General features: G+C 72.5%; 98 protein-coding genes and 3 pseudogenes (1 of these 101 running past the window's edge). 51 read left to right on the top strand and 50 right to left on the bottom strand.

Features of this window, described 5'->3' with window-relative positions; translation table 11 throughout:
- Positions 1 to 4159: the 3' portion of a CHAT domain-containing protein gene (locus tag ACWF79_RS20790; protein ID WP_453729584.1), read on the top strand. It extends 797 nt beyond the left edge of the window; 4159 of the gene's 4956 nt are visible here — the last part of the coding sequence; its start codon lies off the left edge, out of view; the stop codon is at positions 4157 to 4159.
- 36 nt (positions 4160 to 4195) lie between these two features.
- Here the strand turns inward: ACWF79_RS20790 and ACWF79_RS20785 are convergent, their stop codons facing one another.
- Both ACWF79_RS20785 and ACWF79_RS20780 read right to left on the bottom strand, forming a co-directional pair.
- Positions 4196 to 4375: a hypothetical protein gene (locus ACWF79_RS20785; protein WP_453729583.1), complete on the bottom strand. Its 180-nt coding sequence runs from the start codon at positions 4373 to 4375 to the stop codon at positions 4196 to 4198.
- Positions 4350 to 5030 carry a DUF6338 family protein gene (locus ACWF79_RS20780; RefSeq protein WP_453729582.1) on the bottom strand — a complete coding sequence of 227 codons (681 nt, stop codon included), beginning with the start codon at positions 5028 to 5030 and terminating at the stop codon, positions 4350 to 4352. Before ACWF79_RS20780 ends, ACWF79_RS20785 begins: the two co-directional genes overlap by 26 nt.
- 562 nt (positions 5031 to 5592) lie before the next feature.
- Between ACWF79_RS20780 and kdpF the strand changes: the two genes are divergently transcribed.
- The 7 genes and pseudogenes from kdpF to ACWF79_RS20745 form a co-directional block, all read left to right on the top strand.
- Complete coding sequence (gene kdpF / locus ACWF79_RS20775; protein WP_290353327.1) at positions 5593 to 5682, top strand: K(+)-transporting ATPase subunit F; 90 nt, start codon at positions 5593 to 5595, stop codon at positions 5680 to 5682.
- A gap of 32 nt (positions 5683 to 5714) precedes the next feature.
- Entirely contained in the window at positions 5715 to 7379 is a 1665-nt protein-coding gene (gene kdpA / locus ACWF79_RS20770; protein WP_453729581.1) for a potassium-transporting ATPase subunit KdpA, read from the top strand.
- Positions 7376 to 9532: a potassium-transporting ATPase subunit KdpB gene (gene kdpB, locus ACWF79_RS20765; RefSeq protein ID WP_453729580.1), complete on the top strand. Its 2157-nt coding sequence runs from the start codon at positions 7376 to 7378 to the stop codon at positions 9530 to 9532. Before kdpA ends, kdpB begins: the two co-directional genes overlap by 4 nt.
- Positions 9533 to 9550: 18 nt before the next feature.
- Entirely contained in the window at positions 9551 to 10183 is a 633-nt protein-coding gene (locus ACWF79_RS20760) for a potassium-transporting ATPase subunit C (RefSeq protein WP_453729579.1), read from the top strand.
- Positions 10184 to 10410: 227 nt separating this feature from the next.
- Positions 10411 to 10632 (top strand): hypothetical protein, encoded by a 222-nt coding sequence (locus tag ACWF79_RS20755; RefSeq protein ID WP_453729578.1) that lies wholly within the window; start codon positions 10411 to 10413, stop codon positions 10630 to 10632.
- Positions 10633 to 10714: 82 nt separating this feature from the next.
- On the top strand, positions 10715 to 11074 hold the full coding sequence (locus tag ACWF79_RS20750; protein WP_453729577.1) for an ArsR/SmtB family transcription factor: 360 nt from the start codon (positions 10715 to 10717) through the stop codon (positions 11072 to 11074).
- Between the two features lie 87 nt (positions 11075 to 11161).
- A pseudogene (locus ACWF79_RS20745) lies at positions 11162 to 12478 on the top strand (MFS transporter); the annotation flags it as partial.
- Here the strand turns inward: ACWF79_RS20745 and ACWF79_RS20740 are convergent.
- From ACWF79_RS20740 to ACWF79_RS20720, 5 genes are all read right to left on the bottom strand, one after another.
- Complete coding sequence (locus tag ACWF79_RS20740; RefSeq protein ID WP_453729576.1) at positions 12469 to 15522, bottom strand: alpha-mannosidase; 3054 nt, start codon at positions 15520 to 15522, stop codon at positions 12469 to 12471. The pseudogene ACWF79_RS20745 and the gene ACWF79_RS20740 sit on opposite strands and share 10 nt — an antisense overlap.
- 34 nt (positions 15523 to 15556) lie before the next feature.
- Positions 15557 to 16825, bottom strand: coding sequence for a glycoside hydrolase 5 family protein (locus tag ACWF79_RS20735; RefSeq protein WP_453729575.1), 1269 nt, complete (start codon positions 16823 to 16825; stop codon positions 15557 to 15559).
- A gap of 17 nt (positions 16826 to 16842) precedes the next feature.
- Positions 16843 to 17706: a carbohydrate ABC transporter permease gene (locus ACWF79_RS20730; protein WP_453729574.1), complete on the bottom strand. Its 864-nt coding sequence runs from the start codon at positions 17704 to 17706 to the stop codon at positions 16843 to 16845.
- A 2-nt stretch (positions 17707 to 17708) separates the two neighbouring features.
- Positions 17709 to 18581, bottom strand: coding sequence for a carbohydrate ABC transporter permease (locus tag ACWF79_RS20725; protein WP_453729573.1), 873 nt, complete (start codon positions 18579 to 18581; stop codon positions 17709 to 17711).
- A 61-nt stretch (positions 18582 to 18642) separates the two neighbouring features.
- Complete coding sequence (locus ACWF79_RS20720) at positions 18643 to 19938, bottom strand: ABC transporter substrate-binding protein (RefSeq protein ID WP_453729572.1); 1296 nt, start codon at positions 19936 to 19938, stop codon at positions 18643 to 18645.
- A gap of 171 nt (positions 19939 to 20109) precedes the next feature.
- Between ACWF79_RS20720 and ACWF79_RS20715 the strand changes: the two genes are divergently transcribed.
- The 3 genes from ACWF79_RS20715 to ACWF79_RS20705 all read left to right on the top strand — a co-directional run bounded on the left by ACWF79_RS20715 (position 20110) and on the right by ACWF79_RS20705 (position 24677).
- Positions 20110 to 21141 carry a LacI family DNA-binding transcriptional regulator gene (locus ACWF79_RS20715; RefSeq protein ID WP_453729571.1) on the top strand — a complete coding sequence of 344 codons (1032 nt, stop codon included), beginning with the start codon at positions 20110 to 20112 and terminating at the stop codon, positions 21139 to 21141.
- 99 nt (positions 21142 to 21240) lie between these two features.
- Positions 21241 to 23679, top strand: coding sequence for an endo-beta-N-acetylglucosaminidase (locus ACWF79_RS20710; RefSeq protein WP_453729570.1), 2439 nt, complete (start codon positions 21241 to 21243; stop codon positions 23677 to 23679).
- A 215-nt stretch (positions 23680 to 23894) separates the two neighbouring features.
- A complete protein-coding gene (locus ACWF79_RS20705) occupies positions 23895 to 24677 on the top strand; it encodes an HAD-IIA family hydrolase (RefSeq protein ID WP_453729569.1) in 783 nt (260 codons plus the stop codon).
- Positions 24678 to 24771: 94 nt separating this feature from the next.
- Here ACWF79_RS20705 and ACWF79_RS20700 read toward each other — a convergent pair whose 3' ends face one another.
- The 3 genes from ACWF79_RS20700 to ACWF79_RS20690 all read right to left on the bottom strand — a co-directional run bounded on the left by ACWF79_RS20700 (position 24772) and on the right by ACWF79_RS20690 (position 26581).
- Entirely contained in the window at positions 24772 to 25224 is a 453-nt protein-coding gene (locus ACWF79_RS20700; RefSeq protein ID WP_453729568.1) for an SRPBCC family protein, read from the bottom strand.
- Between the two features lie 110 nt (positions 25225 to 25334).
- Positions 25335 to 26033 (bottom strand): HAD family hydrolase, encoded by a 699-nt coding sequence (locus ACWF79_RS20695; RefSeq protein ID WP_453729567.1) that lies wholly within the window; start codon positions 26031 to 26033, stop codon positions 25335 to 25337.
- Positions 26034 to 26098: 65 nt separating this feature from the next.
- The gene (locus tag ACWF79_RS20690) at positions 26099 to 26581 is read right to left on the bottom strand and encodes an Lrp/AsnC family transcriptional regulator (protein ID WP_453729566.1); all 483 of its coding nucleotides are present in this window, start codon (positions 26579 to 26581) and stop codon (positions 26099 to 26101) included.
- A gap of 309 nt (positions 26582 to 26890) precedes the next feature.
- On the opposite strand from ACWF79_RS20690, the gene ACWF79_RS20685 reads away from it, so the two are divergent.
- Both ACWF79_RS20685 and ACWF79_RS20680 read left to right on the top strand, forming a co-directional pair.
- Entirely contained in the window at positions 26891 to 28393 is a 1503-nt protein-coding gene (locus tag ACWF79_RS20685) for an FUSC family protein (RefSeq protein WP_453729588.1), read from the top strand.
- Positions 28394 to 28508: 115 nt separating this feature from the next.
- Entirely contained in the window at positions 28509 to 29561 is a 1053-nt protein-coding gene (locus ACWF79_RS20680; RefSeq protein ID WP_453729565.1) for a lactonase family protein, read from the top strand.
- Between the two features lie 71 nt (positions 29562 to 29632).
- Here the strand turns inward: ACWF79_RS20680 and ACWF79_RS20675 are convergent, their stop codons facing one another.
- From ACWF79_RS20675 to ACWF79_RS20655, 5 genes are all read right to left on the bottom strand, one after another.
- Entirely contained in the window at positions 29633 to 30556 is a 924-nt protein-coding gene (locus ACWF79_RS20675) for a sirohydrochlorin chelatase (protein WP_453729564.1), read from the bottom strand.
- 87 nt (positions 30557 to 30643) lie between these two features.
- Positions 30644 to 31621 (bottom strand): BadF/BadG/BcrA/BcrD ATPase family protein, encoded by a 978-nt coding sequence (locus tag ACWF79_RS20670; protein WP_453729563.1) that lies wholly within the window; start codon positions 31619 to 31621, stop codon positions 30644 to 30646.
- The gene (locus ACWF79_RS20665) at positions 31618 to 32295 is read right to left on the bottom strand and encodes a uracil-DNA glycosylase (RefSeq protein ID WP_453729562.1); all 678 of its coding nucleotides are present in this window, start codon (positions 32293 to 32295) and stop codon (positions 31618 to 31620) included. Before ACWF79_RS20665 ends, ACWF79_RS20670 begins: the two co-directional genes overlap by 4 nt.
- A gap of 35 nt (positions 32296 to 32330) precedes the next feature.
- Positions 32331 to 33416 (bottom strand): WD40/YVTN/BNR-like repeat-containing protein, encoded by a 1086-nt coding sequence (locus ACWF79_RS20660; RefSeq protein WP_453729561.1) that lies wholly within the window; start codon positions 33414 to 33416, stop codon positions 32331 to 32333.
- Positions 33417 to 33535: 119 nt separating this feature from the next.
- The gene (locus ACWF79_RS20655; protein ID WP_453729560.1) at positions 33536 to 34618 is read right to left on the bottom strand and encodes an NADH:flavin oxidoreductase/NADH oxidase; all 1083 of its coding nucleotides are present in this window, start codon (positions 34616 to 34618) and stop codon (positions 33536 to 33538) included.
- Between the two features lie 131 nt (positions 34619 to 34749).
- On the opposite strand from ACWF79_RS20655, the gene ACWF79_RS20650 reads away from it, so the two are divergent.
- Positions 34750 to 35097 carry an ArsR/SmtB family transcription factor gene (locus tag ACWF79_RS20650; protein ID WP_453729559.1) on the top strand — a complete coding sequence of 116 codons (348 nt, stop codon included), beginning with the start codon at positions 34750 to 34752 and terminating at the stop codon, positions 35095 to 35097.
- Between the two features lie 139 nt (positions 35098 to 35236).
- Here the strand turns inward: ACWF79_RS20650 and ACWF79_RS20645 are convergent, their stop codons facing one another.
- Together ACWF79_RS20645 and ACWF79_RS20640 are read right to left on the bottom strand one after the other, a co-directional pair.
- Positions 35237 to 36628 (bottom strand): FAD-dependent oxidoreductase, encoded by a 1392-nt coding sequence (locus ACWF79_RS20645; protein WP_453729558.1) that lies wholly within the window; start codon positions 36626 to 36628, stop codon positions 35237 to 35239.
- Positions 36629 to 36763: 135 nt separating this feature from the next.
- Positions 36764 to 37453 (bottom strand): DUF305 domain-containing protein, encoded by a 690-nt coding sequence (locus tag ACWF79_RS20640; protein ID WP_453729557.1) that lies wholly within the window; start codon positions 37451 to 37453, stop codon positions 36764 to 36766.
- 98 nt (positions 37454 to 37551) lie between these two features.
- Here ACWF79_RS20640 and ACWF79_RS20635 point away from each other — a divergent pair, with 98 nt between their 5' ends.
- The gene (locus ACWF79_RS20635; protein ID WP_453729556.1) at positions 37552 to 39096 is read left to right on the top strand and encodes an LVIVD repeat-containing protein; all 1545 of its coding nucleotides are present in this window, start codon (positions 37552 to 37554) and stop codon (positions 39094 to 39096) included.
- Here the strand turns inward: ACWF79_RS20635 and ACWF79_RS20630 are convergent.
- The 4 genes from ACWF79_RS20630 to ACWF79_RS20615 all read right to left on the bottom strand — a co-directional run bounded on the left by ACWF79_RS20630 (position 39057) and on the right by ACWF79_RS20615 (position 42405).
- A complete protein-coding gene (locus ACWF79_RS20630; RefSeq protein WP_453729555.1) occupies positions 39057 to 39746 on the bottom strand; it encodes a TetR/AcrR family transcriptional regulator in 690 nt (229 codons plus the stop codon). The two genes, ACWF79_RS20635 and ACWF79_RS20630, sit on opposite strands and share 40 nt — an antisense overlap.
- 129 nt (positions 39747 to 39875) lie before the next feature.
- A complete protein-coding gene (locus tag ACWF79_RS20625) occupies positions 39876 to 40562 on the bottom strand; it encodes a phosphatase PAP2 family protein (RefSeq protein WP_453729554.1) in 687 nt (228 codons plus the stop codon).
- 54 nt (positions 40563 to 40616) lie between these two features.
- Entirely contained in the window at positions 40617 to 41555 is a 939-nt protein-coding gene (locus ACWF79_RS20620) for a M56 family metallopeptidase (RefSeq protein ID WP_453729553.1), read from the bottom strand.
- A 283-nt stretch (positions 41556 to 41838) separates the two neighbouring features.
- Positions 41839 to 42405 (bottom strand): DUF5134 domain-containing protein, encoded by a 567-nt coding sequence (locus ACWF79_RS20615; protein WP_453729552.1) that lies wholly within the window; start codon positions 42403 to 42405, stop codon positions 41839 to 41841.
- Between the two features lie 147 nt (positions 42406 to 42552).
- Between ACWF79_RS20615 and ACWF79_RS20610 the strand changes: the two genes are divergently transcribed.
- Positions 42553 to 43104 (top strand): GNAT family N-acetyltransferase, encoded by a 552-nt coding sequence (locus tag ACWF79_RS20610; protein ID WP_453729551.1) that lies wholly within the window; start codon positions 42553 to 42555, stop codon positions 43102 to 43104.
- A gap of 48 nt (positions 43105 to 43152) precedes the next feature.
- On the opposite strand, the gene ACWF79_RS20605 is transcribed toward ACWF79_RS20610, so the two are convergent.
- On the bottom strand, positions 43153 to 43836 hold the full coding sequence (locus tag ACWF79_RS20605) for a glycerophosphodiester phosphodiesterase (RefSeq protein WP_453729550.1): 684 nt from the start codon (positions 43834 to 43836) through the stop codon (positions 43153 to 43155).
- Positions 43837 to 44210: 374 nt separating this feature from the next.
- Here ACWF79_RS20605 and ACWF79_RS20600 point away from each other — a divergent pair, with 374 nt between their 5' ends.
- The 5 genes from ACWF79_RS20600 (at position 44211) to ACWF79_RS20580 (ending at position 48904) form a co-directional block, all read left to right on the top strand.
- Entirely contained in the window at positions 44211 to 45617 is a 1407-nt protein-coding gene (locus ACWF79_RS20600) for a DUF6421 family protein (protein WP_453729549.1), read from the top strand.
- A 29-nt stretch (positions 45618 to 45646) separates the two neighbouring features.
- Positions 45647 to 46405 carry an SDR family NAD(P)-dependent oxidoreductase gene (locus tag ACWF79_RS20595; RefSeq protein WP_453729587.1) on the top strand — a complete coding sequence of 253 codons (759 nt, stop codon included), beginning with the start codon at positions 45647 to 45649 and terminating at the stop codon, positions 46403 to 46405.
- Complete coding sequence (locus tag ACWF79_RS20590; RefSeq protein ID WP_453729548.1) at positions 46384 to 47490, top strand: threonine aldolase family protein; 1107 nt, start codon at positions 46384 to 46386, stop codon at positions 47488 to 47490. Before ACWF79_RS20595 ends, ACWF79_RS20590 begins: the two co-directional genes overlap by 22 nt.
- An 84-nt stretch (positions 47491 to 47574) precedes the next feature.
- Positions 47575 to 48171: a transglutaminase domain-containing protein gene (locus ACWF79_RS20585; protein WP_453729547.1), complete on the top strand. Its 597-nt coding sequence runs from the start codon at positions 47575 to 47577 to the stop codon at positions 48169 to 48171.
- Positions 48172 to 48211: 40 nt separating this feature from the next.
- On the top strand, positions 48212 to 48904 hold the full coding sequence (locus ACWF79_RS20580; protein WP_453729546.1) for a B3/B4 domain-containing protein: 693 nt from the start codon (positions 48212 to 48214) through the stop codon (positions 48902 to 48904).
- A 92-nt stretch (positions 48905 to 48996) separates the two neighbouring features.
- Here ACWF79_RS20580 and ACWF79_RS20575 read toward each other — a convergent pair whose 3' ends face one another.
- The gene (locus tag ACWF79_RS20575) at positions 48997 to 49719 is read right to left on the bottom strand and encodes a lysophospholipid acyltransferase family protein (protein WP_453729545.1); all 723 of its coding nucleotides are present in this window, start codon (positions 49717 to 49719) and stop codon (positions 48997 to 48999) included.
- Between the two features lie 235 nt (positions 49720 to 49954).
- Between ACWF79_RS20575 and ACWF79_RS20570 the strand changes: the two genes are divergently transcribed.
- From ACWF79_RS20570 to ACWF79_RS20545, 6 genes are all read left to right on the top strand, one after another.
- Positions 49955 to 50272, top strand: coding sequence for a TlpA family protein disulfide reductase (locus tag ACWF79_RS20570; protein ID WP_453729544.1), 318 nt, complete (start codon positions 49955 to 49957; stop codon positions 50270 to 50272).
- A gap of 197 nt (positions 50273 to 50469) precedes the next feature.
- Positions 50470 to 51063 (top strand): flavin reductase family protein, encoded by a 594-nt coding sequence (locus tag ACWF79_RS20565; RefSeq protein ID WP_453729543.1) that lies wholly within the window; start codon positions 50470 to 50472, stop codon positions 51061 to 51063.
- A gap of 190 nt (positions 51064 to 51253) precedes the next feature.
- Positions 51254 to 52039 carry an electron transfer flavoprotein subunit beta/FixA family protein gene (locus ACWF79_RS20560; RefSeq protein WP_453729542.1) on the top strand — a complete coding sequence of 262 codons (786 nt, stop codon included), beginning with the start codon at positions 51254 to 51256 and terminating at the stop codon, positions 52037 to 52039.
- A gap of 58 nt (positions 52040 to 52097) precedes the next feature.
- Positions 52098 to 53060, top strand: coding sequence for an electron transfer flavoprotein subunit alpha/FixB family protein (locus ACWF79_RS20555; protein ID WP_453729541.1), 963 nt, complete (start codon positions 52098 to 52100; stop codon positions 53058 to 53060).
- A 159-nt stretch (positions 53061 to 53219) separates the two neighbouring features.
- Complete coding sequence (locus tag ACWF79_RS20550; protein ID WP_453729540.1) at positions 53220 to 54518, top strand: DUF6986 family protein; 1299 nt, start codon at positions 53220 to 53222, stop codon at positions 54516 to 54518.
- 85 nt (positions 54519 to 54603) lie between these two features.
- Positions 54604 to 56373, top strand: coding sequence for a serine/threonine-protein kinase (locus ACWF79_RS20545; protein WP_453729539.1), 1770 nt, complete (start codon positions 54604 to 54606; stop codon positions 56371 to 56373).
- Between the two features lie 31 nt (positions 56374 to 56404).
- On the opposite strand, the gene ACWF79_RS20540 is transcribed toward ACWF79_RS20545, so the two are convergent.
- Positions 56405 to 57385, bottom strand: a complete 981-nt coding sequence (locus ACWF79_RS20540; protein ID WP_453729586.1) for a LacI family DNA-binding transcriptional regulator — start codon at positions 57383 to 57385, stop codon at positions 56405 to 56407.
- Between the two features lie 180 nt (positions 57386 to 57565).
- Between ACWF79_RS20540 and ACWF79_RS20535 the strand changes: the two genes are divergently transcribed.
- Positions 57566 to 58495, top strand: coding sequence for an ROK family protein (locus ACWF79_RS20535; RefSeq protein WP_453729538.1), 930 nt, complete (start codon positions 57566 to 57568; stop codon positions 58493 to 58495).
- Between the two features lie 37 nt (positions 58496 to 58532).
- Here the strand turns inward: ACWF79_RS20535 and ACWF79_RS20530 are convergent, their stop codons facing one another.
- Positions 58533 to 58745 (bottom strand): hypothetical protein, encoded by a 213-nt coding sequence (locus ACWF79_RS20530; RefSeq protein WP_453729537.1) that lies wholly within the window; start codon positions 58743 to 58745, stop codon positions 58533 to 58535.
- A gap of 169 nt (positions 58746 to 58914) precedes the next feature.
- Between ACWF79_RS20530 and ACWF79_RS20525 the strand changes: the two genes are divergently transcribed.
- Positions 58915 to 59952, top strand: a complete 1038-nt coding sequence (locus tag ACWF79_RS20525; RefSeq protein WP_453729536.1) for an NUDIX hydrolase — start codon at positions 58915 to 58917, stop codon at positions 59950 to 59952.
- A gap of 32 nt (positions 59953 to 59984) precedes the next feature.
- Here the strand turns inward: ACWF79_RS20525 and ACWF79_RS20520 are convergent, their stop codons facing one another.
- A complete protein-coding gene (locus ACWF79_RS20520; RefSeq protein ID WP_453729535.1) occupies positions 59985 to 60665 on the bottom strand; it encodes an MBL fold metallo-hydrolase in 681 nt (226 codons plus the stop codon).
- 84 nt (positions 60666 to 60749) lie between these two features.
- The gene (locus ACWF79_RS20515) at positions 60750 to 62114 is read right to left on the bottom strand and encodes a M20/M25/M40 family metallo-hydrolase (RefSeq protein ID WP_453729534.1); all 1365 of its coding nucleotides are present in this window, start codon (positions 62112 to 62114) and stop codon (positions 60750 to 60752) included.
- Positions 62115 to 62278: 164 nt separating this feature from the next.
- Here ACWF79_RS20515 and ACWF79_RS20510 point away from each other — a divergent pair, with 164 nt between their 5' ends.
- Positions 62279 to 63727 (top strand): geranylgeranyl reductase family protein, encoded by a 1449-nt coding sequence (locus ACWF79_RS20510; protein ID WP_453729533.1) that lies wholly within the window; start codon positions 62279 to 62281, stop codon positions 63725 to 63727.
- Here ACWF79_RS20510 and ACWF79_RS20505 read toward each other — a convergent pair.
- Positions 63711 to 64172 (bottom strand): nitroreductase family deazaflavin-dependent oxidoreductase, encoded by a 462-nt coding sequence (locus ACWF79_RS20505; RefSeq protein ID WP_453729532.1) that lies wholly within the window; start codon positions 64170 to 64172, stop codon positions 63711 to 63713. The two genes, ACWF79_RS20510 and ACWF79_RS20505, sit on opposite strands and share 17 nt — an antisense overlap.
- 127 nt (positions 64173 to 64299) lie before the next feature.
- Here ACWF79_RS20505 and ACWF79_RS20500 point away from each other — a divergent pair, with 127 nt between their 5' ends.
- The 4 genes from ACWF79_RS20500 to ACWF79_RS20485 all read left to right on the top strand — a co-directional run bounded on the left by ACWF79_RS20500 (position 64300) and on the right by ACWF79_RS20485 (position 67925).
- Positions 64300 to 65007, top strand: coding sequence for a TetR/AcrR family transcriptional regulator (locus ACWF79_RS20500; RefSeq protein WP_453729531.1), 708 nt, complete (start codon positions 64300 to 64302; stop codon positions 65005 to 65007).
- 96 nt (positions 65008 to 65103) lie between these two features.
- Positions 65104 to 66342, top strand: coding sequence for a sensor histidine kinase (locus ACWF79_RS20495; RefSeq protein ID WP_453729530.1), 1239 nt, complete (start codon positions 65104 to 65106; stop codon positions 66340 to 66342).
- On the top strand, positions 66339 to 67004 hold the full coding sequence (locus tag ACWF79_RS20490) for a response regulator (protein ID WP_453729529.1): 666 nt from the start codon (positions 66339 to 66341) through the stop codon (positions 67002 to 67004). The genes ACWF79_RS20495 and ACWF79_RS20490 overlap by 4 nt, the downstream gene beginning before the upstream one ends.
- A gap of 96 nt (positions 67005 to 67100) precedes the next feature.
- Positions 67101 to 67925, top strand: coding sequence for an alpha/beta fold hydrolase (locus ACWF79_RS20485; RefSeq protein ID WP_453729528.1), 825 nt, complete (start codon positions 67101 to 67103; stop codon positions 67923 to 67925).
- Positions 67926 to 67949: 24 nt separating this feature from the next.
- On the opposite strand, the gene ACWF79_RS20480 is transcribed toward ACWF79_RS20485, so the two are convergent.
- Positions 67950 to 69173 carry an MFS transporter gene (locus ACWF79_RS20480; RefSeq protein WP_453729527.1) on the bottom strand — a complete coding sequence of 408 codons (1224 nt, stop codon included), beginning with the start codon at positions 69171 to 69173 and terminating at the stop codon, positions 67950 to 67952.
- Positions 69174 to 69399: 226 nt separating this feature from the next.
- On the opposite strand from ACWF79_RS20480, the gene ACWF79_RS20475 reads away from it, so the two are divergent.
- Together ACWF79_RS20475 and ACWF79_RS20470 are read left to right on the top strand one after the other, a co-directional pair.
- Positions 69400 to 70626 (top strand): ROK family protein, encoded by a 1227-nt coding sequence (locus ACWF79_RS20475; protein WP_453729526.1) that lies wholly within the window; start codon positions 69400 to 69402, stop codon positions 70624 to 70626.
- Positions 70627 to 70689: 63 nt separating this feature from the next.
- Positions 70690 to 70869 (top strand): annotated as a pseudogene (locus ACWF79_RS20470) (SAM-dependent methyltransferase); the annotation flags it as partial.
- On the opposite strand, the gene ACWF79_RS20465 reads toward ACWF79_RS20470, so the two are convergent.
- Together ACWF79_RS20465 and ACWF79_RS20460 are read right to left on the bottom strand one after the other, a co-directional pair.
- On the bottom strand, positions 70838 to 71437 hold the full coding sequence (locus ACWF79_RS20465) for a DUF4865 family protein (protein ID WP_453729525.1): 600 nt from the start codon (positions 71435 to 71437) through the stop codon (positions 70838 to 70840). The pseudogene ACWF79_RS20470 and the gene ACWF79_RS20465 sit on opposite strands and share 32 nt — an antisense overlap.
- Before the next feature lie 30 nt (positions 71438 to 71467).
- On the bottom strand, positions 71468 to 72079 hold the full coding sequence (locus ACWF79_RS20460; RefSeq protein WP_453729524.1) for a TetR/AcrR family transcriptional regulator: 612 nt from the start codon (positions 72077 to 72079) through the stop codon (positions 71468 to 71470).
- Positions 72080 to 72246: 167 nt separating this feature from the next.
- Between ACWF79_RS20460 and ACWF79_RS20455 the strand changes: the two genes are divergently transcribed.
- Genes ACWF79_RS20455 through ACWF79_RS20445 form a run of 3 tightly spaced genes read left to right on the top strand, consistent with a single transcriptional unit; the run spans position 72247 to position 75883 of the window.
- Positions 72247 to 72534: an SHOCT domain-containing protein gene (locus tag ACWF79_RS20455; RefSeq protein WP_453729523.1), complete on the top strand. Its 288-nt coding sequence runs from the start codon at positions 72247 to 72249 to the stop codon at positions 72532 to 72534.
- Entirely contained in the window at positions 72531 to 73334 is an 804-nt protein-coding gene (locus tag ACWF79_RS20450) for an ABC transporter ATP-binding protein (RefSeq protein ID WP_453729522.1), read from the top strand. The genes ACWF79_RS20455 and ACWF79_RS20450 overlap by 4 nt, the downstream gene beginning before the upstream one ends.
- Positions 73331 to 75883 (top strand): ABC transporter permease, encoded by a 2553-nt coding sequence (locus ACWF79_RS20445; RefSeq protein ID WP_453729521.1) that lies wholly within the window; start codon positions 73331 to 73333, stop codon positions 75881 to 75883. Before ACWF79_RS20450 ends, ACWF79_RS20445 begins: the two co-directional genes overlap by 4 nt.
- A gap of 25 nt (positions 75884 to 75908) precedes the next feature.
- On the opposite strand, the gene ACWF79_RS20440 is transcribed toward ACWF79_RS20445, so the two are convergent.
- Both ACWF79_RS20440 and ACWF79_RS20435 read right to left on the bottom strand, forming a co-directional pair.
- Positions 75909 to 76508, bottom strand: a complete 600-nt coding sequence (locus ACWF79_RS20440) for an ATP-binding protein (RefSeq protein WP_453729520.1) — start codon at positions 76506 to 76508, stop codon at positions 75909 to 75911.
- A 197-nt stretch (positions 76509 to 76705) separates the two neighbouring features.
- Positions 76706 to 77041 carry a hypothetical protein gene (locus ACWF79_RS20435; RefSeq protein ID WP_453729519.1) on the bottom strand — a complete coding sequence of 112 codons (336 nt, stop codon included), beginning with the start codon at positions 77039 to 77041 and terminating at the stop codon, positions 76706 to 76708.
- Between the two features lie 198 nt (positions 77042 to 77239).
- On the opposite strand from ACWF79_RS20435, the gene ACWF79_RS20430 reads away from it, so the two are divergent.
- The gene (locus tag ACWF79_RS20430) at positions 77240 to 78370 is read left to right on the top strand and encodes a PLP-dependent cysteine synthase family protein (protein ID WP_453729518.1); all 1131 of its coding nucleotides are present in this window, start codon (positions 77240 to 77242) and stop codon (positions 78368 to 78370) included.
- Here the strand turns inward: ACWF79_RS20430 and ACWF79_RS20425 are convergent.
- The 3 genes from ACWF79_RS20425 to ACWF79_RS20415 are packed head-to-tail and all read right to left on the bottom strand — an operon-like array spanning position 78330 to position 80152.
- Positions 78330 to 78830: an SRPBCC family protein gene (locus ACWF79_RS20425; protein ID WP_453729517.1), complete on the bottom strand. Its 501-nt coding sequence runs from the start codon at positions 78828 to 78830 to the stop codon at positions 78330 to 78332. The two genes, ACWF79_RS20430 and ACWF79_RS20425, sit on opposite strands and share 41 nt — an antisense overlap.
- Before the next feature lie 57 nt (positions 78831 to 78887).
- Positions 78888 to 79328, bottom strand: a complete 441-nt coding sequence (locus tag ACWF79_RS20420; protein ID WP_453729516.1) for an SRPBCC family protein — start codon at positions 79326 to 79328, stop codon at positions 78888 to 78890.
- On the bottom strand, positions 79325 to 80152 hold the full coding sequence (locus ACWF79_RS20415) for a DeoR/GlpR family DNA-binding transcription regulator (protein ID WP_453729515.1): 828 nt from the start codon (positions 80150 to 80152) through the stop codon (positions 79325 to 79327). The genes ACWF79_RS20420 and ACWF79_RS20415 overlap by 4 nt, the downstream gene beginning before the upstream one ends.
- 136 nt (positions 80153 to 80288) lie before the next feature.
- On the opposite strand from ACWF79_RS20415, the gene ACWF79_RS20410 reads away from it, so the two are divergent.
- Entirely contained in the window at positions 80289 to 82796 is a 2508-nt protein-coding gene (locus ACWF79_RS20410) for a hypothetical protein (RefSeq protein WP_453729514.1), read from the top strand.
- Here the strand turns inward: ACWF79_RS20410 and ACWF79_RS20405 are convergent.
- From ACWF79_RS20405 to ACWF79_RS20380, 6 genes are all read right to left on the bottom strand, one after another.
- Positions 82766 to 85186 (bottom strand): right-handed parallel beta-helix repeat-containing protein, encoded by a 2421-nt coding sequence (locus tag ACWF79_RS20405; RefSeq protein ID WP_453729513.1) that lies wholly within the window; start codon positions 85184 to 85186, stop codon positions 82766 to 82768. The genes ACWF79_RS20410 and ACWF79_RS20405 overlap by 31 nt on opposite strands.
- A gap of 82 nt (positions 85187 to 85268) precedes the next feature.
- Entirely contained in the window at positions 85269 to 85877 is a 609-nt protein-coding gene (locus ACWF79_RS20400; protein ID WP_453729512.1) for an Rv1733c family protein, read from the bottom strand.
- A gap of 107 nt (positions 85878 to 85984) precedes the next feature.
- A complete protein-coding gene (locus ACWF79_RS20395; RefSeq protein ID WP_453729511.1) occupies positions 85985 to 86809 on the bottom strand; it encodes an MOSC domain-containing protein in 825 nt (274 codons plus the stop codon).
- A 36-nt stretch (positions 86810 to 86845) separates the two neighbouring features.
- Entirely contained in the window at positions 86846 to 87310 is a 465-nt protein-coding gene (locus tag ACWF79_RS20390) for a DUF6643 family protein (protein WP_453729510.1), read from the bottom strand.
- Between the two features lie 504 nt (positions 87311 to 87814).
- Positions 87815 to 88486 (bottom strand): DUF6766 family protein, encoded by a 672-nt coding sequence (locus ACWF79_RS20385; protein WP_453729509.1) that lies wholly within the window; start codon positions 88484 to 88486, stop codon positions 87815 to 87817.
- A 92-nt stretch (positions 88487 to 88578) separates the two neighbouring features.
- Entirely contained in the window at positions 88579 to 88980 is a 402-nt protein-coding gene (locus ACWF79_RS20380; protein WP_453729508.1) for a hypothetical protein, read from the bottom strand.
- Positions 88981 to 89212: 232 nt separating this feature from the next.
- Between ACWF79_RS20380 and ACWF79_RS20375 the strand changes: the two genes are divergently transcribed.
- On the top strand, positions 89213 to 89722 hold the full coding sequence (locus tag ACWF79_RS20375; protein WP_453729507.1) for a DUF5133 domain-containing protein: 510 nt from the start codon (positions 89213 to 89215) through the stop codon (positions 89720 to 89722).
- Positions 89723 to 89764: 42 nt separating this feature from the next.
- On the opposite strand, the gene ACWF79_RS20370 is transcribed toward ACWF79_RS20375, so the two are convergent.
- On the bottom strand, positions 89765 to 94222 hold the full coding sequence (locus ACWF79_RS20370; RefSeq protein ID WP_453729506.1) for an HAD-IC family P-type ATPase: 4458 nt from the start codon (positions 94220 to 94222) through the stop codon (positions 89765 to 89767).
- A gap of 541 nt (positions 94223 to 94763) precedes the next feature.
- On the opposite strand from ACWF79_RS20370, the gene ACWF79_RS20365 reads away from it, so the two are divergent.
- The 3 genes from ACWF79_RS20365 (at position 94764) to ACWF79_RS20355 (ending at position 97931) form a co-directional block, all read left to right on the top strand.
- The gene (locus ACWF79_RS20365) at positions 94764 to 95156 is read left to right on the top strand and encodes a CBS domain-containing protein (protein WP_453729585.1); all 393 of its coding nucleotides are present in this window, start codon (positions 94764 to 94766) and stop codon (positions 95154 to 95156) included.
- Positions 95157 to 95299: 143 nt separating this feature from the next.
- Positions 95300 to 96490, top strand: coding sequence for a polysaccharide pyruvyl transferase family protein (locus tag ACWF79_RS20360; RefSeq protein ID WP_453729505.1), 1191 nt, complete (start codon positions 95300 to 95302; stop codon positions 96488 to 96490).
- Positions 96491 to 96521: 31 nt separating this feature from the next.
- Positions 96522 to 97931, top strand: a complete 1410-nt coding sequence (locus ACWF79_RS20355) for an FAD-dependent oxidoreductase (RefSeq protein WP_453729504.1) — start codon at positions 96522 to 96524, stop codon at positions 97929 to 97931.
- A gap of 171 nt (positions 97932 to 98102) precedes the next feature.
- Here ACWF79_RS20355 and ACWF79_RS20350 read toward each other — a convergent pair whose 3' ends face one another.
- Together ACWF79_RS20350 and ACWF79_RS20345 are read right to left on the bottom strand one after the other, a co-directional pair.
- Positions 98103 to 98432 (bottom strand): plasmid stabilization protein, encoded by a 330-nt coding sequence (locus tag ACWF79_RS20350; RefSeq protein ID WP_453729503.1) that lies wholly within the window; start codon positions 98430 to 98432, stop codon positions 98103 to 98105.
- Between the two features lie 162 nt (positions 98433 to 98594).
- A complete protein-coding gene (locus tag ACWF79_RS20345; protein WP_453729502.1) occupies positions 98595 to 100079 on the bottom strand; it encodes a glycosyltransferase in 1485 nt (494 codons plus the stop codon).
- 58 nt (positions 100080 to 100137) lie between these two features.
- Between ACWF79_RS20345 and ACWF79_RS20340 the strand changes: the two genes are divergently transcribed.
- Positions 100138 to 100923: a glutamate racemase gene (locus tag ACWF79_RS20340; protein WP_453729501.1), complete on the top strand. Its 786-nt coding sequence runs from the start codon at positions 100138 to 100140 to the stop codon at positions 100921 to 100923.
- Between the two features lie 59 nt (positions 100924 to 100982).
- Positions 100983 to 101558, top strand: a complete 576-nt coding sequence (locus ACWF79_RS20335; RefSeq protein WP_453729500.1) for a hypothetical protein — start codon at positions 100983 to 100985, stop codon at positions 101556 to 101558.
- Between the two features lie 34 nt (positions 101559 to 101592).
- Here ACWF79_RS20335 and ACWF79_RS20330 read toward each other — a convergent pair whose 3' ends face one another.
- On the bottom strand, positions 101593 to 102681 hold the full coding sequence (locus ACWF79_RS20330) for an O-antigen ligase family protein (RefSeq protein WP_453729499.1): 1089 nt from the start codon (positions 102679 to 102681) through the stop codon (positions 101593 to 101595).
- Positions 102682 to 102940: 259 nt separating this feature from the next.
- Here ACWF79_RS20330 and lnt point away from each other — a divergent pair, with 259 nt between their 5' ends.
- The 4 genes from lnt to ACWF79_RS20310 are packed head-to-tail and all read left to right on the top strand — an operon-like array spanning position 102941 to position 108021.
- Entirely contained in the window at positions 102941 to 104542 is a 1602-nt protein-coding gene (lnt, locus tag ACWF79_RS20325; RefSeq protein ID WP_453729498.1) for an apolipoprotein N-acyltransferase, read from the top strand.
- A gap of 58 nt (positions 104543 to 104600) precedes the next feature.
- Positions 104601 to 105083 (top strand): NUDIX hydrolase, encoded by a 483-nt coding sequence (locus ACWF79_RS20320; RefSeq protein ID WP_453729497.1) that lies wholly within the window; start codon positions 104601 to 104603, stop codon positions 105081 to 105083.
- A gap of 55 nt (positions 105084 to 105138) precedes the next feature.
- Positions 105139 to 106068 carry a 3-hydroxybutyrate dehydrogenase gene (locus ACWF79_RS20315; RefSeq protein ID WP_453729496.1) on the top strand — a complete coding sequence of 310 codons (930 nt, stop codon included), beginning with the start codon at positions 105139 to 105141 and terminating at the stop codon, positions 106066 to 106068.
- A gap of 54 nt (positions 106069 to 106122) precedes the next feature.
- Complete coding sequence (locus tag ACWF79_RS20310) at positions 106123 to 108021, top strand: helix-turn-helix domain-containing protein (RefSeq protein WP_453729495.1); 1899 nt, start codon at positions 106123 to 106125, stop codon at positions 108019 to 108021.
- Between the two features lie 65 nt (positions 108022 to 108086).
- Here ACWF79_RS20310 and ACWF79_RS20305 read toward each other — a convergent pair whose 3' ends face one another.
- The 4 genes and pseudogenes from ACWF79_RS20305 to ACWF79_RS20290 form a co-directional block, all read right to left on the bottom strand.
- Positions 108087 to 109457, bottom strand: a complete 1371-nt coding sequence (locus ACWF79_RS20305; RefSeq protein WP_453729494.1) for an MFS transporter — start codon at positions 109455 to 109457, stop codon at positions 108087 to 108089.
- 578 nt (positions 109458 to 110035) lie between these two features.
- A complete protein-coding gene (locus ACWF79_RS20300; RefSeq protein WP_453729493.1) occupies positions 110036 to 110968 on the bottom strand; it encodes a hypothetical protein in 933 nt (310 codons plus the stop codon).
- Positions 110969 to 110982: 14 nt separating this feature from the next.
- Entirely contained in the window at positions 110983 to 111831 is an 849-nt protein-coding gene (locus tag ACWF79_RS20295) for a papain-like cysteine protease family protein (protein ID WP_453729492.1), read from the bottom strand.
- A 226-nt stretch (positions 111832 to 112057) separates the two neighbouring features.
- Positions 112058 to 112763, bottom strand: a pseudogene (locus ACWF79_RS20290) (hypothetical protein); the annotation flags it as partial.

Here is a 112763-nt window from a genome sequence, read left to right as displayed (position 1 = left end):
GTCACGGCTCGACGAGCCGGCCCTCCTGGTCGAGGCCGTCGACTTCCTCCGCCGTTCCGTCGCGGCCGAGCCCCCGGGGCAGGCGCCGCCCGCCGCCCATCTCGCCGATCTCGGCATGGCGGAGATCGCCCTCTCCCTCGCGCCGGCGCAGGCCACCGGCCCGCAGGACCGCGCCGCGCTCCAGGACGAGGGCATCGACACCATCCGCCGCGCGGCCGCCATGGCGGGAAACCCCGTCGAGGCCTCCCTCTACCTGGCCAACCTCGCCTTCGTCCTCAACGGCCGTTCGCAGAACACCAGGAGCCCCGCCGCCCTCGACGAGGCCCACCGCGCGGCCCGAGACGCCCTGGCGGCCGCCCCGCCCGGCCACCCGGCCCACGTCCACGCCCAGCACATCCTGTCCGAGGTCCTGCGCACCCGGTACGTCGAAAGCGGTGACCTCGCCGAGCTGGACGCCGCGATCGAGCAGGGCCGCGGCGCGCTGGAGGCCACCGCGCCGCACGACGGTCAGTACGCGGGCCGGGCCGTGGACTTCGCCGACCTGCTGAGGCTGCGCGCCAACGCCGTCGGCCAGGCGCCCGACGCGCCTGAGGCGCCCGAAGCACCCGACGCGCTCGCCGAAGCGCTCGCCCTGATGCGGCGCGTCGCCGCCGAGACGCCACGGGACTCCGGCGGACGCGCCCGCGTCCTGCTCCACCTCGCGAGGGTGCTGGACGCGTCGGGCCGCGGCCTGGGCGAGCAGGCCGCGGCGCACGCGGCGGAGGCGGAGCGGACGTACCGGGAGTGCCTCGCGCTGACGGTCGGGGACGACGGCGTCGGGGCCGCCGCCCGCCACAGCCTCGGGCAGTTGCTCGTCGGACGGGCGAACCGCGCCACCGCGCAGGTCACCCTCTCCGGCCCGGAGGCCGCGCGCGCCGAGGACACCCGCCGTGAAGGCCTCGCCCATATCAGCGAGGCGCTCGCCCTGATGGGCGAGGACGACCCCCGGCGCTCGGAGTACCTCTCCGACCTCGGCTGCGTCCACCTGGAGCACGTCGACACGACCGGCGGCCTCGAAGCCTGCGCCGAGGCCGTACGCGTGCTGCGGCTCGCCGTGGCGGCCGCCCCGCCCGACGCCGGGCAGGACAGGGCGGTGGCCTGCTCCAACCTCGGCGCCGCGCTGGTGCGCCTGGGCACCCTCACCGCCGACGAGGCGCCGCTGACCGAGGGCGTACGGTCGCACCGGGAGGCCGTCGAGCTGACCGGGCCGAACGACCGCTACCGCGCGCACCGCCTCGGCAACCTGGGTGACGCGCTGCAACGCCTCGCCCAGCACCGCTCGGACGTCGCACTCGTGGAGGAGGCCGTCGAGATGCTGCGCGAGGCCGTCCGCGCCGCCGGGCCCACCGTGCCCGGCACGGCCGAGAACCTCACCCGACTCGGCAACGCCCTGCGCTCCCTCTCCCGCTTCACCGGCGAGGAGGCGCCCCTCGAAGAAGCCGTCCACCTGCAACGACAGGCCGTCGCCGCGACCGAGGTCATCGCGCCGAGGACCTCGGGCGCCCGCCCGACCTCCGTGTGGGGCGCCCGCCTCAACCTCGCCAACCTCCTCGTCGAGCGCCACCGGCTCACCTTCGACGAGTCCTTGCGCGAGGAGGCCCTTGACCACTACCGCGCGGTGATCGACCACGCCCAGGAATCCGGCGAGCGGCATGTCGCCCTCACCAACTACGGCAACACCCTCTTCGAACGCGCCGCCGACACCGTCGACCACACCCTCATGGACACGGCGCTCGGCGTCCTGCGCGAGGCCGCCGCCGCCGTCCCCGCCCAGCACGCGGGGCGCCCGGGTGTCTTCATGAACCTGGGCCTCGCCCTCGTACGGCGTTCGCGTCTCACCGGCGATCGCACCTGGCTCACCGAAGGCCTGACCGTCCTGCGCCGCACCGTGGAGGAGGGCACGCCCACCTCCTTCGACCGCGCTTTCCAACTCTCCAACCTCGCACAGGCGTTGAGCATCCAGTACTACGTCACCGGGGACCGGGCCGCCGCCGACGAGGCGGCGGTGCTGCTGCGCGAGGCGATCTCGCTGGAACACGGCGAGAGGCACGGCAGGGACACCGCGCGCGTCAACCTCGGCGTCCTGCTGCTCCGCGTCGCGATCCGCCGGAACGGGGAGGCCGACGCCGAACGCCTCGGGGAGTCGCGGCGCGTCCTGGAGGAGGCCATCGCGGGCTTGGACGACCGTCACCCCCGGCGGCCGCTCGCCCTGCTCAACCTGGCCGGCACCATCACGGCCACCGTGGAGACCGCCGAGGACGCCACGGACCCCGGCCTCCGTCCCCTGCTCGACCGAGGGCTGAGCGCCGTACGGGAGGCGCTCGGCCGCATCCCCGAAAGCCACCCCGACCACGCCCAGGCCCTGTGGCTCCTGGCCAGGACCCACCTCGCCCGCGCAGGCCTCGACCGGGCGCCGGTCTCCACCGCGCGGGCGGATCGCGCCGAAGCCATCCGGTGCGCGCGGCAGGCCGCCCACAGCACGGCCGCCTCGCTCTCCAAGCGCCTGCTGGCCGCCCGTACCTGGGGAGACGCGGCGGCCGCCGCCGGCGAGGACGCCGAAGCGCTCAGCGGCTACGCGTACGCCGTCGGACTGCTGCCGCGGCTCGCCCCGCGCGGTCTCGCCCGCGCGGACCAGGAAGACCGGCTGGCCGGCGGCACGGGCCTCGCCTCCGACGCCGCCGCGTTCGCGCTGCGGACGGGCGACCCCCTCACCGCGCTCACCCTCCTCGAACAGGGGCGCGGCATCCTGCTCGCCCAGGGCGTGGAGGCCCGGGGCGACCTGTCCCGGCTGCGGGCGGCCGACCCGGCCCTGGCCGCCGAGTTCGAGCGGGTCCGCGACGCGCTGACCGGTCCGACGGGCGGAGCCGTGACGATCCCCGCCGATCCCGGAGACCCCGGCCCGTCGTACTCGGGGCGCGAGGCCGGGCTGCTCGCCGAGTCACGGCACGCCTTGGCCCGGACATGGGACGAACTCCTCGACCGGGTCCGCCGACTGGACGGCCTCGAGGACTTCCTGGGGGCCCCGACAGCGGCGGATCTGCTCGGCGCGGCCTCCGGCGGGCCGGTCGTGGTGGTCAACGTCAGCCGGCACGGCTCCGACGCGATCCTCGTCACCGCCGAGGAGGGCATCCAGGTCGTGCCGCTGCCCGCGCTGACCTTCGAGGAAACCGTCAACCGGACCGTGGAGTTCGTCGCGAGCATCGACCAGGCGTACGGGGAGCAGGGGGCCCGGCAGGCCGTCGCCGCGATGGGCACCCTGTCCGACACCCTGGAGTGGCTGTGGACCGCCGTCGCCGAACCGGTCCTTGACCGGCTGGGCCCGCTCGCCGCCCCGCGCGAGGACGGACCGTCGACCCGCCTGTGGTGGTGCCCCACGGGGTGGCTGTCGTTCCTTCCGCTGCACGCCTCCGGCCGCCCCGACCCGAGGACGGGCGAGACGGTCATGGACCGGGTCGTCTCCTCGTACACTCCGACGCTGCGCGCCCTGGTCCGCGCCCGGAAGGCGCCCGTCCGCGCCGCCGTGACCGCTCCCACCCCGCTGATCGTCACCCTCGCCGAGACACCCGGCGCCCCGTCGCTGCCCGGCGCCTCCCAGGAGGCGAAGCTGCTCCGGAAACTCTTCCCCTCGCACGTCGAACTCGCGGGCGACGCCGCCACCGTCGCAGCCGTCCGCGACGCCCTCCCGGCGCACCCCTGGGTCCACTTCAGCTGCCACGGCGTGAGCGACCCGGACACGCCGTCCGAGAGCGGTCTTGTCCTCCACGACGGGCGGCTCACGGTCCGCGACGCTGCCGAGCAGCGCCCGCGCGAGGCGGTCCTCGCCGTCCTGTCGGCCTGCTCGACCTCCCAGGGCGGTCTCACCCTGCCGGACGAGTCGGTTCACCTGGCCTCGTCGTTCCAACTGGCCGGCTACCCGCATGTGATCGGCACGCTGTGGCCGGTCGCCGACAAGGTGGCGACCCGGCTGACGGAGGAGCTGTACGCGACCCTCGTGGACGACCTCGCACGCGGCCGCCCGATCGACCCGGCGAGAGCCCTGCACCATCCGGTCAGGGAGTTGCGCCGCCGCCTCGCCCGCGCGCCCCATCTCTGGGCCGCGCACATCCACACCGGTCCGTGACAGCCGTCGGCCGTCGGCCGGTCACCGCCCGGCCGTTCAGTCGGACGGCGTCGCCTCGCCCCTAGCCGTCTCGCCCATCGCCGTGCCGGACGGTGCCTGGGGCACGTCGTCCGGCTCTGCCGCGTCGTCGGAGGGCCGGTAGGTGCGGCGCTCCGAGAACTCCGCGAGCAGCTCCTCCCAGTCGCCTTCCTCATCCGGCTGGTGAGGTCTCGTCATGTCCCGCTCCTTCCTCCGCGTGCGGCCGCGTCGAGGGGACGGCCGGCGCCGTCGGCCGCAGCAGCACTTCCAGTACGTCGATGTCGGCGGCGCGCAGATACACCCCGCCGGTGTCCGGGACCCGTCCCAGGAACCTGCCGTCGGCCCCCATCCGGTACTGGGCCTGGAGATAGACGTCGCCCGGCTGGGGGTAGGCCGACACCGCCGACCTCGATCCCAGCCAACCACCCACCCACAGACCGCTCTTGAGTCGCGCCCGGACGAAACACGAGCCTCTGTCCCGGAAGAGCGCGTCCCAGGCCGTCGGCGTCGGCTCGTACCGGGCCCGCCTGCGCCGCCGGTCGAGCCGGGCCTCCGCCCACGCGATCCCCGCCGGCACCATGACCACCAGGGCGAGCGCCGCGAGGCCCGCCTCCCGAGGGTGCGCGAGCACCCCGGCGACAGGCCCCTTGCCCTGCCCCGCGAGCAGCCGCACCAGCCACGGCCCTGCGGCCACCGCGTACAGGGCGTCGAGCAGGGCACCCGCCGCGATGGCCCGCACGAGCCGGTTCTGCGGTTCCTGCTCCGCCGCGAGCGCGCCGCGCAGATGCTCCCGTACGGCCTGGTAGACGACTCCGGGCAGCACCAGAACCAGCAGAATGGTCAACTGCTGCACCGTCCCCGGAACCATCGCTCCCCTTCCGTCCCCGTGTCCTCAACTCCCCGGCTCACACCGTACGTCGGTGATCCACCGGGGGAGAGGGAAAGGCCGTGCGAGGTGACAGAGGTGACACCGGCGCCGCCACCGCCCTGGGCCTGGCCCGGGCCATCCGCGGCACGCTCGACCACGGCGACCCCGACGAGCGCCCCCTGACCGGCCAACTACGCGACAACTCGGCGAGGCCCGTACGCCGACGCGTTCCGACGTGGGGCGCGGACGCCGCGACCGGACGCGCTGGCCGTGATCAGCGGATACGCCGCACCGGGCGGGCACCACCGAGGTCTGACGGAGCGGCTCCGCGCGCTTCCCCACCCCGTACAGGACGCGTCAAGAGCGCGCCGCGCGTCATCAGGGACCCGTTAACGGCGGCCGGGACCCGCCGGAACAGGGTTTTGCTCGTCTTGTCCGAGAATCCGTTCTTCACTCAGGAGCTCACGATGGCCGACCTGGCCTTCGTCGTCACCACGATCGCGGTCTTCGCGCTGGTGGCCTTCATCGCCAAGGGGGTGGCCAAGCTGTGACTGCCGAGAACATCGTCGGTCTGATCGTGGCCGCCGCCCTGCTGGGCTATCTCGTCCTCGCCCTCGTCAAGCCGGAGAGGTTCTGACTGTGTCACCGGTCGCTGCCGCTCCGGGGCACATGAGCCCCGTCCTTGCCGGCACCCTCCAGCTCCTCGCGCTGATCGTCGCTCTCGGCCTGGCGTACCGCCCGCTCGGTGACCACATGGCCCGCGTCTACTCCTCCGACCGGCACCTGCGCGTCGAGAAGTGGATCTACAAGGCCATCGGCGCCCAGCCGAACACCGAGATGCGCTGGCCCGCGTACCTGCGCGGCGTCCTCGCCTTCTCGGCGGTGAGCGTGCTCTTCCTCTATCTGCTCCAGCGGGTGCAGGGCGTGCTCCCCGGCTCCCTCGGCTTCGCCTCGATCGACCCGGACCAGGCGTTCAACACCGCCGCGTCGTTCGTCGCCAACACCAACTGGCAGTCGTACTACGGCGAGCAGGCCATGGGCCACGTCGTGCAGACCGGCGGTTTGGCGGTGCAGAACTTCGTCTCGGCCGCCGTGGGTATGGCGGTCGCCGTCGCCCTCGTGCGCGGATTCGCCCGGAGCCGTACCGGTGAGCTCGGCAACTTCTGGGCCGACCTCGTCCGCGGTGTCGTGCGGATCCTGCTCCCGATCTCCGTCGTGGGCGCCCTGATCCTCGTCGCCTGCGGCGCGATCCAGAACTTCGCGGGCATCCACGAGGTCGGCCAGTTCCTGGGCGGCTCGCAGCAGTGGAACGGCGGCGCGGTCGCCTCCCAGGAGGTCATCAAGGAGCTGGGCACCAATGGTGGCGGCTACTTCAACGCCAACTCGGCCCACCCCTTCGAGAACCCCAACGGCCTCTCGAACCTCTTCGAGATCTTCCTGATCCTCGTCATCCCCTTCGCGCTGACCCGCACGTTCGGTCGCATGGTCGGCTCGCTCAAGCAGGGTTACGCGATCCTCGGCACGATGGTGACGATCTGGCTCGTCTTCACGGGCCTGATGCTGTGGACCGAGTTCGCCGGCAAGGGACCGGCGTTCGAGCTGGCCGGCGGCGCCATGGAAGGCAAGGAGACCCGCTTCGGCATCAGCGCCTCGGCGATCTTCTCCGTCGCCACCACGCTGACGTCGACCGGCGCGGTGAACTCCTTCCACTCCTCGAACACCGGCTTCGGCGGCGGCGTCAACCTGCTCGGCATGCAGCTCGGCGAGATCGCGCCCGGCGGTGTCGGCTCCGGCCTCTACGGCATGCTGATCATGGCGGTCATCGCGGTGTTCGTCGCCGGTCTGATGGTCGGTCGTACGCCCGAGTACCTGGGCAAGAAGATCGGCACCCGCGAGATCAAGTTCGCGGCCTGCTACATCCTGGTGACGCCCGCGCTGGTGCTGTGTTTCACGGCAGCGGCCATGGCGTTGGACACCCCGGCGCACTCCATGACGAACAGCGGCGCGCACGGGTTCTCCGAGATTCTCTACGCGTACACCTCCGGAGCCAACAACAACGGCTCCGCGTTCGCCGGCCTCAACGCCGACACCCAGTGGTTCAACTCGACGATCGGCATCGCGATGCTGCTCGGCCGGTTCCTGCCCATGGTGTTCGTCCTGGCCCTGGCCGGTTCGCTGGCCGAGCAGAAACCCGTCCCCGAGACCGCGGGCACGCTGCGGACCGAGAAGCCGCTGTTCACCGGCCTCCTGGTCGGCACGATCATGATCATCACCGGTCTGACCTACTTCCCGGCCCTTGCCCTTGGCCCGCTCGCCGAGGGGCTCGCGGCATGACCATCGACGTGAAGAAGCACGAGGACGCCGTGACACAGACGTCTACCGCCATCGAAACCCCCGCTCCGACGCGGGCGCCGCACGGCGACCCGTCCGTCGGACACCAGCCGGCCGGACGCGTCGGCGGGGGGCTGTTCGACCCCCAGCAGCTGATCACGTCCTTCCCTGACGCGATCAAGAAGCTCGACCCCCGGGTGATGGTCAAGTCACCCGTGATGTTCGTCGTCCTCATCGGCTCGGTGGTCACCACGGTGCTCGCCGTCAAGGACCCGGGCGACTGGTTCGGCTGGGCGATCACCGCCTGGCTCTGGCTGACCACGATCTTCGCCAACCTGGCCGAGGCCGTGGCCGAGGGCCGCGGCAAGGCCCAGGCCGACACGCTCCGCAAGGCCAAGACCGACACGGTGGCGCGCCGGATCGTCGGCGGGAGCGAGGAGCGCGTCCCCGGCACCGAACTGAGGATCGGCGACCTGGTGGTCTGCGAGGCCGGCGACGTCATCCCCGGCGACGGGGACGTCGTCGAGGGTGTGGCGAGCGTCGACGAGTCCGCCATCACCGGCGAGTCGGCCCCGGTCATCCGCGAGTCCGGCGGCGACCGCTCGGCCGTCACCGGCGGTACGAAGGTGCTGTCCGACCGGATCGTCGTCAAGATCACGACGAAGCCCGGCGAGACCTTCATCGACCGCATGATCAACCTGGTCGAGGGCGCCGCCCGGCAGAAGACCCCGAACGAGATCGCCCTCAACATCCTGCTGGCGTCCCTCACCGTCGTCTTCCTGCTCGCCGTCGTCACGCTGAAGCCGTTCGCGATCTACGCGGGCGCCGACGAGCAGACCTCGTTGATCGTCCTCACCGCGCTCCTGGTCTGCCTCATCCCGACCACGATCGGCGCGCTGCTCTCGGCCATCGGCATCGCCGGCATGGACCGGCTCGTGCAGCGCAACGTCCTCGCCATGTCGGGCCGCGCGGTCGAGGCCGCCGGCGACGTCTCCACACTGCTCCTGGACAAGACCGGCACCATCACGCTGGGCAACCGGCAGGCCGCCGAGTTCGTCCCCGTCAAAGGCGCCACGGAGGCCGAACTGGCCGACGCCGCCCAGCTCTCCTCGCTGGCCGACGAGACGCCCGAGGGCCGCTCCGTCGTGATTCTCGCCAAGGAGAGGTACGGACTGCGCGAGCGCCACCAGGGCGAACTCGCCCACGCCACCTGGATCGAGTTCACCGCTCAGACCCGTATGTCGGGTGTCGACGTCGACGGCAGGCAGACCCGTAAGGGCGCGGCCGGCTCGGTCGTCACCTGGGTTCGCGAGCAGGGCGGCGAGGTCGCCGACGACGCCGCCACGCTGGCCGACAGGATCTCCGAAGCGGGCGGCACGCCGCTGCTCGTCGCCGTCAAGGACGACAAGGGCGCCCGCGTCCTCGGTGTCATCCACCTCAAGGACGTCGTCAAGGAGGGCATGCGGGAGCGGTTCGACGAGCTGCGCCGCATGGGCATCAAGACGGTCATGATCACGGGTGACAACCCGCTGACCGCCAGGGCCATCGCCGAGGAGGCGGGGGTCGACGACTTCCTGGCCGAGGCGACCCCCGAGGACAAGATGGCGCTGATCAAGCGCGAGCAGGCCGGCGGCAAGCTCGTCGCGATGACCGGCGACGGTACGAACGACGCGCCCGCGCTCGCCCAGGCGGACGTCGGCGTGGCCATGAACACCGGCACCTCGGCCGCCAAGGAGGCCGGGAACATGGTGGACCTGGACTCCAACCCGACCAAGCTCATCGAGATCGTCGAGATCGGCAAGCAACTCCTGATCACCCGGGGCGCGTTGACGACCTTCTCGATCGCCAACGACGTGGCCAAGTACTTCGCGATCATCCCCGCGATGTTCGCCGTGGCCTACCCGTCGCTGGACAAGCTCAACATCATGGGCCTGTCCTCGCCCGAGTCCGCGATCCTCTCCGCCGTCATCTTCAACGCGCTGATCATCGTCGCGCTGGTCCCGCTCGCCCTGAAGGGCGTGCGCTACCGGCCGACGAGCGCGGACAGGATGCTCCGCCGGAACCTCGGGATCTACGGCCTCGGCGGCCTGATCGCCCCGTTCATCGGCATCAAGCTCATCGACATGCTCCTCTCCCTCGTCCCCGGTCTGCGTTGAATCGGAAAGCGTGCTGACATGAACAACTCGGTAGGAAACGCGGGGCGGGTGCTCTGGGCGGGCCTGCGCGCCCTCCTCGTCCTCACGGTCGTGTGCGGGGTGCTCTACCCGCTGGCCGTCACAGGAGTCGCCCAGGCGGTCTTCCCCCACCAGGCGGGCGGGTCCGAGGTCAAGGACGCGAGCGGGAGGGTGGTCGGCTCCGAGCTGATCGGCCAGACCTACGAGGACCTGAAGTGGTTCCAGCCCCGCCCCTCCCGCGGCCTCGGCGAGAACTCCGTCAACACCCAGTACCGACTGATCCTCTCGGGCGCGACCAACCGCTCCGGTGACAACGCCGAACTGATCCAGTGGGTGAAGGAGGCCAAGGCGGCCGTCGTCAAGGACAACTCCACCGCCACCTATCAGGTGCAGCCGTCCGACGTCCCCGCCGACGCCGTCACCTCCTCCGGCTCCGGCCTGGACCCGCACATCTCCCCGGCGTACGCGGAGCTGCAGGTCCACCGGGTGGCGGAGCGGAACGGCCTCGACGTCAAGCGGGTCGAGAAGCTCGTCGCCGACCACACCGACGACCGGATCCTCGGCTTCGTCGGGGAGCCCCGTGTCAACGTCCTCAAGCTCAACATCGCGCTCAAGGAACTGACGAAGGGCTGATGGCCTCGGGGTCCTCATCAGCCTGTGCCGGCGGCTCCCGGAGGCCTGGGGTCACCATTTCGGGGCAAAAGCCTCGCCATCGTGATCGTCACGATCAACTCCTCCCTCCCGCAGGCAGGTTGGTGCTACGGCCGCCCGGCTTCGCCGCCGCGACCGGGCGGGCCCGGTCATCCCGGGGACGTGCGCGTCTGTGCCCCCGCCCTTACGGGAGGCATACTGACAGGACGATGACGAACCGATCCGCGCCCCGGCGCCACCTGTCCACCAGCCCCTTCGCGGCTCCCACCGATCCCGTGATCAAGGAGTTCGCCGTCGGTGACCGCGTCTCCCACGATCGCCACGGCCTCGGGAAGATCATCGGCCAGGAGCCGACGGGAGCGCTGCTCGTCGACTTCGGAGCCACCCAGGTCCGAGTCCTCAGCCCTTACAAAGGCATGCACAAGCTCTGACGGCCCCCGACAGCCTCACGGAAGACCGCCCCGGCGCCTCGTGCGCCGGGGCGGCTTTCGTCGCCGTGCCTACGATGGGCCCATGTCGGAACGCGAACCGTCCTCACCTGCCAGCGTGGTGCACCAGCGCACACCGGGGCCCCGCGAGCTCGCGGCGGCGGCAGGAGTGTTCGCGCTCCTCGCGGACCCGACCCGGCTGCACCTGGTCTGGCTCCTCTCGCGCGGTGAGTCGGACGTCACCGCCCTCGCGGAGGCCTGCGGAGCGGCCCGGCCGGCCGTGAGCCAGCACCTGGCCAAGCTGCGGCTCAGCGGGCTCGTCCAGCACCGCAAGGACGGCCGCCGCGTCCTGTACACGCTGCCCGACGGCCATATGCGGCGCCTCGTGGTCGAGGCGATCAGCCATGCCGACCACCAGGTGACCGGAGAACCCTGGCACGACTGAACCCCCTCCTCCCGTCCACGTGTGCGCAATCATGCACATGTTCGCTACCGTGGTCACGACCCCCGGAGCCGAACGAGGGCGGGCCCCATGCTGTCCGTGCTGCGCAACCGCACCTACCGCCGCCTCTTCACCGCCCAGGTCGTCGCCCTGGCGGGCACCGGCCTCGCGACCGTCGCGCTCAGCCTCCTCGCGTACGACCTGGCGGGCGCCGACGCCGCCGCCGTCCTCGGGACCGCCCTCGCGATCAAGATGGTCGCCTACGTCTCCGTCGCGCCCCTGGTCGGCGCCTTCGCCGACCGGATACCCCGGCGCGCCCTCCTCGTCGCCACGGACCTCACCCGCGCCACGGCCGCCCTCGCCCTGCCCTTTGTCACCGAGGTCTGGCAGGTGTACGCCCTGATCCTGCTGCTCCAGGCCGCCTCCGCCGCCTTCACCCCGACCTTCCAGGCGACCGTCCCCGACGTCCTGCCCGACGAGCGCGACTACACCCGCGCCCTGTCGCTCTCCCGCCTCGCCCACGACCTGGAGAACCTCTTCAGCCCGGCGCTCGCGGCCGCGCTGCTCCTGGTCGTCCCGTCCGGCCTGCTCTTCACCGGGACCGCCGTCGGCTTCCTCGCCTCCGCCGCCCTCGTCGCCTCCGTCCTCCTGCCCCGCCCCGCACCGGCCGAGCGGACCGGCGGCGCCTACGCCAAGGCCGCCTTCGGCATCCGGCTCGTCCTCGCCACCCCGCGCCTGCGCGCGCTCCTCGCCCTGGACCTCGTCGTCGCCGCCGGCGGCGCGATGGTCCTCGTCACCACCGTCGTCCTGGTCCGCGAGGTCCTCGGCCGCCCGGCCGGCGACGTCACGCTCGCCCTCGGCGCGTACGGAGCCGGCTCCATGGCCGTCGCGCTCCTGCTGCCCCGCCTCCTCGACCGGATCGGCGACCGCACCCTCATGCTCCCCGCCGCCTTCGTCACGGCCGGGGTCCTGCTCCTCCTCCCGGCGGGCACGGCGCTGGTCCCCGGCCCCTGGGCCTGGCCCGCGCTGCTCACCGCCTGGCTGCTGCTCGGGGCCACCTGCTCCGCCGTCCTCACGCCCGGCGGACGGCTGCTGCGGCGCTCGGCCGCCGGCGCGGACCTGCCCGCCGCCTTCGCCGCCCGGTTCTCCCTCGCCCACGGCTGCTGGCTGCTGACCTACCCCCTCGCGGGGTGGGCGGCCGCGCACGCCGGCCTCGCGGTCGCCGCGGGCTCGCTCGGCCTCCTCGCCCTCCTCGCGGCCGTCGCCGCTCTACGGCTCTGGCCGCGCGAGGACCCCGAGGAGCTGGAGCACCGCCACCCCGAGCTGGCCACCGACCATCCGCACCTGGCGGGCGCGGTCGGCCGGTGTCACGTCCATGACTTCCGTATCGACGCGCTTCACCCCCGCTGGCCGGCCCCGGCGAAGCGCAGCGTGACCAGCTCGAACGGCCGCAGGGTCAGGTCCACACCCTCGTCTTCCGCCCGCACCGCGCCCGGCGGCGCGTCGGCGAGCGGGCGCTCCAGCAGGTCGCACACGGTCACCCCGTCCCAGCCGAAGGCGGTGGTCAGACGGGCCCGGGCGCGGCCGCCTCGGGACTCGTAGAGCCGGACCACGACGTCCCCACCGCGGTCGTCGGCCAGCTTCACCGCGCTGACCACGACCGCGTCGGAGTCCACCGCGACCAGCGGCACGACCTCCGCCGCCCCGGCCACCACGCGCTCGGGCAGGTTGATCCGGTAGCCCTCGCGCACGGCGTCCCCGACGGAGGCGCCCGGCACCAGCGCGTGGCGGAACCGGTGCACGCCCTGGTCGGTGTGCGGGTCCGGGAAGCGCGGGGCGCGCAGCAGGGACATCCGTACGGTCGTCGTCGTGCCGCCGTCCTCGGCCCGTACGGTACGGGTCACATCGTGTCCGTACGTCGACGCGGTCACCAGGGCCACGCCCCAGCCGGGCTCCTCGAAGTGGACGAAGCGGTGGTTGCACGCCTCGAACTTGGCCGCCTCCCAGCTGGTGTTGGTGTGCGTGGGACGGAAGAGATGGCCGAACTGCGTCTCCGCCGCGTACCGGTCGGTGTGGAGGTCGAGCGGGAACGCCGCCTTGAGGAACTTCTCCGTCTCGTGCCAGTCGACCTCCGTGTCCAGGTCGAGCCGCTTCGCCCCCGCCACGAGCGTCAGCGTCTGCACCGCCCGCGAGGCGCCGAACGTCCGCGTCACGCGTACGGACACGGATCGCGCGCTCTCCTCGGCGAGCACCACCTCGTCGGCCTCGACCAGGTCCGTGACGGTGTTCCGGTAGAACTGGTCGACGTCCCAGGCGTCCCACATGTTCGGGAAGTCGGGATGGATCTGGAGCAGGTTCGCCGCCGCCCCCGGAGCGAGCGTCTCCCGGCCGGTCGCCAGGTCGAGCACCGACACCACCAGGCCGCGCCCGTCCACGCCCACCCGCAGCAGCCCGTTGTCGAGCACGAAGCCGCCGTCCGGCCGCGCCTCGGCGGTGCAGTCGTCCGCCGCCGGGACCACGGCGCCCGCCCCGCCGGCCGGAACCCCCGCGCGCGCGTGCGGCGCCGCGTTGAACACCATCTGACCGCCCGCCGCCGGATCACCGGCCAGCACCGCCTGCGCCCGGCCGATGATGCCGTTCAGCTCCTCGGCGACCGCCGCGTACGTCCGCTCCGCCTCACGGTGCACCCACGCGATCGAGGAGCCGGGGAGGATGTCGTGGAACTGGTGCAGCAGCACCGTCTTCCAGATCCGGTCCAACTCCTCGTACGGATAGGGCACTCCGGCCCGCGCCGAGGCGGTCGCCGCCCACAGTTCGGCCTCCCGGAGCAGGTTCTCGCTCGCCCGGTTGCCCTGCTTGGTCCGCGCCTGACTCGTCAGCGTCGCCCGGTGCAGCTCCAGGTACAACTCGCCCACCCAGACCGGCGCGTGCGGGTACTCGGCCTCGGCCTTGGCGAAGAAATCCGCAGGCCGCTCCCAGCGCACCCGCGCCGAACCCTCCAGATCCCTTAGCCGGGCCGCCTTCGCGACCATCTCGCGCGTCGTGCCGCCACCCCCGTCGCCCCAGCCGGTCGGCGCGATCGAATGCCGCGCGCGGCCCTTGTCCTTGAAGTTGCGCACCGCGTGCGCGATCTCCTTGCCCCGCATCGAGCAGTTGTACGTGTCGATCGGCGGGAAGTGCGTGAAGATCCGCGTGCCGTCGATGCCCTCCCACCAGAAGGTGTGGTGCGGGAAGGAGTTGACCTGGCTCCACGAGATCTTCTGCGTCAGCAGCCACTTCGACCCGGCAGCCTTGATGATCTGGGGGAGTCCGCCCGCGAAGCCGAACGTGTCCGGCAGCCACGCCTCCTCGTTCTCGACGCCGAACTCCTCCAGGAAGAACCGCTTGCCGTGCACGAACTGACGGGCCATCGCCTCCGACGACGGCATGTTCGTGTCCGACTCCACCCACATGCCCCCGGCCGGCACGAACCGGCCCTCCGAGACCGCCTTCTTGACCCGCGCGTACACCTCCGGACGGTGCTCCTTGATCCAGGCGTACTGCTGCGCCTGGGACATCGTGTAGACGAAGTCCGGCTCGTCCTCCAGGAGAGCGGTCATGTTCGCCGTCGTCCGCGCCACCTTGCGGACCGTCTCGCGCAGCGGCCACAGCCACGCCGAGTCGATATGGGCGTGGCCGACCGCGCTGATCCGGTGCGCCGACGGCTCGGCCGGCGAGGACAACACCTCCACCAGGCGCGAACGGGCGGCCGCGGCGGTCGCGTTCACGTCCTGGAGGTCGATCGCGTCCAGGGCGCTCTCCACGGCCCGCAGGATCTCCCAGCGGCGGGCGCCCTCCACCGGCAGCTCCGCCATCAGCTCGCCGAGCACCTCCAGGTCGATCACCAGCTGCCAGACGGTCTCGTCGAAGACCGCCAGGTCCATCCGCGCGAGCCGGTACTGCGGCGTGTCGCCCGCCGTCTCCTTCTCGCCCAGCTCGGTCGGCAGGAAGGGGTGGTAGTCCAGGATCACCGGATTGGACGCGGCCTCCACATGCAGCAGCACCTCCTCCCCGCCGGCCGCCCGGTCCGCGACCCGCACCCACTGGTTGCGCGGGTTGAGCCCCTTCACCGGCGAGCCGTCGGGCCGGTACACCAGCCCCTCGCACTGGAATCCGGGCATGTTCGCGTCGAAGCCGAGGTCGATCAGGGCCTCCACGGTCCGTCCCGCCCAGGCCCGTGGTACCGCCCCGGACACGGTGAGCCAGCTCGTGCCCCACGGAGCTCCCCAGGCGTCGCCCACGGCGATCGGGGTGCGGGGAGCGGCGATCCCCTCGGCCACCGGTACCGGTTCGTCGGGGGCCGTCCAGATCCCCACCTCCAGCGGGACGGACTCCGGATGGATCGCGGGGCGGACCCGCTCCTCCAGGACGCGCTTGAGACGGGACTCGATCAGGGTGCGGTCGTCATGCATGCCAGTCGCTCCATCACGTAGGAGAAGGTGGTCCTCAGGGCCTGTCGACGTCGTCGACGGTGACCGTCTCGGTGATCCCGCGTGCGCTGAGATGATCGCGGTCCGCCGCCCGCGACGCCAGTACGACCGCCGGCCGCGCGCCGTCCGCCCCCAGCCGCATGAACGCCTCGAAGAACGCCCCGCCCGGCGCGCAGGTCGATCGCTTGGCGGAATCCTCCGGCAGGTCGAGGACGAGGGCCGTGGTCCGTGGACGCGGGTGACGGGGGCCGGCCCGGAACTCAGCGACGGTCTCCGCGAGCGCCCGCCCGGCCGGTTTCACCTCCCGATCGGTCGTCAACAGGCCGAGGTCGTACTCCAGTTCGGGGAAGTCGGCGAGCGAGCGGTCGACGTCGTGGGAGCACCACCACGTGACGCCCCAGAGGCCGGGGCAGTCGAGCGCCGCCGCCACCGTCGTACGGGTGAAGGCGGCGGCCCGGTCGGGCGCGATGTGCGGGGCGGGCGCCCCCACCTCCTGGAGCCACACCGGCCGCGCGGGGTCCTCGGCCCAGGCCTTGGACAGCTCGATTAGATACGCGGCGTGCAGGCCCGTCGCCACGGAGTCGGGGCCGTGGCGCTGGGCGGTGCCGTTGAAGACCCAGGAGTGGACGGCCGTCACCGCGCCGAGCCGGGCCGCCTGGGCGGGCGTGAAGGGATGGTCGTCCAGATACCAGGCGGCGTCGTACTCGGCGTGCAGATGGAGCCGCCCGGGCGCGCCGCGCTCGCACGCCGCCAGCATGCGCCGCAGCCAGCTCTCGGCCTCGGCCGGGGTGACGCGGTCCGGGTCGGGGTGCGGGTCGCCCGAGAACTGGTTGATCTCGTTGCCGAGCGTCATGCCCAGGAAGTTCGGCCGGTCCGCGAGCGCCGAGGCGAGGGTACGCAGATACGTCGCCTGGCCGTCGAGGACCTCGGGGTCGGTGAACAGGTTCCGCCGGTGCCAGGTGAGCGTCCACGAGGGCCGGAAGTCGAAGCTGGACAGATGGCCCTGGAGCCCGTCGACTGCCACGTCCAGACCGCGCTCGGCCGCCGCGTCCACGAGGGAGACCAGCTGCTCGACCGCGCGCGGGCGGATGAGCGTCCGGTTCGGCTGGAAGACGGGCCAGAGCGGGAAGACCCGGACATGGTCGAGACCGAGGGCCGCGATCGAGTCCAGGTCGGCGCGGACGGCGTCGAGGTCGAAGTCGAGCCAGTGGTGGAACCACCCACGGCTCGGGGTGTAGTTGACGCCGAAGCGCGGGGTGTCGCGCGGAGGGGGCATGCTCGGCATGGGGTCCTTTCCACAGGTCATCCCTTGATGGCGCCTTCCTCGACGCCCTTGAAGAAGAACCGCTGGAGGGTGGCGAAGACGGCCACGATCGGCAGGAAGGCGATCATGGTCCCGGCCGCGATCAGCCGCGGATTGGCGGTGAACGTGCCGTCGAGGTACTGCAGCCCCACGGTGAGGGTGTACCGGTCGGGGTCGTTGAGCACGATCAGCGGCCAGAGGAAGTCGTCCCACGCGCCGATGAAGGTGAAGATCACCACGACGCTCAGCATGCCCCGGACGTTCGGCAGCCCCACATGGACCAGGCGCTGCCACACGTTCGCGCCGTCGACGAGCGCGGCGGCGTCCAGCTCCGGCGGGACGGCCTGGAAGGCCGTGTACATCAGCAGGACGTTGAGCATGGCGATGGCCCCCGGCAGCGCCACCCCGAGCAGCGTGTCGGTCAGGCCCATGCTGCGTACGGTCACGTACTGGGAGACGATCGTGACCTCCCCGGGCAGCACCAGCGTGGCCAGGAACAGACCGAGCACGAGCCGGGCGCCCCGGAAGCGCAACCGGGAGAGCGTGAAGCCGGCCAGGGTGGCCCCGACCACGTTCCCGAGGACGGCGATCGCCGCCACCGTCAGCGAGTTGACGGCGTACGTCCACACCGGGACGGTGTCGGCGACCTGCGCGTAGTTGGAGAACGTCGGGTCGCTGGGCAGGAAGTCCGGTGTACGGGAGTACACGTCCTCGCCCGGGCCCTTGAGCGAGGTGGACAGCTGCCACAGGAACGGGCCCGTGGTGAGCAGCAGGACGAGGGCGAGCAGCGCATAGCGGACCGCCCGCGCGGCCGGGCCGGGTGTGCCGAAGCCGCGTGATCCCCGGGAGGCTCGTACAGGCATGGTCAGGACGCCTTCCTGTTCAGCCGGGCGAGTAGCAGCATCGGGCCGACGGTGATCACGAAGAGCAGCAGGCTCAGGGCGGAGGCGTACCCGATGTGCCCGGTGAAGCCGCGGCTGTACATCTGGATGAGCATGACCACCGACATGTCCCGGCCGCCCGGCCCGCCGGTGCCGTGGGAGAGGACGTACAGCTCGGAGAAGACCCGGAGCGCGGAGACCGAGACGAGGACGGAGACCAGCAGCATCGTGGCCCGGACGCCCGGCAGGGTGACGTGCCAGAAGCGGCGCACGGCGGACGCCCCGTCGACGGCGGCGGCCTCGTGCAGCTCCCGGCCCACGTTCCCGAGGGCGGAGAGGTAGATGACCATGTAGTAGCCGAGGCCCTTCCACACGGTGAGGGCGATGGCACTGAAGAGCAGCAGCCAGCGGTCCGTGAGGAAGTCGACCGGCCGCTGGGCGAGGCCGAGCCCGCCGAGCAGCCCGTTGAGGAGGCCGCGGTCGTCCAGGAGCCAGCCCCAGATCAGGGCGACGACGACGGCGGAGGCGACCACCGGGGTGTAGAAGGCCGTGCGGAAGAAGGTGATGCCCGGCAGCTTCTTCTCCACGAGCAGCGCGAGCAGCAGCGGCAACAGGGTCAGCAAGGGCAGGCAGATCAGCAGATAGACGATGCTGTTGATCAGAGCGTCGATCAACTGCTCGTCGTCCAGGGCCCGTTCGTAGTTGGCGAGGCCCGTGAAGCGGCCGCCGCCGAGCGGTTTGGCGTTGGTGAACGACAGGATCACGGTGTTCACGGCCGGCCAGACGTTGAAGACGAGGAGCCAGACGACGGCCGGCCCGGCGAGCAGCCACGGGGTGAACCAGCGCCGGTGGGTCATGGGGTGCCTTCCGGGAGGGGGAGCGGCGCCGGGGGATGTCGGCGCCGCTCTGGGCCGTCGCTCAGTCCTTCAGCATCTGGTTGGCGCGCTCCACGGCCGTGTCCAGAGCCTCCTTCGAACCGGCCTGGCCGTTCAGGGCGAGGGCGATCTGCTGGTTGATCACCGTCTTGACCGCCTCGTTGGCCTGGACCGGCTCCAGCATCGTGGCCTTCGCCAGCGAGCCGAACGCGGTGACCTTGGCGTCCCCGGCGTTCGTCCCGTCGCTCCTGCTGAAGAAGGGGTCCGACGCGGAGGCCTTGGTGGACGGGAAGATGCTGGTGAGGTGGGCGAAGGCGGCCTGGTTCTCGGCGTTGGTGACCCAGCGGGCGAGCGCGAGCGCCGTGGCCCGGTTCTTGGTCGCCTTGGAGACCGACAGGCCCTGGACGTACAGCGGCGGCGTGCCCATCGCGGGGGAGGAGACGACCTGGGGCGCGAGGCTCGGGTTGTCGGTGGCCAGCGTGGTGATGTAGTTGCCGCCCGCCGTGGTCCACGCGGCGGTGCCGGAGGAGAACAGCTTGGTGTTGCCCGCGTACGTCTCCGTCAGCACGTCCTTGGGCAGCAGGCCCTCCTTGAACGCGGCGCGGTAGGTGTCCAGGAGAGCCGCGGCCTCGGGGGTGTTGAAGGTGAACGTCTTCCCGTCCTCGGACATGAGCTTCACGCCGGCGTTGGCGAAGTCCATCAGCCCCGGCTTGCGGCTCATCAGATGGACCGAGCCCTTCGACTTCTCCTTGACCGTCCTGGCCGCCGCGATCAGCTCGTCCAAGGTGGCCGGCGGCTTCTTCGGGTCCAGGCCGTACCGGGTGAGGAGCGTGGAGTTCCAGTAGTTGACGTCGGTGTTGAGGTACCAGGGATAGCCGTACGTGCCGTCGTGGCCGGCGAAGCGGTAGGCGGCGATGCCGCCCTCGACGTAGTCGGCGTCCAGCTTCGGGTCGGCTGACGCCACGTCGAGGAGCCTGCTCTGCTTCACCAGTGGCAGCGCGAAGTCCGGCGGCAGGTTGACGACATCGGGCAGCGTGCCGCCGGCCGCCTGGCTGAGCACCTTCTCGGAGTAGCCGTCACCCGGCTGGTCGAGCCACTCCACCTCGACGCCCGGGTGCTTCTTCTCGAAGGCGTCGATCACGCCCTCCATGTACGCGGTGAACTTCGGCTTCAGGGCCCACGTCTGGAGCGAGACCCTGCCCGTGACCTCGCCCCCGCCGCCCCCGCCGCCCCCGCCGGCGTCGTCCGATCCGCTCGGGTCGCCGAGGCCGCATCCGGCGAGGGTCACCGCGGCGACGGCGGCCACGGCCAGCCGTATCCAGTGGCTGCTTGTGCGCATATGAGTGGTCTCCCGGTCTGTGCTGGCGGACGGAACGCATTACTAAACCGGTCTAGCGATGGGGGACTATGCTCCCGCTACACTCCGCTGTCAAGACAGTGCGCGCGGACCGCGGCAGTGCGGACCCGAGCAGTGCGGACCCGAACCGCGCGCGACCGAGGGGGCACCCGCGTGGCCAGACCGACGATCGCCGACATCGCCCGCCGGGCCGGGGTGTCCAAGGGCGCCGTGTCCTTCGCGCTCAACGGGCGCCCGGGCGTGAGCGACACCACCCGCGCCCGCATCCTGCGGGTCGCGGAGGAGATGAACTGGCGCCCGCACAGCGCCGCGCGCGCCCTCGGCGGGGCCCGGGCCGGCGCGGTCGGCCTGGTCCTCGCCCGCCCCGCCCGGACCATCGGCCTCGAACCCTTCTTCAGCCAACTGCTCAGTGGACTGCAGGCCGGACTCTCCACGCGCGGCACGGCGCTCAACCTGCTGGTCGTCGAGGACACGGCCGCCGAGATCGAGGTCTACCGGCGCTGGACCTCCGAGCACCGCGTCGACGGCTTCGTCCTGGTCGACCTCCAGGTCCGCGACCCGCGGATCCCCGTCCTCGAAGAGCTCGGCGTGCCGGCGACCGTCCTCGGCGGGCCCGGCCGGCACGGCAACCTGCCGAGCGTCTGGGCCGACGACCGCGAGGCCATGGTGTCGATCGTCGACTACCTCGCCGCCCTCGGCCACCGCCGCATCGCGCACCTGGCCGGGCTCCCCGCCTTCCAGCACACCCAGCGCCGCATCCGGGCCGTACGGGACAGCGCCCGGCGGCTCGGCCTCACCGAGGCGGTCTCCCTGCCGACCGACTTCAGCGACGCCGAAGGCGCCGCCGCCACCCGGGCCCTGCTCGCCCGGTCACCCCGGCCGACGGCGATCATCTACGACAGCGACGTGATGGCCGTGGCCGGTCTCGGGGTGGCCACCGAGATGGGTGTGGCCGTCCCCGCCGAACTCTCCCTCGTCTCCTTCGACGACTCCGCCCTCGCCCGCATCGTCCACCCCTCCCTCACCGCGCTCTCCCGCGACACCTTCGCCCTCGGCGAGCAGGTGGCCCGGGAACTCCTCGCCGTCGTCCACGACCCGGCCTCGGCGCGGGACGTCAAGAACCCGACACCCCGGCTCACGGTCCGCGAGTCCACCGCGCCCCCGGCCCTTGACCCGTCCCGCTAAAGCCGTTTAGCCTCCCGGCTCGAAGCACCGCACGCTCGTACCGCCGCACCTCCCGTACGCCCAGCACCCCCCACCCCTCCCGCTGGACCGGAGAATCGGATGAGACGACACGTCCCCCTGCTGACGGTCGCGGCGCTCCTGGCCGCCCTGTTCGGCCTCGCACCCGTCACCCCCCTCACGCCGCGGGCGCACGCCGCCGCGCAGGCCCCCGCCGCCGCGGGCGATCAGCCCTACGCCTCGTACTGGCACCCCGACACCCTCCTGAACTGGGACCCGGCCACCGACCCCGACGCGCGCTTCAACCGCTCCCGCGTCCCGCTGCGGCCCCGCGTCTCCGATCCCGCGCTGAAGGCCAACGCGAACGCCCGCGCGGGCGAGGGGAAGATCGCCGCACTGGTCTCCTTCGGCCCCACCTCGAACAACCCCTCGCAGGGGTCCACCAACCCGCACCACTACGCCTTCGGCCACTGGCAGTACATCGACAAGCTGGTCTTCTGGGGCGGCTCCGCGAGCGAGGGCCTGATCCTCGCCCCGAACGCGACCGTCATCGACGCCGCCCACCGCAACGGGGTCAAGGTCTACGGCACCGTCTTCTTCCCGCCCACCGCGTACGGCGGTCAGATCCAGTGGGTCCGCGACTTCGTCCAGAAGTCCGGCTCCACCTACCTGGTCGCCGCCAAGCTCGCCCAGGTGGCCCAGCACTACGGCTTCGACGGCTGGTTCGTCAACCAGGAGACGGCCGGGGGCGACGCGGCCCTCGCGACCGAGCTGCGGCAGGCGATGCGGTACGCCCGCTCCCTCGGCCCGGTCGAGTTCATGTGGTACGACGCGATGACCGAGTCCGGCGCGGTGAGCTGGCAGGACTCCCTCACCTCCGCCAACGACGCCTTCCTGCAGGAGGGTTCGCAGCGGACCTCGGACTCGATGTTCCTCGACTTCGGCTGGAGCGCCTCCGGGCTCAGCTCCTCCCGTACGCTCGCCCGCGGCCTCGGCCGCAGCGAGTACGAGCTCTACTCCGGCATCGACACCGAGGCGAACGGCTACAACACCTCCGTACCCTGGGCCTCCGTCTTCCCCGCCGGACAGCCGCACGTCACCTCGCTCGGCCTCTACCGGCCCGAGTGGACCTTCACCTCCTCCTCGGGCCGCGCCGACTCCCATGCCCGCGAGGCCCGTTACTGGGACGGCGCCAACGGCGACCCGTCGAACACCACGACCACATCGGCCTGGAAGGGCCTCGCCCACTACGTCGCCGAGTCCTCGGCCGTCACCGCCAAACCGTTCGTCACCTCGTTCGGCGCGGGCCAGGGCGACTTCTTCCACTCCGGCGGCGTCCGCGTCTCGTCCACCGGCTGGAACAACCTCTCCCTCCAGGACGTGCCGCCCACCTACCGCTGGCTCGTCACCTCCACCGGCTCGAAGCTCACGCCGTCCATCGACTTCACCGACGCCTACGAGGGCGGCTCGTCCTTGCGTCTGACGGGCACCCTCGACGCGGTGAACACCGTGCGGCTCCACCAGACGAGACTGCCGGTCGCCGCCGACACCAAGCTCTCCATGGTCGTGAAGACCCCGGCCGCGGGACCCACCCGGCTGAAGGCGGCCGTCTCCTTCACCGACGCGCCGACCACCTTCACCACCCTCGACCTCGGCTCGACCGCCACCACCGGCTGGGAGCGCAAGACCCTCGACCTGTCCGCCTTCGCGGGCCGGACCATCGCCCAGATCGGGCTGCAGGCCGCCGGCTCCGTCCCCTCGTACGACATCCGCGTGGGCCAGCTCTCCGTCTTCGACGGAGCCGTCGACTCCGCCGCCGCCCCGAGCGGCGTCACCGTCCTCGGCACCACCGACCTGAGCGCCACCGCCAAGTCCCTCCGCCTCGCCTGGACGCCCTCCTCCTCCGGCTCCGTGCACCACTACGAGGTGTACCGGCGGAACGCCGACTCCACCCGTACCTTCCTCGGAGCCACCCCCAACGACGCCCTCTTCGTCCCCCGGCTCGACCGCGCCGGTACGGAGACGTCGACGACCCTCGACGTCGAGGCCGTCTCCACCGAGTACGGCCGCTCACCGGCCGCCACCACCACGGTCGGCTGGACCCCTGGCGGCACCGAGTCCAACCTGGCGCTCGGCCGTCCGGCCACCGCCTCCGGCCAGTGCAACGCGAGCGAGACCCCCGCCAAGGCGGTCAACGGCACCGTCTCGGGCGGTACCACCGACAAGTGGTGCACGACCACCTCCGCGAAGTGGCTGGAGGTCGACCTCGGCGCGGCCCGCTCGCTCGACCGGCTCACGGTCAAGCACGCGGCGGCGGGCGGCGAGAACGCGGCGTGGAACACCCGTGACTTCACCCTCCAGGTGCGCGGCTCCACCGCCGAACCCTGGACGACCGTCGCGACCGTCACCGGCAACACGGCGGCCACCACCACCCATCCGGTGGGCAGAACGGCGCGCCACGTCCGCCTGGAGATCACCCGGCCGACCCAGACGAGCGACCCCGCCGCACGCATCTACGAACTCGAAGCCTGGGGGTCTTGACGAGGGCAGAATAAGGAGGAAAATGCCTATTACACCAGAAAACCAGAGCGAGCCGCACCAGCCGGTGAAGACGTTCGCCGACTCGCGTGACCCACTCGCTGGCTCTGGCCAGGCCCCCGGCAGATCCTCCCGGAACCCGGGCACCTCGACGACGGTCGAGACGTCCGAGTGCGGAGACGGACTACCGGGGACTGCATGTGTGGAGGCCCCTCCCCATGGCCCCTTTCCGAGCGGTACTGATCGACATCGACGGTGTCCTCACCGTCTCCTGGAAGCCGCTGCCCGGTGCCGTGGCGGCCATGGAGCGCCTGCGGGCCGACGCCATCCCGTTCGCGCTGGTCACCAACACGACCTCGCGCACCCGCGCCTCCATCGCCACCACCCTGGCCGTCGAGGGCTTCCCCGTCGGCATCGACGACATCCTCACCGCGCCCGCCGCCACCGCCGCTCATCTCCGGGAGCGTTATCCCGGCGCGCGCTGTCTGCTGATCAACACCGGGGACGTGAGGGACGACCTCGCCGGCCTGACCCTCGCGGACGAGGACGAGGCGGCCGACGTGGTCGTCCTCGGCGGTGCCGGTGACGCCTTCGACTATGCGGCCCTCAACCGGGCGTTCCGTCAGGTGCGGGACGGCGCACGGCTCGTGGCCATGCACCGCAACCTGTACTGGCGTACCGCCGACGGGCTCGACCTGGACACCGGAGCCTTCGTCATCGGGCTCGAACGGGCCGCCGGCGTCGAGGCGGAGATCACCGGCAAACCCTCCCCGGCCTTCTTCGCGACCGCCCTCGCGCACATCGGTGCCGACCCCGCCGAGACCCTGATGGTGGGCGACGACATCGAGTCCGACGTCCTTGCCGCCCAGCGCTGCGGCCTCACCGGCGCCCTGGTGAAAACCGGCAAGTACCTGCCCGAGACCCATCGCGGGGCCTCCGGCACCCCGGACCACGTCCTCGACTCCTTCGCCGACGTCCCCGATCTCCCGTTCTCCAGGTGAACCGACCCGCCAGCTGAACCGACCCGGTCCGCCTGCCCTGAACCGACCCGGTCCCCTGCCGCCGTTCGTGCCCACGAAGGGCGGCAGGGACGGGTCAGCGGGTGGCTCCGGCTTCCAGGATCCCCTTCAGGGTCCGTTCGCTCTGCGGCATCTCCTTGCGCACGAACGGGCGGACGACGAGCGGGACCAGCGCCTTGCCGATGCCGTGGCTCTCGAAGTCGACGGCGAGCGTCAGGCGTGAGTGCGTCCCGTTGTCGATCGGCTCGATCGTGCCCTGGACGTCACCGCGTACGGGCCCGTCGATGCCGTGGATGTGCCAACTCCGCGGCGGATCGAGCTCGATGACCTGCATGGTCGTGGTCATCTCCCGGCGCCCCATGCGCCGCGTCACGGCGACCTTCGATCCGACGCCCAGCGGCTCGTCGCCCAGGCGGCGGACACGGACGGCGCTCTCCTGCCAGTCGGGCAGATGCGTGGGGTCGGTCACGTAGGAGAAGACTTCTTGGGGCGTGCGGGAGATGTCGATGGATTCCTTGATGGCAGACATGTCGCCCTCTTCGTGTGTCATGAATGCAGCGGTGTGCGGGCATATGTCGCTTCATACAAATGATCCCACGCGGGGCGGGCCGTCGCCAACGAGTCGGCGCCGTCCCGGGGTCAGTGCGGGTGGGCCGGGGTCAGGCCCAGCCACTCCAGTGCCGCCTGTGCGGTGAACTCCGCCTGACCGCCCCGGAAGAGTAGATCGGCCGCCAGGAACGCCGGGTCGTCCGCCGTCGCCGCCACGTACGGCAGCGCCACGCACCGCATGCCGGCCGCCCGCGCCGCCAGGGCGCCCGGAGGCGCGTCCTCGAAGACCACGCACCGCGCCGGTGCCACGCCGCGCCGCCGCGCCGCCTCCAGGAAGACGTCCGGCTCCGGCTTGCCGTGCGCGACCTCCTCCGCGGAGACCAGCGTCGTCAGGAACGTGTCCAGGCCGGTGCCGGCGAGGACCGCCTCGATCGCGTCGCGGGACGAGCCGGAGGCCACCGCCATCGGCACACCCGTCGCGTACAGCCGCTCCACGAACGCCCGCATGTGAGGGAAGACAGGGGTCGAGGCGCGTGCCAGCTCCAGATAGCTCCGGTTCGTCGCGTCGAGGAGCTCCTTCAGGGGAGCCTCGATGCCGTACCGGGCGCCGAGGATCTCCAGGGTCTCCTGCGTCCCGATCCCGATGTAGCCGGTGTGCCGCTCCCAGTCGAAGTCGGTGGGGCCGGCGAAGGCCGTGAGCGTCCGCAGGGTGGCCTCGTAATAGTTCGGCTCGCTGTCCACCAGCGTTCCGTCGAGATCGAAGATGACCGCAGGGGAGGGGGTGCTCATGCGGTCAAGCATCTCAACCCGCGCGCGCCGTCCCCACGGCCGGAAGTCCCGGTTCCCCGCCGCCGTCAGCCCTTCCGTGCCGACGCCCGCCCCACCGACTCCACCAGCGGCAGCAGCCGGTGCGGCACCCGCTCGCGCAGCGCCATCTCCGTACGGGTCCTGACCACGCCCGGCAGCTGGATCAGCCGCTGGATCACGTCCTCCAGATGCCCGTTGTCCCGGGCCACCACGCGCGTCAGCAGGTCCCCGCCGCCGGTGATCGAGAACGCCTCGACGATCTCGGGGACGGAGGCCAGGGCATCCCCGACCTCGTCGAGATGCCCCTGGGTGACCTCGATGTGGACGAACGCGAGCACCGGATGACCGAGCGCGGCGGGGGAGAGGACGGGACCGGTCGCCGTGATCACGCCGTCCCGCTCCAGCCGGTCGATCCTCGCCTGCACCGTGCCCCGGGCCACCCCGAGGATCCGCGCGTACTCGCGCACGCTGGTGCGCGGCTGCTCGATCAGGAGCCGCAGGATCCGTGTGTCGAGCTCGTCCACCGCCATGGTCCGTTGGCTCCCTTCTGGCTGTACCTGATCAGTGAAGACTGTACCAATGGCACACTGCCCAGCGCCTCGGTTGAGCCAGTGGGTGCCGGGGTGTTTCCCTGGGGGAACAGTACGAGACATGGCGCCGCGCAGGCGCCGGACCGGCGACGATGCCGGATCCGGACCGCGGCGCCTTTCCCATGTCCTGGGGCCGCCACAAGCAGGCCGGGGCACGAGAAGACGCGAAGAGGGTGTGTGTACGGCAGCGGGGGCGGGACTACCGTCGTGAAGAAGGTCCGGGCGACCGGCCGCAGGCTGGTCAGGCTGATGTTCGTGGCGCCCGATCCGGGCCGCGTCCGGCTGCGCGTCTCGTCGCGCGCCGTCCTCGCCGTCGCCCTCTCGGTCGCCGCGGCCGAGCTGGCCGGGCTCTCCCTCACCGCGTCGATCACCGGCGGCCTCGCCGCCCTGCTCGCGCTCTTCACCGTCGGCGACCCCACCGTGCGCCGCCAGGTCGTGACGACCGCCCTGCTTCCCGCCGTCGGCTTCCCCGTCCTGGCCCTCGCGACCGCCCTGCACGGCGCGCCGCTGCTGCGCGACGCGTCCTGGCTGCTCGTCGTCTTCGTGGGCGTGTACGCGCGGCGTTGGGGCCCGCGCGGGCACGCGCTGGGCATCTTCGCGTTCATGATGTTCTTCGTCACCCAGTTCCTGCACGCGCTGCCCGCGCAGCTGCCGGAGCTGTACGCGGCGGTGGGCCTCGCCCTCCTCGCCTCCGGTGCGGTCCGCTTCGTGGCCTGGTGCATCGAGCGGCGCGTCCCGCCGCCCGCCGCGCCCGCCCCGCTGCCCGGCCGGGGCCTGAACCGGCCCACCACCCGGCAGGCGTTCCAGGCGACCGCCGCCTGCGCGGTCGCGCTCGCCGCCGGTCAGGTCATCTCGCACGAACGCTGGTACTGGGCTGTCGGTACCGCCTGGTGGATCTTCGTCAACACCGCCTCGCGCGGCGAGACGCTCGTGCGCGGTTTCCGCCGGGTCGTGGGCACGGTCGTCGGCATCGCCGCCGGCTTCCTGATCGCGATCCCGCTGGCCGGCGCCCCCGCGCCGACGGCGGTGCTGGTCGCCGTCTGCGTCTTCGGGATCTTCTACACGGCCCCGCTCTCGTACAGCTGGATGATGTTCTTCGTGACCGTCATGGCCGGACTGCTGTACGGGCTCCTCGGCGTGCTCCACCCGGGCCTGCTGCTCCTCCGCTTCGAGGAGACGGCGGTCGGCGCGCTCGGCGCGGCCGTCGGTGTGGCCCTGCTGCCGGTGACCACGCACGCCGCCACCAACGCCTGGATCGAGCGGGCCGTGACCTGCGTGCACGACTGCACCACGGCCGCGGCGCGGCGCCTCGCCGGCGACCCGGAGGCCGACCCGGCTCCGCACGCCGCCGCGCTGGAGGTGCTCCTCGGCCGGGTCCGGCTCTCCCTGGCGCCGCTGGTCCATCCGCTGAGCCCGCTGCGGGCCCGCAAGGCCCGCGCCCGCAAGGTCCTGGCGCTGCTCGACGACTGCGCCCGCGAGATCCGGGGCCTCGCGGCGGTCGCCGCCGACCCGGACGCCTCGCACGACGCCCGGCTCGCCGCCGCCTCCTGGCGCGTCGAGGCGGCCGTCCACGCCCTGGTTCCGCCGGTCCACCCCGCGCGCCGGGCGTCGGTCGAGGCGCCCGCCGCCCCGCCCCACCACCCGGGCGCCGAAGCCGCACTCGGCCACCTGCACGGCCTGGAGCGCGCCCTGACGGCCCTCGCCACCCCGCTCCGCTCGGCCCCGAGCGCGCCGCTGGTGCCCGCCGCCTGAGCCGCCGCCCGTGGCTCCCCACGGCCCGGTGATCCAACTTGGTCTAGACCGCCTGCTAACGTCGGCCCGACTACGGAGCGGTCGGCCGAGCGCTCCGGTGGAGAGGGGAGACGCCATGGGCGGCACAGACGCGCGGGAAGCGGTACGGGTAAGGGCCTTCATCGGGTCGTTCACCTCGGCCGGGGGCCGGGGGATCCTCGCCGCCGACGTGGACCCGCGGACCGGCGCCCTGACCGTCACCGGTGCGACGGACGCGCTCCCCGACCCGTCCTACCTCGCCCTCGCCGGGCCGGTCCTCTACGCCGTCTCCGAGACCGAGGAGGGCGCCGTGGCGGCCTTCGACGCCACCGGATCCGTACCCCGGCCGCTCGGCGCCCCCGCGCCCGTGGACGGCGCGGGCCCGACGCATCTCACCGTCGTCGAGGGCCACGTCCTCACCGCCAACTACACCTCCGGCAGCGTCTCGGCCCTCCCGCTCGCGGCGGACGGCTCCGTGGGCGCCGCCACGGACGTCGCCCGGCACGAGGGCTCGGGGCCCGTCGTCGAGCGCCAGAGCGGCCCGCACGCCCACCAGGTCCTGGCGGCCCCGGGCGGGCGCTGGGCGGTCGCCGTGGACCTCGGCACCGACTCCGTACGGATCTACGCCCTCGACCCCGCCTCCGGCGCGCTGCGGCCGCACGGCGAGACCGCGCTCAAGCCCGGCACCGGCCCGCGCCACCTGGCCTTCCACCCGGCCGGCACCCACGCCTACGTCCTGAACGAGCTGGAGCCCACCGTCACCGTGTGCCGCTGGGACGCGGAGGCGGGCACCCTGGAGCCGCTCGGGGAGACCGCCGTGGTCCCCGCCGGGGCCACGGGGCCGAGCTACCCCTCCGAGGTCGTCGTCGCCCCCGACGGCCGCTTCCTCTGGGCCGCGGTACGCGGAGACGACACCCTCGCCGTCCTCGCCCTCGACCCGAGCGGCGAGCGCGCCGAGTTCCGTACCGCCGTGGACTGCGGCGGGCGCTGGCCGCGCGACCTCGCCCTGGACCCCTCGGGGCGGCGCCTCTACGCGGCCAACGAACGATCCGGCGACGTGACCTGGTTCGACCTCGACCCGGAGACCGGCGTTCCGCACCGCGCGGGCTCGGTCCACGCCCCGGCCGCCTCCTGCGTGGTCCTCGGCTGACCCGGCCGTCCGTACGGCTGAGGGCCCGGCCGGACGCATCCGGTGCCGGGCCCTCGGCCAGGTCCTGCCCCTCAGTGAGTGGGGGCTCCCTGCGGCTGCTGTGGGGCGATGCCCAGCGCGGCCGTGTACTGCGAGAGCACCAGCTTGCCGATCGCCGGGTAGGCGCCCAGCGGCTCGGCGGCGGCGCAGCCCGCCTCCTTCGCGGCCGCGTCGAGCAGGCCCTCGGCCAGCTCGGGGCCGATCAGGTACGGGGCGAGCGCCAGCTGCTCCGAGCCGGAGCCGCGCAGCTGCTCGGCGATCGCGGTGATCGAGCCCTCCTGGTCGAGCGCGGCGGCCATCACGGGGACGGCCAGGCGCGCGGCCAGCAGCATGCCGGTGATCCCGGCGGCCTGGACGGCCTCCTCGCCGCCGACCGTGGCGAGCACGATGCCGTCGGCGGCCGTGGCGACCGTGAAGAGCCGCGCGCGGTCGGCACGGGCCAGGCCGGCCTCCGACAGACGCACGTGCAGCGCCTCGGCGAGCAGCGGGTGCGGACCGAGGACGTCCGTCAGCTCGGCCATGTTGCCGCTGTCCATCACGGCCTGGCGGATCCGGCGCGTCAGGGCGCTGTCCGGGCCGGCGAGCAGCGGCACGACGACGGCGGCCGGGCCCTCGGGGGCGTTGACCTCGCGGCCGGCGGCCACGGCCAGCTCGTACCGCTCGGTGCGCAGGATCTCGGCCCGCGCCAGGACGCCTCCCAGCGTGGGGTACTCGGCGTCGTCACCGTCCAGGTAGCCGATCGCGGCCTCCAGGCCGGGCAGCTCGGAGCGGGCGATGCTCACGACCTCTTCGGCCAGCGAGCGTATGGCGGGCGACGGCGTGCCGGGGACGGCGAGCACCAGGGTGGGAGCGCCCTCGGGCGCCGCCGCGGGTTCGGGGCGACGGTGCCGTCCGGGCTGGCGGGGTCGCGGCATTCGTACAGGCAGGCCGGAAGCAGGCCCAGTGGGGGAGCTCATGCGGCCGCATGCTACTGGTTTTGCCCGCCGCGCAGTGCGGTGAGGTGCGGCTGAGCGTTATCTGTCCCGCTTTGTCCGAACCATGAATTACGTGGTCACATGCAACAACTTCGGCTCCAGGGGCAGCCGTAGCGCATCCGTGGCCAGGGCCGCGGCGAGCGCGAGCGCGCCGTCGAGCGGATCCCCGGCCGCCGATGTCTGCCGCGCGTGCGGCAGTTGTCCGGCCAGCTCGGCACGGAGCGGTACGAGAAGGGGGTCACCGAGCTTGAACAGGCCGCCTGTCAGGGCCACTTCGTACGCCCCGGGAGCCGGGCACACCGCGGCCGCGGCCTCGGCCACGTGCGCGGCAGCCTGCCGCAGGACGTCCGCCGCCACCGGGTCGCCTTCGGAGGCGCAGTCGGCCACGTCGGGCGCGAAGGAGGCGAGCACGGCGGGTCGGTCGGTCCGCGGGTAGAGCGCGGCCGGCAGACCGGCGGCCGGGCCGAACCGGGCCTCGGCACGCGCGAGCAGCGCGGCCGACCCGCCCCGCCGGCCGTCGTGGGCGCGCATCGCGGCCTCCAGGCCGGCCCGGCCGATCCACGCGCCGCTGCCGCAGTCGCCCAGCAGATGGCCCCAGCCGTCGGCCCGGCGCCAGGTCCTTAGATCCGTACCGAGCGCGATCAGGCCCGTGCCGCCCGCCACGACCGCCCCGGGCCGCTGCCCGAGCGCCCCGGCGTACGCGGTGACGGCGTCGGCAGCGAGCGCCAGGGACCGTACACCGAGGGCCTGCCGCAGCGCGCCGGGCATAACTGCCCGCAGCTCCTCGCCGAGCGTCGCCATGCCCGCGGCGCCGACGGCCACGGCGACGACGGGCCCGTCGGCCGCCGCGCGGGCGCGCAGCGACTCGACGGCGGGCAGCAGCTGACCGAGCAGATGGGCGGCCTCGATCCCGCCCGGACCCGTCCGCACCGGCTCACGGGACGTGACGGTCTCCACGGCCCGCGCGTCCGCGGCGCGCGCCAGGGCGATCCGCAGTCCGGAGCCGCCCGAGTCGACCCCGACGACCCACCCTTCGGCGCCGGTCACGGCAGCCGCCAGTCCACCTCCTGCGCCCCCTGACGCAGAAGCAGTTCGTTGGTGCGGCTGAACGGACGCGAACCGAAGAAGCCGCGGTCCGCGGACATCGGGGAGGGATGCGAGGACTCGATCGCCGGCAGATCGCCGAGCAGCGGGCGGAGATTGCGCGCGTCTCGCCCCCACAGCACGGACACCAGCGGCTTGCCGCGCGCGGCGAGCGCCCGGATGGCCTGCTCCGTGACGGCCTCCCAGCCCTTGTCGCGGTGCGCCCCGGGCTTCCTCGGGGCCGTGGTGAGCGCCCTGTTGAGCAGCAGCACACCCTGGCGGGTCCACGGCGTCAGATCGCCGTTCGAGGGCCGCGGGTGCCCCAGGTCGGTGTGCATCTCCCGGAAGATGTTGTCCAGGCTTGGTGGCACCGGACTCACCTCCGGCGCCACCGAGAAGCTCAGCCCCACCGCGTGCCCCGGCGTCGGGTACGGGTCCTGTCCGACGATCAGGACCCGCACCTCGTCGAAGGGCTGCTGGAAGGCGCGCAGGACGTTCGCCCCGGCGGGGAGGTAGGTGCGCCCGGAGGCGATCTCCCGGCGCAGGAAGTCGCCCATCGCGGCGATGTTGTCGGCCACCGGCGCGAGCGCGTGCGCCCACCCCGGCTCGACGATCTCATTCAACGGTCGTGGTGCCACGGCCGTCACTCTACTGGCGCACCGTGACACCCCCGTCACCCGATCACGGCGGCCCTCACGCACAGCACGTCCGGCAGGTGCTCGGCGAGGAGCTGCCAGCTGTCGCCGTCGTCCGCGCTCGCGTACACCTCGCCGTTGCGATTGCCGAAGTAGACGCCGGCGGGGTCCCCGTCGTCCGTGCACATCGCGTCCCGCAGGACCGTGCCGTAGTGGTCGCCCTCGGGCAGTCCGGCGGTGAGCGGCTCCCAGCTCGCCCCGGCGTCACTCGTACGGTAGACCCGGCACCGGCGGCCCGCGGGCACCCGGTCGGAGTCGGCGTTGATGGGGAACACATAGGCCACATCGGCCCGATGAGGGTGCGCGGCGACGGCGAAGCCGAAGTCGGAGGGCAGCCCCTCGCCGATGTCGGTCCACTTCGCGCCCGCGTCGTCGCTGCGGTACACGCCCCAGTGGTTCTGCAGATAGAGCCGGTCCAGGTCACCCGCGTCCTGCGCGATCTTGTGCACGCACTGGCCGAACTCCGGGTTCGGGTCGGGCAGGAAGACCGCGGACACCCCCTGGTTGGAGGGGTCCCAGCTGGCGCCGCCGTCCCGGGACCGGAACACCCCGGCCGTCGACACCGCGACCGTCACCGCCGACGGGTCGCGGCGGTCGGTCACCACCGTGTGCACGGCCTCGCCCCCTCCACCCGGCATCCACTGGGACCGGGTGGGGTGCTCCCAGAGCGGGCGGACCAGCTCGAACGACTCCCCGCCGTCCTCCGACCGGAACAGGGCGGCGGGCTCCGTCCCGGCGTAGACGACGTCCGGCGAGTGCGCGGGCGCCGGGTGGAGCTGCCAGACGCGCTCCAGCGAAGCCCCGGTGTCCTGGGGGAACTTGACGGCCGGCTTCGCCGGCTCGGTCCAGGTGGCGCCGAGGTCGTCGGAGTGGAAGACGGACGGGCCCCAGTGCGAGCTGTCCCCGCCGACGAGCAGCCGGGGTGCGGACCTGCGGGTGTCGATGGCGACCGAGTAGATCGCCTGCGCGTTGAAGTGGGGATCGTCGAACTCCCACCGGCCGTCGCGCCGTCGGCCGATGAACAGACCTTTGCGGGTACCTACGGTCAGGACTACGTCGGGCATGGCCGACACCTCCAGGACGCCGTTGTCGCGGATAGGGGCCAGTCTGCACCCGACCACTGACAGTGGCGCCCGGAACGGCTTCTCCCCAGGTGGGAGGCGTGTTCCGGATCGGCGAAGGCTCAGATCGCCCAGGCGTACTGCGTCGGGGCGTGGGTGCTCGCGCCCAGCTCCCGCGCCGCCCGGCGGGCCCAGGAGGCGTCGCGGAGCAGCTCCCGCCCGAGCAGGACGGCGTCGGCCTCGCCGTTGGCGACGATCTTCTCCGCCTGTCCGCTCTCCGTGATCAGCCCGACGGCGGCGACCGGCAGACCCGTCTCGGCCTTCACGCGGGCGGCGAAGGGCACCTGGTAGCCAGGGCCGACGGGGATCCGGGCCGGGCCTCCGTTGCCGCCGCTGGAGACGTCCAGGAGGTCGACGCCGTGCGCGTGCAGGAGGCGCGCGAAGCGGACGGTGTCGTCGGCGGTCCAGCCCTGGTCCTCCAGCCAGTCGGTGGCCGAGATCTTGAAGAAGACCGGCAGCTCCTCGGGCCACGCGCTCCGGATGGCGTCCACGACGTCCAGGGCGAGTCGGGTGCGGTTCTCGAAGGAGCCGCCGTAGGCGTCGGTGCGGTGGTTGGCGTACGGGGAGAGGAAGCTGCTGATCAGGTAGCCGTGCGCGCCGTGCACCTCGACGACCTCGAAACCGGCGGTGCGGGCGCGCCGGGCGGCGTCGGCGAACTGCCCCGGGATCTGCTGGATCTGCTCGACGGTCATCTCGGTAGGGACGGGGTGGCCCTCCGCGAAGGCGAGGGGGCTCGGGCCGAGCGGCTGCCAGCCGTGCCCGTCGGGGCCGACCGGCCCGCGACCGTCCCAGGGGCGCTTCGTGGACGCCTTGCGGCCGCCGTGCCCGAGCTGGATGCCGGGCACCGTGCCGTGCTCCTTCAGGAACCGGGCGATCCGGCTCAGCGCCTCCGCCTGGGTGTCGTTCCAGATGCCGAGGTCGGCGGGGCTGATCCGGCCCTCGGGGGAGACGGCGGTCGCCTCGACGAGGATCAGGCCCGTGCCGCCGGTGGCGCGGGAGGCGTAGTGGGCGAAGTGCCAGTCGTTCGGCACGCCCGCGTTCGGGCCGGACGCCTCCGCCGAGTACTGGTCCATGGGAGCCATCCAGACCCGGTTCGGGATGGTCAGCGACCGCAGGGTGTAGGGCTCGAACAGGGCGACGCTCATGACGGACTCCTCAGGCGGGGGCCTTGCGGACGGCCCCTCGGGGTCTTCGTACGATAGCCGTCGTAGTACGGCGACTGTCAAACTACGAGGATTATCGTACAATGGCGGCTTCCGGATGAAGTGGAGCCGCCGTGACGACCGCGACCAAGCCCCGGGTCCTGGACCACCCCACGCGGGAGGAGATACGCCTGGAGGGCGTGCTGCACGCGCTCTCGGACACGGTGCGGCTGCGGATCGTCAGCGACATGGCGCAGGCGGACGCCGAGGTGAGCTGCTCGTTCTTCGAACTCCCGGTGACCAAGTCGACGCGCACGCACCACTTCCGGGTACTGCGCGAGAGCGGCGTCATCGAGCAGGTCTACCGCGGCACGGCCAAGCTGAACGCCCTCCGCCGCGACGACCTGGACACCCTCTTCCCGGGCCTCCTCGACAGCATCCTCCACGCGACGTCGGCCCAGACGTCCCGCCTGGTGCACTAGACCGGCCTGCCTGCCGGACCCCTTGTCGCCCCGCCCCGTCGGACATCAGGCCAGGGCGGAGGCCTTCCGACGGTCCTCCCCGGGCGGACGCGCCTCCCGGGGCCCCGCCCCGCCCTCGTAGTCCGGGTCCCGTCCTGCCTCACGTCCCCCTCGTGGCCTCGTGGGCCGCGGCCCGTAGGCCGGCCCAGTCGGGGATCTTGACGCGGCCGCGGCCCAGGGCGTGGCCGAGGGCGGATTCGGCCTCCTCGATGGAGAGCCAGCCGCGCCAGGCGACCGGTTCGTGGCCCAGTGCCCGCAGGGCGTCGAGCGGGTCGCCCGCGAGGCGGCGGTCGGCCAGGGCCGGTGCGTCGGCGAGGAGCGAGGTCACCGTCTCCTTCGCGCAGGGGCGGTTCGTGCCGATGACGCCCGTCGGCCCGCGCTTGATCCAGCCCGCCACGTACTCGCCGAGCGACGGAGCGCCGTCGCGGAGCACCCGCCCCGCCTCGTTCGGGACCGTGCCCCGGGCCTCGTCGAAGGGCAGCCCGGGCAGCGGGACGCCCTTGTACCCGACCGCCCGCAGGACCAGTTGGGCCTCGATCTCCTCGTAGCGGCCGGTGCCTCGCACACCCCCGGCGCCGTCCGGTTCGGTCCGCTCGAAGCGGACCGCCGCCACCCGGCCGGCCTCGCCGAGCAGCTCCACGGGCCGCAGGAAGAACCGCAGCCGGATCCCGCGCGCCGCCTCGGCCCCGGGCTCCGCGCCCGCCTCGGCCTCCGCCCAGCCCCGGACGACCTCCACGTTCCGCCGGTTCACGGCCGGCAGGCCCGACGGGTCGGCGTAGGACGGGTCAAGGGCCAGGTCCGCCGGGTCCACGCGCACCCGCGCGCCCGGCAGCCCGCCCAGCTCCCGCAGCTCCTTCGTCGTGAACTTGGCCTGCCCGGGGCCGCGTCGGCCCACCATGTGCACCTCGCGCACCCGGCTGGCCTCCAGCGCCCGCAGCGCGCCCTCGGGCACGTCCGTGGTCCGCAGCTCGTCCGCTCCTCGCGCCAGGATCCGGGTGACGTCCACGGCCACGTTGCCGACCCCGATCACCACCGCCGAGCGGCCACCCAGACCGCCTCCGGCGCCGGCACCCGCGAAACCGTTCTCCACCGCGTCCGGGTGCGCGCTGTACCAGGAGACGAAGTCCGTCGCCGAGTACGAGCCCGCCAGATCCTCGCCCGGCACCCCGAGCCGCCGGTCCCGCGCCGCGCCCACGCAGTACACGACCGCGTGGTACAGCTCCAGGAGGCGGGCCGGGGTCAGCCCACGCGCCCCGACCTCCACGTCCCCGACGAAGGCGATCCGCTCCTCCTCCAGGACCGCCCGGAGGTTCTGCTGGAGCGACTTGATCTTCTCGTGGTCGGGCGCGACCCCGTAGCGGACCAGGCCGTACGGGCAGGGCAGCCGGTCCAGGACGTCGACCCGTATCCCGGGCACCACCGACTGCTGGACCAGCGACTGGGCCGTGTAGACCCCGCTGGGCCCGGATCCGACGACAGCGACACGAAGCACGTCCGTACTCCTTCCCGCCGCGGGGCAGCTGCCCGCCGAGAGGCTTCCAGCATCCCACCGCAAGCCCCCCGAGGGGAGGTGTGCGACACGACGCGAGGCCGCGTCCGGCCTCGCGTCGGGACCCCCGGGCGCTCGCTACATCGCCCGCATCCGGTTGATCTCCGCCGTCTGCTGCGCGATCACGTCGCTCGCCATCTCCTCCACGAGCACGTTGTTCCCGCTCCCGAGCACCTCGGCGGCCATCGTCACAGCGCCCTCGTGGTGCGTGATCATCAGCTTCAGGAACAGCTCGTCGAACGCCGTGCCCTTCGCCTGCCGCAGCTGCGCGAGCTGCGCCTCGGTCGCCATCCCCGGCATCGTGTGATGGTCGTGACCGCTCTGCTCGCGCGGGCCGCCGTTGTTCTTCAGCCACCCCTCCATCGCGCCGATCTCCGGCTGCTGCGCCGCCGTGATCCGTTCCGCCAACTTCTTGACCTGCGCCGATGCGGCCCGCTCCGGGACCAGCGCGGTCATCGTCAGCGCCTGCCGGTGGTGGACGATCATCATCTGCGCGTAACCGAAGTCCGCCGCGTTGGGCTTGTCGTCCGGCAGCAGCTTGGAGGCCTCGGCGGGGGATATCCGCCGCGCCGGTTCGCCCGGCTTCCCCGGTGCCACGACCGCGGGTTCCGTGGACGCCTTGCCCTGCGGCGCCTTCCCGCCGGGCTCCGAGTCGCAGGCGGCCAGGGCCAGGACGGCGACGGCGCTCAGCGCCACGGCGACGGTTCCGCGGATGCGACGGCGGTTCAACAAGGCGACCTCCACGGCGTATTGATCAAAAACCTGCATGACATGTCTGTTGCCATCTGTTGAGATGTGCACGCTAAGGACGATACTGCCGGGGTCCAACAACCGTTCAACTACGAACGGATACAAGGGAGGACGGAGTGACTTCGTTGCGAACCACGCGCACCACGCGTACCCCGCGCGCTCGGATCAGAGGCCTGGGCGTGGCGACCGCCGCAGCCGGACTGCTGGTCAGCCTGCTCGCGGCCGGACCCGCGGCCGCCACGCCCGACCCGGGTGACGCTCCCGTACAGGGCACGGTCTCCTCGGAACAGGCGGCCGAAGCACGGTCCGCGATCCAGAGCGGCGAGATACCCGGAGTGGACGAGATCGTCCACAGCGACAACATCAAGCACCTCGTGAACATCCCCAAGGACGCTCTGGCGGGAACCAACTCCGACCTCGCGTTCCAGGGCAAGTACGCCTTCGCGGGCAACTACGACGGCTTCCGGATCTTCGACATCAGCAACCCGCGCGCCCCGAAGACGGTCGCTCAGGTCCTCTGCCCCGGATCGCAGAACGACATCTCCGTCTCCGGCAACCTCGTCTTCCTCTCCACCGACTCCTCCCGCAGCGACAACTCCTGTGCCAGCGTCAGCCAGCCGGCCACGGAGAAGTCCTCCTGGGAGGGCATGAAGATCTTCGACATCAGCGACATCCGCAACCCGAAGTACGTCGCGGCCGTCGAGACCGCGTGCGGCTCGCACACCCACACGCTGGTGCCGAAGAAGCGGGACGTCTACGTCTACGTCTCCTCCTACTCGCCCAACACCGCCTTCCCGGACTGCCAGCCGCCGCACGACGGCATCTCGGTCATCAAGGTGCCCCGCAAGGCGCCCGAGAAGTCGGCGATCGTCTCCTTCCCCGTCCTCTTCCCCGGTGAGGGCCCGGACGGCGGCGGCAACCCGGGCGGTCCGACCAACCCGGGCGTCTCCAAGACCACCGGCTGCCACGACATCACCGTGCTGCCCGGCAAGGACATCGCGGCCGGCGCCTGCATGGGCGACGGCATCCTCTTCGACATCGAGGACCCCGAGCGCCCGAAGGTCATCGACCAGGTCCAGGACAACGTCAACTTCGCGTTCTGGCACTCGGCGACCTTCAACCAGAAGGCCAACAAGGTCGTCTTCACGGACGAGCTCGGCGGCGGCGGCGCGGCCACCTGCAACGCGGCCGTGGGCCCGAACCGGGGCGCCGACGGCATCTACGACATCGTCGGCAAGGGCAAGAAGAGCAAGCTCGTCTTCCGCAGCTACTTCAAGATCCCGCGCCACCAGGCCGACACCGAGAACTGCGTCGCCCACAACGGCTCGCTGATCCCGGTCAAGGGCAAGGACATCATGGTCCAGGCCTGGTACCAGGGCGGTCTCTCCGTCTGGGACTTCACCGACTCCGCCAAGCCCAAGGAGATCGCCTTCTTCGAGCGCGGCCCGATCTCCGCGGACCGGCTCGTCGGTGGTGGTTCCTGGTCGGCGTACTACTACAACGGCTACATCTACTCGAACGACATGGCCAAGGGCTTCGACGTCCTCAGGCTCGACGACCGTCGCACGGACGCGGCGAAGTGGGTGCGGATGGACGAGCTCAACGTCCAGACGCAGCCGGACTACTTCGACGACTTCGACGGCGGTTGGGGCGACGACTGACGCGGCACCCGGTGCGGTAACACCGCGGCCGTGAAAGGCATGCCGTCGGGCGGATCCCCGTCCGGCGGCATGCCCTGCTCCCAGTCGAGTCCGTACCGCTGGAACAGCTCCGCCCGTAGTCGCGACACCGGCATCGGCGCCCCCGGCAGCAGCACCGCGACGACCGCGCCCATCAGCAGCGCCCGCAGCAGCGGATAGTCCGCGTCCACGTTCGCCGAGCCGTACCGGGTCACCGTGTCGCGCAGCAGGAACGCCAGCCGCTGCTGCTCCGGGCACTGCACGAACCCCTCGGCCTGCAGGATGCCCGCCATGTGCGTCCGCATCAGCACCGGACGGTCGACGGCCAGTCCCAGGATCGCGTCGATGGCCCGCGCCATCCGCTCCCGCCCGTCCTGCGTACGGGGCTCCCGCTCCAGCGCCTCCTCCAGCGTGAGGTGCATCAGCCGGTGCACGGCCGACTGCAGCAGGTGGCGTTTGCCCGGGAAGTAATACGAGATCAGTCCGCGCGCCGAACCCGCCCGCTCGGCGATGTCGCCCAACGTCGTCGCCTCGTAGCCGCGCTCCGACACGAGCTCGACGGTGGCCTGGAGCAGTCGCTCGCGCGAGCGTCGCCGGAGCTCTTCATTGACCGATGGGCTACGCGGGGACATGCTTAACTCCTGCGTTGACTGGCTCGCAGCCAATATACTCAGCGCAGCCTGCTGTCGCGCCTTCGTGGCTGGTCAGCGGGTTGGCCGTCTGTTCTGGGCGACGCGGGGGATCGTCCAGAACAGGCGGCTTCACGTCGTTTCTCCCATTTTGCTCTGGTTCGGGCCCGATGTGGCCGGCCGGACGGATTTCAGGCCGTCCCTGCCGTAGCGGCGGTGCGTGACGATCGCCACAGCGACGACGCACCAGCCGAGCAGCCAGCCCGCGACGACGTCCGAAAGCCAGTGCACACCCAGATAGAGCCGGGTCCACCCCGCACCGGCCACCGACACGAGCGCCGCCACCGCGAGCACGCTCCAGCCGCGCCAGGACTCCCGCCAGTGCAGCGCGAGCACCCACAGCAGCAGCCCACACCCCACCACCACCGTCGTCGCGTGCCCCGAGGGGAAGGACGCGAAGTGCGCCGAGTCGACAGGATTCGGCCAGCCGGGCCGGTCCCGGTCGAGCGCGGCCTTCAGTGCCTGCTGTACGCCCCCCGCCACCAGGAGCGCCCCCGCCAGCCACAGGGCGAGCGACCGTTCGCGCCACCGCCACACCACCAGCGCCGCGAGAAGGACCAGCGCGCGCATCGTCCATGGATCCCACACCCAGTCGGACAGGACGCGATTGAACTGGGTGAACCCGGGCTCGGCGTGGGCGCTGCGGTGCAACGAGTCGGCGACGGACCGGTCCAGGGAGAGAAGCGGCGACCACCCGACCTCCACGAGCACGAGCAGCACGACGAGCAGAGCACCGGAGACCACCGCGGAGGAACGCATGAGCCGATCTTCCCCGACCCGCGCGCCGACGCGGAGCCACCCACGCTGTGCGGGCTATCCGAGCGCCCTCAACGCGGGGACGAACGCCACGAGGACGGGCACCACGGGCACCAGGGCGGCGGCGGCCGTCAGCCGCAGCCGCCGCACCGGCGTGAGCCGGGGGGCGGCCGTGAGGAGCCGGTGCACCCGCCGGGGGAGGTCCGCCGTGCCCGAGGCCGTACCCGGGCCGAACACCCCACGCTCCTCGTTGAGTTCGACCAGCGCAAGGGCGATCGTCAGCCGCCCGAACCGCCGCGAGGCGACGTCGTCGGCCGCCAGCTCCACCAGCCGGTGCATCTGGTCACGGAAGGCCGCGAAGACCGGAATGCCGGGGAAGCCGTTCGCCAACGCGCCCGAACAGTGCAGCAACCAGTCGTGGCGTGCCCGGGCGTGTCCCTGCTCGTGGGCGAGGACCGCGTCCAACTGACGACCCTTCAGCCGGCGTAGCGCCGCCGTCGTGATGACCAGCTGGGGCGTGGTGCCCGGCAGCCACCACGCGTCCGGCCGCTCGCCCTCCAGGACGACGAGCGGCTCGCTTCCGGGCTCCTCGCCGGGCAACAGCGGGGAGCGGACGAGCAGTTCGCAGCGCCGCCGCCGACGGCGGGCGCGCGCCCCGCGGATCTCCCGGGTGAGCATCGCGCCGGTCCACAGGCCGCCGCAGGCGAGGATCACGGCGAGCGCCGCCGACCACGGCTGGTGGGTGCCCAGTTCGTACGCCTCGATCACCTGGCGCGGCGCGGGTGCGAAGACCTGGCCGCGCACCACGTGCCAGGCGGCGGCCGCGCTGAACGTCATCGACAGCGCGAAGCACAGCAGCACCGCCGCCACCACGCACTGCCACACCCAGAGCGCCACCACGGGCTCGCGTTCTCCCCAGTCGGACCGCGCGAGCAGTCGTGGGGCCGCGACGGCGGTCAGGACGCCGAGCGCGAGCAACGCGAGGGAGACCAACATGGAGTCAGCCTATGAGGGCGTGCTACGCGGGGGTAACGCCCTGACGCGCCAAGTGACGTACGCCACGGATTCGTGCCACCCGAACCGCCGCCCGGACCGGCCGCGCGAACCCACCCGAACCGGCCGTCGGAACTGGGCCGGGCCGACCGCCCGGACCAGCGGCCCGAACCTGCCCGGACCAGCGGCCCGAAGCTGCCCGGACCAGCCGCCCGAACCGGCCGTCCGGACCCGCCCGGCCCGCCGCCCGAACCGGCCGCCCGGCCCGAGCCACCGCCTGGGCGGCTCACAGCGTGACGAGCATCGCCAGCATCGCGAGGGCCATCGACAGCCGGCACACGAGCGTGAACTCCGGCCGCGCGACCCACACCGGCGTAGGGCCGCCCCCGGTCCCCGCCACCGCGGCCGGCCCCGTGACCGGGACGAGCCGCGCGCCCGAGCGGAGCACGTACGCGACGTAGTAGACGAGCAGCGCACCCGTCACCAGCGGCACGCCCCCGCCGCCCCCGTGGCCGCCGTGCGCGGCCCCGTGGCCGCCGGCGGGCCACGCCATGTAGACCATCGCCAGCGAACCCACCAGGTGGTGCAGATGGTGTGTACCGCGCCGCACCGAGGCGAGCGCCTGCAGGGCCGCCGCCCCGAACACCGCCGCGTACACCGCCCATGACCAGGCGGGCAGGGTCACGACCGTCGTGGGCAGCGCCATCGCCGCCATCCCGACCCCCATCACCGCCTCGCCCGCGGCCGTCCTGCGCTCCTCTCCCACACAGCGGCGCGCCCGCAGCGCGCAGTAGACGGCGCTCGCCCCGCACAGGGCCAGCAACAGCCAGGCCGTCAGGGCCGGTCCGTGCACGGCACACCTCCCCGTGGTGTCGTCCTCCGGGTCGATTCCCGCACCCGGACCGGCGCACGCGAGCGCACAGGCGTACGGGGGGAGCACACCCCGAGCGCGTTACGCTCGGGGGGATCGTCAGCGCCCCCGAGGGGAGACCCGAACAGCATGGACACCGCCACGCCCCAGGACACCGACCGGATCGCCTACCGCGACGCGGTGGAGGACGACATCCCGGTCCTCGTGCCCCTCGTCGAGTCGGCGTACCGGGGCGATTCCAGCCGGGCCGGCTGGACCACGGAGGCGGACATCCTGCAGGGGCAGCGGACCGACGAGGAGGGCGTGCGCGCCGTCATCACCACGCCGGGCAGCCGGCTGCTGGTGGTGGAGCGGGGCGACGAGATCGTCGCCTGCTGCCAGCTCGAACACCGCGGCGAGGCCGCCTACTTCGGCATGTTCGCCGTGCGCCCCGAGCTCCAGGGCGCGGGCCTCGGCCGCCGGATCATCGAGGAGGCGGAGCGCAGGGTGCGCGAGATCTGGGGCGTGCGTGAGATGCACATGACCGTGATCTCGGTGCGCGAGGAGCTCATCGCCTGGTACGAGCGGCGCGGCTACCGCCGTACGGGCCGGATGACCCCGTTCCCGTACGGCGACGAGCGCTTCGGCGTCCCGCAGCGGGACGGCCTGCAGTTCGAGCTCCTGGTGAAGCCACTGGTCTGAGACCGGCGCGCGCGACCCGGCCCCGCCGGGTCCCGCGCGGCGCCTGGCTCAGGCCGTGAAGCGGCCGGTGCGGCGGATCTCGGGGTAGTCCGTCGTCGCGCCGTCCAGCTCCAGGGCGCGGACGAGCCGCAGGTGCTCCTGGGTGTTGACCACCCAACCGATCACCCGCAGCCCTTCCTGGTGGGCGTGCTCGACCGTCTCCAGGGTGAGGTTGCGGATGCTGAGGACGAGCGCCCCGGCGCCGACGGCCTTCGCCCGGTCCACGATGTCCGGGCCCCACTCCTCGGCGACCAGCGCGGTACGGACACCCGGGACCAGACGCGCGACCTCGGCGAGGGCCTCGTCGTGGAAGGAGAGGACCTCCACGCGGCCGACCAGGTCGCGCCGGAGCATCACCTCGGCGAGCGCCCGGGCGGCCGCCGCGTCCTTGATCTCCGCCTGGAGCGGGGCCCGCACCGCGTCCAGGACCTCCTCGAAGACGGGGACGCGCTCGCCGTTCCCGGCGTCCAGCTCGCGCAGCTCCGCGAGGGTCTTCTCGGCGATCGGGCCGCTGCCGTCGGTGGTCCGGCCGACGTCCGGGTCGTGCATGACGACGAGGGCGCCGTCCTTGCTCAGGTGCAGGTCCAGCTCGATGACGTCCATGCCGCACTGTTCGGCGCGGACGAAGGAACGCAGGGTGTTCTCGGGCTCGACGCCCATGACACCGCGGTGACCGATGGTGAGGAAACTCAAGATCTTCTCGCTTCCGTCGATGTCCGGGCCCAGGTCCCTCCGGGCTCCCGGTGCGGCTCGGGGCGCAGCCTAATGACTTCACCGGAAGAAGGAAGCGCATGCGCGCGGGGCGTCGGAACCCACCCCTCCGACGTACGCGCCCGCGCGTGACAGGACCACCGCCGCCGCTCCGTCGCCGCCCACCCGGCCCACGAGCGCCGCCCTTCGGGGGTGGGGGCGGCAGCGGCGGATGCGAGCGCCTCAGCGCTGTCCGGCAGGAAAATTAACGGTGACCATGGGGGTGTCGCAGGATAATTTCTCTTGCTCCCCTTGTCCGGAGGAACCGCGGACGGATACGGTGTCTTAACGCGAGGTTCTCCTGTGGAGGAAGTGAAATGACGGAAATTCTTGTGCAGGACGTGACCGGTGAGGGAACGGCTGCCGCTGCTCCGGTGGTCGAGCACCCTGCCTGGCCCGAGCTCAAGAATGCCGTGGAGGAGATCCGTCCCTGGCAGAACAAGGACGGCTCCATAGACTTCGAGGCCGACGGCGCGCCCTCGGCCGACCACGCCCGTGCCACGGTCGAGCGGATCGTCACGGCCGTCGAGAAGCTCTCCCCGCTGCTGCCGCACGACGCGGCGTACCACCGCGCGCTCGTCACCGACCTGCGCAAGTGGGCCGAGGGCGGCTTCGAGGTGCCGGACTTCCTGGACTCCCTGCTCGCCTTCCAGCCGGCCGCCGACCGCAAGGACGGGCTCCAGCACCTGGCGCTCTTCCCGATGTACACCCAGAACGGCAACCCGGACCGCAACCTCGAAGCGGTCGTGCTGCGCATGGTCTGGCCGGAGTGGCTCTCCGAGCTGGAGCGCACCCGCTACGACAACCCGCTGTTCTGCGGCATCACCTTCGAGGACTTCACCGCCGGTTACGACACCAACTCGGCCGTCCTCTTCCCCGAGACCATCGCCGTGCGCGAGGCCCCCGAGCGCTTCAGCTGGGGCGGCATCTTCTGCGACCGCGAGGCCGCCCGCTTCCGCAAGGTCACCGAGGCCGCCGTGGACATCCTGGGCATCGAGCTGCCCGAGGACATCGCCGCCATGGTCGAGGACCAGAAGCGCTGCGAGGCCGCCTTCGTGCTCTGGGACATGGTCCACGACCGCACCCACAGCCACGGTGACCTGCCGTTCGACCCCTTCATGATCAAGCAGCGCCAGCCGTTCTGGATGTACGGCCTGGAGGAGCTGCGCTGCGACCTCACCGCCTTCAAGGAGGCCGTGAAGCTGGAGGCCGAGGGCAACGCCCACGGACGTGACGTGCAGTACGCCGTGCTCTTCGACCGGATGTTCCGCTTCCCGGTCACCGGTGACCGCAACCGCAACTACGACGGTCTGGGCGGCCAGCTCCTCTTCGCGTACCTCCACAAGCACGACGTCGTGCGCTGGACGGACAACACGCTGAAGATCGACTGGCAGCGCGCCCCCGAGGTCACCAACCAGCTCTGCGCCGAGATCGAGAAGCTGTACCGCGACGGCATCGACCGTCCGAAGCTGGTCCACTGGTTCAAGGCGTACGAGCTCGTCTCCACCTACCTCGCCCCGCACCCCGGATCGCGCTGGGCCAAGGGCCCCGACGCCCTGGACCTGACCCAGCCGCCGCGCAAGCTCGTGGACGACGTGCTTCCGGACGAGTTTCCGCTCAGCATGTTCTATGAGGCCCTCTCCAAGAAGCTGAAGGGCGTGATCGCCTCCACCAAGGGCATCACCGCCGCCAACGCTTCGCGGGCCGAGCAGGCTGCCGCGTGAACACTGTCACGGAGGAGGAGGGGACGACCATGAACGCCAACGGGAACGGCGGGCCGCTGGAGGGTGCCGTCATCGCGGTCGCGGGAGCGGCCGGTCCTGCCGGGCGGGCGGCGCTGCTGCGCCTCGCCGAAGCCGGCGCCACCGTCGTCGGCGCCGACGCCGACCCGGCGCGCCTCGCCGAGGCGGTCGACGCCGCCCGGTACGCGCACGGCGGCGCCACGGTCATCGGCGACACGGTCGACCTGCTCGACCTCGGCGCGGCCCGGGAGTGGGCCGACAAGACCGAGAAGGAGTTCGGCCGGATCGACGGCCTCGTCCACCTCGTCGGCGGCTGGCGCGGCAGCGCGACCTTCGCCGAGACCGACCTGGCCGACTGGACCTTCCTGGAGAAGCTCCTCATCCGCACCGTCCAGTCCACCTCGCTCGCCTTCCGCGAGCCGCTGCTCCGCAGCGACCGCGGACGCTACGTGCTGATCAGCGCCGCCGGCGCCTCCAAGCCGACCGCCGGCAACGCGGCGTACGCCGCCGCCAAGGCCGCGGCCGAGGCCTGGACGCTCGCCCTGGGCGACGACTTCCGTAAGGCGGGGGGCGAGGACGGCCCGAAGGCGGCGGCTGCGATCCTGGTGATCAAGGCACTGGTGCACGACGCCATGCGCGCCGAGCGCCCGAATGCGAAGTTCGCGGGCTTCACCGACGTGAAGGATCTGGCCGACGAGATCGCCTCCGTCTGGGAGCGGCCCGCACAGGAAGTGAATGGACAGCGTCTGTGGCTGACCCCCAAGCCGTGACCCCGGCCCCGCAGGGCCTGCCCGCGAAGACCGACGCCCGTCGTCACCACGACCCGTCGGTCCGGGGCTTCGCGAGCGACAACTACGCCGGCGTCCACCCGGAGGTGCTCGCGGCCATCGCCCTCGCCAACGGCGGTCACCAGGTCGCGTACGGCGAGGACGAGTACACCGACCACCTCCAGCGGATCATGCACAGCCACTTCGGGCCGAGCGCGGAGGCCTTCCCGGTCTTCAACGGCACCGGGGCGAACGTCACCGCCCTGCAGGCGCTCACCGACCGCTGGGGCGCCGTGATCTGCGCCGAGTCCGCGCACATCAACGTGGACGAGGGCGGGGCCCCGGAGCGGATGGGCGGCCTCAAGCTGCTCACCGTGCCGACCCCGGACGGCAAGCTCACCCCCGAGCTGATCGACCGGCAGGCCTGGGGCTGGGAGGACGAGCACCGCGCGATGCCGCAGGTCGTCTCGATCACCCAGAACACCGAGCTGGGCACGGTCTACACCGTGGACGAGATCCGGGCCATCGTGGAGCACGCCCATGGCAAGGGCATGAAGGTGCACCTCGACGGCGCCCGGATAGCCAACGCGGCCGCCTCCCTGAACGTGCCGATGCGGGCGTTCACCAACGCGGTCGGCGTGGACGTGATCTCGTACGGCGGCACCAAGAACGGCATGATGTTCGGCGAGGCCGTGATCGTCCTCAACCCGGACGCCGTCAGCCACATGAAGCACCTGCGCAAGCTGTCCATGCAGCTCGCGTCCAAGATGCGGTTCGTCTCGGTCCAGCTGGAGGCGCTGCTCGCCAAGGACCTGTGGCTGCGCAACGCCCAGCACGCCAACGCGATGGCGCAGCGCCTCGCGGCCGGTGTGCGGGAGGTGGACGGGGTCGAGATCCTCTACCCGGTCCAGGCCAACGCGGTCTTCGCGCGGCTCCCGCACGAGGTGAGCACCCGGCTGCAGAAGCGGTTCCGCTTCTACTTCTGGGACGAGGCGGCGGGCGACGTGCGCTGGATGTGCGCGTACGACACCATGGAGGACGACGTCGACGCCTTCCTCCAGGCGTTGAAGGAGGAGATGGCGCGATAGCGCCCCTCCGAAGATCTACATAAGTATGCGACCGACCGGAAATCCATTGACTTCCGGTCGGTCGTCTTTCTAGGGTCCCCGGCTATGGAACTGATCCAACAGGACCCTGAGCTCTCCGCGTATCTCGTGGCTGACGAGGTCGTCGACCACGAGCACCCGCTCGTGCGGGAGACCGCCGCCGCGCTGCGCACACGGCACCCTGACGTATACGCATACGCCGAGGCCGCGTACGCGTTCGTGCGGGACGAGATCGCGCACTCCAGCGACATCGGCGACCCCCACGTCACCTGGCGCGCCTCCGACGTCCTCGCCCGGCGCGCCGGGATCTGTCACGCGAAGGCCCACGCGCTCGCCGCGCTGCTGCGTGCCGAGTCGATCCCGACGGGCCTCTGCTACCAGAAGTTCGAGGTGCTGCACGGGCTCGTCGCGATCCGGCTGCCGGAGGGCGGCGCGCCCTCGGGGGAGGAGGCATGGCATCGGCAGGATCCGCGCGGCGGGGAGCCGGGCCGCGAGGCGGCGTTCTCGCTGGAGGGGGAGCGGCTGGCCTTCCTGCCCGACCCGGAGTTCAATGAAGTGGACTACCCGGTGCTGTATGCTGTACCGCATCCGGGAGTGCTGAGCGCCATGCGGTCGGCGCGGGACAGCGAGGAGCTGTTGCGGATCCTTCCGGCCGACCTTTGACGCGCGGATCCTCCCGGCGACTTCTCACGCAAGGACGACGATGCCCCTCACCCTGACGGTCTCCGACGAAGTGCGTGCCCTCGTGCCCGGCTTCAGCCACCTCGCCATCGAGGCCCACGGCCTCGTCAACGGGCCCAGTGACGAGGCCAGTTCGGCCCTGCTCGACGACGCCGCCCGCCGCCTCGCCGAGCGGCTCGACGGCCGGACGCCCGAGCAGGACGCGCACATCGCGGCCTGGCGCGCCGCGTACACCGCGTTCGGCGCCAAGCCCTCCCGTACCCGCAACTCCGCCGAGGCGCTGGCCAGGCGAGCCCTCGCCGACGGTGGGCTGCCCCGTATCAACCGGCTGGTCGACGCCTACAACGCCATCAGCGTCGCGCACCTCGTCCCGGCCGGCGGCGAGGACCTCGACCGCATCCAGGGCGGCATGCGCCTCGTGCGGGCCGTCGGCGACGAGCCGTTCGTGACCGTGGCGGGCGGCGAGGAGACCGTGGAGCACCCGGAGCCGGGCGAGATCGTCTGGTGCGACGAGACGGGCGTCACCTGCCGCCGCTGGAACTGGCGCCAGGGGCCGCGTACCAGGATCGACGACACCACCGTGAACGCGATCTTCCTGCTGGAGTCGCTCGCACCCATGACGCGCGAGGAGCTGCTCACCGCGGGGGCGGAACTCACCGAGTCGCTGGAGAAGCTGAGCCCCGGCGCGCGGATCACCGTCCGCGACCCGGAGTAGCCGTCAGGGGCGCGCGGGCGCGTCGGCGCGCGGCCCGATGTCCGGAGTGACGTTTCGGCGCGGGCTGCCCGCCCGCGCGCCGGGCGCGGCCGTCAGCCGGCGTCCTTCACCTCGGCCGGGGTCGGAGCCGTACCGCCGAGGTGGGCAGGCACCCACCAGGTGTCGCTCGCGTCCTTGGGGCGTACGGGATAGGCGCGCTGCGCCGCCTCGAGAAGCTCCTGGACCCGCTCACGCAGTCGACGGGTGATGGCGCCCGCGTACTGGTCCGCCGGCGCCTCCACCGGCTCGCCCACCCGGATCGTCACCGGGATGTGGCTGCGCTTGAAGTTCCGCGGCCGACCCTTGGTCCAGACCCGCTGCGTGCCCCAGAGCGCCATCGGGATCAGCGGCACCCCGGCCTCCTGCGCGAGCCGCGCCGCACCCGACTTGAAGCTCTTCAGCGTGAAGGACTGCGAGATGGTCGCCTCGGGGAAGACGCCGATGATCTCGCCGGCCCGCAGCGACTCCAGCGCGTGCTTGTAGGCGTGCTCGCCCTGCGAGCGGTCCACCGGGATGTGCTTCATGCCGCGCATCAGCGGGCCCGACACCTTGTGCCGGAACACCGAGTCCTTGGCCATGAAGCGGACGAGCCGCTTCTGCGGCAGTGCGGCCAGGCCCGTGAAGATGAAGTCCAGATAGCTGATGTGGTTGCTGACGAGCACCGCACCGCCGGTCCGCGGGATGTGCTCCGAACCCTGCGTGTCGATCTTGAGGTCCAGTGCCTTGAACATGGTCAGGGCGGCACCGATGACCGGCCGATACACGAGTTCTGCCATCTGAGAGGAGCCCCTTCTTCTGTGCCTGGGGAGGGTTCTCCCGGCGGAAGTTACGCAGCCGTAGGTTTCCGGCTTTGGGAGATCGTGCCCCATGTGGGCCCTGCTGACCAGTCCTGACGGCTTCGCACGGAGAGATAATCGTCACGCCCGGTGGCCGTGACGGGAATCGTTCGGCGGTCGTGGACGCTGCACGGGGGAGTGGTGGGCGACCGGGAGACGACAGGGAGACGGAGACATGGCGGGAGACGGAGTCGGCCTCGGTGCCGAGGCGGGGATCGAGCTGGGGGAGCGGGCGACCCTCGTCCAGTTCTCCACGGCCTTCTGCCAGCCCTGCCGCGCCACGCGGCGCACGCTCGCCGAGGTCGCGGGGATGGTCGAGGGCGTGGGCCACGTCGAGATCGACGCCGAGGAGCGCCTCGACCTCGTACGGAAGTACGACATCGTCCGCACCCCCACCGTGCTCGTCCTCGACCGCGTCGGCCGGGTGGTCGTGCGGGCCTCGGGCCAGCCCCGGCGCGCGGACGTCATCGCCGCCCTGGGCCGGGCGGTCTGACGCGGTGACGCTTCTCCCACATGCCGGTACGCGCTTGACTGCATCGGCCATCGATCGTCACCCTGGCCGGGTGCCTTATGAACTCCTTCTCCACGGGCGGGCCCACGTCGACCTGGCCCGTCACGCGAGCGCGCGCTGTCCGGGTGTCTGAGAACCCCCGGATCCCCCGCACGTCGCCCTCGCAGAAGGACAGCTCCATGACGGTCTCGTCCGACCTCCGCACGATCGGCGCCCCTCGTCAGGCCCCTCGGACTTCTCCCGCCCGTGAGCCCTCTCCCGGCCATGAGCTCGCTTCCGCCGCAGAGGCGTCCGCCCCTGACGCCACTCCCGATCTCCTCCGCTCCGTCTTCCGGCGGCACGCGGCCGGGGTCGCGGTCGTCACCGCCCAGGGGGAGCGCCCCGTCGGGTTCACCGCCACCTCGCTCAACTCCGTCTCCGCCGAACCTCCTCTGATCTCCTTCGGTGTGGGCACGACGTCCTCCAGCTGGCCGGTCGTCTCCGAGGCCGAGCACATAGGCGTCCACGTCCTCGGCGAGCACCAGCGCGAGCTCGCCGAAACGTTCGCCCGCAGCGGGGCCGACCGGTTCGGCGCCCCCACTCGGTGGAGCGTCGGGCCCGAGGGTGTCCCGATCCTGGACGGAGTCCTCGCCTGGCTGGTGTGCCGGGTGGTGGCCCGCGTCCCCGCCGGGGACCATCGGATCGTGATCGCCCAGGTCGTCGCCGGAGACCCGAGCGGAGCGGGGCGGCCGCTCCTGTACCACCAGGGCCGCTTCAACGCTCTGCGTGACTGAGGGTTCCCTAACCCCGGCGTTGGCAAGGTCACACACCTGAGCGCTTGCTCACCGGTAACGGAACGGCTGTACTGGCGAGTAATATCCCGGTGGGTGCGGTCGGACGCCCCGACCGGAAACCCGCCCTTCAGGCGCCTATGCTGCGAGCAACAAGGCAGCCCAGTTATGACGATGCAGTAGGAGAGCCGGCGTGAGCTTGAGGATCGTTGTCTGTGTGAAGTACGTGCCCGACGCCACCGGCGACCGGCACTTCGCCGATGACCTGACCGTCGACCGCGACGACGTCGACGGCCTGCTGTCGGAGCTCGACGAGTACGCCGTCGAGCAGGCGCTGCAGATCGCGGAAGAGGCCGACGACGCCGAGGTCACCGTGCTCACGGTCGGCCCGGAGGACGCCAAGGACGCGCTGCGCAAGGCGCTCTCCATGGGCGCCGACAAGGCCGTCCACGTCGAGGACGACGACCTGCACGGCTCCGACGTCATGGGCACCTCGCTGGTGCTGGCCAAGGCGATCGAGAAGACCGGCTACGACCTCGTCATCGCCGGAATGGCCTCCACCGACGGCACCATGGGCGTCCTCCCGGCGATCCTCGCGGAGCGCCTGGGCGTCCCGCAGGTCACGCTGCTCTCCGAGGTCTCCGTCGAGGACGGCGTCGTCAAGGGCCGCCGCGACGGCGACAGCGCCTCCGAGCAGCTGGAGGCGTCCCTCCCGGCCGTCGTGTCGGTGACCGACCAGTCGGGCGAGGCGCGCTACCCGTCCTTCAAGGGCATCATGGCCGCCAAGAAGAAGCCGGTGGAGTCCCTGGAGCTCGACGACCTCGACATCGAGGCCGAGGAGGTCGGCCTGGCGGGTTCCTGGACCGCGGTCGACTCCGCCGCCGAGCGTCCGGCCCGCACCGCCGGAACGATCGTCAAGGACGAGGGCGAGGGCGGCAAGCAGCTGGCCGAGTACCTCGCGAGCCAGAAGTTCATCTAAGGGCTCGCGCGAGCCGCTGACGTCCGCCCCCTTTTCGTTCGCAGGAGATTGAATCCCCATGGCTGAGATTCTCGTCTACGTCGACCACGTCGACGGAGCCGTCCGCAAGCCCACCCTCGAGCTGCTGACGCTGGCCCGCCGCCTCGGCGACCCCGTCGCCGTCGCGCTGGGCAACGGCGCCGCCGACACCGCCGCCGCCCTCGCCGAGCACGGTGCCGTCAAGGTCCTCACCGCCGACGCCCCCGAGTTCGCCGAGTACCTCGTCGTCCCCAAGGTCGACGCGCTGCAGGCCGCCTACGAGGCCGTCTCCCCGGCCGCCGTGCTCGTGCCGTCCTCCGCCGAGGCCAAGGAGATCGCGGCCCGTCTCGCGGTCCGCATCGGCTCCGGCATCATCACCGACGCCGTGGACCTGGAGGCCGGTGACGAGGGCCCCGTCGCGACGCAGTCCGCGTTCGCCGCCTCCTTCACCACCAAGTCCCGTGTCTCCAAGGGCACCCCGGTCATCACGGTCAAGCCGAACTCGGCCCCCGTCGAGGCCGCCCCGGCCGCCGGCGCCGTCGAGGCGCTCGCCGTCACCTTCTCCGCCCAGGCCACCGGCACCAAGGTCACCGCGCGCACCCCGCGCGAGTCCACCGGCCGCCCGGAGCTGACCGAGGCCGCGATCGTCGTCTCCGGCGGCCGTGGCGTCAACGGCGCCGAGAACTTCTCGATCATCGAGGCGCTCGCCGACTCGCTCGGTGCCGCCGTCGGCGCCTCGCGCGCCGCCGTCGACGCCGGCTGGTACCCGCACTCCAACCAGGTCGGCCAGACCGGCAAGTCGGTCTCGCCGCAGCTGTACATCGCCTCCGGCATCTCCGGTGCGATCCAGCACCGCGCGGGTATGCAGACCTCGAAGACCATCGTGGCCATCAACAAGGACGCCGAGGCCCCGATCTTCGACCTCGTCGACTACGGCGTGGTCGGCGACCTCTTCGACGTCGTCCCGCAGCTGACCGAGGAGATCAAGACCCGCAAGGGCTAAGAGCTGACCTGCGGTTCTGTTCGGTCCGGGGGCCGCGTGGTGTTGATCACCGCGCGGCCCCCGGCCGTTTCGGACACCCATTGACGCAGGTCCCGACGGACTACTAACTTCGCTATACGGATTGTTGATTCCGTGAAGCGGAAAACAGGAGGATGTGGGATGGGTCAGCAGGAGAAGGTGTCGACGAGCCTCGCCGGAGCGGTCAGCGAGGGCATCAGCGCCTCCCTCGCAGCGGTGGACGCCGAGCTCGACCGGCGCTACCCCGGCGACCCGGGCACCCGCCAGCCCGTCCACACCGTCTACGTCCCCGGCAACGTCTTCGACGCCGGAACGATCCGTTCCTGGGGCGACCAGGCCCTCGCCGCCCTCGACGAGCACGCCCCCGACGCCGCCTCCTTCGCCGCCGTCCTCGGTCTCTCCGACGACCTCGCCGAGGACGTCTACGGCCGCGTACGGGCCAAGCTGGAGCGCGAGCCGATCGAGGACCTCCGGGTCGACTTCGAGGACGGCTACGCCGGAAAGGACGGGGCCGCCGAAGACGCCGACGCCGCCCGCGCCGCCCGCCTGATCTCGGCGGCGTACGAGAACGGCACCGCCGCCCCGTACATGGGCATCCGGATGAAGTGCATGGAGGCCGCCGTACGCGACCGCGGCATCCGCACCACCGACGTCTTCCTCACCGGGCTCCTGGAGAACGGCGGCCTGCCCGACGGCCTCGTCCTCACCCTCCCCAAGGTCACCTACCCCGAGCAGGTCTCGGCCTTCGTCCGGCTCCTGGAGGCCTTCGAGAAGGCCCACGGCCTGGACGCCGGCCGCCTGGGCTTCGAGATCCAGATCGAGACCAGCCAGTCCATCCTCGCCACCGACGGCACCGCCGCCGTCGCCCGCATGATCGGCGCCGCAGAGGGCCGCGCGACCGGACTGCACTACGGCACCTTCGACTACAGCGCCTGCCTGGGCGTCTCCGCCGCCTACCAGGCCAGCGACCACCCGGCCGCCGACCACGCCAAGGCGATCATGCAGGTCGCCGCCGCGGGCACGGGCGTACGCGTATCCGACGGCTCCACCAACGTCCTCCCCGTCGGCTCCACCGAGCACGTCCACGAGGCCTGGCGTCTGCACTACGGCCTCACCCGCCGCGCGCTCGCCCGCGCCTACTACCAGGGCTGGGACATGCACCCGGGCCACATCCCGACCCGGTACGCCGCCGTCTTCGCCTTCTACCGCGAGGGCTTCGAGGCCGCCGCCAAGCGCCTCTCCGCCTACGCCAACCACGCGGGCGGCGACGTCATGGACGAGCCCGCCACCGCGAAGGCGCTCAGCTCCTACCTCCTGCGCGGCATCGACTGCGGTGCCCTCGACACCTTCGAGGTCGACGCCCTCACCGGCCTCACCCGCGCCGACCTGGACCGCTTCGCGGCCCCGCGCCGCGGTGACCTGACGGCCACCGCCCAGTAACCACGCGGAACCACCCGCGCGGAGGTCACCACCGGGGCCCCGTACTCTGTACGCGTTCGAGCAGCCGACAGAGAACGGGGCATCGGTGTCTTCGGGGGAGAACGAGCGGCTGGCCGGCCGCTACCGCGTCGTGCGTCAACTGGGCCGCGGCGGCATGGGCGTCGTCTGGCGCGCCGTCGACGAGGTCCTCGGCCGCGAGGTGGCCGTCAAGGAACTGCGGGCGTACAACGACTCGTCGGGCCCCGAACTGGAGGACCTGCGCCTGAGGATGCAGCGCGAGGCGCGTGCCGCGGCCCGCGTACGGCATCCCGGGGTCGTCGCCGTCCACGACGTGACCGAGCACGAGGGCCGTCCGGTCATCGTCATGGAACTGGTCGACGGGCCCTCCCTCGACGGTGTGCTCGCCGACCGCGGCGTCCTCGACCCGAAGGAAGCCGCCCGGATCGGAGCCGCCGTCCTGGAGGCGCTGGCCGCCGCGCACGACGTCGGTGTGCTCCACCGTGACGTGAAGCCCGGCAACGTCCTCCTCGACAGGACCGGCAGGGTCGTCCTCACCGACTTCGGGATCGCCGCCATGGAGGATCCGGGTGACGGTTCCGCCACCCATCTGACCCGCAGCGGCGAGATCGTCGGCTCGCTGGACTACCTGGCGCCGGAGCGCGCCCAGGGGCAGCAGCCGGGACCCGCGTCCGACGTCTGGGCACTCGGCGCGACGCTGTACGCGGCCCTGGAGGGCACCTCGCCCTTCCGCCGCACGTCGACCTGGTCGACGCTGAACGCCATCGTCGTGGAGCCGCTCCCGGAGCCGCGCAGGGCCGGCGCCCTCGTGCCCGTCCTGCGACAGTTGCTGGACAAGGACCCGGCGCGCCGCCCCGACGCCAGGACGGCGGCACGGCTGCTCGCGGCGGTCGCCGAGGGCACTCAAGACGCCTCGAGCCCCGCCCCGGCATCCGGTGCCCCGGCGCCCGCGCCCGTGCCGACGGAGCCCAACGTCGTGCCGCACCGTCCCGAGGGCTTCGGGCCCGCCCTGCCGCACCCCGCCGAGGGGTTCGCCACCGCCGGCGGAGGTCTCCCGCCCGCCCCGACGGGCGCGAGCCCGGCGCACATGCCCGCTCCGGCACCTCGGGAGCCCGGGCGGAAGAGGTCGGCGCCGCTGGTCGCCGCCGCGGTCGCCGCCGTCCTGCTCGCGGGCGGCGGAGTGACGTACTCCCTGGTCGGCAAGGGAGGCGACGGCACGGGGCGGCAGCAACAGGCAGGCGGCCAGGCCTCACCGAGCAGCCCGGGGGCGAACCCCGGCCGCGCCCTCGACGGGGGCGGCGTGGAGGCGGGGAGTCCGTCCGCCGAGCCGTCGAAGTCCGGGCCCTCGAAGTCCGCGAAGCCCTCCCCGTCGGGCTCCTCGAAGGCACCCCTGCCGGGCTCCGGCAGCGGCGGTGCGGACGGCGGGACCACGACCGGCGGAACCGCCTCCGGCGGAGGGACGACGTCGGGTGGCAGCGGCACGACGGGCACGACCGGCGGCACGAGCACGGGTTCGACCACGACGAGCGGCGGCGGCTCGGCCACGGCTCCCGCGCCCGTCTGCCACTCACGGGGCGGCGGAAAGTACAACTGCGAGGTGTGGCGCACCGAGAAGACGTACCGGCACGACGGCAGCTCGGCAGGCATCCTCAACGCCGGCACCAACTACTTCTACTGCCAGGCCAATCTGGGCCGGCGTGAGACGTCCGGCGAGTGGACGAACGTCTGGTGGGCCAGGACCGACGACGACAGCGGCAACACCGATGTGTGGTTCAGCGTGGTGTACATCAAGGGCGGCGACAACGACGAGCCGGTGCCCGGCCTGCCGGTCTGCTGACGCCGTGGCTGTCGCCGTGGCCGGACACGACCTACGCCGGCGGCGGGATCTCGCCCGATCCGCGGGGGATCAGGCGGGTGTCCAGGACCACGCGGGCCGGCGGTTCGTCGAAGCCGTCCAGGCGGCGGAAGAGGCGCTCTGCGGCCGTCCGGCCGAGGGCTGCCGCGTCCTGGGCGATCACGGTGATGCCGAGCAGGTCGGCCAGCTCGATGTCGTCGAAGCCCACGAGCGCCACCGGGTGCGCGCGGCCGGCCAGGGCACGGACCGCTGTGACGGTGACCCGGTTGTTGCCCGCGAAGAGCGCCGTGACCGGCTCCGGGCCGGAAACCATCGCGGCCAGCGCCTCCCGTACGCGATCGGGGGCCGTCGGCCCGAGCGACACCCACGACGGGTCCACCGCCAGCTCCGCGTCCTCCATCGCCGCCCGGTAGCCGCGCAGGCGCTCCGTCGCCGTGTGGATCCGGGGCTGGTCGCCGATGAACCCGATCCGGCGGTGCCCGTGCGCGATCAGATGGGCCACTCCGGCGCGTGCGCCCCCGAAGCTGTCCGACAGGACGACGTCCGCGTCGATCCGGCCCGCCGGGCGGTCCACGAAGACGGTGGCGACACCGGCCTTGATCTCCGGTTCGAGGTAACGGTGGTCCGAACCCGCCGGGATGACGATCAGTCCGTCGACCCGCCGGGCGCAGAGCGCGAGTGCCAACTCCTGCTCCCGCTCCGGGTCCTCCGCGCTCGAACCGTTGATGAGCAGCGCTCCGTGGGCCCGGGCGACCTCCTCCACGGCGCGGCTGAGCGGACCGTAGAACGGGTCGGCGAGGTCCTCCAGGACCAGGCCCACCGAAGCCGTACGGCCCTTGCGCAGCACGCGCGCGCTGTCGTTGCGCCGGAAGCCGAGCGAGTCGATGGCCTCCTGCACGCGGCGCTCGGTGTCGGGCGTGACTCCCGGCTCGCCGTTGACGACGCGGGAGACCGTCTTGAGCCCGACCCCGGCCAAGGCGGCGACGTCCTTCATCGTGGGCCGATTGCCGTAGCGGTGCTCGGGGCGGCGGGCGGTGTCGGCCACAGTGTGCGCATCTCCTCGGTCTCGTCTCCGTCTCGTCCGAGCATAGGGCCTGGACAACGTTGTCAGGGCGCGAGAGACTGTACGTCACAGCGATCTGCCACTCCCGCCCTCTCTGGAGACACCGCGCACATGCAGACTGACCTCGTTGCCGCCCTGGACTTCGGCGGCACCAAGATCGCCGGTGCGCTGGTGGACGGCGCCGGCGACATTCTCCTGCGGGCCCAGCGGCCCACTCCCGCCCGGGAGGACGGCGAGACGGTGATGCGGGCGGTCGAGGCGGTGCTCGCGGACCTGGCGGCCTCGCCCCTGTGGGGGGCGGCGCGCGCGGTCGGCATCGGCAGCGCGGGCCCCGTGGACGCCTCGGCCGGTACGGTCAGCCCCGTCAACGTCCCCGGCTGGCGCGGCTTCCCGCTGGTCGAGCGGGTCCACCGGGCGGTCGGCGGACGGCCCGTCACACTCGTCGGCGACGGCGTCGCCATGACGGCCGCCGAACACTGGCGGGGTGCGGCCCAGGGCCACGACAACGCGCTCTGTCTCGTCGTCTCGACGGGCGTCGGCGGCGGGCTCGTGCTCGACGGGCGGATCCACCCAGGCCCCACCGGCAACGCGGGCCACATCGGCCACATCTGCGTGGACCTGGACGGCGAGCTGTGCGCCTGCGGCGGCCGCGGCTGCGTCGAACGCATCGCCAGCGGCCCGCAGATCGCCCGCCGCGCCCTCGACGGCGGCTGGCGGCCGGGCCCCGACGGCGACACGTCGGCGGCGGCGGTCGCGGCGGCGGCGCGGGCCGGCGACAAGGTCGCGGTGGCGTCCTACGAGCGCGCCGCGCGGGCGCTCGCGGCCGGAATCGCCGCCACCGCGACGCTCGTGGAGGTCGACATCGCCGTCGTGGGCGGGGGAGTGGCGGGCGCCGGGGACGTACTCTTCGAGCCGCTCCGGCGCAGCCTGCGCGAGTACGCCACGCTGTCGTTCGTCCGGGACCTCACCGTCGTCCCGGCCCTCACGGGCACGGACGCGGGCCTCCTCGGCGCGGCGGCGGCGGCCCGAGAGACGGCCTGACCGCCTGACGGCCGATCCACCGCGCGCGGGGAGCGCGTCAGACCCTCACGGCCATGCCCCCGGGTCTGCCGAGCCTGCCGACCGTCTGCGGTGTCCGCTGCCGAACGACCACCAGGAACGCGTCGGACTCCAGATCCATCACGACCTCCGCCGGGAGCCCCTCGTCCCGGCGCGCGCTCGCGAACTCCTCGGCGGGCCAACTGCCCCGTGGGCCGCCTGCAGGGAACCTCTTCAATACCGTACGGGTCATCTCCGCACCCCCTTGCCTCGCCGGTCCAACGACACCGCGTGCCGAAGTGTTACGCACCGGCCCGTACGGGCGTTCGCGCGGTGGGCTGCCGAACCCCGGGTTGTCGACGGGGGTTTCCGTGGCAGGGTGTTGCGGGCAAGCCACTTGGGGCTACCGAAGAGGGGGAATCGTGATCGTCTGGATCAACGGTGCGTTCGGCGCGGGCAAGACCAGCACCGCGCGTGAGCTGGTCGATCTGATCCCGAACAGCACGCTGTACGACCCCGAGCTCACCGGCGGATTCCTGGACCTGGTGCTGCCGCGGAAGCGGCGGGACGAGGTGGACGACTTCCAGGACCTGCCGATGTGGCGCCGGATGGTGGTCGACACCGCCGCCGCGCTGCTCGCCGAGGTGGGCGGCGTCCTCGTCGTCCCCATGACGCTGATCCGGCAGGAGTACCGCGACGAGATCTTCGGCGGCCTCGCCGCGCGCCGCATCGAGGTGCGCCATGTGGTGCTCACCCCTGACGAAACGATCCTGCGGGCCCGGCTCGACAGCCGTGCCGCCGGCGAGGACGATCCGGAGGGCGCCGAGCGCGCCCGCCAGTGGTGCCACGCCCGGATCGAGCCCTTCCGCCACGCGCTCGGCTGGCTCGCCTCCGACGCCTACGTCGTCGACAACTCCGCTCTGACGCCCGCCGAGACCGCCAAGGCGGTCGCCGAGGCCATCCACGGCGGTCTCGCCGCCCCCTGCGGCATCGTCCAGACGCCCGAACCCACCGGTGAGACGCTGGCCGCCGGCGTCCTGCTCTTCGACGAGCACGACCGCTTCCTGCTGGTCGACCCCACGTACAAGCCGGGCTGGGAGTTCCCCGGCGGCGTCGTCGAACCAGGTGAGCCGCCCGCCCGTGCGGGCATGCGCGAGGTGGCCGAGGAGATAGGCATAGAACTCGACGCCGTTCCCCGGCTGTTGCTGGTCGACTGGGAACGCCCTCAGCCGCCCGGCTTCGGCGGCCTCCGCCTTCTCTTCGACGGTGGCCGGCTCCCCTCCACGGAGGCGGACCGGCTGCTGCTGCCCGGCGCCGAACTGCGCGGCTGGCGCTTCGTCACCGAGGACGAGGCCGCCGAACTGCTCCCCCCGGTCCGCTACCGCCGCCTCAGCTGGGCGCTCCGCGCCCGTGAGCGCGGCACGGTCCTCAACCTGGAGGCCGGCACACCCGTCGGCTGACGCGGACCTGGCCGCGGACCGCTCGGCCCGAACTAGCCCACCGCCTCCGCCAGTTGGCGCGCCGCGCCCTGTGTCACCGGGTCGCCGTGGCCGCAGCACAGGACCGAGGGCTTCAGGTCCGCCAGGCGGCGCATCGACTCCATGGCGCGGTCGCGGTCCACATGGAACACGCCGAAAGTCACCCCCTGCACGGAGGCGACCGTGTCACCGGCGAACAGAACGCCGTGTTCCGGCAGATGCACCGCGATCGAGCCGGGTGTGTGTCCCGGGACGTGCACCGCGACCGCCCCGTCGCCGAACCCCAGCTCCTCGCCGTCCTCCACCTCCCGGTCGACCCTGGTGGGCGGCGCCTCGGGGACGGTCAGACCGTTCTCGTACAGCGGGACTTCCCAGTCGAGCAGGTCGGGTTCGGGGACAGGGGCCTCACCCCGGATCACCGGAGCCTCCAGGCGGTGGGCCAGGATCAGCGCGCCGAAGCGGTCGGCCAACTCCTGCGCGGAGCCCACATGGTCGCGGTGGCAGTGGGTGAGCACGATCCGGCGGATACGGGCGGGGTCCAGGCCCACGCCCCGTACCGCCGTCTCGATCTCGTCCGCCGAGCCCACCCAGCCGGCGTCGATCAGGGTCAACTCCTCCTCGTCCCGCCACAGATAGGCCTGGCCTATGGAGAAGTGCAGCATGTGAAGTCGCGAGGTGATCTCACTGAGTTCCATGCGGCGAACCTACGGAGGTTCGCAGGTCCGCCGCATCGAACTACGCTCTCCGCGAGCTTCGCCCAACGCTGAACGCCGGGCCGCTCAACCCTGCTGGGAACGGGCGTAGTTCAGCAGGAAGTGCGCCTCCGCCACCGCGAGCCGCTCCAGCTCCTGCGGCGACACCGACTCGTTCACCGCGTGGATCTGCGCCTCCGGCTCGCTCAGGCCGATGAGCAGGATCTCCGCCTCGGGGTAGAGCGAGGCCAGCGTGTTGCAGAGCGGGATCGAGCCGCCCATGCCGGAGGCCTGCATCTCCTGACCGGGGTACGCGATCCGCATCGCCTCCGCCATCGAGACGTACGCCGGGCTGGACACGTCAGCCCGGAACGGCTGGCCCTGACCGACCTGCTCGAACGACACCCGGGCGTTCCACGGCACGCGCTTCTCGATGTGCGCGTACAACAGCTTCGTCGCCTCGGCCGCGTCCTGGCCCGGCGGTACCCGCAGGCTGATCTGCGCCCGCGCCGTCGACGGGATCGACGGCGTCGCGCCCGCCACCGGGTGGCAGTCGATGCCGATGACGGTGACGGCCGGACGCGCCCAGAGGCGGTCGGCGACCGTGCCGTTGCCCGGCAGGGCGACGTCCGACAGGACCTTCGCGTCCGCGCGGAAGTCGTCCTCCGGGTACTGCAGGCCGTCCCACACCGCGTCCGCCGGCAGGCCGTCGATGACCGTGGAGCCGTCCTCGGCGCGCAGCGTGTCCAGGACGCGGATCAGCGCGGCCAGCGCGTCGGGCGCGGCGCCGCCGAACATGCCGGAGTGCAGGTTGCCTTCGAGCGTGTCGATCTGCACCCGGATCATCGTCATGCCGCGCAGGGTCGCCGTGACCGTCGGCAGACCGAGCCGGAAGTTGCCCGTGTCGCCGATCACGATCGCGTCCGAGACCAGCAGCTCCGGGTGCGCCTCGGCGTACCGCTCCAGGCCACCCGTGCCCTGCTCCTCCGAACCCTCCACGATCATCTTGACCGTGACCGGCACCCCGCCGTTCGCCTTCAGGGCGCGCAGCGCGAGCAGGTGCATGATGAACCCGCCCTTGCAGTCCGCCGCACCGCGCCCGTACCAGCGGCCGTCGCGCTCCGTCAGCTCGAACGGCGGCGTGATCCACGCCAACTCGTCCAGCTTGGGCTGCACGTCGTAGTGCGCGTAGAGGAGGACGGTCGGGGCGCCGGCCGGACCGGGCAGCACACCGTAGACCGACTGCGAACCGTCGGGCGTGTCCAGCAGCGCCACGTCCTGGAAGTCCTCGGCGCGCAGCGCGCCCGCCACCCAGTTCGCCGCCCCCTCACACTCGCTCCGGGGGGCCACCGCCTCGTCCGCCACCGATTCGAAGGCCACGAGCTCCGTCAGCTCCGTCTTGGCACGGGGCATCAGGCCGGCGACGGTCTCGGCGATCGGATTCGCGGTCATGGGCACGCTCCTGGTGGGTGCGACGTTGTCAGGATGTCGCCGTATGCGGTTGTACGGCTGTACGGCGAACGTATCGCCGATCCTACGGCGCAGGGTCCGGAGGGCCGCGCCGTAGGATGCCCGGAGAGCTTGGATCATCGTCGGATCAGGAGCAGAAGCACATCGTGAGCAGCGAGAACGCAGACGCCGAAGAGGTACGCGCGGAAGAGCCGCAGGGCGCCGCGACGGTCTGGGACGTGGTCGTCGTCGGAGCCGGTCCCGCCGGTGCCTCGGCGGCCTACGCGGCCGCGGTCGCCGGACGCCGGGTGCTGCTCCTGGAGAAGGCCGAACTGCCCCGGTACAAGACGTGCGGCGGAGGCATCATCGGCCCCTCGCGGGACGCGCTGCCGCCCGGCTTCGAACTGCCCCTGCAGGACCGGGTGCACGCCGTCACCTTCTCCATGAACGGGCGCTTCACGCGGACGCGCCGCTCGCGCCGCATGCTCTTCGGCCTCATCAACCGGCCCGAGTTCGACGCAGGGCTCGTCGAGCAGGCCCAGAAGGCGGGCGCCGAGCTGCGCACGGGCGTCACCGTCTCCCGGGTCGAGCAGCACGGCCCGGCCGTGCCCGACCGGCGGACGGTCGCCGTCGTCCTCGCGGACGGCGAGACGGTCCTCGCCCGGGCGGTCGTCGGCGCCGACGGCAGCGCGGGCCGGATAGGGGCCCACGTCGGCGTGAAGCTCGACCAGGTGGACCTCGGCCTGGAGGCGGAGATCCCGGTTCCGGCGTCGGTGGCCGAGGACTGGAAGGGGCGGGTCCTCATCGACTGGGGTCCGATGCCCGGCAGCTACGGCTGGGTCTTCCCCAAGGGCGACACGCTCACCGTCGGCGTCATCTCGGCGCGCGGCGAGGGCGCGGCCACGAAGCGCTATCTGGAGGACTTCATCGCCCGCCTCGGCCTCGCGGGGTTCGAGCCGGCCATCTCCTCCGGACATCTGACCCGCTGCCGGAGCGACGACTCGCCGCTCTCGCGCGGCCGGGTGCTGGTGTGCGGTGACGCGGCGGGCCTGCTGGAGCCGTGGACGCGGGAGGGCATTTCGTTCGCGCTCCGCTCGGGCCGGCTCGCGGGGGAGTGGGCGGTACGGATCGCCGAGGCGAACGACGCCGTCGACGCGCGCCGCCAGGCCCTGAACTACGCCTTCGCCATCAAGGCGGGGCTGGGTGTGGAGATGGCGGTCGGGCGGCGGATGCTCGCCCTGTTCGAGCGCCGGCCGGGGCTGCTGCACGCGGCGATCACGGGTCTGCGCCCGGCGTGGAACGCGTTCACTGACATCACCCGCGGCTCGTCCTCGCTGGCGGGCCTGGTCCGCTCGAACGGGGTCGCACGGCGTGCGCTCGACGTCCTCGACCGCCGGATGGCGCCGACGGGCGGGACGACGCTCCGGGGCGTGGCGGCCGAGTCGGCGGAGGTGCGGGACCGGTCGGCCGCGGGCGCGGAGTCCGTTGCTCCGGCGGAGTCGAAGTCGGAGTCGGGGTCGAAGTCGGTGTCGGACGGGCAGGGCGCGCCGGACGCTTCCGGTCCCGGTTCTTCCGGCTCTTCCGGCTCCGGATCCGGGCTCACGCGGTCGGAGTGATCCGGAAGACCGGGTGCTTGGGGGCGATGGCGCGCAGCTCGGCGTCCGTGGAGTCCGGGCCGACCCCGGCGAAGAAGACGCCGACCTCCGCCTTCCAGCGCTTCAGGTAGGCGCGCAGGAGGGCGGGCTTCTCGTCGTCGCTCAGCTCGACGGCGGTGAACGGCTGCACCTGCTTGCCCAGGTGCAGCTCACCGCCGCCCGCCGCCCGCATGTTGTGGGTCCACTGGACGTGGCCGCGCGGCGCCACCAGGTACTGCGCGCCGTCCAGCGTCATCAGGTTGACGGGGGTACGGCGCCACTCGCCGCTCTTGCGGCCGCGCACCGCGAGGACGCGGGAGCCCCAGACGCTGAGACCGCGGCGGGTGAGCCAGGCGACGGCCCGGTTCACGACGTTCACGGTGAACCAGCCGGGCTTCATGACGTGGGCGCTGGGCTGAGCGGACATCAGGTCCTCCGAAGCAAAGTGTGAACACTGCTCTCTCTTGAGATCAGTGTGCACGGATCGGTGCTCCGAAGCAAGAGCAGTGCTCTCATTTCAGTGCGCTGCTCCGAAAAGTGGCACACTGCTCTCCATGACCAGCGTCCAAGGAGCCCGCGCCCGCGCCCGTATCGAGATCACCGCCGCCATCAAGGACGAGGCCCGCGCCCAGCTCGCGGCCGAAGGCGCCGCCAAGCTCTCCCTGCGCGCCGTCGCCCGCGAGGTCGGCATGGTGTCGTCCGCGCTCTACCGCTACTTCCCCAGCCGTGACGACCTCCTCACCGCCCTCATCGTCGACGCCTACGACGCGGTCGGCGGCGCCGCCGAGCAGGCCCTCGCCGACTCCCGTAAGGCCACCGCCCCGAACGACCACCTCGCCCGCTGGACCGCCGTCTGCCGCGCCGTCCGCGCCTGGGCCGTCGCCCACCCCCACGAGTACGCGCTGATCTACGGTTCCCCGGTCCCCGGCTACTCCGCCCCGAAGGACACCATCGGGCCCGCCTCCCGCGTCGCCCTGGTCCTGATCGGCATCGCCCGCGAGGCCTTCACCACCGACGGCATCGCCCCGCCGCCCGTTCCCGCCGCGATGCGTCCCGAGGCGGAACGGATGGCCGCCGACTTCGCCCGCGACCTGCCGCCCGCTCTCGCCGTCGCCATGGTCGCCGCCTGGTCGCAGCTGTTCGGGCTCGTCTCCTTCGAGGTGTTCGGTCAGTTCAACCGGGTCGTCGAGGACCGGGAGACGTTCTTCACCACGGCCGCCACCCGCCTCGGCCGCGAGATCGGCCTCCTGCCCCGCCCGTAAGCCGGTCAAAGGGCGGGGCGTACTCCCGCGGGAGTACGCACGGTCGCCACGCCCGGCTGACGCCCTCGCCGTCCGGCCGCGTCTAGCGTGGCGGACATGGACGAACAGCGCAGAGACGGGTACGGCGGTGCGCCCTGGGCGCGTGGCGGGCCGGACGGTCCGCCCTGGCCGCTGCGCTGGGCCGACCGCGACCCCCGCGACGGACTGCCCTGGCGGTCCACCCTCCTGGTCGCCTTCGTCGTCATGGTCGGCTCGGGGTTCGCGGCCAGGAACCAGCCGGACCGTGAGTCGCTGGACGCCCTCGGCCGCTCCCTGCTGCTCCTCGGCTCCGCGCTGCTCCTGCTGCGCCACCGCCATCCGGTCCCCGTGGTCTTCGGCACCGCCGCACTCACCCTCGTCCACTTCGGTGCCGGGTACGCCTACGGCCCGGTCTTCCTCATCGTCGCCGTCGCGTGCTTCGCGGCCGTCGTGCACGGCCACCGGCGAGCCGCCTGGTGGGCGCTCGGTCTGCTGTGGGCGGGGCACGTGCTGATCGCCCACTGGCTCTACCCCCACCTGCCCCCGGACGGCGACTCCGCCGCGCCCTGGGGGCAGGAGATCCCCGTCTTCGCCTTCGTTGTCGCGATCCTCGCCGCCTCCGAACTGGCCAGGGTCCGCCGCGAACAGTGGGCTGCCCAGCGGGCCGAACGCGCCGCCGCAGAGCGGCGCCGCGCGGACGAGGAGCGACTGCGGATCGCCCGCGAGCTGCACGACGTCCTCGCCCACTCGATCTCCGTCATCAACGTCCAGGCGGGCGTGGGCCTCGCGCTCCTCGACTCCGACCCCGAGCAGGCCCGCACCGCGCTGACCACCATCAAGGCGGCGAGCAAGGAGGCGCTCGGGGAGGTCAGGCAGGTGCTCGACACCCTGCGCGCGCCGGGCGAGGCCCCCCGCTCCCCCGCGCCCGGCCTGGACCGGCTCCCGGAGCTGGTCGAGCAGGCGGCGTCCGCGGGGCTCACCGTGCGGACGTCGACCGAAGGCGAGCCCGTGCCGCTGCCGCCGGGTACGGACCTCGCGGCCTTCCGGATCGTCCAGGAGGCGCTGACCAACGTGGTCCGCCACTCGGGGTCCCGTACCGCCCGGGTCGTGATCGGCCATCTGCCCGGCCGGGTGGAGCTCCGCGTGGACGACGACGGACCGGCGACCGGCGGTGACGCCGGCGGCAGCGGCAACGGGCTTGCCGGGATGCGTGAGCGGGCCGCCGCGCTCGGTGGCACGATCGAGGCGGACACCCGCCCGGACGGCGGCTTCCGGGTGCGCGCCGTCCTTCCCGTCCGCCCGAAGGAGACGCCGTGATCCGTGTACTGCTGGCCGACGACCAGTCGCTCGTACGGGCGGGCTTCCGTGCCCTCCTGGACGCCCAGCCGGACATCGAGGTCGCGGGCGAGGCCGCCGACGGCGAGGAGGCGGCGGTCAAGGTCGGCGAACTGCGCCCGGACGTCGTCCTCATGGACATCCGTATGCCGCACCTCGACGGCCTCGCCGCGACACGCCGGATCACCGCCGATCCGGGGCTCGGGTCGGTGAAGGTGGTCATGCTGACGACGTTCGAGCTCGACGAGTACGTCTTCGAGGCGATCCGCTCCGGCGCCTCGGGCTTCCTCGTGAAGGACACCGAACCGGAGGAGCTGGTACGCGCCGTGCGCGCAGTCGTCCACGGCGACGCCCTCCTCTCGCCGGGCGTGACACGACGCCTCATCGAGGAGTTCGCGGCCCGCTCCAGGCCCCCGGCCGCGGTGACCGGCCTGGACGAACTCACCGAGCGGGAGCGGGAGGTGATGGCCCTGGTCGGCATGGGCCTGTCCAACGAGGAGATCGCACGACGCCTGTTCGTCAGCCCACTGACCGCCAAGACCCACGTGAGCCGCACGATGATCAAACTCGCCGCCCGCGACCGAGCCCAACTGGTCGTCCTGGCCTACGAATCAGGGCTGGTCCGGCCCGGCTGGCTGAGCTGACGGCCCGTACACCCGCGAGAGGGCGTCGAGTCCTCACAGCGGCTGGGCCGACGGCGCCGGGGGGATTGTTGTGTGTACCTAGGAGAGGAGGCCAGGGTGACCTGGACGCTCGGCGAGGAGTTCGAGACACCCGGCGGAACGGTGCGGTGGAGGGTCCTCGGCAGTGGAGACCCCGTCGTGCTGGTGCACGGCACCCCGTACTCCTCCTTTCTCTGGCGTGACATCGCCCCGGCCCTCGCCCGTACCCGCACGGTCTTCGTCTTCGACCATCTCGGCTTCGGTCAGTCGGACCAGCGCGAGGGTCAGGACCTCAGCCTCGCGGCGCACGGGAAGACCTTCGCCCGGCTCCTCGACCACTGGGGGCTCTCCAGCCCCAGCGTCGTCGCCCATGACATCGGCGGGGCCGTGGCCCTGCGGTCACTGCTGCTGGAGGGGAGGAGCTACCGGGACCTGACCCTCTTCGACGCGGTGAGCGGCGGCGAGTGGGAGCGAGGGCTCTTCCAGCTCATGCTGGAGCACACGGACGTCTTCCGGCGGCTTCCCGACTACGCCCACGCGGCGCTGGTCGCCGGCCATCTGCGGCACGCCACGCACCGCGGCTTCCGACAGGAGGTCCTCGACGCCTTCCTCGCCCCGTGGCGAGGGTCCGCGGGACAGGCCGCGTTCTACCGCCAGTACAGCCAGATCAGGCAGCACGACACCGTCGCGTACGAGAACCTGCTGGGCGGGATCTCCCTTCCCGTACGCCTCATCTGGGGGCGCGAGGACCGCATCCTGCCCCCGAAGTACGCCGTCTGGCTCCACGAGCGCATCCCGCACGCCGAGCTGCACTGGATCGAGGGCGCCGGCCACCTCCTCCAGGAGGACGCCCCGGCCCAGCTGACGGCCCACCTCACCGCCCCCTTCCCTTCGGGGAGTTGAGCAGGGGGTTCGCTGCCGGGGTGCTCACCCTGCCTTCGGGGCCTGCGCGTTCCGGGCCGCGTACCCGATCACGGCCGCGCCCGCCGCGAGGACGGCGACGGTGGTCAGGGCGACGGGCAGGGAGAACCAGTCGGCCAGGAAGCCGATGGACGGCGGGCCGAGCAGCATGCCCCCGTAGCCGAGCGTGGACGCGGTGGCCACGCCGCTCGGACCGGCGAGGGCACCCGCGCGCGCCACGGCGACGGGGAAGATGTTGGCCAGGCCGAGCCCGGTCACCGCGAAGCCGAGCAGGGCGGCCCAGACGCTCGGGGCGAGCGCGCCCAGCAGCATCCCCGCGGCCGCCGTCGCCCCGCCGACCACCAGGGTGCGGGTCTGGCCGAGTCGTTCGAGGAGCGCGGTGCCGGACAGTCGGCCGACGGTCATCGTGAGCGCGAAGAGCGAGTAGCCGGCGGCGGCCACGCCGGGGTGCGCGTGGAGGTCCTGCTCCAGGTGGAGGGCGCCCCAGTCGGCCAGGGCGCCTTCGCCGTACGCGGTGCAGAGCGCGATCACCCCGAAGACGACGACGAGCCCGCGCGCACCGGCCTTGCCTCGTGGCCGGTCGCCGCTCGCGGCCGGGATCCTTTCCGGGGGTGCCGGGGAGGGCTGCCGGAGGAGTACGGGACCGGCGGCGGCGGTCAGGAGGAGGCCGACGACCGTCAGACCGAGGAGGTGGGCGGTGGGCGACACGCTCCCGGCGACGAGCCCGCCGAGCCCCGCGCCGAGCATCCCACCGAGGCTGAACGCCGCGTGGAAGGAGGGCATCACCGGACGGCGCAGCGCGGCCACGAGGTCGACGGCGGCGCTGTTCATGGCCACGTTGATACCGCCGTACGCGGCGCCGAAGACCACCAGGACGAGGCCCAGGGCGAGCGGGGAGCCGGTGAGGGCGGGCAGGGCGATGGAGAGCGAGAGCAGCACCGCGGTGGCGACGGTGACGGCGTGGCTGCCGTGGCGTCGGCACAGCCTCCCCGTGAGGGTCATGGTGACCACCGCGCCGGCCGACACCCCGAGCAGCGCGAGCCCGAGGTCGCTGGCGGAGGCCCCGGTCTGCTGCTTGATGGCCGGGATCCGGACCACCCAGCCGGCGAAGAGGAAGCCGTCGAGGGCGAAGAAGAGGGTCAGGGCGGAGCGGAGGCGGGACAGGGAGGGGGCGGTGTCTCCGCCAGGGCCCCCCGGCACGGCCGTCCGTACTTTGTTTAGTAGCGGCACAAACTCAGGATAGGGGCGATGCGGTACTGATTTCAACCAGGGGAGGCGTCGGCAGGTGCCGACGCCGACCAACCGCCGGCGCCGTACGGGGCGACCTGCAGCTCAGCGGTACGAGAGTGAGCTCCGCCTCGTCCGCGCCGAGCCCTGTCGCCCTGCTTCCCCGCGGCCGCCCCCTCTCCCACCCGCGCAGACCGCCGCACCGTCCGATCATGGGAGACTCGCCACCATGAACGGCAAGGCGACCACGACCAAAACACGGCTGGACAGAGGGCGCGGCGCGCTCGGGCCCGCGCTGGAACTGGTGCACACGGGCCGAGCGCCGACCCGCGCCGTCCTCACCGCCGAACTGGGCGTCACCCGCGCCACGGCCGGCGCCGTCGCCGCCGAACTCGAAGCACTGGGCCTGATCCGCGTCGACTCCAACCCGGGCGCCGCCGCCGGCTCCCAGGGCCGCCCCTCGCACCGCCTCGCCGTCGACGAGAAGGGCCCCGTCGCCCTCGCCGCGCAGGTCCACGCCGACGGCTTCCGTGCCGCGCTCGTCGGCCTCGGCGGCACGATCGTCGCCACCGCGCCCGGCTGCGTCACCGTCTCCGCCGACCCCGCCCAGGTCCTCGGCGCCGTCGTCGACGCCGGTGCCGCCCTGCTCCACGCGAGCGGCCGCCGCTGCGTGGGCGCGGGTCTCGCCGCCCCGTCCGCGGTCGCCGAACCCGAGGGCACCGCCCTCAACCCGCTGCACCTCGCCTGGCCGGCCGGGGCGCCGGTACGCGAGATCTTCGCCGAACGCGTCCGTGCCGCCGGCATCGAGGGCCCCGCCTTCACCGGCAACGACGTCAACCTCGCCGCCCTCGCCGAGCACCGTCACGGCGCCGGCCGCGGAGCCAGGGACCTGCTGTGCGTGGCCACCGGCCACCGGGGCGTCGGCGGCGCGCTCGTCCTCGACGGGCGTCTGCACACCGGCAGTTCGGGCCTCGCCCTGGAGGTCGGACACCTGACGGTCAACCCCGAGGGGCGCCCCTGCCACTGCGGCAGCCGAGGCTGCCTCGACGTCGAGACCGACCCGCTCGCCTTCCTCACCGTGGCGGGCCGCGATCCGGGCCCGGAGGTGTCGCTGCTGCAGCAGGCCCGTGACCTGCTCCGCTCCAGCCCCGGCGACCCGGGGGTGCGGGCCGCCACGGAGGAGCTGATCGACCGACTGGGCCTTGGCCTGGCGGGCCTGGTGAACATCCTCAACCCGGACCGGATCATCCTCGGCGGACTCCATCGCGAACTGCTCGACGCCGACCCGGAGCGGCTCCGCGCGGTCGTCGCCGACCGCAGCCTGTGGGGGCGCAGCGGCGGAGTGCCGATCCTCGCGTGCACGCTCGACCACAACAGCCTCGTGGGCGCGGCGGAGTTGGCCTGGCAGCCGGTCCTGGACGACCCGCTGGCCGCCCTCGGCCGCTCCGCGGCCTGACCTCTCCGGGCGCGGGGGGCGGCCGGAGTGTGAGGGGCCGTCCTCCCGTGGCGGGGGTGCCGGGAGCCGGAGGAGTTGGAGTCGGGCTACCGCCGCGACACCGAACTCTGGCTCGCCGCGCACCCCGACCACCCGCTCGCCGCCGAGACCCGCGAACGTGTCGACCGTCAGCGGTCGTCCTCGCTGAACGGATACCGCAACGTCCTCGGCATCACCTGTCCGACCCTCGTTCCGGTCGGCTGACCAACAACTCCCGCTCCGGCGCGGACAGATGAAGCACCTGGAAGCGGTCGCCGGCATCCTCGGGGATCTTCGCGCCCTCCGCCCAGAGGGCGAAGGACAGCAGTTCCCAGTGCCGGGGGTCGATCGCGAGGGCGCTCGCGACGACACCGTCGCGGGAGGACCCGTGCCCATGGTCCTTGACCGCTTCCGCCACCGCGTGGCCCGGCGCGACGTCCTGCGGTACCGAGGACGTCCGTCGGGTCGCGGTCCTCGGTACCGCGCCGGCCGCCGGACCCTCCTCGTACGCGAGGCCCGTCCAGTGCTGCACCACCGGTCGGCCGAAATCGTTCACGATCCCCTGGAAGCCAGGGCCCCGGAGGAAGGAGTTCATGCCGCCCGGTGTGTTCCAGAGGTAGAACGGCGCGTACTGGTTGACCGGCGATCCGTCCCCGCGCTCCCGGATCAGGTACCCCTTGAGGCCGAGCCCGGGGAAGTCGTCGAGCAGATGCCCCTTGGTGGCGACCCGGCTGCGGATGATCTCCATGTCGTAGTCGGCGGGGAGGGTGATCTCGTACTGCATGGCGTGCATGGGGCGGTCTCCGCTTCTGTGTGAGGCTGCTCAGGCGGTACGGGGCGACACCGGGTCCGGCGGCGGGGCCTGCAGCCGGGCCAACAGGCCGAGCAGGCCGCGCACGGCGCTGTCGAAAGCGGCGGGGGAGCCGGAGGCGCGGGCCAGGACGTAGCCGCCCTGCACGGTCGCGACGATCGTGGCCGCCAGCTCGGCCGGATCCAGGGGCCCGGCGAACTCGCCGCTGTCCAGGCCCTCCTGGAGGATCCCGGTGAGCCGGCCGCGCAGCCGGTCGAGGGTCTCCTCGACCGGGGCGCGCAGCTCGTCGCTCGCCATGACGTCCGGGTCCATCGTCAGCCGGCCGACCGGGCAGCCGCGCAACACCTCGCGCTCCCGCAGCAGATACGCCTCCACGCGCGCGTGCGCCGACCCTCCGCCGCTCAAGGACGACTCGGCCGTCGCCCACATCTCGTCGGCCGTGCGTCGGATCGCGGCCAGCGCCAGATCCGGCTTCCCGGCGAAGTGGTGGTACATGCTGCCCTGCCCGGCACCGGCGGCCTGCTGGATCGCCTTGGGGCTCGTCCCCACGTAGCCGCGCTCCCAGAGCAGCTCCCGGGTGGCCTCGATCAGTCGCTCGGACGTCGTCATGAGAGGAGTGTACATACCAGTAGGTACAGCCCGCCCGACGTATCCGGCAGGCGCCTTCGTACTCCCCCCGTCGTACGGACGAAGCCGCTGGCCGTACGACGACCCGGGCCCCCTCCACGAGCGAGTCTCGAAGCATCGACACACGCGACACACGCGAACCCGCGTACGAGGAGCTGAGAGACATGAACACCCTTGCCCACGAAGGCCCCGGCCCCTGGGCCCTGTTCGTCCCCCTCGTCTGGGCGGCGGTGATTCTCACCGTGGTCACCGTCCTGCGCCGCACCGGAGCCGGAGGGCGCGGCAGGCGTGGCCCCGGACCCGGGCCCGCCCACGACGAGCAGTCGCCGATCGCACTGCTCGGCCACCGGTTCGCGGCCGGCGAGATCGACGAGGACGAGTACTGGCGTCGGCTGACGGTCCTGGAGGAGCAGTTCGGCCGCACCGCCGGGCCCAAGGGGCGTGCGGCATGACGAGCACCGCCCCCGACACCGTCCCGCGCACCACCCGTGCCGCAGCCCGGGTCGTGGACGCCGTCAAGGTCTACGGCGGCGGAGACACCGAGGTCAGGGCCCTGGACGGGGTGAGTGTCGACTTCCCGGCCGGCCGCTTCACCGCGATCATGGGCCCCTCGGGCTCCGGCAAGTCCACCCTCATGCACTGCGCCGCCGGCCTCGACACCCTCACCTCCGGATCCGCGATCATCGGCGACACGGACCTCTCCACGCTCGACGACCGGCGGCTCACCCTGCTGCGCCGCGAGCGGATCGGCTTCGTCTTCCAGGCGTACAACCTGCTGCCCACCCTCACCGTCGCCGAGAACATCACCCTGCCCCTGGACCTCGCCGGAACCGTCCCCGACCGGGCCTGGCTGGACGCGCTCGTCGACACCGTCGGCCTGCGTGACCGGCTCCACCACCGGCCGAGCCAGCTCTCCGGCGGCCAGCAGCAGCGCGTCGCCGTCGCCCGGGCCTTCGCCGGCACTCCCGACGTCGTCTTCGCCGACGAGCCGACCGGGAACCTCGACTCGCGTTCCGGCGAGGAGGTGCTGCGGCTGCTCGGCCGGACCGTCCGACGGACCGGGCGTACGGTCGTCATGGTCACCCATGATCCGGTCGCCGCCGCCCACGCCGACGAGGTGGTCTTCCTCGCCGACGGCCGGCTCGTCGACCGGATGGCCGAGCCGACCGCCGAACGCGTCCTCGACCGCATGAAGGCCTTCGACGGCCGGACGCCGCCCGGCCACGGACCTCAGGGACCGGTGTCGTCATGAACGCCTCCCTGAAGCTGAGCCTGTCCGCGCTCCGCGCCCACAAGCGGCGCTTCGCGGGCACGCTGACCGCGATCCTCCTCGGGGTCGCCTTCCTGACCGGCACCCTCGTCATGGGCGACACCCTGCGCACGAGCTTCGACTCGCTCTTCGGCAACGCCACGAGTGGCACCGACGCGGTGGTCCGCAGTACGAGCGTGGTCACCGTCGAGGGGGAGAGCCAGGGAACCCGCAGCAGCGTCGCGGCCTCCCTCGCCGACGAGATCACCCAGGTACCCGGCGTCGCCGCGGCCGTCCCCCGGATCGAGGGCCTGGGCCAGCTCATCGGCGCCGACGGTGAGCCCATCGGCGGCCAGGGCCCGCCCACCCTCGCTGGATATTGGATCCAGGAGGCCGCACTCAACCCGTACGCCCTCGCCGAAGGGCGTGCGCCGGAGCGGTCCGGCGAGGTCGTCGTGAACCGGGGCGCCGCGAGGACGGGCGAACTGGCCCTCGGCGACACCACGGTGCTGCGCACCCCCGAACCGGTGAAGGTCACCGTCGTGGGCCTCGCGACCTTCGGCGGCGAGGACGGCATGGCCCAGGTCACGTACACCGGCATGACCCGCGCCGACGCCGAGAAGCACCTCACCCCGAAGCCGGGCGAGGCGTCGAGCATCCTCGTCCGCGCGGGTCCGGAGACCTCGCAGGACGAACTCGTCGCCGCGCTCACTCCCGCACTCCCCGCGGGGGTCGAGGCGATCACCGGAGAGCAGTCGGCGCAGGAGAACGCCGACATGATCTCCGGTCAGTTCCTCACCCTGTTCACGACCTTCCTGCTGGTGTTCAGCGGGGTGGCGCTGCTCGTCTCCGTCTTCTCCATCCACAACACCTTCGCCATCGTGGTCGCCCAGCGGACCCGCGAGAACGCGCTCCTGCGGGCGCTCGGCGCCTCCCGGCGCCAGATCGTCGGCTCGACACTCGTCGAGGCCGTGGCCGTCGGCCTGGTCGCCTCCGCGGCCGGGCTCCTGGGCGGCATCGGTGTGGCGGTCGGGCTCCAGGCGCTCTTCCCGGCGATCGGCTTCCCCTTCCCCGAAGGGGAACTGGTGATCAGCGGCCTGTCCATCGCGCTGCCCCTCGCCGTCGGCCTCCTGGTCTGCGTCGGCTCGGCCCTGCTGCCCGCCGTGAAGGCGGGGCGCACCGCGCCGCTGGCCGCGCTGCGCGAGACCGCCGTGGACGACTCGGGTTCCTCGCGCACCCGTGCGCTGGTCGGAACGGTTCTGCTCCTCGCCGCCGTCGCCGTGGTCCTGACGGGTGTCCTCGCGACGCCGTCGCTGTGGTCGGCCTCGGCGGGGGCCTTGCTCGCACTCGCCGCGTTCGTCGTCCTGGGCCCGGTGGCGTCCTCGTACGCCGTACGGATCCTCGGCGGGCCCCTGCGCGGGACCAACCGGGGGCTCGCCCGCCGTAACGCCCTGCGCAGCCCGAAGCGGACGGCGGCCACGGCCACCGCGCTGATGATCGGCGTCGCCGTCGTCTCGCTCTTCACCGTCTTCGGCGCCTCGCTGAAGGCCACCATGGACCAGACGGTCTCGCGGTCGTTCGCCGGCGACGTGGCCGTCAGCACCCCGGCGTTCGGCGCCGGAGGCAGCGGGCTCAGCCCGCGGCTCGCCCCGGCGCTCGCGGCGCTGCCCGAGGTGAGGACGGCCGTGGGCCTGGGGCAGGGGGTCGCGGAGGTCGACGGTGCGGGGAGGGCCCTGACCGTCACCGACCCGGCCGCGCTCGCCCGCGCCTTCGACCTCGGCCAGGTCCAGGGCTCGCTCGACGGCCTCGGCACCGACGGCCTCGCCGTCGCCGACACCGAGGCGGACAAGTCCGGCCTGAAGCCGGGCAGCACGACCGAACTGGCCTTCACCGACGGCAGCCGGCACACCTTCACCGTCAAGGCCGTCTACGAACGGTCCGAACTGGCCGGGGACTACGTCGTCACCCGCGAGGCCTGGGCCCCGCACCGCGCCCAGGACTCCGACCGGCTCGTCGCCGTCGACTTCGAGGACGGCGTCTCCGAGGCGGCCGGCAAGGCGGCGGTGGCCGGCATCGCAGCCGAGTACGGCAACCCGGACGTGCAGACGCGCGACGAGTACGCCGAGTCCTCGGCGGGCGGCATCGACATGATGCTCACGCTCGTCTACGCGCTGCTCGCCCTTGCCGTCCTGATCGCGCTGCTCGGAATCGCCAACACGCTGACGCTCGCGGTCCACGAGCGCACCCGTGAACTCGGGCTGCTGCGCGCGGTCGGCCAGACCCGGGCCCAGCTGAAGTCCATGATCCGCTGGGAGTCCGTCCTCGTCGCGGCCTTCGGCACGGTGGGAGGACTCGCGCTCGGCGGCTTCCTCGGCTGGGTCCTGGTCAAGGCCTCCGACGGAGCGAGCGACAGCGCGTTCGCCTTCGCCGTCCCGCCGCTCCAGCTCGCGGTCGTCGCCCTGGTCGGCCTCGCGGCGGGTGTGGTGGCGGCCTGGCGCCCGGCACGGAGGGCGGCCCGCCTGGACGTACTGCGGGCGATCGCGACGGAGTGACGCCGGAGCCGGAGCCGGAGCCCGCTCAGCCCGCCAGGGCCGAGCGGGCGACCGCCGGAGCGTGGGCCGGCTCCTTGGGCGTGCCGAACGGCACGCCCTCCAGGCTCGTGCCGTGGGCGCCGTGGAAGCGGGTGTGGCCGGCGAAGGGGCCGTCCGTGGTCGCGCCGTACACGGCGTGTGCGCGCGAGGGGACGGTCACCGCGGGCGTCGGTGCGGGGAGGGTGAACCAGATGACCTTCCCCTCGTCGTGCGGGCGGATGCCCCAGCTTTCGCTGACGGCCTCGATGATGGCGAGACCGCGGCCCGAGGTGGCGAACTCGTCGAGGTCGTCGGGGAGCCTGCACCCCGACAGGCCGCCGATGTTCGGTATCCGCGGGTCGCGGTCGTGGACCGAGACGGTGAGACGATCGAGCAGCAGCTCGATCCTGACGGTGCACGTCTTGTCCGGCTGTGCGTGCCGGTGAACATTGGTCAGCAGCTCGGTGACGCCGAGCGCCGCATGGTCGATCAATGCGTCGAGATTCCAGTAGCGCAGATGCGCAGAAACGATTCTGCGGACCTGGCCGATCCGCGACGGTAGGGCCTGGAGCTCCACCGTGCAGTGCCTGCTTGGCTCGCTGATCACGGCTGCGACTCCCCGAAGTTGAGGTCCGGAAGAAGACGAAGATTCGGATCTGTGGTGCGGTACGGCAGGGCGGTGGGCTGAAGCACAGCGTCACCGCCGGTAAACCCTCGGTGAGGTGGTTCCAGCGTGAACCAATGGTGACCGGCCCGCAACTCGCGGCGACCGGCCGCACGGGCCATGGCGTTACGCGCGTCCCCTCAGGACGGCGAGTCCTGCCCGCGGTCCCTGGTCGCCCGCTTCAAGGCCTCCAGGAAGCCCCCGGGCCCGGACGCCCGGTCCTTCGGGCCGCGCGCGGGCCCGTCCATGGTCAGCCGATAGCGCGTCCCGTTCACCGTCGCCACCGTCTCGTCCGGCTTCGCGAACCAGGGCCGTCCGGCCCGGACCGAGGTCACCGGGGCGCTGTCGATCTCGCTGCCGTAACTCGTCAGGAGGGACAGCCGGCCGTCCTCGATGCGGACCTCGCCCGCCCGCGTCAACGAACGCGGCCAGCGCTCGATCCGTACGCCCCTGGCCGTGAACTGCGGCTCCGTCATCGTGCTCCGCCCCCTTGGCGCCGATTGTCCCGTCCAGTGTGCCGAATGCGCCGCGACCGCACCAGAGGCCCTTGTCGCGAGGGCGCGCGCGGTCGCGCCCAAGGGACTCCTATGGACCCCCAAAGCGAATGTTTGTGCAGGTGAGGGAGTTATCGTCGGCAGTGGGGGACTCGCTGGGCCGGATGAGGAGAAGGACGCATGAGTACCACGGAGAACACGGCGCGAGCCGCGGTCGCGACCGCCGACGTCGACCGGAGCGACCCGGCGTACAGGGCCTGGCTGAAGGAGGCCGTCCGTAAGGTGCAGGCCGACGCCAACCGTTCGGCCGACACCCACCTGCTGCGCTTCCCGCTCCCCGAGTCCTGGGGGATCGACCTCTACCTCAAGGACGAGTCGACCCACCCCACCGGCAGCCTCAAGCACCGCCTCGCCCGCTCCCTCTTCCTCTACGGCCTGTGCAACGGCTGGATCCGCCCCGGCAAGCCGGTGATCGAGGCGTCCAGCGGCTCGACGGCCGTCTCCGAGGCGTACTTCGCCAAGCTGATCGGCGTGCCCTTCATCGCCGTGATGCCCCGCACCACGAGCGCCGAGAAGTGCCGGCTGATCGAGTTCCACGGCGGGCAGTGCCACTTCGTCGACGACTCCCGCACGATGTACGAGGAGTCCGCGGCCCTCGCCGAGCGGACCGGCGGGCACTACATGGACCAGTTCACCTACGCCGAGCGGGCCACCGACTGGCGTGGCAACAACAACATCGCCGAATCGATGTACCAGCAGCTGAAGTTGGAGCGCTACCCCGAGCCCGCGTGGATCGTCGCCACGGCCGGCACCGGCGGCACGTCCGCGACGATCGCCCGCTACGTCCACTACATGCAGCACGACACCCGCATCTGCGTCGCCGATCCCGAGAACTCCTGCTTCTTCGACGGCTGGACGAACAACGACCCGGACGCGACGGCCGACTGCGGTTCGCGCATCGAGGGCATCGGCCGCCCCCGTATGGAGCCCAGCTTCGTGCCCGGCGCCATCGACCGGATGATGAAGGTCCCGGACGCCGCGAGCGTGGCCGCCGTCCGCGCCCTGGAGGGCGCGATCGGCCGCAAGGCGGGCGGCTCGACCGGTACGGGGCTGTGGAGCGCGCTGAAGATCGTCGCCGAGATGGTCGAGCAGGGCCGTACGGGCAGCGTCGTGACCCTGATCTGCGACCCGGGCGACCGCTACCTGGACAAGTACTACTCCGACGCCTGGCTGGCGGAGCAGGGGCTCGACATCGCGCCCTACGCCGCCGCTATCGACCGCTTCCTGGCGACGGGTGTCTGGCCGGAGTGAGCCGCCGGTCGAGCCGGCGCATGGCGTCGCGGAACGACTTTCCCACGCCCGGGCGGGCCAGCCGCATCGCGAACAGGCACGGGGCGCCGCCGTCGACCGCCATCGTCCAGCGGACCCGGGTCCCCTGCCCGGCGGGGGAGAGGGCCCAGTCCTCGACCATGGCGCCTATCCCCGGCGCGTTGGTCTCGTCGATGCGGTACGCGTAGCGGGTGTCGGGGTCGTGGGCGAGGATCGTCTCCTGGAACACGACCCCACCGCGCAGCCGGACCGTGCGCCCCGCGCCGTCGCCGGTCGGGGTCGCCGAGGTGACCGCGGTGAACCAGGCGGGCATGGAGCCCAGTTCCACCGCGAGCGAGCGGAACACGGCGGACGGCGGAGCCGCCAACTGGGCCGTGAACACCAGCCGTACGGGCGCGGAGTCGGTGAAGTCGAGCTCCACGAGCCTGAGTCGGCGTGCCATGGTGCCGTCCCTCCCGAGGTACGGATCCGAGGGCCGCCCACTCTAACTGACGAACCGTCAGTTGCCCAGCAGCAGTCCGTCCATCGCCCGGCCGAACAACCTCCGTCCGGCCAGGGCCAGTACGGGATCGAACACGCCCGGCACTCCGCGCACCCGCAGCTCCTCCACCCACACCGCACGGGCGCCGCCGCCCTGATCCGCGTACACCTCGATCTCGGCGTGCCCGAGCACCACGCGCCCGCGCTTCTCCAGCCGGCACCGCCCCGGTCGTCCCGGTGCGGGCGGCTCCCAGACCACGACCTCCATGGGGTCGTCGACGGCGAACCGTCCGATCCCCGTACGGGCCACGAACCGGGTGCCCACCCGCGTCGGCCCGGGCGAGAGCATCCGGGACCGGGTGAGCGGCACCAGGCGGCCGTGCGCGGTGAAGTCGGTGAGCCGCCGCCACACCTCCTCGACGGGCAGCCCCGAACGGCGCTCGACGCGGAAGAGGCTCACTCCTCCTCGCCCGCCACCACCAGGCCCGGCAGGTGTTCCGCCATCTCCTCGCGGGTCTGCGGGGACAGGCCGGCGTCCGTCACCACGGTGTCCACCTCGTCGAGCCGCCCGAACGAACCGAGCCCCACCGTCCCCCACTTGGTGTGGTCCGCGACCACCACCACGCGCCGGGCCGAACGCATCAGCCGCCGGTTCGTCTCCGCCTCGGCCAGATTCGGCGTCGAGAGCCCCGCCTCCACGGAGATCCCGTGCACCCCGAGGAACAGCACGTCGAAGTGGAGCGAACGGATCGCCTGGTCGGCCACCGGCCCCACCAGCGCGTCCGACGGCGTCCGCACCCCGCCCGTCAGCACCACCGTGGCCGCCGCCCCCGGCCGCCCCTCGCGCCCCGCACCGGCCTGCTGGGCGGTGTGGAAGACATCGGCGACCCGCACCGAGTTGGTCACCACCGTCAGATCCGGTACGTCCAGGAGATGCCCGGCCAGCGCGAACGTCGTCGTACCGCCCGACAGCGCGATCGCCGACCCCGGCGCCACCATCCGCGCCGCCGTCCGGGCGATCGCCTCCTTCGCGCCCAGTTCGAGCGCGGACTTGGCCTCGAAACCCGGCTCGTGCGAACTCGTCTCGGCCACCGGTACGGCACCGCCGTGCACCTTCGCGACGGCACCTTGGCGCGCCAGCACGTCCAGGTCCCGGCGGATCGTCATGTCCGAGACGTTGAGCCGTCGCGTCAGCTCATTGACCCGTACACCGCCGCGCCGTCGCACCTCGTCCAGAATGAGGGCGCGCCGCTGCTCCGCGAGGAGATTCTGATGGTCGCTCACCACCGGTGCCGGTCCTTCCGAAGGGAACTGGGGGATGGAGGGCGGATTCCGTGAGAGCCCCTGCACCGGCGCACGGTCTTCCGCGATCCTGATTGCCTGCCGTCGAATCCTCCCACCCAGAGAGCGAGACATCGAAGTGGCCCCTGCCTCTCGCGCCCGCAAGAGCGGCGGCGCGGCGCTCGAACTCCTCGTCCACGGCGTCGGCGGAGCCACCCCGCAGGACATGCTGGACGATCCCCGCACGGTACGGATCACCGGCGACACCACCGCCGCCATGCACCGGCGCGCCGACGACGCGGACGCGGAGGGCCACCCTGGGCGCTACGCCGAACGGCCGGTTCCGGAGGCGTACGTCTGGTCCAACCTCACCTCAGGCAACGGCGCCCGCGCCCTGTGGCTCCTGCTCCTGCCGTTCATGGTGGCCAACCTCGCCCACTGGATGCGCCCCCCGGCCAAGGGGCACCCGCGACTGGTCCGGCTGTACGGGACGCTGGTGCGGTTGGTGGCCCTCACCCTCACCGTGCTGCTGACCGCCGCCGCCTGCGAGGTCGCGCTCGACCTGACGGCCTGGCAGTGCGCCGGCTCGACCGTCTGCGTGGAGGATCGTTCCTGGCTCGGCTTCCTGGCGGCCGATCGCGAGGGCTGGTGGTCCCAGCCGGGCCGCCGGCTCGCGCTCGCCGGTGTGGTCCCGGCGGCGCTGGTCGGCCTGCTCTGGTACCTCTCCAACCGGACGTGGAGCGCGTACGAGGCCCAACGCCCACCCACCGGCTACGACGAGAACGCCCCGGAGGACCCGGCACAGAGCCTGCCCGCGCAACCGACCGACGGGGCACTGGACGAGGCGACCGACGAAGAGACGGACGAAGAGAGCGACGAAGCGACCGACGAACCGGCCCCCGGCGCCCCCCACGCACCGGCCGTCTCCGCCGCCGAGGTCCGCCCCGCCCTCGGGCGCCCGGGGTTCTGGTACGGCCGGCGGCTCGTCGCCCGGCTGCGCGCCGCGCACACCGCCGCCGGGTTCCTGACGGTGGCCGCCGCCCTCACCGGAGCCGCCGCCCGCCACGACCGGGAGGCCGCGAGCGCCCTGCTCGACGTCCTCGCCCGGTCGCTCCAGTCGGCCTACGTCGTTCTCGGCGCCGTCGTCGTCTGGGTCGTCTGCCGCCGGGGCCGCAGCGAGAAGCGCCTCGACCTGCGCCTCGAACGGGCTCTCGTCTCCTGGCTGCCCGCCACCTCCCTGATCCTCCTCGCCCTCGCCGTCGTGCACACCGGCTGGTCCCGCCCCGACTGGCGCTCCGCCGGTACGCTCCCCGGCAACGCGACCTTCGGCGTCCTGACGGTCAGCCAGGGCGCGCTCGTCGTCGCCCTCGGCGTGGTCGCGCTCCTCCTCCACCGCCCGGGCCGCGATGCCCGCACCGCGCTCCACGGCCTCGGCGGCCCCGCCGTGGCGATGCTCGCCTGCGCGCTGGGCGGTGTGATGTCCGGCGGTGTCGCCCAACGCGTCGCCGACTGGCTCGACGGGCCCGGGACGCCCGGCATGGACGCGGGCTCGGCCATAGCCCCGCCCGTGCTGCTCAGCTGGCAGGCGTCCGTCATCCCGGTCCTGCTCCTCATGCTGCTCGGCCCGGCCGTCGTCCTCGTCCTACGGACCGCCCGCACCGCCCGCCGCCTCGGACCCGTCGTGGAGGCCGACTACGGTACGGACGACCCGGATCCGGTCCGTACCGGACGGATCGCCGCCGCCCGCGCCACGGCATCCCTCACCGACGCCGCCCCCGCGCTCGTGGGTACCGTCTCCGGCGCCACTCTGCTGCTCGGCGCCGGTTCCGTGGCCGGCGCGTGGGCCAGCGGCAACGTCCCCGGCCGCGCCTTCGACGGCGCCCACCCGGTGATCGCCTCCGCCGCCGAGACCGCCCAGGCCCTCGGATCCTGGATGATCGGCTTCGGCTTCCTGCTCTTCGTCACATGGGGCCGCCGCGCCTACAAGGACGCCTCCGCCCGCCGTACGATCGGCATCCTCTGGGACGTCGGCACGTTCTGGCCGCGCGCCGCACACCCCTTCGCGCCGCCCTGTTACGCCGAGCGGGCCGTACCCGACCTCACCTGGCGCATGAGCTCCTGGACCCGGCACACGGGCGGCCGGCTCGTCATCTCCGGCCACTCCCAGGGCAGCGTGCTCGCCGCGGCCGCCGTCTGGCAGCTGCCGCCCGTTACGCGCGGCCGTGTCGCGCTGCTGACGTACGGGTCCCCGCTGGAGCGACTCTACGGGCGCTGGTTCCCGGCCTACTTCGGCCCCGGGCCCCTGCGCGCCCTCCACGGCACGGTCCACTGCTGGAGCAACCTCTACCGACCGACGGACCCGATAGGCGGGCCTGTCCGGGTACCGGCCACCGGCGCCAAGCCGGCCGTGGACCGCGCCGCGCTGCTCGACCCGGTCGCCTACGGCCGTACCCCCGAACACCCGCTGCCCGAACCGATCCTGGGCCACTCCGACTACCAGGCCGACCCGGCGTTCGCCGCGGAAAGAGCCGTCCTTCTCGACCGGTTGCCTCCCGCCCTGCCCCGCCCGCGCGACGCCGGTGCGGACGTCGACGCCGGTGCTGAGAGCCCTACGAGTCAGGGAAGTTCGGGCAGGTCCTCCGGATAGAGCAGCGTCAGGTCGTCCGTGCTCGCGTCGGCGAGCACGGCGACCCGGCCGGCGTGCCGCTCCACCATCGACTCGAAGGTCTGCCGGGCCGTACGGCCGTTGCCGAACGCCGGGCCCTTGGGCAGCTCCGTGAAGTACTTCCGCAGCGCCTCGTGCGTACCCTCGGCCAGCCGGTACTCGTGCTCGTCCGCCTGCTGCTCCACGATCCGCACCAGCTCGTCCGGCACGTAGTCGCTGAAGCTGATGGTGCGTGAGAAACGGGACGCCACACCGGGGTTGACCGTCAGGAACCGCTCCATCTCGTGCGTGTAACCGGCGACGATCACCACCACCGCGTCCCGGTGGTCCTCCATCAGCTTCACCAGCGTGTCGATCGCCTCCCGCCCGAAGTCGCGTCCCGAGTCCTCCGGCGACAGCGCGTACGCCTCGTCGACGAACAGCACCCCGCCGCGCGCCCGGTCGAACGCCTCCTGCGTACGGATCGCCGTCGAGCCGATGTGCTCGCCGACCAGGTCGACCCGGGAGACCTCGACCAGGTGGCCGCGCTCCAGGACTCCGAGGGACGCGAGGATCTCGCCGTACAGCCGGGCCACCGTCGTCTTGCCCGTGCCTGGGTTCCCGGTGAAGACCAGATGGCGGCGGACCGAGGCCGCCTTGAGGCCGGCCTCCTGCCGCCTGCGGCCGACCTCGATCATGTTGGTGAGCGTCCGCACCTCGTGCTTGACGCTCTCCAGGCCCACGAGCCCGTCCAGTTCACCGAGGACGTCCTGCGAGGAGCGGGCCGTCACCACGGCTTCGGGCACGGGCTCCGGAGCGGGCGCGGGAGCGGCGAGGGGACGGGGCGAGGGCACCGCACCGAGCAGGCCCGCCGTCGCCGTCGCCGTCAGGACCGTCCCCGCGTCGGCACCCGCCGCACCGCGCGTCCCGCTCTCGTCGCTCGTGCAGTCCTCCGCGACCGGCCCGTCCTCCGGCAACTCGTACCCGCCGCGCGCGCACCGCTCCGTACGGCACTTGCGCAGGCTGGTGCGGCAGCCGTCCATCACGTGGAAGCCGTAGCCGCCGCTGCCGGTCACCCGGCAGCCGTGGAAGGAGCCCCGCCCCTCCGCCGAGACGTAGAACCCGGCCTCGGCGGGCGAGGTGACCGTGCACCGCTCGATCGTCGGGTCGGCGCCCTTGGTGACGATCACCCCGGTCTGCACGGCGTCGATCGTGCACCCGCCGAGCGTGCCGCCACTGCCGTGGTCGCGGAACCAGGCGCCGGTGGACGCCTCCCGGATCCGGCAGTCGTCGAGCTGCGCGGTCGCCCCGTCGCTCACCGACACCGCCGTGTTCCGCACCTGGGACAGATCGCTGTCGACGACGTCCACGCGCGAGCCCCGGTCGAGCACGAACAGCGCGTCCGGCACGTCGTGCACCCGGCACGCGTCGAGGACGGCGGTCGCCCCGTCGCTGATCCAGACCGCCGGGTAGTCGCCCGTACTGTCGTGGATCTCGCACTGGTTGGCGTCCACGCGGGTGCCCGGGTCCCACACCGAGAGCCCGTTGCGGCCGAAGCGGCGCACGGTCGAGCGGGTGAGCGTCAGCACCGAACGGGAACGCAGGTCGACCGCGTTCTCCGGGATGTCGTGGATGTCGCAGTCGGAGAGCGTGAGGACCGCGTCCGTGTCGAGCGTGATGCCGTCGGCCGAGGTGCGGTGGACGGAGGAGTCCGTCAGATGCACGGTCGCGCGGGCCGCGATCTGCAGACCGGCGCCCTTGATCTCGTACACCTCGCAGCCGATGCCCTCCAGGCCGCTGCCCTCACCGGTGACGCTGATCCCCGCGCCGGAGGCGTGGTGGACCCGGCAGCGTTCCAGACGCGGATGCGCGCCGCCGCGCACCGAGACCCCGGACTGGCCCGCCGCAACGATCTCGCACTCCTCGAACACCCCGCCCGCGCCGTCGAGTACCGCGATGCCGACGCCCGCCGGGTTGTCGACCGTGCAGCGCCGGACCGTGGGGCGGGCCGCGCCGCGCACCTCCAGGCCGGCGGCCGAGCGCGTCACGATCCGCAGATCGAGCAGCTCGGGGGTGCCGTCCTCGACGAGCAGGGCGGGCGCGGCGGAGTCCTGCCCCTCCACGTGCAGGTCCTGAACGGTCGCCGACGCCCGTACGGTCAGCGGGACGCCGTCGACGGGCGCGATCCGGACCGAGCCGATCCCGCCTTCGGGTCCCCGCAGGGTGACGGCGCGTTGGATGACGAGGTTCTCCCGGTAGGTGCCGGGCGCGACGGTGAGGACGTCGCCGTCCCCGGCGGCCTCCAGAGCCGCGGCGAGGGAGGCGTACTCACCCGTGCGGCGCCGCCACCGCGAAGTGCCGGTGTGCGTCACCTGGACCGTGCCCTGTGCCATGGGTGTGCTCTGCCCCCGCCTCATGCGTCGCTGCTGATCCGATGCCCCACCGTAGCGCGCGCGAGGGTGCCGGGTTGACGGGTCAGCTGCCCGCGCCCGTGCGGCCCCAGTCGGGACCGGCCTTGGCCCACGCGCGGTCGAGACGCCGGTACCGCCCGTGTACGAGACGGCGTACGACCAGTCTCCTGACGGACTCCACGAAGAGCCCCGCCAGGGTCGCCGCGAGGAAGCCGATCACGATCGCGTGCGCGTGGGCGGTCTCCGGCCGCATCGGCGGCGACACCGGGCGCCCGCCGCGGTCGGTCCACAGCGTGAAGGTGTCGCCTGGATCGGAGAGCTCCCGGCGGGTGGCCACCGTGCCCGTACGGGTCGTGCCGTCGGGGGCCGCCCAGCGCGCGACGACGGCACGGCGGGCCGGCTGTTCGCCGGTGGACTCGGGGCTCTGCAGGCCGGGGGCGGGGGCGTCGGAGAGCCGGATCACCCGGGCCGTCGTGGGCAGCTTCTGCAGGTGCTGCGCCCGGACGGCGCGCTGGAGGGAGGCATCGGTCGCGGCTCCCGCGATCCAGCCGGCCGCGGGGACGGCGAGCGCGAGCAGGACGACCGCCGTGAGGGCGACCCACGCCTCGATCAGGTCCGTGGTCCGGCGCAGGGGATTGTGCCGCCAGCGCCAGACTCCGGTGGCTGCGCGCACGTGCCCACACCCCCTCGTCGTCCGTGGTTCTCCCAACGAGTCTGCCCCGGGGGCGGGTTCCCCGCCTGTCGGGACGGGAAGTGTGACGCGATCGCGGATCGCCCGCGTCAGTCGAGGATCTTGACCTCGTCGCCGACCCGGATCGTGCCGGGGTGCTCCGGAACCAGGTTCTGGCCGAAGATCAGCCGGGTGCCGTGCTTGCGGTGCCGGGCGAGGGTGCGCAGCGGCTCCTTGCCGCGCGCGGCCGTGAACTGGTCGGTCGTGGTGACCACGCAGCGGCCGCAGGCCCTGGCGACGCGGAACGTCACCTCGCCGATGGTGAGCCGGGTCCAGCCGTCCTCGGCCCAGGGCGCGGTCCCTTCGACGACCACGTTCGGCCGGAACCGGTTCATCGGCAGCGGGCCCTCGTCGGCGTGGTCGCCTTGGGCGATCAGCGCGTTGAGGGCGTCGAGGGAGGAGGCGGAGGTGACCAGGAGCGGGTAGCCGTCGGCGAAACTCACGGTCTCGCCCGGAAGCGCGAACTGCGGATCGACGGGTCGCCGACGTGCCGGATCGTCCATATGGACGAGTCGGGACTCCGTCCCCAGGTAAGCGCTCAACCACGCGTCGGCCGCCGGGCCCGCCGGGACCGCCTCCACCGGGGTGTCGAAGACCTCCACCCGGATCGTGGACGACGGCCGCGGTTCCTCGACCGGCAGCGAGGGGTGGCCGGCGGCGGACAGTCTGATGCCGCCGCCCGGCAGCGGTTCGGCCGTGGCCAACGCCATCCGTGGATGACGGCGTTGGGTCACGACCTTGCCCGATGCGTCCACCACGGCCCAACGGCGGTCACCAGCCAGTCCCCATGGCTGGACCTCCGCTTCGGCGAGAGCGTGTCCGCGCAGCGCCTTCACCGGGTGGACATGGACGGAGCGCAGACGAGGGTTCGGCATGCCGTCATCCTGCCAGTCGCTCCGCGTTCGTTCCTGTCAGTATCCCTGGCCCTGGTACGGGCGGTTGTAGGGATCCTGGTACTGCGCGGGGGCCGGGGCGGGCCTCGCGGCCGCCGGGCGCATCGCCTCGTATCCGGTGGCCACCGGACGCTGCTGCGGCTGCTGGACCCCCGGGTAGCCACGCGGCGCGGTGGGCTGCTGCGGGATGTACGGCGCCGGAGCGTGCTGCAGCGGCACGGGGGCCATCTGCTGCGCGGGCTGCGGATAGCCGTACGAACCGCCGCCGTAGGAGGGGGCGGGGCTGGGTGCCGCCGGGAGGGCGGGCAGAGCCGCGGGCAGCGCCGGCAGGTAGCTGTTGCCGGTGTCGTACGCGGAAGGCACTCGGATCGGGGCGATCTGAGGCGTGCCCCGCTCCGCGACCAGGGAGTCGTAGATGGGGGTGTCGGGGAACGACGGCGCGGTGTAGTAACCGCCTCCGTAGGTGGAGCGGGGGGAGGTCATGGCCATAAGTTAAGCCCACGATGTGCTGGTTGGGGAGTCCCTATCTTCGGGTCATCCGTTTTACGCTGGTTTTGCCCGCCTGACCTGCCGAAACATTGATAAAGGCGCCGTTAACAACAGGGGATTTCCGGTGGGCGGTGGCCGCCGCGCTAACGAGAAGTGGCGGACGCACTACAAAGGGCGACGCCCGGGTTGTCATCGGCAGGGCAGAGGTCTGCGACGCGGAGCGCCAGGACCGTACGACGCCTCCTCCGACAGCAGCCATTCGGAGGCTATTCAGAAAATACGCAGGGGGTTGCCCGAGGATTTCGGGCTCCCTTTCGCCGCGCCCGTCGGAAGGGGCGCGGAAAGGTCGCACGAACATCAGTCCCGCCGCCGGGGCAGCTCCTGCCCGTTGACGGCCAAGTACGCCTCGGGAGTTGCCCGTCGTGGCAGGAGGCCGGGCCCGGCCGCGCATGTCCTGCCCGGCGAATGGCGCGCGAACGTGAGCGCGGGGCGTCCTCGTCAGCCTTCGACGCCCGTGGCCGCGTGCGAGGAGCCGACCGGCTTCGACTCCGGGGAGCCGCGCTGACGGAGGTAGACCGACAGGATCACCATGGAGGCGACGGCGAGCAACTCGGACTGCCAGTTCTGGAGGGTACGGTTCCAGAACTCGGCGGACATCACGTACGTCCCCCAGGTGACCGGCGCCTGGAGTTCCCTGAGCTGCTCCTCGTTGTACGTCACCACCCCGGTCACGGACTGCGCCGACCACGACAGGACGAAGATGGCGAACATGACCAGTCCGAGGGACCGCGAGTACAGCGACTGGCGCAGGCCGCCCGCCGAGGCGGAGCGGGGCGACTCCGGGGTCGCGTAACGACCGACCTTCTGGTCCTCGTCCGACTCGGTCCCGATCATGTCGAGCTTCTTGGACTCGGGTGACCCCCGCTGGACCAGCCACACCGTGCCGAAGATGAACAGGAAGAACTGCAGGAACTCCGACTGCCAGTTCTCGGTGACGTCGACCATGTAGTCCGACGTCAGCACGTAGTCACCGATGGCCATCGAGGGCATGCCCTCGGACTTCAGCAGGGTGTTGAGCTCCGCGCAGCCGGCGACCGCCTGCGCCGCGAGGACGAGCAGAAACGCGAGACCGAACGCGATGGTCAACCCGTTGTCACGCAGATACCGCATGCCACCCCTACCGTTGCAGCAGCCCCACCGCGAAGGCATGGGCGAGGCCACCGAAGATCACCACGAAGCACAGCACGAACATCACGCGCATCTCAGTCGGCCTTCAGCTCGCAGCTGTCGGGCTGTTCCGGCCGCTCGACGCAGCCCGCCGCCCTGACCTTCCAGCCGTCGGGAAAGGCGGCGAGGTAGGTGTTCCCCTCGCCGAACACCACCCTCGCCTGAGAGCCGTAGACGTCCGTCGTCACCGGCGGGGCCGAGGGCACGTCGAGCCGCAAAGCGGCAAGTGCGGCCGGGCAGGGTCCCTCCTGTTCCAGCGCTTCGCGCGTGTTCGGCGCCAGTGCCGCGCAGGCCCGGCCGTCGTCGGGGGTGCGCAGGGCCTGCGTGAAGGCGACGGCCGCCGCTTCGGCGGCCGCCTCCCTCGCCCCGGGCCCCGCACACCCCGGCAGGGAGAGCAGGACGGTACTCAGCAGGAGGACCGCGCGGATGCGTCGCATGAGGCGAGCATGACGACGGCGTGGGACGATCGTCCGGGACGACGACGCGACACGCCGCCGGATGGCCCGATGGGACCATACGGACGCGTCGTGGACGGCCACCGCGCATCGGGTCGGTCGGCGGCACCCAAGGAAAACCCCCCGGTCAGCGCGTCGCGTGCGTGGTCGGCGAGGTGGGCATACCTTTCGTGTGCGTACCCCGCGTCCGCGCCGCGCATCGAAGGGATCGCTCATGCCGACAGATGAACGCCGGCCCCCGGCCGTTCCCGCGATTCCCTTCCGTGACGGCGGGCCGCTGCTCGTCCCCCGGGCGACGGCGCGGGCGGAGGGAATGCTGATGGCCACGACTCCCTGCTCCGCCCGCGACGCGAAGCGGATTCTGGCCGTGGCCGCCGACCTCGCCCGTCTCGGCGTGGAGGACGTGGCCGCGGCGATGGTCGCTCGTGCCGCAGGTGCGCCCGTCACTGCCCGCGTCGAGCGGGCCCTTCGCCACGCGGTCGAGGCCGCCCGGGCGTCCACACCGACCGACCGGCGGCGCGGGCTCTCGCCCAGCCTGGCCCGGACCGAGGAAGTGCTGACCCGGCTGAGGGGCTGCCAGGCTCGTCTGGCGGCCTCGCCCGGCGACCCGGCGGCCCTGCGGGCCATGGATGACGCCGCGTACACGTTGTGCGTGCTGATGGGGCTGCCGAGCACCCACGAGGCCGTTCTCGCGGCCGAGGAGCACCTCGCCGGGCAGCCGTAGGGGAGCGGGGACGCCGTACGGGGCCTTGGATCGGGGCGGTGGTCAGCTCTCGACGGCCGCTGCGAGCCGGGAGGTGAACCAGGGGCCGAAGAAACGGCCGAGGAGCGTGGCCGCGGCGATCGCGCCGATGGTGATGGCCCAGGCCACCGGTCCCAGGGGCGTGCACCCGAAGAACTGGCTGACGCCGGGCAGTTGGATGATGGCGGCGAGGATCGCGGCGGAGCCGAGCCCGGCGACGAGGACGTTGCGGTCGGGGCCGCCGGTCGTCAGGGTCTGGACGAGCTGGGTGCCCACGACGGCGGCGAGGGCGACCGTGGACGCGCGCCGGCCGCGGCCGGTGACGCGGGCCGCCGTCCAGGCCAGACCGGCGCCGAGAGCGGTGATCACGCCCCGGAGCAGCATCTCTTCGGTGAGAGCGGTACCCAGCGAGCGGTGGGGGCCCTCCGCGAGGAGGCGTTCGCCGGTCTGCCCGGACGGTTCGCGGACCGCGATGGCGAGCGAAGGGGCAAGGTCGGTGAGGAGGTTGACGAGCATGATCTGCCGCGCGTTCAGCGGCGTACTCCCCGTGATCATGGATACGAGCACGCTGAAGGTGACCTCACCGAGGTTGCCGCCGATGAGGATCGCGAGCGCCGCGCGGACCGACGTCCACATGGCCCGCCCCTCCATGAGCGCGGACACGATGGTCTCCAGCCGGTCGTCGGTGACCACCAGATCCGCGGCCGCCGTCGCGGCGGGGGTGCCGCGGCGCCCCAGCGCGATCCCGACGTCGGCGAGCCTGATGGCGGGGGCGTCGTTGGCCCCGTCACCGGTCATGGCGACGACCCGCCCGATGCGCTGGTAGGCCTGGACGATCCGGACCTTGTGGCTGGGGCTGCAGCGGGCGATGACGTCGATCGTCGGCAGCCGCTCGTCCAGGGTGTCGTCGTCCATCTCGTCGATCTCGGGACCGGTGGAGACGCGGGGTTCCGTGGTGTCGTCGCTGATCGTGGAGGCGATGGCGTCGGCGGTGGCCGGGTGGTCGCCGGTGAGCATGACGGTGTGGACGCCCGCCTCGCGCAGCCGGGCGGTCGCCGGCGCGGCGCTCTCCCGTACGGGATCGGCGAGGGTCAGGAACCCGAGGAAGACCAGGTCCTGGACTGCGTCGTCCGTGAGTTCCTCGTCGGACGCCATGCGGCGTTCGGCCACGGCGAGGACGCGTCGCCCGGCCGCCGCCAGACGCTCTGCGGCCTCGGCGAGATCCTGGCGCGCCGCGTCGTCGAGAGCCGCCGACCCGTGCGCCTGACGGCGCCGGGAGCACCGGCCGACGATGCTCTCGGGCGCCCCCTTGACGCTGAGCAGCTCACCACCGCTGCTGTGCCCGGCTGTCGCGTGGTAGGCACGGGCCGGCTCGAAGGGCAGGGCGTCGGTCCGTCGCCAACGAGCCGCTCCCGTACGGGTGGTGACGTTCGCCCGGCGCGCTCCCTCGACGATCGCCCGGTCCGTCTGATGGGCCATCGGCTCCTTCTGCCGGGCGGGCGGCGTGGCGCGCAGCGCGGCTGCGAGGACGTCCTTGCGCGGGGCGTCGAGCCGGTCGAGGGAAACGGCTTCCCCGCCGTCGCTGATGGCGGTGAGCTCCAGCGTGCCTTCGGTGAGCGTGCCGGTCTTGTCGAAGCACAGGATGTCGGCGCGGCCGAGGGCCTCGATGGTGCGGGGGTTGCGCACGAGGGCGCCCTTCGCGGCGAGCCGCCGCGCGGCCGCGAGCTGGGCGGCGTTGACGAGGAAGGGAAGCCCCTCGGGTACGGAGGCGACCGCCAGGTTGACCGCCGAGGCCAGATTGTCCGTCAGGGGACGGCCGTGCAGGAGGCCGGACAGGGCGACGGCGACCGCGGAGCCCAGCGCGATGGGCATGCTGGAACGGGTCAGGGACGACAACCGGGCCTCCACCCCGGTCTCGGGGGCGGCCTGGCGGGCGGTGGCGAGGCTGCGTCCGGCTTCCGTCGCGGGCCCGGTCGCCACGACGACGGCGACGCCCCGACCGGAGGAGATGGTGGTGCCCTCGTACAGCATGGAGCGGCGGCCGGTGAGGTGTGCGGCGACGACCGGGGCGGGGTCCTTGGTCACGGCGAGGGATTCCCCGGTGAGGGACGACTCGTCCACTTCGAGGCCTTGCGCCTCCAGCAGACGGCAGTCGGCGGGGACGACGTCCTCGGGCCCGAGGGCGACGACGTCACCGTGGACGAGGTCGCTGGAGGTCACCAGACGCTCCCGGCCGTCCCGTCGTACGGAGGCACCGATGGCCGACTGGGCGAAGAGCTCGGCGAGGGCCCGGTCGGTCCGCACGCGCTGGAAGCCGCCGGTGAGGGCGGAGACACCGGTGATCGCGGCGACCAGGCCCGCGTCGGTCCGGGATCCCACGGCCGCGGCGAGAGCGGCACCGGCCGCGAGGACGGGGGTCAGGGGATTGGAGAGCTCTTCGACGAAGGCGTACGGAAGGGTCAGCTTCGCCGGCTCCCCGGTGGAGCCGGTGCGCAGCCGATCGGTGGCCTCCTGCTTGGTCAGGCCTTCCGGCCGCGTCCGGAGCCGCTCCAGCACCCGGTCGGAGGGCATCAGGTGCCAGGGGACATGCGTCACCGGGGGAGTGAGGGGACGGCTCAGGAGTTGCCGCGCCCGCCAGGTGCCGAGGCCGAAGGCGACGGCACCGGCCGTGTTGCTCACGGCCAGGACGCGCGCGGTCGCCCGGGCGGCAGGACCCTGCAGAGCGGCGACCGCGCCGATCCCACTGCCACCGCCCGCCAGGTGGTGGCTGTCGCGGTCCACGACCGCCGCGATACCGACGGCGTCGACGATCAGACCCGCGGCTTCGAGATCCGCCCCGACGAGGACGTGTGCTCCCCACGGTGTGTGTTCCTCGTCGCGGTGCACGCCGATCGCGCAGTCGGCGGCCCCGAGCGCGCGGCGATCGCCGGAGATCAGCAGAACGACCGCGCCGTCGGCCTGCAGGCCGCGGACCGAAGCCGCCAGGCCCTCGCCCGCGGGGAGGACGGCATCGGCGAAGGCGAGGCCGGGATGTTCCCGGTCGGACGCCACCACCACCCGTGCGCCGGCCCGTCGAGCCGCCGCGGCGACCGCCTCGGCCCCAGGAGCCGACTGGGTGCCGAGTCCTGCCACGGCCTGGAGCCGGCGCCCCCGGGCCAACCCCAGGATCTTCTCGCTGCCGCGTTTCAGCAGCCGTTTCGCCGCCTTGTGACCGGTTCGGCCGTCCAGGTCCAGCTCCTCCAACGGGCCCAGCACCCACCGCCCCGCGCGGTTGACGGCCAGCGGCGCATCGGAGTCGAAGAGCGAGAAGAGCCGCTCGGAGACGTCCACGGGGTCGGCGCCTTCGAGCGGTTCCAGGTCCACCGGCTCGTACCGGTCTCCCCGCAAGGCCTCCTCGTCGAGGACGATGGTGTCCACCTGCCCCAGGCGTCGCAGCGCGGTGCGGTCCATCGTCACCACACCGCGCAGGGCCAGGTAGCGCCCCAGAGCGGTGGCGAATCCTTCCCGTCCCGCCGCCGGCGCCTTCGGCACCGAGGCCACACCGACGGCGATCGCCTTACGGAGACCGGCGAAAGGCCACGTGGCCAGACCGGCGGCGAGGCCCGCCGCCAACGACCGCTCCGCATACCTGTCGGCACTGTCCTGCGGCGGTGGCCCTTCCCGGCCGACCGTCACCGCGTCGGCCGCGGCCTCTTCCGGACCGCGGACGAGCGCCGCCTCGCGCTCGCGCCACGCACCGCGTTCCGCGCTCGCCTCTCCCCACACGGCGAGACGCTGCATCACATCCAGGGCAAGACCGCCACCACCGGTGGCCACACCCTGGACCAGCGCCCCCACCACCGGGAGCAGCGAGTCCGCGATCTCGCCCGGTCCGACGTCCTCCACGAGGTGGCGCAGCCGGGGGTGGTACCGAAGGGCGTCGATTCCGCCGGCGACCTCCGACGGCAGCCTGAACCACGGCGCGAGCCGCCGCAGCGTGACGACGGCGAGGCCGAGCGTGTCCGCCACCAGGGCGGGCACCGCGGGGAAGGGCAGACCCTCCTCCGGGTGGTGCGGCTCCGGCTGCCACTCGTCGAACGCCTCCGCGTCGGCCGCGTGATCGCCCTCGGCCCGCTCCACCAGGGCGACCAGTTCACGCTCGGTCGGAGCCGGCGATCCGACGGCGATGATGACGCGCTCCATGGGGGCGTTCACCCGCGCCCACGTCACCCCGGGATGTTCCTCCACCGCCCGTACGACACGTCGGGCGACGGCCGCGCCCCGGGGGCCATGGACGCCGGAGACCGCGACGTAGCAGCGGCCGGACGACCACGACACCTCGCGACCAGGTCCGGCCACGAGAGTCTCCGCGGTGCTCCAGACCGCCCGGGCGCCGGACGCCGCGTGGGAGACGGCCCCGGTGACGATCGAACGTACGAAGGGCGGCATCCCGAGGAACGAGGCCTGCTCCTGGGATCCTGGCCCGGGCCCTGACTCTGACACGAAGCACGCCTCCTCGGTCAGATCGATCATGCGGCGGACGAACTTAGAGGCAGTCTCATCCACGCCCATGAAAGCGGCGATATGGGATAGACCTATTGATAAGACCTCCTACTCGTTCCTCACCCGAACAGACGAGGCGATACTCGTGACCTCCACATCCCGCACCCACGGCAGTACGACGTCCGCATCTCATGAGCCGGATCAGCGCTCGGTCACGCTGACCATGCCCTCGCTCGGCGGGGTGGCCGACGGCGCGCTGAACGCCGTCATGCTTCCCATCGCCGTCGCGCGGAAGGTCCTGCCCGCCAAGAAGGGACTTCCGCTCTATCTGGGTCTCGGCGCTCTGGGAGCCGCGGAAGTCCTCGAATGGCCCGTAGCCATCGGCATAGGGGTCGGATATGCCGTCCTGCGGCGCGACGGCGGCGTCCTCGCCGGACCGGCGGGCACCCCCACCCCCGCGGACAAGGCGTCGACGACCACGTCCGACCTGACCGGCGCGGAGAAGGCCGGGGAGAAGGCCACCGTGACGGCGCGCGAGATCATGACCCCCGACGCCACCTGCGTCGGCGCCAAGGAGACCGCCCTGGACGCGGCGAAGAAGATGACCGAGCTCGGCGTCGGAGCCCTGCCGATCTGCGGTGCGGACGAACGGCTCAAGGGCATGCTCACCGACCGCGACATCGTCGTGAAGGTGCTCGGTGCCGGCAAGGACCCCGCCAAGGTCAAGGCCGGGGAGCTGGCCCAGGGCAAGGTCGTCACCATCGGCGCGGACGACCCGGCCGAAGAGATCCTCACGACGATGAGCCGGCACAAGATACGCCGCCTGCCGGTGATCGACGGCCACGTCCTCGTCGGCATCGTCGCCCAGGCGGATGTCGCCCGAGCCCTGCCGGACCCCCAGGTGGGCGAGCTCGTCGAAGCCCTCTCCGTCTGACGCTGCCGATTCGGCGCTCGGGGTGCAAGCTGGAGGCACGCCGAGTCGGAGGCGCCCGGCCGGGGGCGAACCCGGCCCGGGCTACCCGGACCTAGGAACGGCGAGTCCCCGCGGCTTCGCGGTGGTCACCACGGGAGGTGGTCATGGATGACGGACGCGTGGTCACCGTAGGAGTGTTGGGGTCCTACGGCGGGCGGAACGTGGGCGACGAGGCGATCCTCACCGCCATGCTCGAACGGCTGCGGGCAGGGCGCCCGGACGCCGCCTTCAGGGTGTTCTCACGGGACCCCGCCCACAGCCGGAACGTTCACCCGGACGTGCAGGTGGTGGGCTGGGAAGGCGTCAGCAGGGAGCGCACGGTCCAGCACCTCGAAGGGCTCAGCGCCCTCGTCCTCGGCGGCGGCGGAATCCTCTACGACACCGAGGCACGCCGATACCTCCGTCTCGTACGCGCGGCGCAGGACCGTGGCATCCCTGTCTTCACGTACGCCGTCGGCGCCGGCCCCCTCACCGACGAGACCGACTGCCACTGGGTGCGCGCCACGCTCTCCGAGGCGGCCGAGGTGACCGTACGCGACGAGGAGTCCAAACTCGTCCTGGAAGAAGCCGGCCTGGACCGGCCCATCACCGTCACCGCCGACCCGGCGCTCCTCCTGAGCCCAGGAGAAGGCGGGAGCGCCCTCCTGCGCGCCGAGGCGGTCCCCGAGGGCGTACGGCTGATCGGGATGAGCGTGCGGGAACCGGGCCGGGCCGCCGAGCACCTGGACGAGGAGGGCTACCACCAGCTCCTCGCGCAGGTGGGCAACTTCCTCGTCAACCGGCTCGACGCCCACGTCGTCTTCGTCCCCATGGAACGCGACGACGTCCGGCACGCCCACGCCGTGGCGTCCCAGATGTCCGAGGCCGGGAGGTGCACGGTCCTACGCGGCGTGCACCGCCCGCAGCAGGTGCTCGACATCGTCACCCAGCTCGACCTGGCCATCGGCATGAGACTGCACTTCCTGATCTTCGCGGCCCTCGCCGGGATTCCTCTCCTCCCGTTGCCCTACGCGGGCAAGGTCTTCGACTTCGCCCAGCAGATGGGCGTCCCCGCCCTGCGCGGTGTCGTCAGGGAGAACGCGGGACTCCTGCTCGCGGAGGTCGACCGCCTGTGGGACGAGCGAGCGGCTCGCGCGGCCGACTCGGCCGCCAGGGCCGCCGCGATGCGGCTGCGCGCGGAAGTCACCGCGGAGCGCTTCCTGTCGTTCCTGGAGGGCATTGCGCCGGCCCCCGCCACACCCACCCCCGCCACCGCACCTTCCACCACGCCCGCCTACGTGGCGCCGGTCGGCTGAGCCTGGGCGGCCGCGCCTTCGAGGAGATGCCGTGTCCTACTTGATCCCGCCGCGCGTCCCACGGACCGTGCAGCTTCCGCCACGCGACGCTCTGCACGCGGGCTCCACCCAGGTCCTGGTCGTCGGCGGCGGGCCTGCCGGCATCGGCGCGGCCATCGGCGCGGCCAACGCGGGCGCCCAGGTCACCCTCGTCGAGCGGTACGGCTTCCTCGGGGGCAACGCCACCGCCGCGCTCGTCATGCCCCTGATGAGCTTCCACAACGAGATGAAGCAGGCCGTCGGCGGAGACGCCGGGCGTCTGCTGCCGCCCGACCACGGCGAAGGCGAACCGGTCGTCGGTGGCGTCCTGTGGATGCTCCTCGACCACCTGGTGCGCGCCGGAGCGGCGACCCCGCCGACCGTCGAGACCGGTTACACGGTCCCCTTCGACGCCGAGCTGTTCAAGCTGGTGCTGTACGAGCTGCTGGAGACCCATGAGGTCCGCACCCTCCTGCACGCCTTCGCCTCCGCGGTCCTGCCCCTGCCGGACCGCGTTCGGGCGGTGTTCGAGACCAAGTCCGGCCCGGTGGTCATCGACGCCGACGTGATCGTCGACTGCACCGGAGACGGTGACGTCGCCGCGGCCGCCGGAGCCGCCTACGACATCGGGCGCCCCGAGGACGGCTGGACACAGCCGATGACCCTGATGTTCCGCATGGTCCGCTTCGACCACGAGGCGTTCGCGTCGTACGCCCGGGCCAACCCCGACCAGTGGAAGGGCGTGCACGGTCTCTGGGACCTCGTCCGCGCCGCCACCGACGCGGGCGAACTGGACCTGCCGCGTGAGGACATGCTCTTCTTCGCGACACCCAACGAGGGCGAGGTGGCGGTCAACTCCACCCGCGTCACCGAGGCGATCGGCTCCAGCGTGTGGGACCTCACCCGCGCCGAGTTCGTCGCTCACCGCCAGATGGGGCAGATCGCCCGGTTCCTGCGCAGCCGCGTGCCGGGGTTCGCCGACTCGTACGTCGTCCAGAGCGGGGTGCAGGTCGGTGTCCGGGAGTCGCGCCGGATCGTGGGCGAGTACCAGCTCACCGGCGACGACGTACTCAGCGCGCGCACGTTCGACGACGCCATCGCGCGAGGCGCGTACCCCGTGGACATCCACAACCCGAGCGGCCGCGGGACCACGCTCAAGCGGCTGCCCCGCGGCATGTCGTACGACATCCCCCTGCGGTGCCTTCTGCCGCGCGACGTGGAGAGGATCCTGGTCGCCGGCCGCTGCATCTCGGGCGACCACGTCGCCCACTCCTCGTACCGCGTCATGCCCATCTCGATGGCGACGGGACAAGCGGCCGGCGTCTGCGCGGCGCTCGCCTCGACCCACGGCACTCCGCTCCGTGACGTCGCGCCCGGCGAGGTCCAGCGAGAACTCCGCGCCCAGGGCGCGAGCCTCAGGTGAGGACGGGACGGAAAAAGGACCCGGGGGCCGTCAGCTGTCGACGCGCCGGTCCGGGCCTGTTCGTACGGTCGGCGCCCAGGCAGTTGTCGGCTGTCTGGGCGCCGACCGGTGGCCGGGGCGCGGGGGAACGGATCGGACGTACGGCCTCGACGGCGTCCGGGGTGCGCACGGTCAGTGGCCGAGCGCGTTCTTGAGCTGCTGCTTCGTCATGGTGGAGCGGCCTTCGATGCCGCGCTTCCTCGCCTCCTGGTAGAGGTCGTCCTTGGTGCGCTCGGACGAGCTGCCCCCGCCGCGGGACTTCTCCCCGCCGCGCTGGGAGGCGGACTTGCCCTGGGTGGAGCTGCGGCTGGCCGACTTGGTCTCGCCGGAACGCGCGCGTTCCTTGTTCACCGTGCGGGAGGCCATCTCCTTCGCACGGCCTTCGGACATACCGCGATCCTTGCCGGACTCCTTGATGTGCTCGTACTGCCGTTCGCGCTTGGAGCTGCTTCCTCGGGGCATGGCGGTGGCCTTTCTCCATGGGAACTTGGGCTTCTCGCTCATGCTGCGCGTACCCGGTCCGGCGTGCATCTCACATGCGCCGAACGGGAACCGGGATCTCCATGCGGCAGACCGCCGACGAGGCACAGGGCCAGGCCTCAACTGGGCTCCGCACCAGGTGAGTCACCGGTCGGGCGCCGCCTCCGGTCGGGTACGGGTGTCGGCGCGGCCCTCGGCTCCGTTGTCCGGGCGGGCATAGGTCCGCCCCTTCCAGGCGGCGCCGCGGCCCCGATAGTGCTGCACGGCCGAGTCCACCGTCATGAGGAGGTAGAGCAGCGCGGTGAAGGGGAGAGTGGGCGCGAGCCAGAGGGGCTGCCGGTAGTAGCGGAGCATCGGGAGGTACGTCCCCACCATCACCGCCCAGGCGAACCCGCCCGCCCAGCCTGCCACCGCGTCCCCGCCGAACAGCCCGGCCGCCAGGGCCACCGGCGGAGCCAGGTAGACGACGGCGAGTCCGGCGACCGTCCCGGCCAGGATGAGCGGGTTGTGCCGGAGCTGGGCGTACGCGCTGCGCGAGACCATCCGCCACAGATCGGCGAGGTGCGGATACGGGCGGACGGAGTCCACACGGTCGGCGAGGCCCAGCCAGATCCGCCCGCCGGCCCGCCGCACCGCCCGGGCGAGCGACACGTCGTCGATCACGGCCTGCCGGATCGACTCCGGCACGCGCGCCCGGTCGACCATCACGGTCCGCAGGAGCACGCAGCCGCCGGCGGCGGCGGTCGCCCGGGGGCGGCGGCGCCGGTTGATCCAGCGGAAGGGATAGAGCTGGGCGAAGAAGTAGACGAAGGCGGGCACCACCAGCCGCTCCCAGCCGCTCGCCACCCGCAGGCGCGCCATCTGGGACACCAGGTCCAGCTGGTTCCCGACCGCGGCGGCCACGAGCAACCGCAGGCTGTCGGGCTCGTGCGCGATGTCGGCGTCGGTCAGGAGCAGGAACTCGGGCCCAAGGGACGCGGTTCCGGGGGCGTGCGCGGCGCGGGCCCCGTCGCCGGGGGCGGCGCGAGGCGCGTCGACGGGCGCGGCGGGGCGCCCGGCTTCGGGGTCGCTTGTGCCGCGGGAGCCGAAGCCCGGGGCGTTCCCGTCGCGGTGCGGGGCGTCGAGGTCGCTTGTGCCGTGGGAGCCGAAGCCCGGGGCGTTCCCGTCGCGGTGTCCGACGCCCGGGGCAGCCGTTCCCCACCACTCGCCGCCGTCGCCTTCCAGGCCACGCGCGCGTGCCAGGGCGATGCCGTGCCGGAGGGCCCACAGCTTGCCCGTCCAGCCCGGCTCGGGCTCCCCGGGCGACGTCACCGTCAGCGGCAGCCCGCCGTACCGCGCGGCCAGCTCGGCGGCCAGCTTCCCGGTGCCGTCCGTACTGCCGTCGTCCACGAGCAGGACCTCCGCCTCACCCGGATAGTCCTGGACGAGCAGCGACGGCAGGCTCAGCGGCAGCACCTCGGCCTCGTCCCGTGCCGGCACGACGACGGCGACCCGCGGCCACGTCTCCGGCTCCACGCGCGCGTGGCCGACCGGCAGACGTTGATCGGTACGCCAGAAGAACCCCTGGCCCAGCAGCAGCCACCCCCAGGCGGTCAGTGAACCCATGGCGATCCAGGCAACGGCGCTCATTTGCCGCAGTCTGCCCCAGATCGGGGGAGACGCAAGGGTGGTCGGCTAGGGTGACCGGGTGAAGATCGCGCTCATGGACTCCGGAATCGGCCTGCTCCCGGCAGCAGCCGCGGTTCGCCGACTGCGGCCCGACGCGGATCTGGTCCTCTCCAGTGACCCCGACGGAATGCCCTGGGGCGCACGCACCCTCGAGGACCTCACCGAGCGCGCCCTGGCCGTCGCCCAGGCCGCCGCCGCGCTGGAGCCGGACGCCTTGATCGTCGGCTGCAACACCGCCACCGTGCACGCCCTGCCCGCGCTGCGCGCCGCGCTGGAACCCCGTATCCCGGTCATCGGTACCGTCCCGGCGATCAAGCCGGCCGCCTCGGGCGGCGGCAAGGTCGCCATCTGGGCGACGCCGGCCACCACCGGCAGCCCGTACCAGCGCGGACTGATCCGGGACTTCGCCGACGGCGCGGAGGTCACCGAGGTGCCCTGCCCCGGGCTCGCCGACGCGGTGGAGCACGCGGACACCGACGCCGTGGAGCGAGCCGTGGCCGCCGCGGCCGAACTCACCCCGCGCGACGTACGGGCCCTTGTCCTCGGCTGCACGCACTACGAACTCGTCACCGAACAGATCCGCGCGGCTGTGCAGTCCGCCGATCTTCCGCCGGTGGTTTTCCACGGCTCCGCCGGGGCAGTCGTAGCTCAGGCACTGCGCCGTATCGGTGCCGTGCCCGCGCCCACCGCGATCCCGTCCGGCGGCCTCACCGTCCTGCTCAGCGGTCGGCCCGGGGAGCTGCCCCCCGCCGCCCTCGGGTACGCCGAAGGCCAACTGCTCAGGGCCGCGGCAGCCGCGCACTGACGTGTTGCGTGCGCCTCGAAGAAGCGCCGTATGAGCGGAACGTGAGTAGGGTGCTACGCATGAGTGACCACCATCGTCACCCCCGCCATCCCCGCCCCCTGGACACGGACGCCCCGATTCCGGAGGTGTGGATCGGCCGCGCCACCAACCGTCTGCAGTGGGTCGCGGCGGTCGCCGGGGCCGGCTGCATGGCACTCGGCATCACCCTGGCGGTCGACTCGCCGTGGACGTCCGGCGTCGCGCCGCTGCTGATGGCCGTGATCGGCTGCGTGGCGGCGGGCCTGCTGGTGCTGTTCGGCACGCTCGCCTTCGTCCATGTCGAGGTGAAGGTGGACGACCAGGCCCTGGAGATCCGCTGCGGCCACATCGGAGTGCCCCGCCGCCGGATCCTGCTCTCCCAGGTCGCGGACGCCGACTACCTCCCGAAGGTCACCCCGCACGACTGGGGCGGCTGGGGCTACCGCTGGCGCCCCGAGAAGGGCAAGGGAGTCATCGTCCGCCGGGGCGAGGCGGTCCTGCTGCGGCTGAACGACGGCCGCACGTTCACGGTCACCGTCGACGACGCCGAGTCCGGCGTACGCGTCATCCGCGAGCGCCTCCGCCCGACCACCCCCACGGGGTCGACGGGGGTCTGAGCGGCCGGCCCCATGGCCCGTCGCCGTCCGGTCGTCAGCTCCTCCTGGCCAGGTCGGCGCCGCCGACGATCCCCGCGACCGATCCATCCGTCGTCTCCAGGCCGGTGCCCAGGCCGGCCGTCGCCAAGCCCGCGAGGAGGCCCGCGAAGGCGGTCACCGGGGTGAAGCTCAGCGCGTTGCCGACCGTGGCCAGGGCGGCCAGCGCCGTCAGGGACGCGCCCGCCGTGAGCACGACCGCCGTCGGGCGGGGCGAGGACCGCAGCCCCCACAGCAGCCAGCCGTAGGCCGCACCCAACAGGACCACCCCTGGAACCCCCTGCTCCGCGGCCTGCTGGAGCGCCGCCGAGTGCGGTTTGCCGTCCGCGGCGAAGGTCTCCCGAGCCGTCGGGCTCAGCGCGCCGAACCGGTCCGGGCCGACCCCGAGCACCGGGTTCTCCTTCGCGAGTTCGACCGCGTCCTGCCAGAGCAGCACCCGGTGCCGGGTCAGCTGGCCCTCCAGCGAGACCGCGAGCCCCTCCGGAAGCCGCTCCTCCGCCACGGCCCACGACGCCCCCACCACCAGCCCCGCCGCCAGGGCGAGCCCTGCCAGACCGAGGAGCCGACGCCGCATCCGTACCGCTGCCAGGGAGCAGAGCAGCACCCCGGTCGAGGCGACGAATCCGACCACCGAGCCGAGCGCCAGCGCCGCACCGGCGACGGCCAGGGCGAGGGCGCGCAACAGGAGTCGGCCGTGCCGCGAACCGGCCGCCGAGGCGGCACAGCAGGCCGCTCCGGAGGCGAGGACGAGCAGCGCCGCCGCCGCTCCCGTATGACCGGTCGGTACGGCGCCGACCGGGGTGGCTCCCGGGATGCCGTGTCCGGAGGCCAGCGCGAGGCCGAGCGCGACGAGGGCCACCACGACGGCGGCCGCCACCGGGAGCAGCGTGCCGGAGATCCGGCCGCAGGCGTACCCGGCGGTGAGCGCCAGCACGGCGAGCAGAACCCCCTCGGGGCGCGCCTCCCGCCCGGCCGCGCTGATGAGCGACCACAGGACACACGCGCCCAGGACCAGCACCCCGACCACGTCCGCGCCCCGGCTCCCGCCCTCGCGCACGGCGGCCCCCCGCGCCGCAGATGCAGCCATCCCCGTCGACCCCCGCTCCGTCTGGCCGACACCGTAACGGTGCGGCCAGGGATTTGGGGAGCAGATGCGCAGAAACGTTGCGGCAGAAGTGAAGGAAGGGTGACGAGGGGCGGCGCGCGCGCGGCGGTCCACGCGGGGGACGACCGAGGGCCGCCCGCGCCCGCCACCCCCCAAGTCGCGCTCTCCGCCCCACCGCCCCGCTCAGAGGTCACAGGCGCCCCGCTCAGAGGTCGCAGGTCGGCGCCGTAGACTCCGCAACGTGAGCACCACCATCACTCCCGTCGACGCATCCGGTCCCGACGCCGCCCCCGAGCCCGGGCCGGCCGGTCTTCGGCGGCTCGTACGGCCCGGCGCGGCCGTTCTGGCCGGGGCCCTGCTCTTCCTGAGCTTCCCGCCCCGCCCCCTGTGGTGGCTCGCGCTGCCGGGCTTCGCGCTCCTCGGCTGGGCCCTGCGGGGCCGTCGGCTGCGCGCGGGCTTCGGCCTCGGCTACCTCGCCGGTCTCGGTTTCCTGCTGCCGCTGCTGATCTGGACCGGCTCCGAGGTCGGCCGCTTCCCGTGGATCGCGCTGTCGGCCGTGGAGGCGCTGTTCGTCGCCGCCGCCGGCCTCGGCATCGCGGCCGTCTCGCGGCTCCCCGGCTGGCCGGTGTTCGCCGCGGCGGTGTGGATCCTCGCCGAGGCGGCACGCGCGCGTGCCCCGTTCGGCGGCTTCCCCTGGGGCAAGATCGCCTTCGGCCAGGCGGACGGGGTCTTCCTTCCGCTCGCGGCCGTCGGCGGCACCCCGGTGCTCGGCTTCGCCGTCGCCCTCTGCGGCTTCGGGCTGTACGAGGTGATCCGCCAGGTGCGCGCCTACCGCGCCACCGGCACCGTCCCGCGCGGCCCGCTCGCGGCCGCCGCCCTCACCGTCCTCGTCCCGGTCACCGGCGCCCTCGCCGCCCTGCCGCTCGTCGACGACGGTGCCGAGGACGGCACGGCGACCGTCGCCGCCGTGCAGGGAAACGTTCCGCGCCTCGGGCTCGACTTCAACGCGCAGCGGCGCGCGGTCCTCGACAACCACGTCGCGCGCACCGAGGAACTGGCCGAGGCGGTGGCGCGGAAGAAGGAGCCGCAGCCGGACTTCGTCCTCTGGCCGGAGAACTCCTCCGACATCGACCCGTACGCCAATCCCGACGCGGCGGACGCCATCGACCAGGCCGTGAAGAAGATCGGCGCGCCGACGGTGATCGGCGCCGTCGTCGCCCCGCCCACCGGCAAGCTGCGCAACACGCTCATCGAGTGGGACCCGGAGAAGGGCCCCGTCACCACCTACGACAAGCGCCACGTCCAGCCCTTCGGCGAGTACATCCCGATGCGGTCCTTCGTCCGCGTCTTCAACAGCAACGTGGACCGTGTCAGCCGCGACTTCGGCCCCGGCGACAAGATCGGCGTCTTCGACCTCGCCGGTACCAAGGTCGGCCTCGCCACCTGCTACGAAGCCGCCTTCGACTGGGCCGTGCGCGACACCGTCACCCATGGCGCGCAGCTCATCTCGGTCCCGAGCAACAACGCCACCTTCGGGCGCAGCGAGATGACGTACCAGCAGCTCGCGATGTCGCGGGTCCGGGCGGTCGAGCACAGCCGCTCCGTCGTCGTACCGGTCACGAGCGGCGTCAGCGCGATCATCGCGCCGGACGGCCGGATCGTCGAGCAGTCGGAGATGTTCACCCCGGACGTGCTGGTCGAGAAGGTGCCGCTGCGCTCCTCGCTGACCCCCGCGACGCGCATGGGCACGCTGCCGGAGGCGCTCCTTGTTGCGGTGGCGGCCGCCGGCCTCGGCTGGTCGGTGCTGCGGTCCGTACGCGCGCGCCGGAGCCGCGAGGCCTGAGAACGGGGGCCCCGGGCTTCACCCCGGGACTTGATCCACCGGGGCATAGGGTCGAGGCATGGGTACACCTGACTTCATCCGCGAGATCCGTGCCAGCGCCGGCCACCAGCTGCTCTTTCTGCCGGGCGTGAGCGCCGTCGTCTTCGACGACCAGGGCCGGGTGCTGCTCGGCCGACGCGCGGACAACGGCCTCTGGGCCATCGTCGGAGGCATCGTCGAACCCGGCGAGCAGCCGGCCGCCTGCGCCGTCCGCGAGGTGTACGAGGAGACCGCCGTACGCTGCGAGGCCGAGCGCGTCGTGATCGTCCAGACCCTGCGCAAGCCCGTCGTCTACCCCAACGGCGACACGTGCCAGTTCATGGACGTCACCTTCCGCTGCCGCGCGGTCGGCGGCGAGGCCCGGGTCAACGACGAGGAGTCGACGGAGGTCGGCTGGTTCGACGTGGACGACCTGCCGCAGATGAAGCGGTTCTCGCACTTCCGGATCGAGCAGGCGCTCCTCGACGAACCCACATGGTTCGACCCCATGCAGAGCAGCTGAAGTATGGCTTCAGCACACATCGGTTGAGGGCGGGGCGCTTCATACAGTGCGGAGCATGAGCGCCCCCACCACATCAGGTCCCATACCTGCGCAGGTACCGGCACCACCTGTCCCGGCTCCCGCTGCTGCCGACCAGTCTCCCGGTGCCGACCACGCTCCCGTTGCCGCACAGGCTCCCGGCGTCGCACAGGCCCCCGGGGCCCTCGCCGCCCCCGGCTCCGTCCTGCTCGACCTCGCCGGCCGCACGGCGGTCGTCACCGGCGCGGCCGGCGGCATCGGCCGGGCCTGCGCGCTCAGGCTCGCCGCTTCGGGGGCCACGGTCAGAGCGGTCGACCGGGCCGCCGACGGGCTGGAGGCCCTCGCCGAGGCCGCGGACGGACTGCCGGGCGTCGTCGAGCCGCAGACCCTGGACCTGACCGACCTCGACGCCGCCGAGCAGGCGGCGGCGGGCGCCGACATCCTCGTCAACAACGCCGGCCTGCAGCTCGTCCGCCCGATCGAGGAGTTCCCGCCGGAGGTCTTCCACACGGTCCTGACCGTGATGTTGGAGGCGCCGTTCCGGCTGATCAGGGGCGCTCTGCCGCACATGTACACCCACGGCTGGGGCCGGATCGTCAACGTCTCCTCCGTCCACGGACTGCGGGCCTCGGCCTTCAAGTCCGCCTATGTGGCCGCCAAGCACGGTCTCGAAGGGCTCTCCAAGACCGCCGCGCTCGAAGGCGCCCCGCACGGCGTCACCTCCAACTGCGTCAACCCCGGCTATGTGCGTACGCCCCTGGTCGAGCGGCAGATCGCCGACCAGGCCGCGGCCCACGGCATCCCCCCGGAGCGGGTCGTGACCGACGTCCTCCTCAAGGACTCGGCGCTCAAGCGCCTCCTCGAACCCGAGGACGTCGCGGAGGCGGTGCTCTACCTCTGCACTCCGCAGGCCTCCTTCATCACCGGCGCCTCCCTGACCCTCGACGGCGGCTGGACCGCGCACTGACGGGTTTTCCACAGGGGTGGTGCTCCCACCCGTACGGCAGGTATCCCTGTGTCCATGTCCCAAGAACCGGTCTCCTACCTGGAGCTCCTCGCCCGAGGCGCCGCGGCGGAGGCGTACGACCGGCCCGTGCTGCTCGCCCGTGCGAGCGGCGCGGGCCCCGAGGCGTTGGCCGAGCTGGAGCGGGCCAAGCAGCTCGCCCTGCGCGTCCGGGCCGAGCTGGAGGGGAGGCGGCGCCGCGAGGCGGAGCTCTCCGCCCTCTTCGAGACCGCCCACGACCTCGCGGGACTGCGCGACCTCGACGCCGTGCTCCGCGCCATCGTCCAGCGCGCCCGCTCCCTGCTCGGCACCGAGGTCGCCTACCTCAGCCTCAACGACCCGGCCGCCGGCGACACGTACATGCGGGTCACCGAAGGCTCGGTCTCGGCGCACTTCCAGCAGCTCAGGCTCGGCATGGGGGAGGGCCTCGGTGGCCTCGTCGCCCAGACGGCCCGCCCGTACGTCACGGAGAACTACTTCGACGACGCCCGGTTCCAGCACACCCGCACCATCGACTCGGCCGTCGGCGACGAGGGGCTCGTCGCCATCCTCGGCGTCCCGCTGACCCTGGGCAGCCAGGTCATCGGCGTGCTCTTCGCCGCGGACCGGCGCGCCCGGGTCTTCGGCCGGGAGCAGGTCGCGCTGCTCGGCTCCTTCGCCGCGCACGCCGCCGTGGCCATCGACACCGCCAACCTCCTCGCCGAGACCCGCTCGGCCCTGGCCGAGCTGGAGCGGGCCAACGACATCATCCGGGAACACAGCGGCGTCCTGGAGCGGGCCTCCGAGGTCCACGACCGGCTCACCGAACTGGTGCTGCGCGGCGGCGGGGTCCACGACGTGGCCGACGCCGTCTCCGAAGTCCTCGGCGGGCGGGTCGAGTTCATCGAGGACTTCGCGGACGGACGCGCCTCCGCCCGGCTCGCCGAGGGCCGGGCCCTGCGCGAGGGCGACCGCTGGGTGGCGGCCGTCGCGGCCGGCGGCGAGACCTTCGGCGCCCTCGTCCTGCACGGCCAGCCCGAACTCGACCCCGTCGACCAGCGCACCCTGGAGCGGGCCGCGCTGGTGACCTCCCTGCTGCTGCTCGCCCGCCGCTCGGCCGGGGAGGCCGAACAGCGTGTACGGGGCGAACTGCTCGACGACCTCCTCGACTCCCCCGACCGCGACCGCCGCCTGCTGCGGGAGCGCGCCGCCCGGCTCCGTACCGACGTCGACGCACCCCACGTGGTGCTCGCTGCCCGGATCGACCGCGCGGGAGCCGGGGGAGAGGCCGACACCGGCGTACGGGAGAGCGCGGACCGGCAGCGCCTCTGGTCGGCCGCCTCGCACCTGGCCGCCACCCGGCGGGGCCTGGCCTCCGCGCGCGACGGCGGGACGGTCCTCCTGCTCCCGCTCGGTCCCGGGGAGGACGCCGCCGAACTGGCCCGGCAGACCGCGAAGCACCTCGGCGGCGCCCTGCGCGAACCCGTCACGGTGGGCGCCTCGTCGCCCGTCTCCTCACCGCTCGCCGCCTCCGGTCAGGTCGCCTCCGCGTACGAGGAGGCCCGCCGCTGTCTGGACGCCCTGCGCCTGCTGCGCCGCTCGGGCGAGGGCGCGGCGGCCGAGGACCTGGGCTTCCTCGGGCTGCTGCTCGCCGACACGCGGGACATCGAGGGGTTCGTCGACCGCACGATCGGTCAGGTCATCGCGTACGACCGGCGAAGAGGTACGGACCTGGTGCGCACGATGGACGCGTACTTCGCGAGCGGGATGAGCCCGGCGCGCACGAAGGACGACCTTCATGTCCATGTGAACACCGTGGCCCAGCGCGTCGAGCGCATCGGCCGCCTCCTCGGCCCGGACTGGCAGTCCCCGGCCCGCGCCCTGGAGATCCAACTGGCCCTGCGCCTGCACGCGATGTCGGCGGCGGTAACCCGCTGAGCAGCGAGGAAGGCGCCGGCCTCCCTGGCGGGGGACCGGCGCCTTCCTGACTGGTTCGACCGTGCTCAGGCGTCGGCGCGAACAGCGGTGGTGGCGGGGGCGGCGTCCTCGGCGACCTCGGAGAGATCGCGATTGCGGGTCTCGCGGGCGCAGGCGATGGCGACGACCGTGAGGAGGGCGGCGGCGATCACGTACAGGGAGATCGGGGTCGAGGAACCGTAGTCGCTGAGCAGCGCGGTCGCGATCAGCGGCGCCGGGGCGCCTGCGGCGACCGAGGAGAACTGGGCGCCGATGGAGGCTCCGGAGTAGCGCATCCGGGTCGCGAACATCTCGGAGAAGAACGCGGCCTGCGGTGCGTACATCGCGCCGTGGAGGACGAGACCGACGGTGACGGCGAGCAGCAGCGCACCGAACGAACCGGCGTCGATGAGCATGAAGAACGGGAACATCCAGGCGCCGACGCCGACCGCGCCGATCAGATAGACCGGCCTGCGGCCGATCCGGTCCGACAGCGCGCCCCAGGCGGGGATGACGGCGAAGTGGACGGCGGAGGCGATGAGGACGGCGTTGAGCGCGGTCTGCTTGGAGAGGCCCACCTGGGTCGTCGCGTAGACAAGGATGAACGCGGTGATCACGTAGTACGAGATGTTCTCCGCCATGCGGGCGCCCATCGCGATCAGCACGTCCCGCCAGTGGTGCCTGAGGACGGCGACCAGCGGCATCTTCTCGACCTGGGAGGCGGCGGCCTTGCGCTCCTCGGCGGCGGCGAGCGCGGCCTTGAAGACGGGCGACTCGTCGACGGAGAGCCGGATCCACAGGCCCACGATCACCAGCACACCGGAGAGCAGGAACGGTATGCGCCAGCCCCATGCCAGGAACGCCGACTCGGACAGGAGGGCGGTGAGCGCGGAGAGTACGCCGGTCGCGAGCAACTGCCCGGCGGGCGCCCCGGTCTGCGGCCACGAGGCCCAGAACCCGCGTCGCTTGGCGTCCCCGTGCTCGGAGACGAGCAGCACGGCCCCGCCCCACTCACCACCGAGCGCGAACCCCTGCACGAGCCGCAGCGCGGTGAGCAGCAGGGGAGCGGCGGAACCGACGGTCGCGTGCGTGGGCAACAGCCCGATCGCGAAGGTGGCTCCCCCCATCAGGAGCAGACTGAGCACCAGCAGCTTCTTGCGCCCGAGCCGGTCACCGTAGTGCCCGAACACCAGCGCTCCGAGCGGCCGGGCGGCGAACCCGACGGCATAGGTGAGGAAGGACAGAAGCGTACCGACGAGCGGGTCGGAGTCGGGAAAGAAGAGCTTGTTGAACACCAGCGCGGCGGCCGAGCCGTAGAGGAAGAAGTCGTACCACTCGATGGTGGTGCCGATGAGACTCGCGGCGACGATGCGCTTGAGGCTGGACGGGGCTGGCGGAGCGGTCGCGGGGGAGGACATCGGCACCACTTCCTGGCGTTCGACGGGGACGTTTGCGTGTCGCCACACCGTAGGAACGTGCAGGTCAGAGGCGTATGTGGCGGGACACCATAGTTCTCGGGCCGCGTGTGCGCGGGGCCACCATGAGAGGGGCGCCGGCGCTGGTTCGAGTGTCATTTCGAAGGGCGACGTAAGGCTGTCCGAGTGGCACTGTTCGACGTGTTTTGGTGGGCCGGTGCTGACTCCCGTGCTGGTTCGGTGCTGACCTGAAACCGCATGTCAGCACCACTGATCAGCTCTCCCGTGCTGACTTGGTGCTGACTGCGCAGCGTAGAGCTCCGGCATCACCTTGCCGGTCACGGGGCCTCTCGTGGGCTTGATCGTCATCATCGTGCTCCCTGGGTACCGAGGCTGTGGTGCTGTGCGACCTGTCGGGGACAGCGCTCGATCGTTCTGTGTCTCATCAGGCCCTTTCGCAACTCAACGGGTCTGGTTGCCGTCCGGACCGTACGGCCGGGCCTCCTCCCGCGCCCGTGCGTATCCGACGAGGGAAGTCGTCAGGCTGTGCACGGGAGGGGCCCGGCCTTCCACGGGTCAGGTCAGCGCACGCCGGCAGTCCTCCGGCGGCGTGCGAAGACCACCGCACCGCCGGTCGCCGCCAGGGCCGCGGCCGCGGTACCGGCTATCGGCTCCCAGGACGCCTCGACTGCCGGCGTCGCGGACACGGCGGCGGCCTGGGCCGGCTGGTCATCCACGAGGCCGCCGTACCCGCCGGCCATGCCCTTGCGGTCGTACTGCGAGCCGGGCAGTTTGTCACCGTAACGGGCGGTGACCAGCTTCTGGTAGGCGGCGAGGGTGATGGAGCGCTTTCCGCCGAGACCGCTGGTCGCCTCCTTGTTGAGCGGCTCGATCATGCCTTTGGCGGTGAGCCGGTACCAGGCGTGGATCTGCGGTTCGATGAAGGTGCGGGCCTGCGGGGTGCCGCGTTCGGCAAGGCTGACATCCTTATCCCCGTCCCGGATGCCGGCCAGTTCCCAGCCTTCGGCGCCGACGTTCCGCGGGCCGCTTCCCTTCGCGGTCGCGTTTCCCTTGGGTGCGAGCAGTACGGCGGCGTGTTTGCCGTCGGAGGCGGTCACCCGGGAGGCGAGGTAGGAGAGCCGCAGCGCGGTCTGCGGGGTGGCCCGGGTCTTGCCAGCCACGAGCTCAGGGCTGATCTCGAACATGGGCACCGGGTCCTTGAGTTCGAACCCGGGCGGCGCGGCGTCCGCGGCGGGTGCGTTCTTGGGTGCGCCGGCGGTGCCGCCGTCCGCGGCGGCCGCAGTGCCGCGCTGTCGCGCCGAGACCAGGAAGCGGGAGACGGTGTCCCGGAGCTGGTCGCTGCGGAGGGTGTGCTGGGCGGACTGGTAACCCGCGATGCCGCCGCCCTCTGCGCCGTGTGCGGAAACGTTTACACACAAGACGGCGGCGAGCGTGGTCGTGGCGAGGACGGCGGCCCGGACGGCCGCGCGCTTGGTGCGTCGCATGGTCTGCATGGTCGGTCTTCTCCTCAGCCCTGGATCCCGATGCGGGAGTGGGTCCACTGGAACGAGTTGTTGTTCGCGTAAGTGGAGTAGTTCCACCAGGTGTAGGTCTGGGTGGTCTGCCACGGGTCGCCTACGGCGATCATGTTGGTGGCGCTGTCGTAGCCGTAGATGACGTTCATGTGACCGCCGCCGGTGCGCCAGCCGAACCGGACGGCGAACGGCCGGCCTGCGGCGATCTCAGCGGCGGACTCGTTGAACGAGGCGTTGCGGTACAGGCTGCGGCCGCTGTTGCCCAGTCCCAGCTTGGCCAGGCCGTTGCCCATGTCTTCCAGCGTCGCGGGCTGGTTGTTGCAGTTCACCCAGGTGCCCTGGGCGGCGAGCTGGCAGAAGCGCTCCTGGCTGACGGTGTAGCCCCAGTGTTTGGCGATGGTCACGCCGGAGGCGTCCCAGCACCACTGGGTCCTGACCTGCTTCTGCATGTCGATGTTGATCGTCTTCGCGGTCGCGGGGGTGGGTCGGCTCGAACCGCAGACCGGCAGGGCGGTGGTGTTCTCCTTGATGAAGGCGTCCGCGATGTAATACGAGCCGGTGTAGATCCACCGCGGGTTGTTCTCCACGGTGTCGCCGGTGGTCCGGCAGGACATCTGGATCTCGTCGCCGACCTTCGAGGAGCCTTTTACCTGGGCCGAGAGGGACGGCTTGGCCCGGTGGTTGATGGCCTTGTAGTTGTTCGGCCCGCCGATGACCGTGCCGGTGACCGTATCGGCCTGGGCGAGGGCACCGAAGCCGAACAGCAGACCGCCGGAGAGTGCGGCGGTGACCGCGGCGATCAGCGCCTTCTTGCGGCGGGACGTGCGACGCCTGTGCATCATGCTCCTTGATCCGAAATGTGGGGGAACCTGCTTGCCCAGCAACCCGGTCGTCCGGGGCTGCGGCGCAGATGCGGGGGGCTGCGGCTGCGGCCCCCCGGGTTCGGCGTTGATTCGATAAGTGATGGCCAGTCAGTCAGACGCTGTCCGCCCCTGAAGTGCGCCGTCACTCCAGGGCAGCGGGCGAAGTTCACACGGCTCGATGCGGTTCGACCGCCCCGTCGCCCTGTTACAGCCGGCGGGCTCGGGCGCGCCGGATGAGCACCACCCCGGCGGCAGCCCCCATGAGGACGGCCACAGTCATGCCCGTCATGGCCCAGGGGAAGGTGCTGTGGCTCCTGTCGCCGGCCGGGGCAGGCGACGCCGACGGGCCGGTGGGCGCTGGGGCCTTGACCGATGGCACGCCTGCGGTCGAGGAGCCGGTTGTAGCAGGGGCGGTGGGCGTGACCTGTCCGGTGGGCGGAACCGGATCGACGACCGGTACGGCGACCTCGCTCTCGCCATGTCCGAGCGAGGGGAATCCGACGTGAACGTGCACCTTCCAGGTGCCGGCCGGTAGGACCTCCGTCGTGCTCCAGCCCTTGCGCGTGCTGCTGCCCGCATCGCGGACCAGCCGCCAGGGCCCCATCGCGCGGGTGCCGTCCACACTGGTCGCGTTCACGGTGCCGGCGACCGCCTCGTCGATGGGGTCCCCGTCGTTCTCCCAGGTGATCTCGGTGGTGACGTGGCCCTCCCGCTGCCCGGTGACCACGACCTTGACGGTGTCGCCGTGGGCGTGGGCCGCCGTCGGCACGGCCAGGGCCAGCGGCTGGGCGAGGAACAGGAACAGGGCTCCGAGTCCGGTGCGGACCGGAAAGGCGTGGCGTGTACGCATCGTTGTGGTGTGCTTCCTGGTGCGCTGGGATCCGAGGGCCCGGCGGGCGGCTGCCTGGGGC

It is taken from the genome of Streptomyces sp. NPDC054975 (assembly GCF_053609105.1).
This window is presented reverse-complemented; position numbering and strand designations above follow the sequence as displayed.

What these genes read in the sequence shown, in the direction of transcription:
- ACWF79_RS20785 (WP_453729583.1), bottom strand. Translation starts at nt 4,375, where the DNA reads ATGACGAGACCTCACCAGCCGGATGAGGAAGGCGACTGGGAGGAGCTG.
- kdpA (WP_453729581.1), top strand. Translation starts at nt 5,715, where the DNA reads ATGAGCCCCGTCCTTGCCGGCACCCTCCAGCTCCTCGCGCTGATCGTC.
- kdpB (WP_453729580.1), top strand. Translation starts at nt 7,376, where the DNA reads ATGACCATCGACGTGAAGAAGCACGAGGACGCCGTGACACAGACGTCT.
- ACWF79_RS20760 (WP_453729579.1), top strand. Translation starts at nt 9,551, where the DNA reads ATGAACAACTCGGTAGGAAACGCGGGGCGGGTGCTCTGGGCGGGCCTG.
- ACWF79_RS20755 (WP_453729578.1), top strand. Translation starts at nt 10,411, where the DNA reads ATGACGAACCGATCCGCGCCCCGGCGCCACCTGTCCACCAGCCCCTTC.
- ACWF79_RS20750 (WP_453729577.1), top strand. Translation starts at nt 10,715, where the DNA reads ATGTCGGAACGCGAACCGTCCTCACCTGCCAGCGTGGTGCACCAGCGC.
- ACWF79_RS20740 (WP_453729576.1), bottom strand. Translation starts at nt 15,522, where the DNA reads ATGCATGACGACCGCACCCTGATCGAGTCCCGTCTCAAGCGCGTCCTG.
- ACWF79_RS20735 (WP_453729575.1), bottom strand. Translation starts at nt 16,825, where the DNA reads ATGCCGAGCATGCCCCCTCCGCGCGACACCCCGCGCTTCGGCGTCAAC.
- ACWF79_RS20730 (WP_453729574.1), bottom strand. Translation starts at nt 17,706, where the DNA reads ATGCCTGTACGAGCCTCCCGGGGATCACGCGGCTTCGGCACACCCGGC.
- ACWF79_RS20725 (WP_453729573.1), bottom strand. Translation starts at nt 18,581, where the DNA reads ATGACCCACCGGCGCTGGTTCACCCCGTGGCTGCTCGCCGGGCCGGCC.
- ACWF79_RS20720 (WP_453729572.1), bottom strand. Translation starts at nt 19,938, where the DNA reads ATGCGCACAAGCAGCCACTGGATACGGCTGGCCGTGGCCGCCGTCGCC.
- ACWF79_RS20710 (WP_453729570.1), top strand. Translation starts at nt 21,241, where the DNA reads ATGAGACGACACGTCCCCCTGCTGACGGTCGCGGCGCTCCTGGCCGCC.
- ACWF79_RS20705 (WP_453729569.1), top strand. Translation starts at nt 23,895, where the DNA reads ATGGCCCCTTTCCGAGCGGTACTGATCGACATCGACGGTGTCCTCACC.
- ACWF79_RS20700 (WP_453729568.1), bottom strand. Translation starts at nt 25,224, where the DNA reads ATGTCTGCCATCAAGGAATCCATCGACATCTCCCGCACGCCCCAAGAA.
- ACWF79_RS20695 (WP_453729567.1), bottom strand. Translation starts at nt 26,033, where the DNA reads ATGAGCACCCCCTCCCCTGCGGTCATCTTCGATCTCGACGGAACGCTG.
- ACWF79_RS20690 (WP_453729566.1), bottom strand. Translation starts at nt 26,581, where the DNA reads ATGGCGGTGGACGAGCTCGACACACGGATCCTGCGGCTCCTGATCGAG.
- ACWF79_RS20685 (WP_453729588.1), top strand. Translation starts at nt 26,891, where the DNA reads ATGTTCGTGGCGCCCGATCCGGGCCGCGTCCGGCTGCGCGTCTCGTCG.
- ACWF79_RS20680 (WP_453729565.1), top strand. Translation starts at nt 28,509, where the DNA reads ATGGGCGGCACAGACGCGCGGGAAGCGGTACGGGTAAGGGCCTTCATC.
- ACWF79_RS20675 (WP_453729564.1), bottom strand. Translation starts at nt 30,556, where the DNA reads ATGAGCTCCCCCACTGGGCCTGCTTCCGGCCTGCCTGTACGAATGCCG.
- ACWF79_RS20660 (WP_453729561.1), bottom strand. Translation starts at nt 33,416, where the DNA reads ATGCCCGACGTAGTCCTGACCGTAGGTACCCGCAAAGGTCTGTTCATC.
- ACWF79_RS20655 (WP_453729560.1), bottom strand. Translation starts at nt 34,618, where the DNA reads ATGAGCGTCGCCCTGTTCGAGCCCTACACCCTGCGGTCGCTGACCATC.
- ACWF79_RS20640 (WP_453729557.1), bottom strand. Translation starts at nt 37,453, where the DNA reads ATGCAGGTTTTTGATCAATACGCCGTGGAGGTCGCCTTGTTGAACCGC.
- ACWF79_RS20630 (WP_453729555.1), bottom strand. Translation starts at nt 39,746, where the DNA reads ATGTCCCCGCGTAGCCCATCGGTCAATGAAGAGCTCCGGCGACGCTCG.
- ACWF79_RS20625 (WP_453729554.1), bottom strand. Translation starts at nt 40,562, where the DNA reads ATGCGTTCCTCCGCGGTGGTCTCCGGTGCTCTGCTCGTCGTGCTGCTC.
- ACWF79_RS20620 (WP_453729553.1), bottom strand. Translation starts at nt 41,555, where the DNA reads ATGTTGGTCTCCCTCGCGTTGCTCGCGCTCGGCGTCCTGACCGCCGTC.
- ACWF79_RS20610 (WP_453729551.1), top strand. Translation starts at nt 42,553, where the DNA reads ATGGACACCGCCACGCCCCAGGACACCGACCGGATCGCCTACCGCGAC.
- ACWF79_RS20600 (WP_453729549.1), top strand. Translation starts at nt 44,211, where the DNA reads ATGACGGAAATTCTTGTGCAGGACGTGACCGGTGAGGGAACGGCTGCC.
- ACWF79_RS20595 (WP_453729587.1), top strand. Translation starts at nt 45,647, where the DNA reads ATGAACGCCAACGGGAACGGCGGGCCGCTGGAGGGTGCCGTCATCGCG.
- ACWF79_RS20585 (WP_453729547.1), top strand. Translation starts at nt 47,575, where the DNA reads ATGGAACTGATCCAACAGGACCCTGAGCTCTCCGCGTATCTCGTGGCT.
- ACWF79_RS20580 (WP_453729546.1), top strand. Translation starts at nt 48,212, where the DNA reads ATGCCCCTCACCCTGACGGTCTCCGACGAAGTGCGTGCCCTCGTGCCC.
- ACWF79_RS20575 (WP_453729545.1), bottom strand. Translation starts at nt 49,719, where the DNA reads ATGGCAGAACTCGTGTATCGGCCGGTCATCGGTGCCGCCCTGACCATG.
- ACWF79_RS20570 (WP_453729544.1), top strand. Translation starts at nt 49,955, where the DNA reads ATGGCGGGAGACGGAGTCGGCCTCGGTGCCGAGGCGGGGATCGAGCTG.
- ACWF79_RS20565 (WP_453729543.1), top strand. Translation starts at nt 50,470, where the DNA reads ATGACGGTCTCGTCCGACCTCCGCACGATCGGCGCCCCTCGTCAGGCC.
- ACWF79_RS20555 (WP_453729541.1), top strand. Translation starts at nt 52,098, where the DNA reads ATGGCTGAGATTCTCGTCTACGTCGACCACGTCGACGGAGCCGTCCGC.
- ACWF79_RS20550 (WP_453729540.1), top strand. Translation starts at nt 53,220, where the DNA reads ATGGGTCAGCAGGAGAAGGTGTCGACGAGCCTCGCCGGAGCGGTCAGC.
- ACWF79_RS20540 (WP_453729586.1), bottom strand. Translation starts at nt 57,385, where the DNA reads ATGAAGGACGTCGCCGCCTTGGCCGGGGTCGGGCTCAAGACGGTCTCC.
- ACWF79_RS20535 (WP_453729538.1), top strand. Translation starts at nt 57,566, where the DNA reads ATGCAGACTGACCTCGTTGCCGCCCTGGACTTCGGCGGCACCAAGATC.
- ACWF79_RS20530 (WP_453729537.1), bottom strand. Translation starts at nt 58,745, where the DNA reads ATGACCCGTACGGTATTGAAGAGGTTCCCTGCAGGCGGCCCACGGGGC.
- ACWF79_RS20520 (WP_453729535.1), bottom strand. Translation starts at nt 60,665, where the DNA reads ATGGAACTCAGTGAGATCACCTCGCGACTTCACATGCTGCACTTCTCC.
- ACWF79_RS20515 (WP_453729534.1), bottom strand. Translation starts at nt 62,114, where the DNA reads ATGACCGCGAATCCGATCGCCGAGACCGTCGCCGGCCTGATGCCCCGT.
- ACWF79_RS20505 (WP_453729532.1), bottom strand. Translation starts at nt 64,172, where the DNA reads ATGTCCGCTCAGCCCAGCGCCCACGTCATGAAGCCCGGCTGGTTCACC.
- ACWF79_RS20500 (WP_453729531.1), top strand. Translation starts at nt 64,300, where the DNA reads ATGACCAGCGTCCAAGGAGCCCGCGCCCGCGCCCGTATCGAGATCACC.
- ACWF79_RS20495 (WP_453729530.1), top strand. Translation starts at nt 65,104, where the DNA reads ATGGACGAACAGCGCAGAGACGGGTACGGCGGTGCGCCCTGGGCGCGT.
- ACWF79_RS20475 (WP_453729526.1), top strand. Translation starts at nt 69,400, where the DNA reads ATGAACGGCAAGGCGACCACGACCAAAACACGGCTGGACAGAGGGCGC.
- ACWF79_RS20465 (WP_453729525.1), bottom strand. Translation starts at nt 71,437, where the DNA reads ATGCACGCCATGCAGTACGAGATCACCCTCCCCGCCGACTACGACATG.
- ACWF79_RS20460 (WP_453729524.1), bottom strand. Translation starts at nt 72,079, where the DNA reads ATGTACACTCCTCTCATGACGACGTCCGAGCGACTGATCGAGGCCACC.
- ACWF79_RS20455 (WP_453729523.1), top strand. Translation starts at nt 72,247, where the DNA reads ATGAACACCCTTGCCCACGAAGGCCCCGGCCCCTGGGCCCTGTTCGTC.
- ACWF79_RS20450 (WP_453729522.1), top strand. Translation starts at nt 72,531, where the DNA reads ATGACGAGCACCGCCCCCGACACCGTCCCGCGCACCACCCGTGCCGCA.
- ACWF79_RS20445 (WP_453729521.1), top strand. Translation starts at nt 73,331, where the DNA reads ATGAACGCCTCCCTGAAGCTGAGCCTGTCCGCGCTCCGCGCCCACAAG.
- ACWF79_RS20435 (WP_453729519.1), bottom strand. Translation starts at nt 77,041, where the DNA reads ATGACGGAGCCGCAGTTCACGGCCAGGGGCGTACGGATCGAGCGCTGG.
- ACWF79_RS20430 (WP_453729518.1), top strand. Translation starts at nt 77,240, where the DNA reads ATGAGTACCACGGAGAACACGGCGCGAGCCGCGGTCGCGACCGCCGAC.
- ACWF79_RS20425 (WP_453729517.1), bottom strand. Translation starts at nt 78,830, where the DNA reads ATGGCACGCCGACTCAGGCTCGTGGAGCTCGACTTCACCGACTCCGCG.
- ACWF79_RS20405 (WP_453729513.1), bottom strand. Translation starts at nt 85,186, where the DNA reads ATGGCACAGGGCACGGTCCAGGTGACGCACACCGGCACTTCGCGGTGG.
- ACWF79_RS20395 (WP_453729511.1), bottom strand. Translation starts at nt 86,809, where the DNA reads ATGCCGAACCCTCGTCTGCGCTCCGTCCATGTCCACCCGGTGAAGGCG.
- ACWF79_RS20390 (WP_453729510.1), bottom strand. Translation starts at nt 87,310, where the DNA reads ATGACCTCCCCCCGCTCCACCTACGGAGGCGGTTACTACACCGCGCCG.
- ACWF79_RS20385 (WP_453729509.1), bottom strand. Translation starts at nt 88,486, where the DNA reads ATGCGGTATCTGCGTGACAACGGGTTGACCATCGCGTTCGGTCTCGCG.
- ACWF79_RS20380 (WP_453729508.1), bottom strand. Translation starts at nt 88,980, where the DNA reads ATGCGACGCATCCGCGCGGTCCTCCTGCTGAGTACCGTCCTGCTCTCC.
- ACWF79_RS20375 (WP_453729507.1), top strand. Translation starts at nt 89,213, where the DNA reads ATGCCGACAGATGAACGCCGGCCCCCGGCCGTTCCCGCGATTCCCTTC.
- ACWF79_RS20365 (WP_453729585.1), top strand. Translation starts at nt 94,764, where the DNA reads ATGACCCCCGACGCCACCTGCGTCGGCGCCAAGGAGACCGCCCTGGAC.
- ACWF79_RS20360 (WP_453729505.1), top strand. Translation starts at nt 95,300, where the DNA reads ATGGATGACGGACGCGTGGTCACCGTAGGAGTGTTGGGGTCCTACGGC.
- ACWF79_RS20350 (WP_453729503.1), bottom strand. Translation starts at nt 98,432, where the DNA reads ATGCCCCGAGGAAGCAGCTCCAAGCGCGAACGGCAGTACGAGCACATC.
- ACWF79_RS20345 (WP_453729502.1), bottom strand. Translation starts at nt 100,079, where the DNA reads ATGAGCGCCGTTGCCTGGATCGCCATGGGTTCACTGACCGCCTGGGGG.
- ACWF79_RS20335 (WP_453729500.1), top strand. Translation starts at nt 100,983, where the DNA reads ATGAGTGACCACCATCGTCACCCCCGCCATCCCCGCCCCCTGGACACG.
- ACWF79_RS20330 (WP_453729499.1), bottom strand. Translation starts at nt 102,681, where the DNA reads ATGGCTGCATCTGCGGCGCGGGGGGCCGCCGTGCGCGAGGGCGGGAGC.
- ACWF79_RS20320 (WP_453729497.1), top strand. Translation starts at nt 104,601, where the DNA reads ATGGGTACACCTGACTTCATCCGCGAGATCCGTGCCAGCGCCGGCCAC.
- ACWF79_RS20315 (WP_453729496.1), top strand. Translation starts at nt 105,139, where the DNA reads ATGAGCGCCCCCACCACATCAGGTCCCATACCTGCGCAGGTACCGGCA.
- ACWF79_RS20310 (WP_453729495.1), top strand. Translation starts at nt 106,123, where the DNA reads ATGTCCCAAGAACCGGTCTCCTACCTGGAGCTCCTCGCCCGAGGCGCC.
- ACWF79_RS20305 (WP_453729494.1), bottom strand. Translation starts at nt 109,457, where the DNA reads ATGTCCTCCCCCGCGACCGCTCCGCCAGCCCCGTCCAGCCTCAAGCGC.
- ACWF79_RS20300 (WP_453729493.1), bottom strand. Translation starts at nt 110,968, where the DNA reads ATGCAGACCATGCGACGCACCAAGCGCGCGGCCGTCCGGGCCGCCGTC.
- ACWF79_RS20295 (WP_453729492.1), bottom strand. Translation starts at nt 111,831, where the DNA reads ATGATGCACAGGCGTCGCACGTCCCGCCGCAAGAAGGCGCTGATCGCC.